The organism is Agarivorans aestuarii (assembly GCF_019670125.1).
GTDB classification, from domain to species: domain Bacteria; phylum Pseudomonadota; class Gammaproteobacteria; order Enterobacterales; family Celerinatantimonadaceae; genus Agarivorans; species Agarivorans aestuarii.
Window position 1 is genome coordinate 3,396,372 of sequence record NZ_AP023033.1, and the last position, 98,629, is coordinate 3,495,000.

Annotated in this window: 92 protein-coding genes, 4 tRNA genes and 2 rRNA genes (2 of these 98 only partly in view); 47 read left to right on the top strand and 51 right to left on the bottom strand. The window is 45.0% G+C overall.

Annotation, left to right across the window (positions count from 1 at the left end):
* Together mtgA and K5609_RS15805 are read right to left on the bottom strand one after the other, a co-directional pair.
* Positions 1 to 417: the 5' portion of a monofunctional biosynthetic peptidoglycan transglycosylase gene (mtgA, locus tag K5609_RS15800; protein ID WP_246611872.1), read on the bottom strand. 243 nt of this gene lie to the left of the window's left edge; only the first 417 of its 660 coding nucleotides appear in the window; the start codon lies at positions 415 to 417; the stop codon falls past the left edge of the window.
* A 71-nt stretch (positions 418 to 488) separates the two neighbouring features.
* The gene (locus tag K5609_RS15805; protein ID WP_221074491.1) at positions 489 to 1,691 is read right to left on the bottom strand and encodes a benzoate/H(+) symporter BenE family transporter; all 1,203 of its coding nucleotides are present in this window, start codon (positions 1,689 to 1,691) and stop codon (positions 489 to 491) included.
* 124 nt (positions 1,692 to 1,815) lie between these two features.
* Here K5609_RS15805 and K5609_RS15810 point away from each other — a divergent pair, with 124 nt between their 5' ends.
* Positions 1,816 to 2,394 carry a helix-turn-helix domain-containing protein gene (locus tag K5609_RS15810; protein ID WP_221074492.1) on the top strand — a complete coding sequence of 193 codons (579 nt, stop codon included), beginning with the start codon at positions 1,816 to 1,818 and terminating at the stop codon, positions 2,392 to 2,394.
* A gap of 53 nt (positions 2,395 to 2,447) precedes the next feature.
* Here K5609_RS15810 and K5609_RS15815 read toward each other — a convergent pair.
* Positions 2,448 to 2,523, bottom strand: a tRNA-Phe gene (locus K5609_RS15815).
* A gap of 422 nt (positions 2,524 to 2,945) precedes the next feature.
* Here K5609_RS15815 and K5609_RS15820 point away from each other — a divergent pair.
* Together K5609_RS15820 and K5609_RS15825 are read left to right on the top strand one after the other, a co-directional pair.
* Positions 2,946 to 3,395, top strand: coding sequence for a Fur family transcriptional regulator (locus K5609_RS15820; RefSeq protein ID WP_221074493.1), 450 nt, complete (start codon positions 2,946 to 2,948; stop codon positions 3,393 to 3,395).
* 87 nt (positions 3,396 to 3,482) lie between these two features.
* The gene (locus K5609_RS15825; protein ID WP_221074494.1) at positions 3,483 to 4,922 is read left to right on the top strand and encodes a peptidoglycan DD-metalloendopeptidase family protein; all 1,440 of its coding nucleotides are present in this window, start codon (positions 3,483 to 3,485) and stop codon (positions 4,920 to 4,922) included.
* A gap of 75 nt (positions 4,923 to 4,997) precedes the next feature.
* Here K5609_RS15825 and K5609_RS15830 read toward each other — a convergent pair whose 3' ends face one another.
* Both K5609_RS15830 and K5609_RS15835 read right to left on the bottom strand, forming a co-directional pair.
* Positions 4,998 to 5,204: a hypothetical protein gene (locus tag K5609_RS15830; RefSeq protein ID WP_221074495.1), complete on the bottom strand. Its 207-nt coding sequence runs from the start codon at positions 5,202 to 5,204 to the stop codon at positions 4,998 to 5,000.
* Between the two features lie 41 nt (positions 5,205 to 5,245).
* Positions 5,246 to 5,599 carry a glycine zipper family protein gene (locus K5609_RS15835; protein ID WP_221074496.1) on the bottom strand — a complete coding sequence of 118 codons (354 nt, stop codon included), beginning with the start codon at positions 5,597 to 5,599 and terminating at the stop codon, positions 5,246 to 5,248.
* Positions 5,600 to 5,890: 291 nt separating this feature from the next.
* Here K5609_RS15835 and K5609_RS21870 point away from each other — a divergent pair, with 291 nt between their 5' ends.
* Positions 5,891 to 6,019, top strand: coding sequence for a hypothetical protein (locus K5609_RS21870; RefSeq protein WP_281423325.1), 129 nt, complete (start codon positions 5,891 to 5,893; stop codon positions 6,017 to 6,019).
* A gap of 72 nt (positions 6,020 to 6,091) precedes the next feature.
* Here the strand turns inward: K5609_RS21870 and edd are convergent, their stop codons facing one another.
* The 4 genes from edd to K5609_RS15855 are packed head-to-tail and all read right to left on the bottom strand — an operon-like array spanning position 6,092 to position 11,912.
* Positions 6,092 to 7,897, bottom strand: coding sequence for a phosphogluconate dehydratase (edd, locus tag K5609_RS15840; RefSeq protein WP_221074497.1), 1,806 nt, complete (start codon positions 7,895 to 7,897; stop codon positions 6,092 to 6,094).
* A 7-nt stretch (positions 7,898 to 7,904) separates the two neighbouring features.
* Positions 7,905 to 8,435 (bottom strand): gluconokinase, encoded by a 531-nt coding sequence (locus K5609_RS15845; protein WP_221074498.1) that lies wholly within the window; start codon positions 8,433 to 8,435, stop codon positions 7,905 to 7,907.
* Positions 8,432 to 10,882, bottom strand: a complete 2,451-nt coding sequence (locus K5609_RS15850; protein ID WP_221074499.1) for a GH36-type glycosyl hydrolase domain-containing protein — start codon at positions 10,880 to 10,882, stop codon at positions 8,432 to 8,434. Before K5609_RS15850 ends, K5609_RS15845 begins: the two co-directional genes overlap by 4 nt.
* Before the next feature lie 4 nt (positions 10,883 to 10,886).
* Positions 10,887 to 11,912 (bottom strand): LacI family DNA-binding transcriptional regulator, encoded by a 1,026-nt coding sequence (locus K5609_RS15855; protein WP_221074500.1) that lies wholly within the window; start codon positions 11,910 to 11,912, stop codon positions 10,887 to 10,889.
* 405 nt (positions 11,913 to 12,317) lie between these two features.
* Between K5609_RS15855 and K5609_RS15860 the strand changes: the two genes are divergently transcribed.
* The 3 genes from K5609_RS15860 (at position 12,318) to K5609_RS15870 (ending at position 15,642) form a co-directional block, all read left to right on the top strand.
* The gene (locus tag K5609_RS15860) at positions 12,318 to 12,950 is read left to right on the top strand and encodes a glutathione S-transferase family protein (RefSeq protein WP_221074501.1); all 633 of its coding nucleotides are present in this window, start codon (positions 12,318 to 12,320) and stop codon (positions 12,948 to 12,950) included.
* 219 nt (positions 12,951 to 13,169) lie between these two features.
* Positions 13,170 to 14,360, top strand: a complete 1,191-nt coding sequence (locus K5609_RS15865) for a class I SAM-dependent methyltransferase (RefSeq protein ID WP_221074502.1) — start codon at positions 13,170 to 13,172, stop codon at positions 14,358 to 14,360.
* 232 nt (positions 14,361 to 14,592) lie between these two features.
* A complete protein-coding gene (locus K5609_RS15870; protein WP_221074503.1) occupies positions 14,593 to 15,642 on the top strand; it encodes an alpha/beta hydrolase family protein in 1,050 nt (349 codons plus the stop codon).
* 57 nt (positions 15,643 to 15,699) lie between these two features.
* On the opposite strand, the gene K5609_RS15875 is transcribed toward K5609_RS15870, so the two are convergent.
* The 3 genes from K5609_RS15875 to K5609_RS15885 form a co-directional block, all read right to left on the bottom strand.
* Positions 15,700 to 15,948, bottom strand: a complete 249-nt coding sequence (locus K5609_RS15875; RefSeq protein ID WP_221074504.1) for a hypothetical protein — start codon at positions 15,946 to 15,948, stop codon at positions 15,700 to 15,702.
* 228 nt (positions 15,949 to 16,176) lie between these two features.
* Positions 16,177 to 16,566: a CBS domain-containing protein gene (locus K5609_RS15880; protein ID WP_221074505.1), complete on the bottom strand. Its 390-nt coding sequence runs from the start codon at positions 16,564 to 16,566 to the stop codon at positions 16,177 to 16,179.
* A gap of 235 nt (positions 16,567 to 16,801) precedes the next feature.
* Positions 16,802 to 17,785 (bottom strand): lipase family protein, encoded by a 984-nt coding sequence (locus K5609_RS15885; protein WP_221074506.1) that lies wholly within the window; start codon positions 17,783 to 17,785, stop codon positions 16,802 to 16,804.
* A gap of 282 nt (positions 17,786 to 18,067) precedes the next feature.
* Here K5609_RS15885 and K5609_RS15890 point away from each other — a divergent pair, with 282 nt between their 5' ends.
* Complete coding sequence (locus K5609_RS15890; protein WP_221074507.1) at positions 18,068 to 18,784, top strand: hypothetical protein; 717 nt, start codon at positions 18,068 to 18,070, stop codon at positions 18,782 to 18,784.
* 68 nt (positions 18,785 to 18,852) lie between these two features.
* Here the strand turns inward: K5609_RS15890 and K5609_RS15895 are convergent, their stop codons facing one another.
* Positions 18,853 to 19,617: an exodeoxyribonuclease III gene (locus K5609_RS15895; RefSeq protein ID WP_221074508.1), complete on the bottom strand. Its 765-nt coding sequence runs from the start codon at positions 19,615 to 19,617 to the stop codon at positions 18,853 to 18,855.
* Between the two features lie 215 nt (positions 19,618 to 19,832).
* Here K5609_RS15895 and K5609_RS15900 point away from each other — a divergent pair, with 215 nt between their 5' ends.
* Positions 19,833 to 20,042 (top strand): DUF3892 domain-containing protein, encoded by a 210-nt coding sequence (locus tag K5609_RS15900; protein WP_221074509.1) that lies wholly within the window; start codon positions 19,833 to 19,835, stop codon positions 20,040 to 20,042.
* 58 nt (positions 20,043 to 20,100) lie between these two features.
* Here K5609_RS15900 and K5609_RS15905 read toward each other — a convergent pair whose 3' ends face one another.
* From K5609_RS15905 to K5609_RS15935, 7 genes are read right to left on the bottom strand one after another with little or no spacing between them, the layout of a single operon-like run.
* On the bottom strand, positions 20,101 to 21,267 hold the full coding sequence (locus tag K5609_RS15905; protein ID WP_221074510.1) for a glutathionylspermidine synthase family protein: 1,167 nt from the start codon (positions 21,265 to 21,267) through the stop codon (positions 20,101 to 20,103).
* A gap of 2 nt (positions 21,268 to 21,269) precedes the next feature.
* Positions 21,270 to 21,869 carry a DUF1190 domain-containing protein gene (locus K5609_RS15910; RefSeq protein ID WP_163130604.1) on the bottom strand — a complete coding sequence of 200 codons (600 nt, stop codon included), beginning with the start codon at positions 21,867 to 21,869 and terminating at the stop codon, positions 21,270 to 21,272.
* 8 nt (positions 21,870 to 21,877) lie between these two features.
* Positions 21,878 to 22,291 (bottom strand): DUF350 domain-containing protein, encoded by a 414-nt coding sequence (locus tag K5609_RS15915; protein WP_221074511.1) that lies wholly within the window; start codon positions 22,289 to 22,291, stop codon positions 21,878 to 21,880.
* Between the two features lie 11 nt (positions 22,292 to 22,302).
* Positions 22,303 to 22,950, bottom strand: a complete 648-nt coding sequence (locus tag K5609_RS15920) for a YjfK family protein (RefSeq protein ID WP_221074512.1) — start codon at positions 22,948 to 22,950, stop codon at positions 22,303 to 22,305.
* 5 nt (positions 22,951 to 22,955) lie between these two features.
* On the bottom strand, positions 22,956 to 23,996 hold the full coding sequence (locus K5609_RS15925; RefSeq protein ID WP_221074513.1) for a potassium channel family protein: 1,041 nt from the start codon (positions 23,994 to 23,996) through the stop codon (positions 22,956 to 22,958).
* A complete protein-coding gene (locus K5609_RS15930) occupies positions 23,997 to 24,692 on the bottom strand; it encodes a PspA/IM30 family protein (RefSeq protein WP_221074514.1) in 696 nt (231 codons plus the stop codon).
* A gap of 11 nt (positions 24,693 to 24,703) precedes the next feature.
* Positions 24,704 to 25,093, bottom strand: coding sequence for a DUF2170 family protein (locus K5609_RS15935; protein ID WP_163130575.1), 390 nt, complete (start codon positions 25,091 to 25,093; stop codon positions 24,704 to 24,706).
* A 96-nt stretch (positions 25,094 to 25,189) separates the two neighbouring features.
* Between K5609_RS15935 and K5609_RS15940 the strand changes: the two genes are divergently transcribed.
* Both K5609_RS15940 and K5609_RS15945 read left to right on the top strand, forming a co-directional pair.
* Positions 25,190 to 25,483 carry a DUF6471 domain-containing protein gene (locus K5609_RS15940; RefSeq protein ID WP_221074515.1) on the top strand — a complete coding sequence of 98 codons (294 nt, stop codon included), beginning with the start codon at positions 25,190 to 25,192 and terminating at the stop codon, positions 25,481 to 25,483.
* Between the two features lie 315 nt (positions 25,484 to 25,798).
* Positions 25,799 to 27,373, top strand: coding sequence for a BCCT family transporter (locus tag K5609_RS15945; RefSeq protein ID WP_221074516.1), 1,575 nt, complete (start codon positions 25,799 to 25,801; stop codon positions 27,371 to 27,373).
* A 53-nt stretch (positions 27,374 to 27,426) separates the two neighbouring features.
* Here the strand turns inward: K5609_RS15945 and K5609_RS15950 are convergent, their stop codons facing one another.
* The 3 genes from K5609_RS15950 to K5609_RS15960 all read right to left on the bottom strand — a co-directional run bounded on the left by K5609_RS15950 (position 27,427) and on the right by K5609_RS15960 (position 31,593).
* Positions 27,427 to 28,143, bottom strand: coding sequence for a 3'-5' exonuclease (locus K5609_RS15950; RefSeq protein WP_221074517.1), 717 nt, complete (start codon positions 28,141 to 28,143; stop codon positions 27,427 to 27,429).
* Complete coding sequence (locus K5609_RS15955) at positions 28,143 to 30,029, bottom strand: DUF294 nucleotidyltransferase-like domain-containing protein (RefSeq protein ID WP_221074518.1); 1,887 nt, start codon at positions 30,027 to 30,029, stop codon at positions 28,143 to 28,145. Before K5609_RS15955 ends, K5609_RS15950 begins: the two co-directional genes overlap by 1 nt.
* Before the next feature lie 262 nt (positions 30,030 to 30,291).
* On the bottom strand, positions 30,292 to 31,593 hold the full coding sequence (locus K5609_RS15960; protein WP_163130566.1) for an anaerobic C4-dicarboxylate transporter: 1,302 nt from the start codon (positions 31,591 to 31,593) through the stop codon (positions 30,292 to 30,294).
* Positions 31,594 to 31,906: 313 nt separating this feature from the next.
* On the opposite strand from K5609_RS15960, the gene K5609_RS15965 reads away from it, so the two are divergent.
* Positions 31,907 to 32,326: a GNAT family N-acetyltransferase gene (locus tag K5609_RS15965; RefSeq protein ID WP_221074519.1), complete on the top strand. Its 420-nt coding sequence runs from the start codon at positions 31,907 to 31,909 to the stop codon at positions 32,324 to 32,326.
* A gap of 17 nt (positions 32,327 to 32,343) precedes the next feature.
* On the opposite strand, the gene K5609_RS15970 is transcribed toward K5609_RS15965, so the two are convergent.
* The 3 genes from K5609_RS15970 to K5609_RS15980 all read right to left on the bottom strand — a co-directional run bounded on the left by K5609_RS15970 (position 32,344) and on the right by K5609_RS15980 (position 36,230).
* A complete protein-coding gene (locus tag K5609_RS15970; protein WP_221074520.1) occupies positions 32,344 to 35,007 on the bottom strand; it encodes a family 14 glycosylhydrolase in 2,664 nt (887 codons plus the stop codon).
* A 196-nt stretch (positions 35,008 to 35,203) separates the two neighbouring features.
* On the bottom strand, positions 35,204 to 35,674 hold the full coding sequence (locus tag K5609_RS15975; protein WP_040307453.1) for a methyltransferase family protein: 471 nt from the start codon (positions 35,672 to 35,674) through the stop codon (positions 35,204 to 35,206).
* A 13-nt stretch (positions 35,675 to 35,687) separates the two neighbouring features.
* Entirely contained in the window at positions 35,688 to 36,230 is a 543-nt protein-coding gene (locus tag K5609_RS15980) for a hypothetical protein (protein WP_221074521.1), read from the bottom strand.
* A gap of 1,055 nt (positions 36,231 to 37,285) precedes the next feature.
* Between K5609_RS15980 and K5609_RS15985 the strand changes: the two genes are divergently transcribed.
* The gene (locus K5609_RS15985; RefSeq protein ID WP_221074522.1) at positions 37,286 to 38,215 is read left to right on the top strand and encodes a pyridoxal-phosphate dependent enzyme; all 930 of its coding nucleotides are present in this window, start codon (positions 37,286 to 37,288) and stop codon (positions 38,213 to 38,215) included.
* Here the strand turns inward: K5609_RS15985 and K5609_RS15990 are convergent.
* Positions 38,212 to 38,967, bottom strand: a complete 756-nt coding sequence (locus K5609_RS15990; protein WP_221074523.1) for a hypothetical protein — start codon at positions 38,965 to 38,967, stop codon at positions 38,212 to 38,214. The genes K5609_RS15985 and K5609_RS15990 overlap by 4 nt on opposite strands.
* 118 nt (positions 38,968 to 39,085) lie before the next feature.
* Positions 39,086 to 39,802 (bottom strand): substrate-binding periplasmic protein, encoded by a 717-nt coding sequence (locus tag K5609_RS15995; protein WP_221074524.1) that lies wholly within the window; start codon positions 39,800 to 39,802, stop codon positions 39,086 to 39,088.
* A 206-nt stretch (positions 39,803 to 40,008) separates the two neighbouring features.
* Here K5609_RS15995 and K5609_RS16000 point away from each other — a divergent pair, with 206 nt between their 5' ends.
* Both K5609_RS16000 and K5609_RS16005 read left to right on the top strand, forming a co-directional pair.
* Positions 40,009 to 41,043, top strand: coding sequence for a DUF2157 domain-containing protein (locus tag K5609_RS16000; RefSeq protein WP_221074525.1), 1,035 nt, complete (start codon positions 40,009 to 40,011; stop codon positions 41,041 to 41,043).
* 233 nt (positions 41,044 to 41,276) lie between these two features.
* Entirely contained in the window at positions 41,277 to 42,908 is a 1,632-nt protein-coding gene (locus K5609_RS16005; protein ID WP_221074526.1) for a methyl-accepting chemotaxis protein, read from the top strand.
* 153 nt (positions 42,909 to 43,061) lie between these two features.
* On the opposite strand, the gene K5609_RS16010 is transcribed toward K5609_RS16005, so the two are convergent.
* On the bottom strand, positions 43,062 to 44,009 hold the full coding sequence (locus K5609_RS16010; protein WP_221074527.1) for a LysR family transcriptional regulator: 948 nt from the start codon (positions 44,007 to 44,009) through the stop codon (positions 43,062 to 43,064).
* A 354-nt stretch (positions 44,010 to 44,363) separates the two neighbouring features.
* Between K5609_RS16010 and K5609_RS16015 the strand changes: the two genes are divergently transcribed.
* Positions 44,364 to 45,488, top strand: coding sequence for an efflux RND transporter periplasmic adaptor subunit (locus K5609_RS16015; RefSeq protein WP_221074528.1), 1,125 nt, complete (start codon positions 44,364 to 44,366; stop codon positions 45,486 to 45,488).
* Positions 45,485 to 48,586: an efflux RND transporter permease subunit gene (locus K5609_RS16020; protein ID WP_221074529.1), complete on the top strand. Its 3,102-nt coding sequence runs from the start codon at positions 45,485 to 45,487 to the stop codon at positions 48,584 to 48,586. The genes K5609_RS16015 and K5609_RS16020 overlap by 4 nt, the downstream gene beginning before the upstream one ends.
* A gap of 33 nt (positions 48,587 to 48,619) precedes the next feature.
* Here the strand turns inward: K5609_RS16020 and K5609_RS16025 are convergent, their stop codons facing one another.
* Positions 48,620 to 48,937 (bottom strand): heavy metal-binding domain-containing protein, encoded by a 318-nt coding sequence (locus tag K5609_RS16025; protein ID WP_221074530.1) that lies wholly within the window; start codon positions 48,935 to 48,937, stop codon positions 48,620 to 48,622.
* A 197-nt stretch (positions 48,938 to 49,134) separates the two neighbouring features.
* Here K5609_RS16025 and K5609_RS16030 point away from each other — a divergent pair, with 197 nt between their 5' ends.
* The 4 genes from K5609_RS16030 (at position 49,135) to K5609_RS16045 (ending at position 51,828) form a co-directional block, all read left to right on the top strand.
* A complete protein-coding gene (locus K5609_RS16030) occupies positions 49,135 to 49,536 on the top strand; it encodes a hypothetical protein (protein ID WP_221074531.1) in 402 nt (133 codons plus the stop codon).
* Between the two features lie 1,070 nt (positions 49,537 to 50,606).
* Positions 50,607 to 50,816, top strand: a complete 210-nt coding sequence (locus tag K5609_RS16035; RefSeq protein ID WP_221074532.1) for a hypothetical protein — start codon at positions 50,607 to 50,609, stop codon at positions 50,814 to 50,816.
* Between the two features lie 84 nt (positions 50,817 to 50,900).
* On the top strand, positions 50,901 to 51,296 hold the full coding sequence (locus tag K5609_RS16040) for a hypothetical protein (RefSeq protein ID WP_221074533.1): 396 nt from the start codon (positions 50,901 to 50,903) through the stop codon (positions 51,294 to 51,296).
* A 76-nt stretch (positions 51,297 to 51,372) separates the two neighbouring features.
* A complete protein-coding gene (locus K5609_RS16045) occupies positions 51,373 to 51,828 on the top strand; it encodes a hypothetical protein (protein ID WP_221074534.1) in 456 nt (151 codons plus the stop codon).
* A gap of 252 nt (positions 51,829 to 52,080) precedes the next feature.
* Here the strand turns inward: K5609_RS16045 and K5609_RS16050 are convergent, their stop codons facing one another.
* Both K5609_RS16050 and hutX read right to left on the bottom strand, forming a co-directional pair.
* Positions 52,081 to 52,593 carry a pyridoxamine 5'-phosphate oxidase family protein gene (locus tag K5609_RS16050; protein WP_221074535.1) on the bottom strand — a complete coding sequence of 171 codons (513 nt, stop codon included), beginning with the start codon at positions 52,591 to 52,593 and terminating at the stop codon, positions 52,081 to 52,083.
* Positions 52,593 to 53,108, bottom strand: a complete 516-nt coding sequence (gene hutX, locus K5609_RS16055; RefSeq protein WP_220718739.1) for a heme utilization cystosolic carrier protein HutX — start codon at positions 53,106 to 53,108, stop codon at positions 52,593 to 52,595. The genes K5609_RS16050 and hutX overlap by 1 nt, the downstream gene beginning before the upstream one ends.
* Positions 53,109 to 53,288: 180 nt before the next feature.
* Between hutX and K5609_RS16060 the strand changes: the two genes are divergently transcribed.
* The 6 genes from K5609_RS16060 to K5609_RS16085 all read left to right on the top strand — a co-directional run bounded on the left by K5609_RS16060 (position 53,289) and on the right by K5609_RS16085 (position 58,041).
* The gene (locus K5609_RS16060; protein WP_221074536.1) at positions 53,289 to 54,113 is read left to right on the top strand and encodes an energy transducer TonB; all 825 of its coding nucleotides are present in this window, start codon (positions 53,289 to 53,291) and stop codon (positions 54,111 to 54,113) included.
* A gap of 4 nt (positions 54,114 to 54,117) precedes the next feature.
* On the top strand, positions 54,118 to 54,855 hold the full coding sequence (locus K5609_RS16065; RefSeq protein ID WP_016402993.1) for a MotA/TolQ/ExbB proton channel family protein: 738 nt from the start codon (positions 54,118 to 54,120) through the stop codon (positions 54,853 to 54,855).
* On the top strand, positions 54,852 to 55,274 hold the full coding sequence (locus K5609_RS16070) for an ExbD/TolR family protein (RefSeq protein ID WP_221074537.1): 423 nt from the start codon (positions 54,852 to 54,854) through the stop codon (positions 55,272 to 55,274). The genes K5609_RS16065 and K5609_RS16070 overlap by 4 nt, the downstream gene beginning before the upstream one ends.
* The gene (locus tag K5609_RS16075) at positions 55,267 to 56,121 is read left to right on the top strand and encodes a heme/hemin ABC transporter substrate-binding protein (RefSeq protein WP_221074538.1); all 855 of its coding nucleotides are present in this window, start codon (positions 55,267 to 55,269) and stop codon (positions 56,119 to 56,121) included. Before K5609_RS16070 ends, K5609_RS16075 begins: the two co-directional genes overlap by 8 nt.
* Before the next feature lie 62 nt (positions 56,122 to 56,183).
* The gene (locus K5609_RS16080; RefSeq protein ID WP_221074539.1) at positions 56,184 to 57,251 is read left to right on the top strand and encodes a FecCD family ABC transporter permease; all 1,068 of its coding nucleotides are present in this window, start codon (positions 56,184 to 56,186) and stop codon (positions 57,249 to 57,251) included.
* A gap of 7 nt (positions 57,252 to 57,258) precedes the next feature.
* Complete coding sequence (locus tag K5609_RS16085) at positions 57,259 to 58,041, top strand: heme ABC transporter ATP-binding protein (RefSeq protein ID WP_221074540.1); 783 nt, start codon at positions 57,259 to 57,261, stop codon at positions 58,039 to 58,041.
* Positions 58,042 to 58,060: 19 nt separating this feature from the next.
* Here the strand turns inward: K5609_RS16085 and K5609_RS16090 are convergent, their stop codons facing one another.
* Positions 58,061 to 58,960 carry an AraC family transcriptional regulator gene (locus K5609_RS16090; protein WP_221074541.1) on the bottom strand — a complete coding sequence of 300 codons (900 nt, stop codon included), beginning with the start codon at positions 58,958 to 58,960 and terminating at the stop codon, positions 58,061 to 58,063.
* Positions 58,961 to 59,200: 240 nt separating this feature from the next.
* Between K5609_RS16090 and K5609_RS16095 the strand changes: the two genes are divergently transcribed.
* From K5609_RS16095 to K5609_RS16125, 7 genes are all read left to right on the top strand, one after another.
* The gene (locus K5609_RS16095; RefSeq protein ID WP_246611873.1) at positions 59,201 to 60,130 is read left to right on the top strand and encodes a virulence protein; all 930 of its coding nucleotides are present in this window, start codon (positions 59,201 to 59,203) and stop codon (positions 60,128 to 60,130) included.
* 8 nt (positions 60,131 to 60,138) lie between these two features.
* Positions 60,139 to 61,059 carry an alpha/beta fold hydrolase gene (locus K5609_RS16100; protein WP_246611874.1) on the top strand — a complete coding sequence of 307 codons (921 nt, stop codon included), beginning with the start codon at positions 60,139 to 60,141 and terminating at the stop codon, positions 61,057 to 61,059.
* Positions 61,060 to 61,064: 5 nt separating this feature from the next.
* Positions 61,065 to 62,366: a DUF4056 domain-containing protein gene (locus K5609_RS16105; RefSeq protein ID WP_221074543.1), complete on the top strand. Its 1,302-nt coding sequence runs from the start codon at positions 61,065 to 61,067 to the stop codon at positions 62,364 to 62,366.
* Positions 62,359 to 63,510: a BamA/TamA family outer membrane protein gene (locus tag K5609_RS16110; RefSeq protein ID WP_221074544.1), complete on the top strand. Its 1,152-nt coding sequence runs from the start codon at positions 62,359 to 62,361 to the stop codon at positions 63,508 to 63,510. The genes K5609_RS16105 and K5609_RS16110 overlap by 8 nt, the downstream gene beginning before the upstream one ends.
* Before the next feature lie 110 nt (positions 63,511 to 63,620).
* On the top strand, positions 63,621 to 64,256 hold the full coding sequence (locus K5609_RS16115) for a GTP cyclohydrolase II (protein WP_221074545.1): 636 nt from the start codon (positions 63,621 to 63,623) through the stop codon (positions 64,254 to 64,256).
* Positions 64,257 to 64,363: 107 nt separating this feature from the next.
* Positions 64,364 to 65,272 carry a DMT family transporter gene (locus K5609_RS16120; RefSeq protein ID WP_221074546.1) on the top strand — a complete coding sequence of 303 codons (909 nt, stop codon included), beginning with the start codon at positions 64,364 to 64,366 and terminating at the stop codon, positions 65,270 to 65,272.
* Positions 65,273 to 65,412: 140 nt separating this feature from the next.
* Positions 65,413 to 67,458, top strand: coding sequence for a methyl-accepting chemotaxis protein (locus tag K5609_RS16125; protein WP_221074547.1), 2,046 nt, complete (start codon positions 65,413 to 65,415; stop codon positions 67,456 to 67,458).
* 91 nt (positions 67,459 to 67,549) lie between these two features.
* Here the strand turns inward: K5609_RS16125 and K5609_RS16130 are convergent, their stop codons facing one another.
* The 4 genes from K5609_RS16130 to K5609_RS16145 form a co-directional block, all read right to left on the bottom strand.
* Positions 67,550 to 68,656 (bottom strand): DUF1513 domain-containing protein, encoded by a 1,107-nt coding sequence (locus K5609_RS16130; protein WP_221074548.1) that lies wholly within the window; start codon positions 68,654 to 68,656, stop codon positions 67,550 to 67,552.
* The gene (locus tag K5609_RS16135; RefSeq protein ID WP_221074549.1) at positions 68,646 to 69,623 is read right to left on the bottom strand and encodes an imelysin family protein; all 978 of its coding nucleotides are present in this window, start codon (positions 69,621 to 69,623) and stop codon (positions 68,646 to 68,648) included. The genes K5609_RS16130 and K5609_RS16135 overlap by 11 nt, the downstream gene beginning before the upstream one ends.
* A 9-nt stretch (positions 69,624 to 69,632) precedes the next feature.
* On the bottom strand, positions 69,633 to 71,036 hold the full coding sequence (locus tag K5609_RS16140) for a di-heme oxidoreductase family protein (RefSeq protein WP_221074550.1): 1,404 nt from the start codon (positions 71,034 to 71,036) through the stop codon (positions 69,633 to 69,635).
* Between the two features lie 76 nt (positions 71,037 to 71,112).
* Positions 71,113 to 72,354, bottom strand: coding sequence for an imelysin family protein (locus tag K5609_RS16145; protein WP_221074551.1), 1,242 nt, complete (start codon positions 72,352 to 72,354; stop codon positions 71,113 to 71,115).
* A 456-nt stretch (positions 72,355 to 72,810) separates the two neighbouring features.
* On the opposite strand from K5609_RS16145, the gene K5609_RS16150 reads away from it, so the two are divergent.
* A complete protein-coding gene (locus K5609_RS16150) occupies positions 72,811 to 72,978 on the top strand; it encodes a hypothetical protein (RefSeq protein WP_016403909.1) in 168 nt (55 codons plus the stop codon).
* Positions 72,979 to 73,105: 127 nt separating this feature from the next.
* Here the strand turns inward: K5609_RS16150 and K5609_RS16155 are convergent, their stop codons facing one another.
* The 3 genes from K5609_RS16155 to K5609_RS16165 form a co-directional block, all read right to left on the bottom strand.
* Entirely contained in the window at positions 73,106 to 73,453 is a 348-nt protein-coding gene (locus tag K5609_RS16155) for a RidA family protein (protein WP_016403908.1), read from the bottom strand.
* A gap of 59 nt (positions 73,454 to 73,512) precedes the next feature.
* Positions 73,513 to 74,964, bottom strand: a complete 1,452-nt coding sequence (locus K5609_RS16160; RefSeq protein ID WP_221077285.1) for an FAD-dependent oxidoreductase — start codon at positions 74,962 to 74,964, stop codon at positions 73,513 to 73,515.
* Positions 74,965 to 75,453: 489 nt separating this feature from the next.
* A tRNA-Trp gene (locus K5609_RS16165) sits at positions 75,454 to 75,529 on the bottom strand.
* A gap of 245 nt (positions 75,530 to 75,774) precedes the next feature.
* On the opposite strand from K5609_RS16165, the gene K5609_RS16170 reads away from it, so the two are divergent.
* Positions 75,775 to 77,232 carry a methyl-accepting chemotaxis protein gene (locus tag K5609_RS16170; RefSeq protein ID WP_221074552.1) on the top strand — a complete coding sequence of 486 codons (1,458 nt, stop codon included), beginning with the start codon at positions 75,775 to 75,777 and terminating at the stop codon, positions 77,230 to 77,232.
* Positions 77,233 to 77,305: 73 nt separating this feature from the next.
* On the opposite strand, the gene K5609_RS16175 is transcribed toward K5609_RS16170, so the two are convergent.
* The 3 genes from K5609_RS16175 to K5609_RS16185 form a co-directional block, all read right to left on the bottom strand.
* A complete protein-coding gene (locus K5609_RS16175) occupies positions 77,306 to 77,749 on the bottom strand; it encodes a tellurite resistance TerB family protein (protein WP_016403902.1) in 444 nt (147 codons plus the stop codon).
* Positions 77,750 to 77,872: 123 nt separating this feature from the next.
* Positions 77,873 to 77,948: transfer RNA gene (locus K5609_RS16180), tRNA-Thr, on the bottom strand.
* Positions 77,949 to 78,072: 124 nt separating this feature from the next.
* Complete coding sequence (locus K5609_RS16185; RefSeq protein ID WP_221074553.1) at positions 78,073 to 78,888, bottom strand: UDP-2,3-diacylglucosamine diphosphatase; 816 nt, start codon at positions 78,886 to 78,888, stop codon at positions 78,073 to 78,075.
* Positions 78,889 to 79,100: 212 nt separating this feature from the next.
* Between K5609_RS16185 and K5609_RS16190 the strand changes: the two genes are divergently transcribed.
* Positions 79,101 to 80,138, top strand: coding sequence for a gluconeogenesis factor YvcK family protein (locus K5609_RS16190; protein ID WP_016403900.1), 1,038 nt, complete (start codon positions 79,101 to 79,103; stop codon positions 80,136 to 80,138).
* On the opposite strand, the gene K5609_RS16195 is transcribed toward K5609_RS16190, so the two are convergent.
* The gene (locus tag K5609_RS16195; RefSeq protein WP_221074554.1) at positions 80,119 to 80,613 is read right to left on the bottom strand and encodes a hypothetical protein; all 495 of its coding nucleotides are present in this window, start codon (positions 80,611 to 80,613) and stop codon (positions 80,119 to 80,121) included. The genes K5609_RS16190 and K5609_RS16195 overlap by 20 nt on opposite strands.
* Before the next feature lie 336 nt (positions 80,614 to 80,949).
* Here K5609_RS16195 and K5609_RS16200 point away from each other — a divergent pair, with 336 nt between their 5' ends.
* A complete protein-coding gene (locus K5609_RS16200) occupies positions 80,950 to 81,666 on the top strand; it encodes a DUF3581 family protein (RefSeq protein WP_221074555.1) in 717 nt (238 codons plus the stop codon).
* 25 nt (positions 81,667 to 81,691) lie between these two features.
* On the opposite strand, the gene K5609_RS16205 is transcribed toward K5609_RS16200, so the two are convergent.
* The gene (locus K5609_RS16205) at positions 81,692 to 82,165 is read right to left on the bottom strand and encodes an Lrp/AsnC family transcriptional regulator (protein ID WP_016403897.1); all 474 of its coding nucleotides are present in this window, start codon (positions 82,163 to 82,165) and stop codon (positions 81,692 to 81,694) included.
* Positions 82,166 to 82,595: 430 nt separating this feature from the next.
* Between K5609_RS16205 and K5609_RS16210 the strand changes: the two genes are divergently transcribed.
* The 5 genes from K5609_RS16210 to K5609_RS16230 all read left to right on the top strand — a co-directional run bounded on the left by K5609_RS16210 (position 82,596) and on the right by K5609_RS16230 (position 86,680).
* Positions 82,596 to 82,671 (top strand) — tRNA-Phe (locus tag K5609_RS16210).
* Positions 82,672 to 82,818: 147 nt separating this feature from the next.
* Positions 82,819 to 83,973, top strand: coding sequence for a BamA/TamA family outer membrane protein (locus K5609_RS16215; RefSeq protein ID WP_221074556.1), 1,155 nt, complete (start codon positions 82,819 to 82,821; stop codon positions 83,971 to 83,973).
* Between the two features lie 75 nt (positions 83,974 to 84,048).
* Positions 84,049 to 84,525 (top strand): PaaI family thioesterase, encoded by a 477-nt coding sequence (locus tag K5609_RS16220; protein ID WP_221074557.1) that lies wholly within the window; start codon positions 84,049 to 84,051, stop codon positions 84,523 to 84,525.
* Between the two features lie 198 nt (positions 84,526 to 84,723).
* A complete protein-coding gene (locus tag K5609_RS16225; protein WP_221074558.1) occupies positions 84,724 to 85,434 on the top strand; it encodes an Npun_F0296 family exosortase-dependent surface protein in 711 nt (236 codons plus the stop codon).
* Positions 85,435 to 85,657: 223 nt separating this feature from the next.
* On the top strand, positions 85,658 to 86,680 hold the full coding sequence (locus K5609_RS16230; protein ID WP_221074559.1) for an SMP-30/gluconolactonase/LRE family protein: 1,023 nt from the start codon (positions 85,658 to 85,660) through the stop codon (positions 86,678 to 86,680).
* Between the two features lie 54 nt (positions 86,681 to 86,734).
* Here K5609_RS16230 and K5609_RS16235 read toward each other — a convergent pair whose 3' ends face one another.
* Entirely contained in the window at positions 86,735 to 87,193 is a 459-nt protein-coding gene (locus K5609_RS16235; protein ID WP_221074560.1) for a hypothetical protein, read from the bottom strand.
* A 336-nt stretch (positions 87,194 to 87,529) separates the two neighbouring features.
* On the opposite strand from K5609_RS16235, the gene K5609_RS16240 reads away from it, so the two are divergent.
* Complete coding sequence (locus K5609_RS16240; RefSeq protein ID WP_221074561.1) at positions 87,530 to 89,683, top strand: TonB-dependent hemoglobin/transferrin/lactoferrin family receptor; 2,154 nt, start codon at positions 87,530 to 87,532, stop codon at positions 89,681 to 89,683.
* A 68-nt stretch (positions 89,684 to 89,751) separates the two neighbouring features.
* Here K5609_RS16240 and K5609_RS16245 read toward each other — a convergent pair whose 3' ends face one another.
* The 3 genes from K5609_RS16245 to K5609_RS16255 all read right to left on the bottom strand — a co-directional run bounded on the left by K5609_RS16245 (position 89,752) and on the right by K5609_RS16255 (position 92,183).
* Entirely contained in the window at positions 89,752 to 90,594 is an 843-nt protein-coding gene (locus K5609_RS16245) for an HDOD domain-containing protein (protein ID WP_221074562.1), read from the bottom strand.
* Between the two features lie 84 nt (positions 90,595 to 90,678).
* Complete coding sequence (locus tag K5609_RS16250; protein ID WP_221074563.1) at positions 90,679 to 91,245, bottom strand: DUF1415 domain-containing protein; 567 nt, start codon at positions 91,243 to 91,245, stop codon at positions 90,679 to 90,681.
* Positions 91,246 to 91,304: 59 nt separating this feature from the next.
* Entirely contained in the window at positions 91,305 to 92,183 is an 879-nt protein-coding gene (locus K5609_RS16255; protein ID WP_221074564.1) for a LysR family transcriptional regulator, read from the bottom strand.
* 99 nt (positions 92,184 to 92,282) lie between these two features.
* Between K5609_RS16255 and K5609_RS16260 the strand changes: the two genes are divergently transcribed.
* The 3 genes from K5609_RS16260 (at position 92,283) to K5609_RS16270 (ending at position 96,106) form a co-directional block, all read left to right on the top strand.
* Positions 92,283 to 93,260 carry an aldo/keto reductase gene (locus tag K5609_RS16260; protein ID WP_221074565.1) on the top strand — a complete coding sequence of 326 codons (978 nt, stop codon included), beginning with the start codon at positions 92,283 to 92,285 and terminating at the stop codon, positions 93,258 to 93,260.
* Positions 93,261 to 93,289: 29 nt separating this feature from the next.
* A complete protein-coding gene (locus tag K5609_RS16265; protein WP_221074566.1) occupies positions 93,290 to 94,261 on the top strand; it encodes an aldo/keto reductase in 972 nt (323 codons plus the stop codon).
* A 114-nt stretch (positions 94,262 to 94,375) separates the two neighbouring features.
* Positions 94,376 to 96,106: a GGDEF domain-containing protein gene (locus K5609_RS16270; RefSeq protein ID WP_221074567.1), complete on the top strand. Its 1,731-nt coding sequence runs from the start codon at positions 94,376 to 94,378 to the stop codon at positions 96,104 to 96,106.
* A gap of 272 nt (positions 96,107 to 96,378) precedes the next feature.
* On the opposite strand, the gene rrf is transcribed toward K5609_RS16270, so the two are convergent.
* Together rrf and K5609_RS16280 are read right to left on the bottom strand one after the other, a co-directional pair.
* Positions 96,379 to 96,494 (bottom strand): 5S ribosomal RNA (gene rrf / locus K5609_RS16275).
* Positions 96,495 to 96,605: 111 nt separating this feature from the next.
* Positions 96,606 to 98,629, bottom strand: a 23S ribosomal RNA gene (locus K5609_RS16280) (it continues 866 nt past the right edge of the window).

Sequence of the window (98,629 nt, forward strand, 5' to 3'; positions counted from 1 at the left end):
TAGTATCCTTGATTTAGATAGATTTAACTCTAGCAAACCTGCAAAGCCGAATTCTACTGCCTTTCGCCAATAGCTTTGACTAGGCCATAACCACAGATTCTTGGCAGTTTGTTGAGTAATAGTGCTCCCGCCTCTCAATCGCCCACCTTCTCGATTGCTTTTATAAGCTCTCCTGATAGCCAAAAAATCTACGCCATAGTGTGCGAAAAAGCGCTGATCTTCTGCTGCAACCACCGCCAAGGGCATTGACTTGCTGATGCTAGTTAATGCTACCCACTGGTGTTCAATTTGCTCAGGGTAAGAAGTGGGAGGGAACCAAGCACGGTGTATGCGCCAAGACCAAATTGGTGGATCAATCCAACGTAAGGCTAACACCATCAACTCAGCAAACAGAGCAAGTAGCAGAAAGCCCTTCAATAAATAGATGCTTAAACGTTTAATCAACGAGGTAGTCAATCATATTTGTGATGTTTCAACCTTAAAATAAGCTAGGCTTTATTGCCAGCTTCACAGCTCTGTTCAACTACCTCTGCTAAATCGCCACGAGAAAAGAAGTAATGTACAAACAAACCTAAGCTTAAGCCCCAAAACGCGCTGGCAATGCCAAACAAGTTGACCGATGAAGCGGTTACCAAAAAAGTAATGGCGGCCGCCTCTCTGCCCTTTGAGCTAGCTAAGGCAGTAGATAAACTGTTTGCGATGGTGCTTATAAGCGCTAAACCGGCAATAGCCACCACCAACTCTTGAGGAAAAGCGGCAAACAAACTCACCACAGTTGCTCCCATCAAGCCCACCAGTAGATAAAAGACGCCTGCCCAAATAGAAGCATAATAACGTTTACTGGGATCTTCATCGGCCTCTTTACCCATGCAAATTGCAGCAGTAATGGCCGACAAATTAAAGGCAAAACCTCCAAATGGCGCTAACAGCAATCCTGCGATACCTGTCCAAGAGATCAGTGAAGAAATAGCCGGCCGATATCCATTGCCATGCAAAGCCGCGATACCGGGCATATTTTGCGAGGCCATGGTGACCACAAACAAGGGCAAGCCCACTCCTAACATTGCTTGCCATGAGAATGACGGACTAATCCACACCGGCATGGCTAGCTCTAAAGTCACTGAAGAGAACGCCAGTAAACCCAAGTAAAAAGCTGCTGTAATGCCTACCGCTAAGGTAATCAGCATAACGTAGCGTGGGGCATACAATTTGCCAATTAGGTAGCAAGCCAGCATGCTGGCAACCAATATCAATTGGCTCTCTAGAGATTGAAACAACTGCAAACTAAATTGCAATAACACCCCAGCCAACATGGCGGAGGCTACTGATTGAGGGACCCAACGGATCAGCTTATCCATCAAACCACTTAAACCCACTAAAGTTATTAATAGCGAGCTAAACAAAAACGCACCAATCGCTTGGTTAACCGAGAGGCCGGATAAACTAGTCACCAGCAACGCTGCTCCAGGCGTAGACCAAGCAGTAAGGATCGGCTTTTTGTGATACCAAGAAAAACCGATACTAGTCGCGCCCATTCCAATACCCAAAGCCCACAACCATGAACTAATTTGCTGCTCGCTTGCTCCAGCCGAAGCAGCAGCTTGAAACACAATAACTGCTGAGCTGGTATAGCCCACTAATACTGCGATAAATCCAGCCGACACTCGTGATAATACAAACCAGTCACGCATAGCTACTCCTTGGCTTAACGGTAAACTCACCCATGTTTCCGTGCGCTATAACGCACGAACTAGACAAGCCTAGCACCTGTGCGTTATAACGTACAAGACTATTTTTTCAACAAGTAGGTTATTTTTGCAGGCCTTAAATCAGTATCTCGCGTCGGCTCTCAAGCAGCAGCGCAAACACAAGCAGTGGAGCTTAGATGCCGCAGCCAATAAAACCGGTGTGAGTAAAGCCATGTTAGGACAAATAGAACGTGGTGAATCCAGCCCCACTATCGCCACACTGTGGAAAATAGCAGGAGGGTTTAATACCTCCTTATCAACCTTTTTAGAGCCAGAACTCGCTGAACAAGCTCAACCAGAAATTCGCAGCGCTGATCAACTCCGACAACAACCAGCCAGCGATGACATGTTAGTGGCGACTCTCTTCCCTTATGATGAAAAGTACGGCTTTGAGATGTACGAACTCACCTTGCTAGAGAACTATCAACGAGTATCCGAGCCCCACGAAGCAGGAGTAAGCGAACATGTGATTGTGACTAGTGGGGAGATGGAAGTTTTGGCAAACGGGCAATGGAACAAGCTCAGCCAAGGGCAAGCTTTGCGCTTTGCCGGCGATAAACCACACGGTTACAGAAATTTAAACAAGCAAGCGGCAGTGTTTCATTGTTTAATTCACTATTCGCGCAGTAAACCTCAGCAGAGCTAAACCCAAGGTTTTAAACGAAAAAAGCCTGCTAAATTTAGCAGGCTTTTTAAATGTGGTGCCCGGAGGCGGAATCGAACCACCGACACGAGGATTTTCAATCCTCTGCTCTACCGACTGAGCTATCCGGGCAACGGCGGCTATTAAACGTTTTTAGACGAAACAAGTCAACCGCTTTTTCTCAATTAAAGTTCGAGTGCTTACAAAGCGAACAAACTAAATAAAAAACCAGCAATTCCAATCAAGCCTTTATCCACAATAGCTTCAAACACTAATCACTCGCGCTGTTTTGCTCAGTATTTTTCGTATCTTCACTCAGTTAAGTAACTATGGCGGAAGTGATATACTCAACGAACACAGCCATTTAAACCTGTCGCCAATCGGCGACGGAATTTAGCGCTTTATTTACAACAACTTAAATAAACTATCAAAAAGCATGACTAAGTCGATAGTTGACCTTACAAAACTTGCCTATAAGCAATGATTGTTATAATGTAACGCTCAAATTTTGTGGGTGTATTTCGCTCATCAGCTAAATTCTATTTCGGTAAAGCATGTCTACAGCCAATTATATACAACGTGTCAGTGATTACTGTAGCCAAAATAAGCTTAAGTTCACGCCAAATCGTGCAGCAGTGTTGGCTATTCTTCATCAGCATCAACAAGCACTTAGCGCTTACGATATTTTGGCAAAGCTGCAACAGCAGCAACAAAATACTAAGCCACCAACGGTATATCGCGCTTTAGATTTTTTATTGCAATACCACTTCATTCAACATATTGAATCAAGTAGCCGTTACATCATTGGCCACCAGCATGCCCCGTTTACTCCACAACCCTTGCTTATTTGCACCGACTGTAAATCTGTCACTCAAATAAGCTTGTCTGAATCATTAAAAATTGAATTAGACCAGTTTGCCGGGCAGCAAGGCTTTAGATTGCATTCACAAAGTTACGAATTCCAAGGGCTTTGCTCTGGTTGCCAACAAGGGCAAGTGTCGTGAATAGCACCACGAACCAGCAAAAGTTGCTCACTAGTATTAATACAATAACAGCTGCGTTAAGACAGCGTTTATTAGGTAAAAGATTGTATGTTTGACAGTAAAACTCGTTTGTTTGGTCGCCCTAGCAGGCTTCCCAATAAACATTGGCAGCTCATTATCGCCTGCGGTGCACTGGTGGGTATTGCCAGTATTTGGCCTAGCCCCAAACAAGTAAGTAGCACCAGCCGCCAGCTAATCGAACTGCCGCAAAACGACTTTAAGGCAGAGTCCGACGGCATCACATTTAGCCTAGCCAGTAGCTCTAATGAAGCCATCGATATGGTAAAACAGAATACTCAAGCTGAACCCAGTGCCGAGCAGTTTAGACAAGCAGCTGAATCGCCAGTTGTGGACCAACAAAACAAAAGTGAACCAGCACTCGCTGCTGCAAAGCCAGAGCCTGAACAAGCTGAAGTTTTAGGCGAGCGTAGCTATCAATACACTATTGAGAAAGGCGATACCTTAGGTAAAATTTTCACTCGTTTTAACATAGACCAAACCACTATGTATCAAGTACTAGAAGCCGATATTTCGGTACTAGCTTTAGATACCTTAAGTCCTGGTCATGATCTTACCTTTACCATCGACCACGACAATCAACAGCTGTTGGCCTTACAACTTGCCTTTAATCCGGCGCAAAAAATCATATTTAAGCGTGTGGATGCAAGCAGCTTCGAATACGAAACCATTAATATTGAAGGGCAATGGCAAAAACAAGCCATAGCGGGCACCATTGAAGGTAGCTTTTACGTATCTGCCCGTAAAGCTGGCTTAAGCCCAAGCGAAGTAGAGCAAGTGGCGCAAATGTTTAAAGACAAACTGCGTTTTTCTCGTGATTTTAGAGCGGGCGATGTATTTCAAGTAGTGCGAAACCGCCAGTATATTGATGACGAACTAACCGGCCAAAGTGAGATTAGTGCGGTGCGCATTTTTAACCGCGGCAACGAATACAGCGCCTACTTGTTTAGTAATGGTAACTATTATGACAAAGATGGCGAAAGCCTAGCGCGCGCCTTTATGCGTGTACCGCTTAAAGGGGCTCATCGCGTTACTTCTGGTTTTAATCCACGTCGCAAGCACCCAATTACCGGGCGTATTTCACCGCATAACGGTGCCGATTTTGGCCTTGCCATTGGCACTCCAGTATTAGCCGCTGGTGATGGCGTAGTAACTCGAGTAGAAAACCACCCTTATGCGGGTAAGTACATCGTGATTCAACACGGCGGTAAGTATCGCTCTCGCTATCTACATTTAAACAAGTTTAAAGTTCGCAAAGGCCAGCGAGTGACTCGCGGCCAAGTGATTGCAGACTCTGGCAATACCGGCCGCTCAACGGGTCCGCACCTGCATTACGAGTTCCATATAAACGGCCGAGCGGTTAACCCAATGACCGCAAAAATCCCCCTCGCCTCAGCCATTGATAAGCAGGAGCGCGCCGAGTTCAACCAGCTGGTGAGCAATATGAATAATTTGATTGCAGCTGGCTAAGCCACCTCGCTAACTCTTTAAAAACGGACCTTAATTGGTCCGTTTTTTGTTACTAAAGCATCACTAAATAAGCCACTACAACGCCGAGCTAAACTGCAGATATGCCGCTGTTGAATTTTTATGCTGGGCTAAATCAATACCCCATTTCAAGCCTAGTTGGCGGGAAGTTAGCTGCCTAATGCCACCACCATAAATGGTTTGCTGCTCCAGAAACTGCTCCCAATTCGATTTAGCATCAACCAGCAAGTGCAAACCGTGTTTTAGCATCAGAATGCGCGCCACTGACTAAACAGGCTGCTCCTTTAGCCGTCTCAGCGACATAACTATTCGCCGTAAATCCGCTCAGCATCAAACTCGTCTTCTAGCTGCTGTTGGTAAATATCATCTACTACAACATCTTCAACAAATTCACGTTCGTATCGCGCACATTCTTCTTCATCATAAGCACCAGCAATCACTCCAGCCCCTGCGCCTATGGCCGCACCATTGCCAGCATTGCCTACAATAGCCCCCGCTACACCACCAATAATCGCACCATCTACCGCATCAGTAATCACATTACCATCACAGGGATTCGCGCTAACTAACGCAGTATTAAACACACCGAACACTAAAGCGGCCGCCACAAACGCACGTTGTGAAGATGGCTGTTTACGCTGTTTGTTACTCTTTCTCATGAGACTTCTCTTAATCTATTGATTTTTATGGCACAAGTGTGGCGATAAATAAGAGAAATGGAAAATGAGCAGCTTTAAGCTGAGCTTATAGGAATAAATATTTTGCTACATCAACAGCTGAGCACGAACAACTGAAGCACCGAAAAACGATAAGAAAAGGACTACGAAGAACCCAATATCAGTAAATAAAACAGCCTTGGGTGGGCTAAGCGGGACTTGTTGACGTTAATTTATGAATGAAATTGCCGTTTACGCGGTCTAATGTAATGTAGGTAGCAAGAGGTCGCCTTTATGAACAGAATTACTCTTACTATATTGTTATTGATCCCGATAGCCTTGAGCATTGCGGTAGGTATTGAAGTGAGTCATGGAATTCCACTAAACTCGCCGTTAGTTGTGCAGAGTCAAGCTAACGCTTAGCCTCGCACAGCGTGCCGACACAAGCCAAACAATGGTGTTGGCTAAGCCGTTTCACCTTCTTACTAATATTAACTAATCGAACAATACACTAGCGCCATTTTCGGCAGAGCCAATTAAGCGGCGGAATGGTTCAAATAGCTCTCTGCCTGTACCAAAGTGCTGTTGAGTTTTGCTGTCTTGCTCAATCTCTCTCGCACTTAACTGCTGCACATCTAGTTGGCAGTTAAGCGTGCCACTTATTGCATCGAGCTTAATCAAATCTCCATCGCGTAACTTAGCTAATATGCCACCTTTAGCAGTTTCCGGACTTAAATGTAAAGCTGAGGGTATTTTGCCTGAAGCACCCGACAAGCGACCATCAGTTACCAAAGCCACTTTAAAACCTTGTTTCTGAAGGTTACCCAGTATCGGCATCAACTTGTGCAATTCTGGCATGCCATTGGCTGCAGGCCCGTTATAACGAACCACAACAACCACATCTTGATTCAATAGACCTTGTTGGTAAGCCTTTACCACTTGATGCTGGCAATCAAAGATTTTAGCGGGCGCTGTAATTACTTGCTGGCTCACGGCTACCGCGCTGGTTTTAATCACCGCCCTGCCTAGGTTACCGCTGAGTAATTGTAAGCCACCGTTTTCGGCAAACTGATGCTTGTCGGCTGCAATCACGCTGCTATTTAGGCTTTCACTTGCAATGCGCCAACATAACTCGCCATTCTCCAAATAAGGAGATTGTAAGTAATCGCTAAGCTGGCCATAAATGGTATTCGCGTCCATATGCAACAAACCGCGTTGCGCTAACAAACGCAATAAGCAAGGCACTCCACCCGCTTGCTCAAAGGCATTAATATCTGCTGGGCCATTAGGGTACATACTAGAAAGTTGCGGCACTACCTCGGCAAGTTGCGCAAAATCATCCCAATTAATGATAATGCCGGCACAACGGGCAATCGCTATCATATGTAAGGTGTGATTAGTGCTGCCTCCAGAAGCCAACAAAGCCACTAAGCCATTCACAATGGCTCTCTCATCGATAACTTGATACAGCGGGCGATAAGCCGAGCCTCCGCGAGTAATTCCCACCATGTGACTAAGCAAATGTTGATTAAGCCTATCTCTAAGTGCGGTATTCACATTAACAAAGGCGCTACCCGGTAGCATTAAGCCCATGGTTTCAAATACCAACTGATTGGTATTGGCGGTTCCATAAAAAGTGCAGGTGCCGGGCGCATGGTAGGCTTTGTTTTCCATCTGCTGTAGCGCCGCTTTATCCACTTCTCCGGCAGCATGCTGTTGGCGAACCGCCACCTTTTCATCATTGCTAATACCACTGGGCATTGGCCCGCTGGGCATAAAGGCAGTTGGCAAATGGCCAAAAGACAGCGCGCCCATTAACTGCCCTGGTGCAATTTTGTCGCAAACCCCTAATAAGACGCAGGCATCAAACCCTTGATGGCTCAAACCAATGACAGTGCTTTGGGCAATAAGGTCGCGAGAATACAGCGATAAATCCATACCCTCTTGGCCTTGGGTAACGCCATCACACATCGCTGGCACACCTCCAGCAACTTGCGCGCTATGACCAAGTTCAGCCATTTTTTGCTGAATCAACTGAGGGTATTGAGCGTAGGGCTGGTGAGCACTTAACATATCGTTGTAGGCAGTAATAATAGCCAGATTTACTTTGGTAAAATCTAGCAGGCGGTCTTTTTGTTGCTGACCACAGGCAGCAATGGCATGGGCTAAGTTGCCGCAGCTTAAATGCGCCCTTGCGTTCCCCTGCTCAGCTTGTTTTTCCATTCTTTGAACATAAGCGCTCCGTAAGCCTTGGCTGCGCGCAATAATGTTTTGGGTAACGTGTTTGATAGTGCGATTCATTTCAACCTCAATTAAGCGCGGGCTTGCGACTAATACTATTAATACAACGTGCTAGTACCTGCTCTAGGTTAGCGTCAATTTCAATCGGAATAACATCAGCTTCAGCAGCAGTAGGGGCCTCTAAGGTGGCAAATTGGCTAGCTAATAAGTGCTGTGGCATAAAATGATTACTGCGCCGCTCTAGCCTTTGCTGAATTAGCGTTTGCTTGCCTTTTAAGTAGATAAACACCACTTTATTGCTTACTTGGCGCAATAGATCTCGGTAAGATTTCTTTAAGGCAGAACAAACAATGACTACCATTTTTCGTTGCTGGCTAATAGCATCAGCTTTAGCCACTATGCTCGCTAGCCAAGGCTTACGGTCCTCATCATCTAGCGCAAGGCCACTGCGCATCTTTTCTATGTTGCTTTGAGGGTGTAGCGCATCTCCGTCAATAAACTCAGCTTGCAGGTAGTTTGCCAGCCCCTCACCAATGCTAGACTTACCACAGCCAGACACCCCCATAACAAAGTAAACCGTTCCCTGATTAGTATTCATACTAAGGCACTCTTTGCTTCTGCTGCTTTAGCTGGGTTCACCTTGTCTTCAAGTGCTTGTGTCACACTTATTTGGTAGCGCTCGCCAGCCTCAAAGCCACTAAACAGCAACTGTTTATCGGCCTGCTGAGTAATGGTTATCTTGGCTTCTTCGGCGCTCATTAGCTGTTTCGCGCGTAAGGGCTGAGAGCTGCTAGCATTAACTTGTTGGTATTCAATACTAAAAACCGCTCCTCTAAACTCTCGAACCACCGAGGCTTTTTGCCAATCACTTGGCAGTTGCGGCCGAAGCAGCAAGCCCTGTGGCGTACCGCGTAGGCCAAACAGCTGCTCAACCACTAATTGGTAATACCAAGCGCAAGTACCAGTATTAAACAAGTTACTAGAGCGCCCAGCAGTGCGTGGATACTGGTAATAAGCGCCACGATAGTAGTTAGGTAAATAAATTGGCAATTGCCCACGCACTTTCAATTCGTCTGCGGCATTGCTTGGCAGCATTTTGCGCAATACATGAAATGCGAGCTCCCCTTCTTCACAGGCATACAAAGAAGCCGCGTAAAACGCTGCTGCATGGTTATACACCGAGCCATTTTCGGCACTGCCTGGCCACTTTTGAGTAACTCGACCAACGTCATCGCGCATTTCGGTAAAGGCAGGCGCACTCATCATTACGCCAAACGGCGTGTCTAACTGTTCATCAATGGCCTGCAGCATCTGTTTTTTTTGCTCATTACTGGCAGCTCCACATAACATTGCCCAGCTCTGGGCATTGAGAAATATTCGCCCTTCTTTATCGCTGCTTATGCCAAATAACTTCCCTGCATCGGTAATGCCGCGCCCATACCATGCGCCATCCCAAAAATAGTGATTAATGCGCTGATTCAATTGTTCTGCATATTGGCTAAAGGCTTGGGCTAAGGCGGCTTCGCCTAGGTGCTCACACACTGGCACCCACAGCTGTAAGGCATAAGAAATGGCTTCGGCTAACCACCCCGACACGCCCTTGCCTTGATAGCCCACCATGTTCATTGGGTCGCACCAATCCCCCTGGGCGATATAAGGCAAACCGCGTTCATCTTTGGCTTCACATAAAAATTGCATCGCCTTGCTCACATGCTCAAATACACTTTGCTCGAGTGGGTTATCCGCCCAACAAAGCCTAAGTTGTAGCAAGCTATAGTCGTTGGTTTCTTGAAGATAGGCGTTTAACACAATGGCTAGCCAAACCGGATGGTCGGTATGGGGCACTTGGTTAATGTACTTAAGCTCCGCCTGTTCACTTAATAAAATACCGTCGGGCATCTCACCTGAGAACTTTTGCTGTTTTAGCGCGGTTAGCAATGCCTGTTTACAAGCTTCTGGTTTGAGGTAAACCATGCCCATGGCATCTTGCAAATAGTTACGGGTTTGAGGATCAGTTGTTAAACGCTGACTATCACCATGATAAAACACCTGCCTAGGCAGCCAATGGTTAACAAAGTGATTAAACTGCTGATCGGGTGTCTCTATGGAAATACAGCCTTTGGCCTGAGCAAAGTAAGCTTCGCTAGCTTGGCGTTGTGGCTCTAGCTCGGCGTACAAATACTGCTGGTTGAGTTGCTTAATTTCGGCCTTATCTTTCGCCGGCCCAAAACTAAGATTAAGCACATCGCTACCATCGGCCGGTAAATTATATTGAAACTGCATAATCGCCGCTGGCAGCTCATAATGCGCTTCGCCATTATGTAAGTTTCCACCTTGCTGCAAAGCACTGGGGTTATGTAAACCACCCTCTCCTTCAAAAGCCTGTTGCGAGACTTCATAGAAATCTGGCAGTCGGCTGGCAGACAAAAAGGTAAGATCTTTGAAGTGCTGATTGTTGAAATAATCAGTGACTTTTTGGTAAGGAGTTACACTACTGCAAACAATCGCATTAAGCTCAGCATCATATTGTCCGCCCATATTCATCCACGAGGCATAACCCACTGGGAAATAGGGTATTAAAGAAATGTCTCGGCGCTGCGAGCTTAGGTTTCGCAAAGTGACTTGCCAACTCTCTAGCACTGCATCAACTGCAAGGCTAAGCCTTATGCTTAGTTCTATATCAAGCTTTTCTACCACCCAGCGAATGTCAGCCAAGCCCGGCTCAAAAGCAAAGCGGTCTAACTCCACTTTCATAGGCTCATAGGGAGCAGAAAACATCTCTCCAGTTTGATTGTCTCGCAAGTAGAAAAAACGACCAGGGTGATGACTAAAATAAGGCTGCTCCGGCTGCATAAAGCTTTGCCCAGCTAAGTTAGGCACATGAGCATATTTGCGAGGTTCGGGATCCATATATTGGCTAACCGCAAAGCCACGACAGTTCATGTGCAACATCATCTTTTTGTTCCACAAATAAGCCGCGCTGTTTGGCGCAATACAAGGGTCTTCTAAGTGATAACGTGTTCCATCTTCTATAAACTTCGCCATAAGCTTAGCCTTCTTTAATCTTAAGATGCGGGGATGCTTGAGTGCTCGCTCGCGCAATAAAACGCGGCTCAGACACGCTGGGAATAGAGAGTGTTAAGTCGTAAGCTAAATTGAGTACTTGCCTGCTAGCGGCTGTCGCCATTTGCTTGATAGGAATGGCAATCGTGCTAAGAGGTGGTGAGGCAACTGCGGCAAAATCAACATCATCGTAGCCCAATACCGAAACCTGCTGCGGCACCTTTATGCCAGCCCCCTGCAAAATTGATAAAGCCACTAAGGCAACTTTGTCGCTACCACAAAACAGTGCATCAAAAGGCAACTGTTTATCCAGTAGCTGCTGTACTGCAAACTGGCTAGTGGCAAAATCAAAGCTTCCTTCAATACACAATTCCGGGTTAATCGGCCGGCCTTGGCGGGCTAGTTCATCCACAAAACCTTGCTGGCGCTGCTGCGCATCTTGGGCACTTAAACGACCGCTAATACAGGCGATATTGTTATGGCCTAGCGCCAACAAGCTGTTTGCTGCCAAACAACCACCTGCATAATGATCAACACTAAAAGACTGCTTCGACAATAAATCGGTGGAGTGGTTAATAAATACCAGCGGCGGATAATTAGCTTGAGCAATCAGCAGATCTGAAATGGCGATTTCTGGGCACACCATCAGCACCCCATCGCAATCACGATTAATTAAATAGTCTAAGTGCTGCAGATATTCTTCATTACTGTTTGCTTCTTCAGCATTGGCAATAATTAGGTGTTTGTCGTGCAAGCGCAGCTCAAACTCTATGGCTTGTAATATGTGCTGATAAAAAGGGCCGGACAATGAGGGTAACCAAACACCAATAATGTTGGAGCGCTGAGTAGATAAAGCCCGAGCAAGACTGTTCGGCCGATAGTTAAGCTGCTGCATGGCTTCGCTTACTTTTAGCTCAGCCTTGGCAGACACTCCGCCCTTGCCAGCTAAGCAGCGAGATACGGTTCCCACACCTACTTGCGCCAACTTAGCCACATCTTTAATCGTTGCCATCGTTTCCAATATTGCTAACCCGCCATAACACCAGCATGGTCGCCAAAGCTTAGATGCTCAAGCTTTAAACAAGCAAAACGGAACCGATTCCAAATTACTATGAAACCAAGCTTGAATTAGCTCTTTAGTTTCACAGCAGCCCTTCAAAACGCTGACAAATTGCCAACAACAAAAGCTCGCGTAGTCGCGTTCAAACAACTACTTTATACCAATCACACTAAGTAAGTGCTCAGAAAAAACGCAGGAAAAATACTCGAGAATAAGGCAGGATTTTTAGATAAGTAGTTATTCTACAATCAAAAATTCTAACGCAGTTATCGAGTATTTTAACCAGATAGTATGAACAGTTATTTAGTACGATTGGTATTATACAATGCTTGCTAATGCTGAATAGGAACAGTTTGAATGATTACTTTGTATGGCTCGCCACGCACTCGCTCTTTGCGCGTATCGTGGATGCTGGAAGAGTTACAACTTGAATGGAATTATCACTACCTTAACCTTCAAGCTGGTGAACACCACAGCGATGAATACTTAAGCATTAATCCCTGCGGTAAAGTGCCTGCATTAAAAGATGGCGAGCTAGTCTTTAATGAATCTGCCGCTATTTGCCTTTATTTAGCTGAAAAATACGGCCCGCAATTTTTGCCCACCCCAGGTAGCGACCAAGCTGCCCTGCACCACCGCTGGGTAAGCTTTACCATTTGTGAATTAGAACAAGCACTTTGGAGTATGGGCAAACACCGTTTTGCTTTACCTGAAGAGCTACGCGTGCCAGAAATGCTAGAAACCGCTACTTGGGAATTTAACAAAGCGGCTGCCATTGCCGAACAATGGGTGCCAGAACAAGGTTATTTGTTGGGCGAGCAATTTACAGTTGCCGATATACTGCTGTGCCACACCTTAAACTGGGCAATGGCGTTTCAGCAGCAACTTCCCACAAAACTCATGGCCTATCGCAAGCGCACTAGCCAACGCTCGGCCTTAAATAAGGGCTTAGAAAAAGAGATGAATAGCAAAGCCATGAGTAAACTCTAGGGACTGTTTATCTTTCGCGGTTAATTTTGTTCGTGAAAGATAAACAGCCCCTAGACCACCAGACAAAATTCACTCACTAAATAGCCAAGCTTCTGCTTGGCTTTTTCATCGCCTAATAAACCGAGTAAACCTGCCAACGAGTAATAAAGCCAGACTATACTTGGGTTTTGCTAAGCATGGCGCTTATAATGCGCGGCATTAATCATTAGGAAGCAGAACATGAGCGGCATCATCACCCTTAAGGCCAAGCGCGACAAAGCTTTGTTACGTCGTCACCCTTGGATTTTTTCAAACGGCATTCACAAAGTATCGGGCAAGCCACTTTCTGGCGAAACCGTAGAAGTTTACAGCGCCGAAGGGAAATACTTGGCTACTGCTGCCTACTCGCCAGAATCGCAAATTAGAGCGCGAGTTTGGAGCTTTGATCAGCTGCAAGATATTGATAAGCAGTTTTTTATTGACCGCTTAGAAGATGCTCAAGCGGCTCGACAAATTCTCGGTGAGTTTGCCGATACCAATGCTTATCGTTTAGTTGCTGGTGAAAACGATGGCCTACCAGGCATCACCATTGATCGCTATGCAAATGTATTGGTATTGCAGCTGCTAAGTGCTGGAGCAGAGTTTCAGCGTACTAACCTTATTGAAGCGCTAAAACACTGCTTCCCAGATGATGTTATCTACGAACGCTCAGACGTAGATGTTCGCAAAAAAGAAGGTTTAGCTCCTCAACAAGGGTTGATTCATGGTGAGCTACCCGCTCAACCAATGGAAATAAATGAAAACGGTTTGCGCCTACTCATTAACGTGGAAACCGGCCATAAAACCGGTTACTACCTTGATCAACGTAATAACCGCAAACTGGTTGGCCAGCTCGCCAAGGGCAAAAAAATACTTAACTGTTTTTGTTACACCGGCGGCTTTGGCACCTATGCCTTGGCTGGCGGCGCTAAAAAGGTAGTCAACGTAGATGTCTCTGACGCCGCGTTAGAGATAGCCGCCAAAAACGTTGAATTAAACGACTTAGACACTAGCAAAATAACCCAGCTAAATGCCGATGTATTTAAGCAGCTGCGCGCCTACCGCGACTGTGATGAGCAGTTCGACATGATAGTGCTAGACCCACCAAAATTTGTTGATAGTAAAGCCAGTTTAAACCGCGCTAGCCGAGGTTATAAAGATATCAACATGCTAGCGATGCAGATGTTACGTCCTGGTGGAATATTGCTGACTTACTCCTGTTCTGGCCTTATGCCAACGAGTTTGTTTCAAAAAATCGTGGCCGATGCAGCCATTGATGCCAAACGAGAGATGCAGTTTCTTAAAACCCTAGAGCAAGCCGAAGATCACCCAGTTGGCGGCCCCTATCCAGAAGGTCACTACCTGAAAGGCTTTTTGTGTAGAGTTAAATAACTCTAGCCTCTTAACGCTTCAAAGACGCTGCTTTTGCAGCGTTTTTTTATTCTATCAACATATCTCGCTAAGCAAGTCTCACTAGCCATATTTCGCTACAAACGCTGACATATCCGCCACGGATTAAACAAGAAGACGACAGTTCTATACAAAAGATTTAGCGTATTAGTTTCATAATAAGTTTCACTAACTTAATGTAGGCAGCTAAGCGCTTAACAAGGGACATTAAAGCATGAGCAGATCAACGATTTATCGCTATGGTTTGTTACTCCTCTTCGTTGGAGTGGTGTTTTCCTGCTTGGATGATTCACCTCGAGTTAATGAAAAGAAAATTAGTTTCCCCTCCGGTGAGCTTAAGATAAGTGGCTCACTAATTACTCCCACCAATCTTCCAGGCCCTTACCCAGTTGTTGTGCTAATACACGGCGACGGTGCGATGCCTTATGATGCCTATGGCTATTACAAACCGATATGGACCGAGTTTGCCAAACGAGGCATTGCTACTTTAAGTTGGGATAAACCCGGTGTTGGCGGTTCAAGTGGAAACTGGTTAGAGTATTCTATGGAAGAGCGAGCGGAGATTGTAAGAAATGCAATAAGCTACCTACGCACGCAAAATGCCGTTATCGACCAGCAACACATCGGTTTAATGGGCTTTAGTCAAGCTGGCTGGGTACTGCCTAAAATAAGCAATCAACAGCAACAAGTTGATTTCGCTGTGTTTGTAGGTACTGCGATTAACTGGTTGCGCCAAGGCCAATACCACCGCAGCATCAGTAATGGTACTGGCAGTAATCCAGAATTCTATAAAACGCTACCTGATTCCTTGCTCACTCAAGCAGTAAAACAAAACTTGTCTTTCGCAGCTTACCAAAACGCACACCAAGATATGCTCACAAACGATCCCAACTTTAATGAGGGCTTGTTTACTGATGAAGCTCGTTACGGTTTTATCGCAAAAAACTGGATGAATGACGCAAGCTCAGAGTTAAGCCAAATAGACATTCCTATTCTCGCAGCTTTTGGACAAGACGATCTTAATGTAGATATCAACGATAGCATTTACCATTATCGCCAAGCCTTCGCCCATAACGACCCGGAGCTGCTAAGTATTAAGCCGTTTTCTGGAGCCAGTCATGGGCTATTGCAATCCTGGTTTTGGAATACTCAAAGCCCTGGAATCGCGCATATCTTAATGATTGAGTTTTTTGGCAAAAGCATGTTTGCCGACAACTCGCTTGACCAAATTGCGACTTGGGTGGAGCGCCAAGTTCAACACTAACGACTTAAGTCACTAGGCCTTAATCGCTGCATACTAAATCTTAAGGTCAGCATTAAATTAAATCACTTTAAACACCACTCGCTCATTGTCTTCAATATCTTCTATTTCGAGGATCACCCCAGAACTATCACGATTTAGCAGCGACGCTTTGAGGGTTGCCAAGCTATCGGCGTCATCGGAGAAATAAGCAGCCAATTTAGGCGGTAAGCATTTAAACAAAGTTTTTGCGATATATATGGGCAAATTGACCGAGTCAGAAAGGCTTCCGGTATCTAGCTGATAAGTTTCTATTCTTAATTTTTTCATACAGTCGCTTCCTTAGTGACTAACTACCATTGCTAACTAAAGCAACATCCATAAGAGATTTGAAATTAAACCATCCACAAGCCTTAGTGATAAAGAAATCACTAACAACTCTATAATAGTCAAAATTTTTATGAGCAGCTTGAAATGTATGAAACTAATTGCAGTGTTTACCCATAGCTATACAGGCAACAACAAGGATAGGAACTCTCTCAATCATAACTAGAGTAACTAGATAGACTCTGTTTTTAAGAAAGCACTTAATACATCAGAGGCAGAGATAATGCCAACACAGGCCGAACCTTCGGTAACAATAAGGTGATGGATTTTTTCATAACTCATAATTTCTGCGGCTTGCTGAATACTAATATCAGGCGCAACCTCTATCACCCGATGTGTACACAATTCCCAAGCATGTTCCAACTTTGGATTAGCTCGCTGCGTACTAAAGTGCACTAAATCACTTGCACTAATTACACCAAAAATGGCCCCGTCAGGGCTAAATACTGGAACACAACAAAGCTTGTTGTCATCTAATACTTGGCATACTTTTTCAACCGAATCGTCCAGCGCAACTCCGATTACATTGGTTTCCATGAAGCTGCTAATTTGAGTGCTCATTAGATTCCTCCTTAGCATTTAGTTCTCTAACCAAAAGGTTATTGATACTTTAATAGTAGTTGGATTTAATGCCTTAGGTGGCCACTCTAGTGTAAATGAGGCTCTAGCTTGTTGAAGATCAATATTGCTTAAACGAGCACACACATAGGCTGGCGATTAGGCTTGGTTATGCGGGTGAGCAGCCAGTGGTAACTAAGCGCCCTTATTTACCCCAACCACTAGCACCAACGTGATTTTACTCTGGTAAGTTATTCCAAAGCTTTACGCAGTAATAGATGGGCATGTGATCGGTAAAACTAATTTTACTGTCGGCTTGCCACTGTTTAAGGTTATCTCGCCATTCTTTGAATGACTCAAGTAAGTGCTGGTTTATCTCGGTAAGATCAACACTCAAGCTCTTACGCCGTTGTTCTTGAGCTTTAAAAGTATTAACAATAAGCGCTTTGTACTCGGTAGGGCTCTTTTCCGGTCGTTGGTAATCTATTTGCTGATTGCTGTGAATGTAAACCAGCTCGCCAACATCCTCAAAACCAAAGCTTATCGCGGGCAAATTAGGCGGTAACATCGGGATAGGATCTTTAGCGTGTTCTACTCGCCAAATAGGCCGGTGATTAATCTGCTCGATAAATTGTTGATTACCGACTCTGGGAGAACCATAAATATATAAACCCATTGCTTGTGGCACTTTAGCAAAACATAAGCTTGCTAAAGCACCACCCAAGCTATGGCCGGTAAGCCAAATGGGGCGGTCTGGGAAGTCTACTATCTGCTGCTCAATAAACTGCTGTAAGCCTTGCTCGCCACTCCAAACTTCGTCGAGCGCTTTGGCAAAGCCTTGATGTACTTTTCCACCTTCTGCAAAAGCTACAGGCATGCTGTCTAAATCTGTTTTTAACTCGTATAAGGCAGACAAAGATTTAAGCTCTGTGCCGCGAAAGGCAATAATTAAGGCTTCTTGATTACCGGCTGCCATGCATTCGGTGCCGGTGCCCTCAAAAAAAGTAAACTGCTCAAAACCAGCTAGTTTAAAAGCCATACGAGCAAAACCAGGGTGACAATAAGCAAGCAGTGAACATTCGGCCAACCACCAAGCATTTACCTCTGAGAACTCGGTATTGTTGGGCTGAAACGGATATTGATTAGCGCCTTCAAAATAAAGGTAATTCATATCGGGCGGAACAATGTCGTAGTTTTTGGCTTCGGGGATTGGCTTCTTCATGGCTAAAGCTGCTACTGTTAAGCGAACGATTAGCTTAACGCATTTACTAGGGGCTGTTGACCTTTCGAGCTGATTTTTGCGGCTTATATATACAAGGCAAAAGCTTTAATGTGTAGCAAGCCTAAATGAGAAGCTGAAAACGCCTTAGAAATAAGCCACAAACGCTGCCCGAAGGCTTCGGCTAAAACAGTAACACTCGCCTAGTTTTGAGTTACAAACGTAAGTTTGGCGGTGACTATCAGTATATAAAACTTAGCTAACAATAAAATTGGAGAACAAGTAATGGCAATGATTGCTGGCAAAATCCGCCTTATTGCAACAATGGCTTTGAGCTCATTATTGTTAGCATGTGTACCTACCATTCAAACCGTTTACCTCACACCACAAGTGCAAGGGAAGGTAGTGTTATTTACCCCAGGTGAGAGCACTAACTTTAGCCCTTTAAGTGGTATTACTGCTTACCACCCTTCTTCACCGGAAGCGGCGACACAATCCAATCAGCAAGGTGAATTTCTACTGGAGGCAAGCAGTACGGTGGAAGCCAGTTTATTGATGCCAGGGCACTCATTAAATTACTACCCAGTAACAGTACAAACCGAAACATTTAGTTATACAGTGTTAGCGCAAGCCTCAACTAAGATGTTAGATCTAGAAACTGTTAAGCTAAGCAGTGTAGTTGTTAGCGATGAACTCGAAGGTAAACAGCTGTTAGCTGATTCTGGCCCAAACGCACTTAAGTACTGTAATCTGAATTCGGTTAAACAGCTGCGCAGAGAACAAGCTGTTCATCAACTGATAAAGCAATACTATCCAGCGCCAGAGCGACTTGAACAGCCCGTGCTTAGCTATATCAAAGACCAACAGCAACAAACTTTAATGTGGTTAGAATACGTAAAGCGCTCATGCAATTGGGAGGATGAAGACGGCTACCCTCGCTACCGTGATATGAAAGACGCTCGCGAGTATTTTGCTAAATTAGAAACAAGCTTGCTCAACTAAAGCGTCAAGTAAAAACAAAAACGCTGCTTATAATAAGCAGCGTTTTTATTTAGTTCGGGGGGGGGAAATTAAACCGCGACATCCACTTGCACAGGGCAATGATCAGAGCCCATAACATCATTCAAAATGTCAGCATCACTAACTTGAGCAGCAAAGACTTCACTCACCAAGAAGTAATCAATTCTCCAGCCAATGTTTCGGCCACGTGCGCCAGCTCGGTAACTCCACCAGCTGTATTTAACCTCATCCTGTTTCTTTAAGCGGAAGGTATCAACAAAACCAGCAGCGGTTAAATTATCAATGCCGTCAATTTCTGCCTGCATATAGCCAGCGCTTTTGTTGTAGTTAGGTTTTGGACGGGCTAAGTCGATGTCTTTGTGAGCAACGTTTAAATCACCACAAACTAATACCGGTTTACGCTCTTCTAAAGCTTTTAGATACGCTAAGAAGTCGGCGTCCCACTGTTGACGGTATTCTAGGCGTTTTAGTTCACTGCCTGAGTTAGGGGTATATACCGTTACCAAGATGAATTGCTCGTATTCTGCAGCAATCACCCGACCTTCTTGGTCGTGCTCTTCAATGCCCATGTCATATTCAACATTTATTGGCTGTTGCTTGCTTAAAATGGCAGTGCCTGAGTAGCCTTTTTTTACCGCAGAGTTGCTGTAAATATGGTAGCCCTCAAGTTCATTTAAGGCCTCTACCACCTGATCGTCTTGTGCTTTGGTTTCTTGTAGACACAAGATATCAGTTTGCATTGATTCCAACGACGCCATGAAGTCTTTTTTCATCACAGCTCTAATGCCATTTACGTTCCACGATACTAAACGCATTCGCCCTTCCTTCAGAAAGTAAAAAAGTGGTGTTCAATAGCTGCCAAACAACAGCGCACTGAATCAAATAAGGCAAGTATTGTAGCAGGCTTGAAGCAAATGAAACAAAACATTCAATAGCTAAGGACGATTAAAAACACAAAACCAATAGGTTGGCATGAGTGAGTATTTTATAATCAAGTGGTGGCTAAACCACAATACAATGAGGATGAAATATGGCTAAGAACATTAATGGTAACAAAGATGGCACTAATGGTGAAAACCAATCCTATACAATTCGTGGCCGCGGAGTAGTCTCTCGCTCTAAGCTAGTACAAGAAATCAATGCTGGGCGACATCCCGATTTCCATGTGATCGATGTAAATGGACAAAAATTCGCTAGAGCAAACAGAGACTGCAGCACTAATAACAATATAGACAAGTAGCAAGAGACCGGAAATGGATTTCCCTTTTCTATATTACTGCTTGAACCTGAATAATATCCTACAAAATAATATGTGGTAGGTAGCGGCTCATATCTTGGGTTACCAAACTACTATCTTCACGAATAGAGATGCCTGCTGCTTGGTCGTCCACCAGCCAACTGCCGATTAGGGTAAAGTTATCGCCATAGCGTGGTAGCTCATGCAGGGCTTGGTATATGTAGCCTTCTTCACCATAAGGGCCATGAGTATTGGCTATTTTTTCTTCGCCGCGCAGTATTGAAATATTGGCACCCTCACGGGAGAAGATAGGCTTCTTAACAATTCCTGCACTAAAGTTGGCTTGCGAAAGTTGGTCTTCGAAAAATGACGGCAGCAAGTTAGGATGGTTAGGAAACATTTTCCACAACATTGGCAATAAAGCCTTATTAGAAATAATGCTTTTCCAGGCAGGCTCTAACCAACGTATATTTTGCTTACCTAAGCTGTCACCAAACTCTTCATCAAACATAAACTCCCACGGATAGAGTTTAAACATCCAAGTGATGACTTCATCGTTTAGGTTGGTAAAGCGTTTCTCGGCGTCGATACCGATATCTTCGACAAACACAAATTTGGTATCTAAGCCCGCCGCTATCGCACAATCCTCCATGTATTGCACGGTGCCGCGATCCTCATCGGTATCTTTACAACAAGCAAAGTGCAACTCCCTACCTGGGGTCAAGTACTGTAAATCGCTAAAGCGATTTACCAGCTTTTCTTGCAGGCTATTAAACTGATCACTGGCTGGACTTAATACGCCTTGGTCAACGTTGTCTTTTAGCCACAACCATTGCCAAAAACCACTTTCGTATACCGATGTAGGCGTGTCAGCATTATTTTCGTATAACTTAGCGTCACCTTTGCCGTCGTAACAAAAGTCTAAACGCGAGTACAGACAAGGCTCGCCGTTCAACCAAGACTGACGAACAAAATCCCAGTGTTTTTCTGGAATACAAAAACGGCGCATTAACTGTTCGTCACGCACTACTTTGTCCACTACTTCAAGACACATTTGATGTATCTCTTCGGTAGGAGCTTCTATGCCGTTTTCAATTTGCTCTAGAGAAAACTGATAATAGGCCGACTCGTCCCAGTACTTGTCGCCGTACATGGTGTGGTAGTTAAAACCATATTCTTTGGCTTGCTGCTGCCAGTTTAGTCGTTCTTTTATCGGTACTCGTAACACGCTTAACCGCCCCAGCTAGATTTAGAGCCACCCCAAGATGACTTAGCCGAGGCTTTTGCACCAAATCCGCCACGAGACACGGTTCTGCTTACCGTTGCCTTAGGTTTATAAGCTGACTGATTAACCTTGTAACCATTTTGTCCGGCTTTACCAATCACAGAACCATCGGCAGTGATAATAGAATCACGATACGAGGAACCACGTTGATTATATTTATATACCGATGACGGGCGGTTGGTATCCATCATACGGCCGAACAAGTAACCGTACATAATCGGTGTAAAAATACCATTACTGTTAGCTCGACAACCTTCGTAACCAAAAGCTTCTTCACAATCTTGGCGGCTATTATATTTAGGCGCAGTGCGGGCTGCTTCGGCTTCGGCATTTTGGTAGACAGCAACACACTGTTGCTCGTTGAATGTAGTTTTAGTAACGCAATCGTCCACCGACTCAATCACAATTGCGTCGTCTTGAGGTTCAGAACAAGCGCTCAGTATCGCGGTAGATACCGCAATTACCAAAGGTTTAACAATAAACGAAGGCCTAGTCGCGGGTAACTTACGCATTACAGCTAAGTTAATAAACTTAGAACGTTTCATAAGGCCTCCTAGTAGGTCATGCAGGCTGCATTTAATAAACCTACCGACACACTGGTAGCAGCTAGCATAATACCTGCGCTAACTTCGTTAGCTTCAATGCGTGACACAATGCCCGGGATAAATACAAAACGCACAATCACAAAGGCAGCAATTTGCGCGATTAAAGCAATAGTGCCCCATAAGGTGAAATCAACAAACGAAATTGAGTTACTGGCAGCACCAGCTAAGGCTAATGCGAAACCAAGTACTGCACCACCAAAGGCTATCGCGGCGCTGGTATTTTTACCTTCTTTAATTAGCTTCCACTCATCATGTGGCGTAACTCGCACATAAATCACTTTAAATAGCATTAAGAAAACGATTGAAGCAGCAAAGTAAATCGCAAAGTTAGCTACTGCTATGAGTAAATCCGACTGTTCCATTTTCTGGTCCTTTATCCGTGAATTGTAATTTGAGTTGGTGATACGGTCATGCCGGTACTAATAACTAAACAACGCTCTAAAGCGTTGTTATTTACTACTTCTTCGGCAGACAAAAATAACGATTCCATTTCACCATTGTCCAGCTCTCGCTCAAACAGCATGGTGAATTGATCGGTAGTAGAAAAATCCGTGTTGTCTTGGTAGGTTTTTTCTTCCATATGTACTGGATTGTGGTACTCAGTGGTAGACGTCCATACTCGTTGATAGGTATGCCCTTCCAACTGATAGCTACTAGCGCCTATTTTGTTATTCAGCAACTGCTCCCACTCAGCTTGATTAGCAATGTCTAAGGTGTCGTAGTAATGAAACATTTTTACGTCAACTACGTCTTCTTCACCGCTGCCATTTGCAACCACCTGCAGAAAACCTTCGTCATCGGTGTAAAAGCGGTACAAAGTTGTCCCGTCTAAATCAACAATGCCTGCAGACTGAATAATTTGGGTAGCGGCTACTTTGCTCACTACCATATCAGCCATCACTAACCTAAGCGCTAAGGCGTCTAGCTCAAAGCTTCCGCCTAACTTAAGCCCCATCACATTGGGTGTTCCCGCATACTTATCTGTTTCGGGTTTATTTCTTTTGAACAAAGACTTAAACATGATGCTTATCCATTTTTAAAGTTAAAACACTCAGCGTCACTTAAGCGCCGCTCGGCAATGTAATACAACGAGTCGGCCTGATGCAGCTGAGTATCTAAACTGGGATTTAACTGTAGCTGGCTATCTCCGGCAGCTTTAAAACCGATAATAGTGGCTTGTAAATTTTCTTTAAAGTGACGAAATACCGCGGCAAACTCAATTGATGCAGAGCCTGAATACTGTACCGAATATTGGGTCATACCATGGGTGGTATCCAATAGCTGCTGATGAACTTGCGCAGAGCCAGGATCCATTGCCGAACGCGCCAGCATTTCAACCGTTACCGAGGGAATCACTTCTACCTTAGGGCAATGGCTGCGCAATAGTTCAGCGACGGTTTGGTCTTTCAGATAGGCGGTTTTGTGGCAACTGGGGTTGAGCTTAGCGCAGTACAATGCACAGGTTAGCGTGACATCATCTTGGTCGGTATCGATAATAATCCGACTAGCTTCCGCCAAATTAGTCCGCGCCATTGTTTCCGCATGAGAATATGAATCAACCTGAGCAAACTCTATTTGCCCGGGTAAGGGATTTTCTATCTCGCTATCTACACACAATAGAATTGAGTCTGAAGAGCCATTGGTAGACGCCTTAAGCAACTCAATTAAACGCAGTGTTCTATTGCCATTCCAACCAATAATAACGGTATGATTTGATAGTTTCAGCATGCGATGGCCTCGCGCTCCTTTGGTGTAGATGTCGTTGATGATAAATCCGGCTTTAGTCACCACTATTGCAAAAATACTGATGCCAATGGGGATTACCCACATGCTAACAATAAGTCGCCCTAAGGGAGTTGACGGGCCAAAATCGCCGTAACCTACTGTAGAAGCGGTAACGACCATCCAATAAAGAAAGGTTTCACTGTTGATGAGGTCATGCTCGCCTACCAGCATTAAACTGAAGTAGGAAATTAGCACATAAAATAGCACCGAGAGGGCTATTGCGGTGCCATTAGCACGAAAAAAAAGCGCCGAAAATATTCGGCGCACTTTATAAAGCAGCACTTATTTTGCCTGTTTTTGGGCCAGTATCTGCTTAAGCTTATCACTACCTGAAGATTGACCGCCAGACTCAATGCCCGCTTGCTTCAATTTTGCGTCTAAACTGCTACCGCTATCTTCAGCTGCTAACTCTTCGGCTGCCGATAATTCAGCACTGCGTAGCGCTTGTTTTTCTTTAATTCGCTCTAAGCTATCTAAAGCCGTTTTCACTTTAGAGTTAGCGCCTACATGGTGCGAAGAACCGGCAACTTGGGCTTTTTGCAAAGACTCAGTGGCTTTTACTTGGTCAATTTGAATACCTAAACGCTTAACGCTAGCTTTAGCAGTCGCGATATTCGCTTTAAGCGAGGTTTCGGTGCTTAGATAGCTATTGTAAATCTCTTGTTCGGTGGCTAGTTGCACTTCTAAATTCGCTACTCGCTCGGCACATTCTAAAGCTAATGCTTCATCATTTTTCTCACTGGCCGCAACCGCATGGTTGGTGTAAGTGTCGATATCTGAAGTTAAGCTTTCTACCTTAGTTTGCGCCAACTTACGTTTAGCCATAATAGTAGTAAGGTTACGATCACAGGCTTCAAGCTCTGATTTAGCATCGCGCATTTCTTGATCTAAGATACGCATAGATTGGCTATCTGCCACTGCTTCCAAACCTTCATTGGTTGCACCTCGAAGTGCATTCCAAATTCGTTTCAAGCTCATACTGTTCTCTCCTACTGGGTAAACTCGCTGTACAATTCGACAAATTCACTAACATTTGAATATAGCGTTTCTATCTCTTCTATTACTACTTCGTCTAGGCTCTTAGTGGATAAAGCACCAAAAGCGATGTAGTAATCTTGATCACCAATATGCTTAATGCCAATAGCTGATAAAGGTAATAAGTGATGAGTGCGTAAAATCAAGGCATTCAGTTTGGCGCTATCAGTTACGACCTCGCAGCCAAATAGCACAACTTCAATAAGCATTTGTTGCTCGCCAATGTATGCAAAGGCATCAATGCCTTCGTCATTGGTGATACACAAACAGCCACCGTCATTATCTACTGTCCAATCAGGATGAGCCTTAGCAAGTAATTCAAGTGATGCTGAATTCCACGACATAACGTTTCCTTGAGTGTTAGTTATAGCTAACAAATATAGCAAGTTTGACTCCTGTGTCAACGTTTACTAACATTCGTTACAAGTTATAAAAAAGTAATGAGTGCCCAAAGAGCAATGAACCCAGAACAGAGTATTAGAAATCGACAAGCCTTGCAGCCTTATAAAGACAGTATTAAGCGATATATCCGTTCTGCGATGCAACTAAAAGGGGTTCAATATAAATATCTGTCTGATGAATTGGCCAAACGAAACATTGAAATGAAAGAGGGCAATCTTCGCAGTAAAGTCTATGCAGGCACCCTACCCACAGACCTCTTTATTATTTTGGTAGAAATATTGGATATGCCAGAACATGCACTTAGCGACATAATTGCTAATAAAAACAAATAAGCGTTGAGCATTTTATCGCCTTTCTAGGCAGCTTGATCATGGCTAAAGTTCATTAAACCTTCACAAAGCCTATTTCCCTATGTATTCATAGCTTAGGCAAACGATGAATATCGCCTCTATACTGGCAACTCCTCTAACAAGATAGCCATACCGTCTTCTGCAATACATGATTAAAACCTACCATCAATAATTTCTTGTCTATGATCTAGAGAGTAATAGAGGCTCTTATTGTCTTTAGAATAAGCGGCAAGTTACCGTAAAATAACGTAAACTACGTTTACAAAATCGCATGGACGTTGTGCTAATTGAGGATAAATGACTACCAACAAAGATAAATACAGTATTGATAATACAGATTACACTGTCGGACAAGATAATGTTCAGAAATGGGGCTTTGATGTACATAACCCAGTTTTTGGCATTAGCGCATCTTTAATCGGGGTGTTCTTGATCGCCATACTACTGGTTGACCCAGAAACATCTAAAGCCGCACTAGATGGAATAAAGTGGCAAATCATCGGCGCATTTGATGGCCTATTTATGTGGTCAGCCAACATATTTGTGGTGTTCTGCTTAGCCATGATTGTTTCTCCCTTCGGCAAAATTCGCCTCGGCGGTGAAAACGCTAAAACCGACTATTCAATGATGTCGTGGATAGCCATGCTATTTGCTGCAGGCATGGGCATTGGCCTAATGTTTTGGGGAGTTGCTGAACCCGTTGCTTACTTCACCGGTTGGTACGAGACCCCACTTAACGTTACCGCCAATACGCCAGAAGCCGCTAAATTAGCGCTAGGTGCCACCATGTTCCACTGGGGTCTGCACCCTTGGGCTATCTATGGTGTGGTTTCTTTATCACTGGCTTTTTTTGCCTTTAACAAAGGCCTACCGCTTTCTATGCGTTCGGTGTTTTACCCAATTTTAGGTGACCGCACTTGGGGCTGGCCAGGACACGTTGTAGATATTCTAGCGGTGCTTGCCACGTTATTTGGTTTGGCCACATCTTTAGGTTTAGGTGCGCAACAAGCAGCCAGTGGCTTCCACCATATATTTGGTGCCGATAACGGTTTATTGCTACAAATTGGCATCATCTTTTTGGTGACCTTACTGGCGGTAGTGTCGGTTGTTCGTGGTATTGATGGTGGTGTAAAAGTCATTAGTAATGTGAACATGTTGCTTGCTGCAGCATTGTTGGTATTTGTTGCCTTAGTGACTTTTGCGGTATCTATGGGCACTGTGCCAACTACTGTTATGGGTTACATCGAAAACATTATTCCACTAAGTAACCCTATAGGTCGTGAAGACTCAGCATGGATGCACGGCTGGACTGTGTTCTACTGGGCATGGTGGATTTCTTGGTCCCCATTTGTAGGCATGTTCATTGCGCGTATTTCTCGCGGCCGTACTATTCGTGAATTTGTTATCGCGGTACTTATTGTACCTACCGTAGTAACAACCCTTTGGATGTCAGTATTTGGTGGCGTTGCGATTGATCAAATTGTGAATAAAGTGGGTACCTTAGGCGAACAAGGCCTAACTGACGTCCCCCTAGCGATGTTTCAAATGTTTGATGCCCTACCAATGGGCAGCATTCTATCTTTACTGGCCATTGTTTTAGTATTGGTATTCTTTGTGACCTCTTCGGACTCAGGTTCGCTGGTTATCGATAGTATTACTTCGGGCGGTAAAGTGGATGCTCCGGTTCCTCAACGAGTATTTTGGGCAACCATTGAAGGCGCAATTGCTGCGGCTCTTGTGTGGGTTGGCGGCACCGAAGCGATTCAAGCGCTGCAGGCTGGCGCTATATCTACGGCCTTGCCATTCACCATAATATTACTGGTGATGTGTGTGAGCTTGTTTATGGGCCTTCGCACCGAGAAACGTAGCTAAGGCTTAAACGCCTAGCCACAATAAGCCGAGTAAGCTAACGCTACTCGGCTTTTTTATAACCACAGTTTATTGATAGGGGTATCGGGGCTAAAGTGATAATGAATCTGCGCTTGTAATAGCTCCGCAGTTGCAATGGCGTCAGTAAGCGCGTCGTGTGGCGGGTAATCGGGCAAATTATAGCGGCTTCGAGAATTAGCTAAACGAATTGACACCGGCTTGGGTTTTCGTATCCAATCCATCATCTTTTTCGGTCGAGCTTCTAGTATGTCGGCCTCTATTTGCATGGTATCGACGATCGGGAAAATTATCCCTTCATTGATTAAACCGCGCAGGGTTTCATACAAAAAATCACGCTCAATTCTACGGTAATGCACCACCACCACTTTACCGGCTAGCTCATCTAATAATTGCTCCAAAATACGTAATAAACTGGGTGCACCTTTTAGATCTGAGTGAGTAATACCATGAATCACTATCGAGTCTTCTTGTAGCTTATCTTCGGGCGTTACAAACCAGTGCTTAGCCTGCCTACAAGCAATACGTTGCAGGGTGAATGGCACTAAACCGATGCTAATAATGCTATTTTTCTTGGCATCCAAACCGGTGGTTTCAAAGTCTAAGGCAACAAACTCAATATCTTTTAGCTTGGTTTCAGCATGGTAAGTACTGGCATTGTAAAAATTGCTTAAGCGCTTATCTTTGCTCTCTGAGGCCTTAATTTTGAGAAAGGCCTTCCAGTTTAAAACTTCTTGATGAGTAATATTAGGCATTAGCTATTCTGCATACTATTGGCGGTGTAACGGAACTTTAGAAAGTTTTGCGCACTGCTAAGTACCAAAAACGCATCCTTAAGATTGCGGCGCTCAAAATCCGACATGTTCTCTGGCTCTATGTTGTTATCCGGTTCTTGGTCAGATTCAATATCTAAGGCTTGGTGGCGGATCCGCACCAAAGAAATAAACTCCATGGCATGCTGTAGATCCTTGCCTTTAGAAGAAGGCAAAATACCCGCCTCGATAATGTCTTCTAAGCGGTCAAAAGAGTTCTGCGATTGCGAGCCAATAGCTAAACCATGCACACGAATTAAGTCCGCCAAGGGAGCAGTCCCGCGACGTTTTAAGTTGATTGAGTTTCTATGTCGGCCATCTTTTTCCATCACAAAGTCTTTAAAAAACCCTAATGGCGGTGTGCGATTCAAGGCATTTCGGGCTAAACAAGCTAAAAAGCGATTATTCTTTTTGGCTTTTCGCAAGATAAACGCATTTAACTGCTCAGCCCATTTAGGGCGACCGAACACTCCATATAAATCAAAGAATATGGAGCAGTTAAGTAAGGCTTGCGGGTTGGGGTTATCTATCCAATCGGCAAAGCATTCTTCCCACTGGCTTTGAGTTTTACGGTACTCAGGATTAGTGGCCATAATCTCGCCGCTACAATAGGTGTAACCACAAGCCGCTAAGCCATCACATACATAAGTCGCCAGTTCCTCAAAGTACTTACCATGCAAGTCTTCTTGATACTCGTTACTCAAAATAATCGCATTATCTTGGTCGGTAACAATTAGCTGCTCGTCTCGCGCCATTGAGCCAAGCGCTAAAAAGCAGTATGGCACCGGCGGCGGGCCAAGTTTTTCTTCGGCCAACTCTAACAGCCGCTGCTTAAAGCTTCTGCCAATTTCCGACATGGCTCGGCCAATCATGTGTGAATTGGCGTCTTCGTGAATCATCCGCACAAAACAATCTTTAGTTTGATGCGACAGTAGAATAAGATCATCAATACTGTTTTGCTGGAAAATACTGCTTACTATCAGCAAGCTGTTTTTTGATTCATAACGGATCAGGTCTGTGACTTCAATGAGTCCAATTGGTCGCTTGTTTTTAAGAATAGGCAGGTGATGCACGTTGTAACGCAACATCATTAACATTGCTTCAAAGATATAGGCATTGTGGTCGAGGGAAACCAGCTCGGTAGACATCACCTCATCCACTTGGGTATCTACATCCAAGCCCTGAGCAATCACTTTGGCGCACAAATCACGCTGGGTAATAATGCCCACAAAGCTTTCACCACCTTCGTCATCCAAGCTTAGATCTTTAATCAGCGCAGCCGAAACATTCTCTTCCGACATAACCATGGCTACGTCTTTAATCGAAGTGCTAGAGGCTAACATCACCGGCGCACCACTCAATATGGTTTTCACCTTAGACGTGGTGAGTGAGTTGGCATCTTCACTATTGTCTTCAACGGCTTGTTGCAGGCGAATACTGCCTTCAACTTCTACAAAATCAGCAAAAACCTCGTAGCGTTCGCATAGGTCTTCAAAGATGGTTTCAGGAATACAATACAGCAGCGTGTCTTTAACCGCCTTTGCGGGAAAGCGCACTTTATTGCTGGTTAGCAGCCCCATTTGACCAAACAGGCCACCTTGATCGAGGCGATTATATAACTCTCCAGTTCGGCGATATATTTCCACCACCCCACTACGGATCATGAACAAATCATGAATTCTGTCGCCAAACTCAATGATCATGCTATCGGCGCGATAGTAGGAAATTTCGACACTTTTAGAGACCTCAATCAACACTTCGTCTGGCAACTGATCAAACGGTGGGTATTGGCAGATGAAATTACGAATCTCAAGCAGTTCGACGGTCATAGGTACTCGATGTTGAAGAGGGGTTTGTAGCTTAAGCTCTAGTATATGGTATCTGTTAGATAGTTGCAGTTAAGCGGGAGCGCTAAGTATTAAAATTTAATGGCTTATCGCATTAACCATTCACTTACTGCTGGCCATAACTTTCTAAGCTCGCTAGCAAAAAGCTACAAAAACGCCCATTACTCTTATTGCTTTAGGTTAGAACCTTGCGATAAGGGCAATGGGCGCAGCGGCCCCGCTTAGGCTAGTATCAAGCTTATTGCTAGAGAATGATCTCGGCAAATATAAAGCCTAAAATAACCGAGCTAGTAATGGTAGCAACACCAGGAACAAAGAAGGGATGGTTAAATACCCATTTGCCAATTCGAGTAGAACCAGTGTCATCCATTTCTACGGCTGCTAACAAGGTTGGGTAAGTAGGTAATACAAACAGCGCGCTAACTGCGGCAAAAGAGGCAATCGCCGCTTCTGGGCTTACACCTAGCATAAAGGCTGAAGGCATTAATGCCGCGGTAGTAGCCGCTTGTGAATACAACAGCATACTGGCAAAGAATAAAATCAGCGCCAACATCCACGGATGCTCTTCTAATAAACCGCCCGACAAGGCTTTAATCTCTTCCAAATGACCCGATACAAAAGTATCGCCCAACCACGCTACACCAAGTACACAAATACAAGCGCTCATGCCCGATTTAAAGGTAGCGGCATTTAGTACTTCACCAGTATCAACCTTGCAAAACAGCGCAATGGCGGTAGCAGCCGTTAACATAAACACCATGATGGCTTCGTTACGTGGCAGGGTTGGGTTTTCAATTAGTCCAACAGCATCGCTAATGGCCGTGGCGTAAAACACTACCGCTACAATCGCCACCAAAAAAATAAGCACCGAACGTTTGGCGCTGGCCGGTAACTCGCTGGCTTGCTTATCACGCTGGCTAACTAAGCCATGGGCTAAACGCTCTTGGTAAATAGGATCGTCTTTTAACTCTTTGCCCATAAATTGAGCAACAAAGGCACCCACCATACAGGCTAAGAAAGTGGCTGGAATACATATCATCAGCAAGCTGATGTAGCCCACGCCTTTATCTTCCAACATGCCACTCATTAGCACTACTGCAGCAGAAATAGGCGAAGCGGTAATGGCGATTTGCGAGGCAACAACAGCAATGCTTAAGGGCCGTGAAGGGCGGATCCCCTGCTCTTTAGCTACCTCGGCTATCACCGGTAAAGTTGAAAATGCAGTATGCCCGGTGCCAGCAAACAAGGTCATAACGTAAGTGACGATGGGGGCAAGAAAGGTCACCTGTTTGGGGTTACTGCGCAGCACGCGCTCGGCAATATTTACCAAAAACTGTAAGCCGCCCGCCACTTGCATGGCAGCAATGGCGGCAATCACCGACATAATAATTAAGATCACTTCAATAGGAATAGTGCCTGGGGTCATGCCCAAACCAAGGGTAAGAACCAGTACCCCTAAACCACCCGCAAAACCAATTCCAATGCCGCCTAATCGGGCACCTAAAAATATGGCTGCTAATACCACCAGCAACTCAATTGTGATCATAATTCCTCCCACGCTTTAATTGCGACGCACTTTACGTGAAAGCCAACGCCAACAATAGATGATTAAATCAAACTAACGGCAAAAATCAGACAAATAAACCCAAAAATACAAAATCAACAGAACTTAAATCCATTTAAAATGTAAGGGAAATATCATTTGTTTTTAACCTATATGCAGCATTTGTTAGTAAGACTAGCACTAATTATGTCTATGTATTGATTAAATTTTTGACAAAACAATGATAGAAATTTGCCATGAAAATCCTAACAGCGAACAAAGCAAACAACTGTTAAAAGCCCAAGCCGATTCCTTAATGAAATTAACTGGAAACAGCGCGGTTGAATGTTTTAATGAAAGTGAGTTTTTAGCTGAAGATGCAGTATTTCTATTAGTTAAACGTAAGGGTGTAGCCCTCGCCTGCGGTGGTTTTAGGTATCTACAACCAGGTATTTGTGAAATGAAGCGAATTTACTCGCATCAGGCTGGATTGGGTAAGGTTATTTTGCAAGCTCTAGAGCAATACGCTGTAACTCTGGGTTATCAACAAATAAATTTAGCCACCCGTAACTCAAACACTCAAGCCATCCAGTTTTACGCTAAACACGGCTACCGAGCTATCTCGCCTTTTGGTGTTTATAGTCACCATCCTCATTATTTGAGTTTGGCTAAATCACTCGCCAATGCTGAGCAGACGCTAAGCATAAAAAAAGCGCAGCTTAGTCGCTGCGCTTAATCAATATTACTCATCTATCAGCTAATGCGGTTAATCAGCTTTCTTAGCTCACGCATTGGCGTTGGCTCATCATCAAAGAAGTTTTGCATTCTTAACAAGGTTAAACCATCGTAGCCAGGTGCGCGCGTTAGCGCTCGTGCCATTTGCTTCCAACCCTGCTCGCCATATAACTCACCAGCAAGGGCATTTTCACCCATCAGTGATACTTGGCATTCGTCCGCTGCATCGGCCATCCAGTCCACTAAATCAGCTGCGCGAGAATAACCTTCATAGTCTTTGTTTATCATTTCTAAACAAGTGAAATGAATCGCGGCACGCGCTTGCTTGCCTTCTGGCAACAAGGCTTTTAGCAAACCAAGATATTCTTGTTGGTTATTGCTGCTTAGCGTTGGGTGCACCGCAATTAAGCCAGCAGTAATTTCGGCCGCACGTGGCAATTCGGGGTCACTCACTACCCAGTGAATGCCTGGAATTTTAATCCCAATAGGTACCTGACCAAATGAGTCATCGTCAAACACGCCCAGCGCATTTTCAAAAATACGTCGACCATGAGCCACCAAGGCTTTGTGGTACCAAGTTAAAAACTCGCGCGCCCAAGAGTTATGAATATAGCGCTTGTGACTAAATAGCCAATCTGCATCGGGTATTTCGGCTTGTTCAAAACTGTCCCAAGTGAAGCCAAAGCTGCCATTTAGCGCGGCAATGCTGTGGTACTTCTCTTTTAAGTAACGCAACCAATCTTGTTTGGCTAAGCGGCTGTAACACTGCAAGGTGCCGCGGTTAGGGTAATTACCCCAATCGTGGGCGTTGTAGCTTGGATAACGCAACTCACCGGCAGGGCCTAGGCTTACGTTGATTTCATCCATCAAACCAGCTTGGTTAATGTAATGCTGCTTAAAGGCTTCCATAAAGCGCTGGTAATAAGGCATCACAAATTCGTCGGCCCACAGCGATACGTACTCCATGGAGGCATCACCGGTTTCCGAAACATATTGCAGATCTTGCACCGAATTTAGCTGATCGTTACTCTCTAGCAAACGGCCCCACAACCACAAGGGAATGGCTTGCATAAAGTCATCGTTCACATTGCCGCCCGCCTGGTGGAACGACAAAATAGGTACCCATTGCAAACCTAAACGCTTAAGCAGGCTAACTACGCGATCGTAATAACTCCAGTCAAACTTTCCTGGCTTGTCACCTTCAACCAAACCCCACCAAATATCGGTAGAAATAGCGGTAACACCAATACTGCGAAGCTGGCGTAGTTGCGCTTCAAACTGTTTCCAGTTTTCTTCATCCAGCAACTGCTTTTGGTTGGCCACTTTAAGATGTAACGGCCCCATAACACGGAATTGCTTTTTACCTAATTGCTTAGTTTCGGCAATTTGATACTTAAACTTATTTAATTGCGACAAGCGGCCTTTAACAATCGCCTGCTCATTAAGCTGCGACATATCGTTAAAGATCCAGCCTTCAAATGCACTGCCATGTAATACCGAATGATAGAGCTGATCCCAACCAGGGTGGCTAGCCAGCGCCTGTGGTTGCGAGTTTTGCACTAATGCCGGTATTTTAAGCTTACGCATTGCAGTAAGTAAGGCTTGGTTAACGCGAGTGGCATGGCTTGATTCTGCACCACTGGCCACAATTAACAAACGACCTGCAGCTTGAACATGCCAATACTCTAATTGAGCAATGTGGTAATCGAGCAACTGCGGGCGATCTAGCCACGGCTGTGGATTAATCCCGGTTAAACAGCCCAACCAAGGGTGATCACTGGCAGTAAGCTCTGGCATAGGAATGTTTAAACACAACTGGCTGTGCGCCCATACATCAGCAAATTGCTGCTCAGCAGTGGCCAATACCTTACCCACATAGGCTTGCCAATTGCTGGCATACCATGCATTAAACTCTTTAAAGCAGGTATTACTAGTTTTGTTCTTGTAACAACGGCTTAGGGTTTCAGCCAGTTGTTCTTGCCAAGGCGTATCGCCGTTTAGCTCCCACAAACTCAACCACGCTTGTTGCGAACCATATTGTAGCTGCATGTCGTCGGCTAAGGCTGCCAATGCTGTTGGGCTAAAGCTTTGATAGATAGGTTGGCCATCACGCTCGCCCCAAGGAATACAAGCCTCGCCATTTGGGCCTAAACCCAGTAATAAGGCATCACAACGTGGGGCAAACTCGGCCATGTGCTGGGCAAAGCAGCCCATCCATTGGCCAAACATGTCCACCAAACCAGCTTCAGCCCATAAACTTGGGCTTTGGGTATTGTCGCGGCCATATTGGTTAACGTACTTAATCGCATCAGCGCTTTGGTTTTTCGGCAAGGCGGCCAGCATAGAGCCCCAAAACCAATCAGGAAGACGTTGTTCAACCCCTTGCTGGGTATCGGAAGAAAAGAACAACTGGTATTGCAGCTTAAAGCCATGCGACACCAAATGCGCAGACAAGCGCTTAAGAGAGGCCCAGCACTCTGCCTGATCTAATTGTTCGGCACTAAATGGTGCGATATAGCGCCAATGCACTGGCACTACCAAGGCATCTACGCCATTTTGGCGCAAATTACGAAGTTGTGGAGATAAGCTCTGAAGCTGAGCTTGATTACATGAAGCGGCATACTCAGCCAGTGGTAAAGAACCCTTTACCCAAGCTTTGCGTGCTGAAATTGGATTAGCCATGTTTAGCTTACTCTAAAAAAACTGTGCTAGTTATCCCTAGTCCGCGTCTTAACAGCAAGGCTGCAAAGCTTTTCAGCTGAACAAAAGGAGATCGAGATCACATTACATATTGGCTGTAGTGTAGCCTAAGTGCTTAATTTACCAAATTGATCTGGCTTAAAAGTCACTCCGTAAAGTTAAAAAACCTGCACTTTTGCTAAAGCCAACGTCGAACATTGCGGCAATATTGCAGGTATTGTTCATTAAATTGCTGCGTAAGTAGCTTTTCTTCAGGCTTTATCTGTAAACGATTGATAAGCAGCACAAACACTACGCAGCTTAATAAGCTTAACCCCGCTTGCAAATGTAAACACCAGGCCGTTAACAGTAGCAGCAAACTTAAATACATTGGATTACGGCTATAACGATATAGCCCTTCCACGACTAAATGCTTACTGCGTTCCGGGTGATGAGGATTGATAGTTGTGTGTTTTCTAGCAAAACCAATCAGGCTAGTTACTGCGATAAATGCCGCCAAAAACACCAAAGGCCACTGCAGCTTTACCAAGCCCAATGGCAGTATTAGCCAACTCCACTGCGTACTTAAGTGCGCCAAGCCGTAAGCTATAGCTACACATAACAATAGCCAAAGGGGAGGAGGAACCAACAGTTCTAAGCGTTTAAGCACTAAGCCTCTCTAATTAGTTATCGGCGTTATCGGATTTTTCCACTTGCTGATAAATATAGTGCCCTCGGCCAGTAATTGCAGTATGAAATAGATTCTGGAAAGGAAACAAACGCTTTTTAAGGTAATAAGTAAAACCGGCAAACAGTGCACTTAAAGCTACATTAATTAGCCCTTCTAGCTGAAAGATATAGGGCAAACTCTGATAGATAGAAAAGCCCGCAAATACCATCAACAACAAATAACCATTAGCTGCATTTTTGTAGATCATAAAAATAATTAACAAAGGCACCAAGGCTGGCATTAGTAAGGCCATTAACAACTGGGCACTCACTTGTTCTGCGGCCATTAGGCCAAATACCAATTTACTGAGCACCATAAACTGCAGTACTGCCAGCAAAAAGGCTTTCTGCTTGGAATACTGCTGCAAGGTGCCGGGCTCGGGAATAGAGGCTAAGGCTTTAGTCACCTTTCGCAGATTCCACTGCTGCTGTTCTGCGTGTTCGTAGACTTGTTGTTTGTTTAGCCCTTGAGCTAGTAATTGATCAACTTGTTTCATTGCACCTCCGTAAAGACTCACTTTACCTCAGTAAGCACATTAGCGACATCTTCAGGCGCACAAATAGCAACTAGCATAAGCCACAAAACAGATCCGATAATCAGCCAAGGATCCTTAGTACAAATTACATACAGCTAAGCATAAATCAGCGCTTTACTCTTGATTATCGCCAAACTTATTCACATAAGCGCAAGTTATTAACATTTAATCGTTCTACGCAACCAAATCATCTAGAGAATCGAAATACTTTAAACTGAGAAAATACGCAATATGCTATTGAGTTACTACCGTTTTACAGTGCTTATCTCTTAAGCAAGCTGCTGTAATAGCGCTCAGCTTGCTTAAGCCAACAGCATAAAAGTAACAATTATTGAACACTCCTGTGAAAAAACACGCTTAGACTAGTACTTCACTATCAGTAGCTTAGCTTGCTTATTTGCGATACAGGTCAATATAGACTTAGTTTTTTAGCCATTACATTCTAAAAACAAGGCTCATGAAACGTTCTATTTTTGTATTTATTTTAACTAACAGAAAAATGTCAACGCCACGAAACAAAGAAGCAGTAAAAAAGAATTTTTTACTAATTTTAGGTGACATTATTGACGCTAAAAACCGATCCGCTGCAAGCCACTAACTTCACCGCGTAGAGAATTTTATCCACAGCTTTGTGCACTGTTTTTGTGGGAAAAGCTGTTTGGATTATTCAGCTTATTTCAGTGAAATATATTGTAGTGAAGGAAATAGGCAGTTGTTACTCTCATTGACAAGTAAAAAATCAACTAAGGCTTCTATTTTTATTTGTTAACTAAGTCTTGTCATCCACATAAATCTAATCTTCCGCGCCAATGCTGGGCTGCGCCTAAGATCACCAGCGGATCGCCAAAACTTTTGATAGATCTTTTTGCCTAAAATTTATTGTCACTAAGTTTTCACAATTGAATGCAATAATAAGCAGTCATCCAAGTTGTTGTCTCACAATCATTAAATTGCTTTGCCACTGAATCAAGTCAACGTAAACTAATCACCACAGACTCATCACATTTGGTTGCCTGTTGTTTAAGCCATCTCCGGTACAGTTGGTACATTTTCAGCATAAGAAAATCTACGTAAAGCGAGATGATTTACTGCACCCGCAGTTCTCTGGCAACAAAGCGCGTAAGTTCTACCACTTCTTAAATCACCCGCAACCGGGCGTAAGCACCCTGGTTGGCAGTGGCTCTGCACAAGCCAACTCCCTGTATTCCTTGGCTGCGTTGGCAAAGCTCAAGCAGTGGAAATGCGAGTTCTACGTTGACCATATTCCCAGCTGGCTAAAGCAAAACCCTTGTGGCAACTATCAAGCTGCTCTAGAGCTAGGCGCGCGGATCATTGAAGTAAGTAGCTTGCATCGACAACAGCAAGCTAATTTAGACAGTTTTATGCAAACCATTGTTAAGCCAAGCTTATCGCCGCAGCAATTGTTTATCCCTGAAGGTGGCCGTTGTGAATACGCCCGAGAAGGGGTGGTTACCCTAGCGGAAGAAATTGAACAGTGGCAGCATCAAAACCACATTGGTCGTTTAAATGTAATGCTGCCAGCGGGCACCGGTACTACGGCCTTGTTTTTGAATGAATATTTTAGTCAAATGAATCCCTGCATAAGGGTATATAGCTGCGCCTGTGTTGGAGATGAAAACTACCTAAGCCTGCAATTTACCCAACTTAATAGTAATACCTCCACCCACCCAATTATTCTGCCGCGTGAAAAGAAGTATCACTTTGGCAAGTTATATAAAGAACACTACCAAACCTGGCTAGACCTTAAGCAGCAAACCGAGCTTGAGTTTGAACTGCTCTACGACCCCATTGGTTGGCAATGTTTAATGCGCTTTCTTGAAGAACCAGCTGATGACACCCCAACTTTATATATTCACCAAGGTGGTTTATTGGGTAACCAAAGCATGCTGCCACGTTATAAACGTAAATACCCCGAATTAACTTAACGCCAATCTAACCAATAACTGTAAGGAAACCTTTCGGACAAACTCACTGTTTCTTGATAGTGAGGACTAGGGCTATTTAAGCACTCAGTGCCATGAAACTCGGGTTCGGCCCAGCCAGTATTTTCGTCCAGGTATTCGCGGCTATAACCCCAGCGGCCACAAGACAAAATGGTGTCATAGCCTTGGTCTCGTTGGCACACCACGCAGGTTTCAAACTCCACCATGATATCTTGGCCTTCTTTACCTAAGGCGTCAGACACAAAAGGCGTATCATAAATTGCTAAGGTAGAAGCCCTAGAAGGCGGCTCATTCCAAGGTTTATCGCTGGTATCTGCAGGCGTTTGGTGCACACCACTGCCATGTTCTAGTGGAGAGGCGTCATAAAAAGGTTCTACAAAGCTAGACGGCGCATCAATTTGCGCCCTCTGTTCATCACCTAATAAGCGGCGATTAGTGGTGCGAATTTGCAGCATTCGGTATTGATTACACTGGGCTTGGTTGGCTAAGTCTAACTCACCTAAACGATTGGCAAATAGGTGGATTTCTAGACCTACTCCAGTAGCGTTATCGCGTGGAATATAGGACGCTTGTTGGCGACTGCTGTGATACCAGGCTTCTGAAAAGACCAATACGCCCAGCGTTTGCTGCTGATAAGTAACCGGGCACACCTTGCCCACCCATAACTCTTCAGCGACTAGAGCTGAACTTAAGCTGCAATAGCTTAGTGTTATCCATAAGCAAGCTCGAGTCATAAGCCATTCCCGCAACCACTTTCATGCAAATGTCATTTAAGTGTAGTCGCTATGACACAAGCTAATAGTAAAGAGCGAGCTTTAAATCATTACAAGCGCTAGCTTAGAAGGCTTAATGCTAGCGTTCTTGAATCGCTTTAGGCAGGTAACTCTCTACAATATCTTGAATTTCGCCACTTTTGAGAAGCTGTTGTACGCTCAGCTCAATATCTTGCAAAATTTGCTCGGCATTGGCGGTATTGGGGGCAATAGAAATAGTGATATATGACTTCGTCGAAGTTAAATAAGCAGGCTGGGCAAGCTCAATATCCATCTCTTGTGCTAGATTCGAAATAAGCCCAAGGTTGCCTGCAAAGCCATCAACTCTCCCAGCCTCTAACAACTTAAGCGCCTGTGAGTAGGTCGACGCCGACAGCATGGTCACTTGCCCCTGCTCGGCTGCATCATACAACTTTGGCCCATAAACTTTGCTAGCCCCTCTTAACGAAGCCACCCTTTTACCCTCAAAGTTATCCCAGGTAAATGGCTTGTCCGCTAGGCTAACTACTGCCGTTTGGAAACTGGCTACGGCAATTGGCTGGTGAATCGATTGGTCGAACTTTTTATTGGGAAACAAGCAAGAAATCACCACTCCTTGTTCGTTATGCAGCAGCTCATTTACAATTCTTGGGTAAGGAACCACCGCAACTTTGGCATCATCTAAGGCCAAACGCTGAGCAACAAGCTTAAGTATATCGGCATAATAGCCTTTCGGCTCACCGCCTTCCTCAAAGCCAGCGGGTTTAGAGTTCAAGGCATAAAAACGATAGAACTCGCCTGAATGCTTGGCGCTCAAACAGCTGCTAAAGCTAAAAATAATTATGGCTATCAGAAACTTAAGCGCCATAGGCTAATCATGTCCGTCAACATTTAGGATAAGTAAGTAAAGCGACAGCTAGGCTTATATGTCAAGTAAGCCTAGGGGAGATATTTTTGACAAATGACTTAGTTTTCTTAAAAGAACAATGGCAAGCTGATGAAATGTAGCACTAGGACTCACTAATGACTCAAATTACCCAACGTAAATTACAACAAGCCGTTGAAGCCAATATCATCAACCAGCAGCAAGCTGAAAACTTGCTCAGCTTTTTAGAGCTGCAATCAAACACCACGGCTAATTTCAGCTTTAGTCATTTGTTGTATTACTTTGGCGGATTAATCGCTATAGGTGCCATGACCTTGTTTATGAACTTAGCTTGGGAAGGTTTTGGAGGCTGGGGCATCGTTAGCATTAGCCTGTTGTATTCGGTGTTGGCACTACTTCTTTGCCAACGCTTTAAACAACAAGGTCATATAATTCCAGCGGGTTTATGCGCCACTTTTGTTATTTGCCTTACCCCTTTGGCAACATATGGCTTGCAGCAAGCCATGGGTTGGTGGCCCAGCTCTAGTCAATATCATGATTACCACCGCTATATACAATGGCACTGGCTATATATGGAAGCTGCTACCTTGATCGTTGGCCTAGTGCTTTGCTGGCGTTATCGTTACCCCTTTATGTTAATGCCGCTAGCCATCACCCTTTGGTATATGAGCATGGACATCGCTGCCATGTTGGCAGGTGAACGGCCCGACTTTCACTTGCGAAGTCTGGTCTCTTTGTATTTTGGTTTAGCGATGATCTTGCTGGCCTTTTGGGTGGATATACGCAGTCGCCACAGCGCCGATTTTGCATTTTGGCTTTATATCTTTGGCGTACTCACCTTTTGGTGTGGTTTAAGCTTTCAAGAATCCAATAGTGAGTGGGCAAAATTTGGCTACTTTCTCTCTAACTTAGCCTTGATGCTTACAGGGGTTATTCTTGCCCGCCGAGTATTTGTCGTTTTTGCGGCCATGGGCTGCTTTTATTACTTTTACCACCTTGCTGATCAAGTATTTAAAGACAGTTGGCTGTTTCCAATATCGCTAACATTGATTGGTTTAGCGATGGTGTATCTAGGTATTCTCTGGCAGAAACATCAAAAAACAATAAGCCTGCGTTTGCGCGGATATTTACCCTTAGCCTTACAAGAGTTACTCGCCAACAAAATGCATTAGCGCTTAAGGGGGATTGCTTGGCTAAACATCCCTCCTGCACTTTAGTCCTTATGTATGACCAACCAGCCAGTAAACCATGAAAAAATCTAAACCCACGCTCAAATATGTAAAAAAATTTAACATCCATACAAATTTAATTTTGTTTGCCTACAATTTAAACTTATAACTTAGGCTATATCGCTTTGTTTTATATAAGCTAATTATCAGTAATATGTTTGATACGGACGGTAACCATGAATGTTAAGAGTTTGAGATTTAAGTATTCGGTAGTTTTTGCCGTGAATGCTTTGTTATTAATTTTGGTATCGCTGATTGGTTTTAATGTTGGCAAAAGTACTTACAACAGTTTAGTCACCGTAGAGGAAAAGATTCTACCCGCCCTTGCAGCCGTGCTAAACGCTGATAGGGACCTATACCAAGCAAGAGTAGCCGAGCTAGAAGCCCTAAAAGCACCGAGTTCAGCAATCGCTGGTCTCATAGATAATTACCAAGAAAATGCTGAACAAGCCCAACAACGCATGCAAAAGTTTAAAGACTTACTAAGCGACTACCCTGCAGCCACTCAGGGCTTACTAAGTTTCGAGCAAAAATTTAATCAATGGAAGAAACCCAGCAGCGAAGTATTTACCTTACTTAAAGACGGCAAGCAAAAGCAGGCCATTGCCTTAAGTGCCGGCCAAAGTGTGCAAAATTTTGAAAGCCTACGCGAGCTTTACGACATCGCTACCGAAGCCGCCGAAAAACTGGCCGATGATATTGAGCAGCAATCCTCTGCCGATGTAACCAGTCAACTCAGCATGCTAGGTGTTGTGGCAAGCATTGCCGTAGTGCTGTCTATTTTGTTGGCTTACTTTGGACCTAAAATTCTAGTTGATTCAATTACTCGCATTACCGTCCGAATTAATGACATTTCTCAAGGCGATGGCGACTTAACTCAACGCCTAGAAGTGCAACGTAATGATGAAATAGGCGAGCTAGCCACCAGCTTTAACCAATTTGTAGATTTGCTAGAAGGCCTAATTGGCAATGTAAACAAATTCTCGGTGGAGCTTAACCAGTCTATCGCTGGCATTGCTCAAAAATCTGAGCAAACAACCGAAGTCAGTAAAGAGCAAAATCAGTCGGTAGAAATGATAGCCACAGCGGTAACACAAATGGCGGCAGCCATTAGAGAAGTGGCCAATAATGCCAACCACGCCGCCGAAGAAATCAATACAGTGAATAGCCAAACCGAGCAAGGGCAAAACGTTACTAAAGAATCGGTGGAACACATTAGTTTACTCTCAAACACCGTTCAAGAAGCCGCCAATGTAGTTGAAAACCTATCGCAAGACTCCGACCGCATCGCCTCAGTATTAGATGTTATTCGCGGGATTGCCGAGCAAACCAACTTACTCGCTTTAAACGCCGCCATTGAAGCAGCGCGCGCTGGCGAGCAAGGCCGCGGATTTGCCGTGGTAGCCGACGAAGTAAGAAGCCTCGCCAGTAAAACTCAACAATCTACCGAAGACATTCAGAAAATGATTGAAGCGCTACAAAGCGGCGTAACCCAAGCAGTAGATGCTATTAATAAAGGCTCCACAGTTGCCGAAGGCACCGTTGATTTAGCAGGGCAAACCTTAGAAGCGCTTAATCAGATCTTAGAGTCTACTTCTAAAGTGAGCGAGGTTTCGGTCTCAACCGCCACCTCAACCGAAGAGCAAAGTCATGTAACCGAAGATATCGACCGCAACCTAACGGAGCTAGCCGATAAAACCCGCATTAACTTGGAAAACTCCAGCGACTCTTTAGCTGCTGCGCAATTAGCAATAGAGAAAGCGGAACAACTAAACCAGCAACTTAGCCGCTTTAAAGTATCGGTTTAGTTAAATAAGTAACCGGAGTGATCTATCAAGGAGTAAGCAGCAATGCTTGCTCTTTTTTATTGCTATCTAACCTAAACTTGGGATAAGTAAGTGACCATAACTCTGCAGGCCAGTACTTAATCTAGCTTCATGTTTCTGGTGAGATAGTTTGGCTTATTTATATAGCTGTTGGTAGTTGGGTAGGTGCTCAAGCCAAAATGGTGGAGTACCAATATATTGCTGCACAGCACCAATAAACTCTTTCACTAACACCGTTTGCTTGCGATGTGGATACACCGCATAAATGCCTGTATCCATGGTAGAAATTTGGTAGTTGGTAAGCAGTGGCACTAAACCCAAAGTTTCGGTTGAAGCCTCAAGATTAAACAAGTCAATCATGCTGTAGCCTAAACCATCACACACCGCACCCATTAAGGCTCGTACATCGCTTACCTTATAATTGCCACGCATTCGATAGCTTTGATTGGGTTCACTATGTGGAGTTGCACCTAGTTTGATATGATCGAGCACCCGCTCACCATTGCTATACACAACTGCGGGTAACGCCAATAATTGTTCTGGCGTTTCGGGCATACCGTGCTGCTCAACAAAGCTTTTAGAGGCAACCAAAGCAAAGTGAGTATTTGCTAACTTTTTTGCAATCAAGTTAGAGGCGCTCAGCTTTCCAATACGAAATGCCAAATCAAAGTGGTCGGCAATAATGTCTGAGCGGCGATCTTCCAATACCATGCTAATTTTTACCTGTGGGTATTGCTTCATAAACTGCGATACCACGGGTTGTAAGTATTGCTGGCCAAAAAATATTGGCGCGACAATTCTTAAGGTGCCCTTAGGCTCCAGTTGGTAAGAGTCAGCAATAATCTGAATGTCGCCCAAGGTATCTAACAACAGCAAGGCTTTATCGAAAATCTCTTCACCAGCTGGAGTTAAGGAAAAGGAACGGGTAGAACGATTAAGTAGCTGCACACCAAGTTCAGTTTCTAACTTTTTTATCTGCTTAGAGAGCAAAGAATTATCCATATTGTGCAAGGCAGCAGCTTTAACAAATGAACCTTGCTGCACAACATCAACAAACAAAGACAATTGCTTGGTATTCGACATTCCCTCTCCTTAACACAAAGTTTTGACTAGACCGCACATCCACTTACAAGCACTTACTTACAAGCACTTACTTAAACAAACAGGCGCTTGCCAACATACCCTATTTGGCCTATTTACCCTAGAGCAACAACTCAGCTAGGCCGCACAATGGCGCAAACACACACCGCTGTACTTGCACAGAAACAACCTTTGAACAATTCCATCCAGATGCCTTTGTCAGTGTATGTCATTTCCAAAAATACAAAATCGCCAGTAAGTCGCGACAGTACTTACCGCGAGCAATTTTATAATTTGTGCATTGTAAATCATTAAGCGATTAAGCCCCATTTCAACAATAGATGCCAAGGAGCTTTTGTGAAAAAACTGGCGATTAAACCCATCTTAATGGCGATAGGCTTATTAGTACTCTCGTTAGCCACCATTGTAATTTTGGAACCGAAAGCAATAGAAGATGCTCCCGCGAAGGTTGGTTATCTACCTCTTAGCGCGGTAGAGGTAAGCCCCACTAATTATCAGCCCAAATTGTTATTAAGCGGCATTACCAAGGCCCGTTGGTTTAACCAAGTTAAAGCCCAAAGCAGTGGCCAGATTATTAACTTTGATGAGCAGTTAACCCCCGGCAGTTTAGTCTCTAAACAACAACTGTTGCTTAAAGTCGACCCCATTCATTTGCAAGCCGAGCTTAGCGCGGCCTTAAGCCAAATAAAGCTAGCCGAACTTAACTACCAGCGAGAAAAGCACGAACAAACCGTTGCGCTTAGTATGTTATCTAATACAGCCAGTTCGGCCTTTGCTCGACGCGAACCTCAATTGGCGGCAGCCAAAGCCGAGCTAGCCCAAGCCAAAAGCAGCTACCAAAGTATTCTGCAACGCCTGCACGATAGCCAAGTAGACGCGCCGTTTAACGCCATCATCATTAATAGCTACGTTAGCCCCAAGCAGCAATTAGATGTGGGCGATCCACTGTTTGATATAGCTTCAAGCGAAAGCATCGACATTACCTTGCCAGTGTCTGAGCTGCACTGGTCGCGGATTCAAGCCAGTTTAGCCGAGCCGCAAATTACCATTATCGACCGCCAAAATAAAACTTGGCCCGCCAGCGTGCGTTATATTGCGCCACAAGTAGACGCCACCACTCGCCAACGGCAAGTGGTGTTAAGTGTGGCTAAGCCCTATCAAAGCAAACCTCGGCTATTGCCCGAGCAACAAGTAAACATTCAGGTCAGTTTAAGTGTGCAATCTGCGGTGGCCAAACTGCCAATGAGCGCATTAACCAAAGATGGCGAAGTATGGACCATCGACAGCAAGCAACAATTACAGCTTGAACAAGTAACAATTCTGGATGAAAACGAAAGCACAGTATGGCTAAAGTTTGTCAATCAGCCGGAGCAAACTCGCAGCGTAGTAGTTTATCCCCTGCCCTCATTACTACCGGGATTACGCGTTAAGCCAAGCTTTGTGCAGGAGAGCCAAATATGAGACAGCTAAGCCATTGGTTTTTGCATAATAACGTCGCGGCAAACCTCCTTATGCTGGCAATTATTGTGGCGGGGATGCTCTCGCTTAGCCATTTAAGGGTTGAATCCTTTCCTCAAATTGCGCCGTCGAGTTTGGTTATTAGCGTTGCCTATCCCGGTGGAACCGCCGAACAAATTGACCAAAGCGTTACCCAGCGTATCGAGCAAGCCATTGGTGATTTAACTGGCATTAAACAAATAGTGAGCGAATCTTCAGCGGGCTTTTCTCAAGTGAGAGTGCGTAAAACCTCTGGTACCGATTTAAACCGTTTAATAGAAGATGTTCGCAATCGGGTAAATGCCATTGCTAACTTTCCGGTACAGGCAGAAAGCCCGCAAATAAGCCGTGATGAATACACCAACCTTGCAGCATTTGTGATTATCTCCGCCCCTCGGCCCGACCAACAATTGCAGCCGATTGCTCGCCAAGTAGAGCTAGCCCTGAAGAAGCACCCCAAAATAGCCAAAGTTAGCAATTGGGGGGCGCGTATGCCCCTAATTGTTATTGAGCCAAAATTAGAGCAGCTTAAAAACTACCGGCTGAGCTTAGAAGAACTGTCGACACGCATTGAACAAATGTCGATAGAAACCCGCAGCGGTGAACTAAAAAGCGCCCGCGGCCGCATGGTGTTGCGCGGCGATGGCTACGCCGACAATCTGCAAGAACTCAAGCAGCTAGGCATTTTATCTAGCCCAACCGGCAGCGTAACCTTGGGTGATTTAGCCCATGTTTATCGCGATTACGAAGCCAGCGGTTCAATTGTACGTAATAACGGCGAGTCTGCCATTGCTTTGCTCATTAGCACCAGCCAACAAGACAACTTACTCGAAGTAAGCCAAGCGGTTAAACAAGTACTTGGCCAACAAGCAGAGCATTTACCAAATGATGTAAGCCTATCCACCATGGCCGACATGGCGCCCTATATCGAGGACCAACTCAGCCGATTAGCCGACAACGCCTGGCAAGGTTTGCTGATTGTGTTAATTCTGCTGGGCATATTCTTAGAGCTAAAAGTGGCAATTTGGGTAGCGATGGGTATTCCGGTCGCTATCGCGGGTACCTTTGCCGCCATGGGTTTTATGAACTACAGCATTAACGACATCACCCTATTTGGCATTATTTTGGTATTAGGAATTTTAGTCGACGACGCCGTAGTGGTGGGCGAAAGCATTCACGAACAACGCAGTAAAAGTAAGCAAGCACTAAAGGCTACATGGCGCGGCTTAGAGTCGGTCTCTGTTGCTACGGTATTTGGCGCACTAACCACCATTGCTGCGTTTTCACCCATGTTATGGATAGATAACGAGCTAGCCAAATTACTCGCTAGTTTTTCAGCGGTAGTTATTTTTGCCCTGATCTTTTCCCTAATCGAAAGTAAATTGATTTTGCCGGCCCATTTAGCGGCAATTCGCTACCCCTCAACAGCCAATAAGCAATCGGCATCGTGGTTTCGCCGAGTACAACAGCTGGCTCAAGCTGGGCTCAATCGCTTTAGCCAAAAAATCTATAGCCCCATATTGAGCAAAGCCATCGATAACAAAACCGCTACCCTTATTAGCTTTTTTGCCTTAGTGCTTTTAGCTTACGGCTTTTGGTCTACAGGGCTTATTCGTAGTGCTATTTTCCCAGAAATTCCCGGTCGTTATATCAGTGCCAACGTAAGTTTGGAAGACGGCGCTCCACTGCCCCTACAACAAAAAACCTTGTTTAAATTAGAACAAAGCGCACTGCAACTAAACCAGCAAGTTCAAGAGAAATATCAGTTACAGCAACACCCCATTAGCAACCTACTCATTTGGTCAGACGGTTACGGCTCGATAGAAGCCACCTTAGAAATTAGTAATGAAGCGCTTAGCAACTTGCCAAACAACTTATTACTTAATCAGTGGCGCGAACTTAACGGCAGTATAGAAGGGGCTTACTCCAGTGAGTTTACCGCCGACGATGAACCAGCGGGCGGCACTAGCCTTGCCATTAGCGCAGAAGATCGCCAACTTGCAGTATTAGCCGCTACCGCACTAAGCGAACAAGTTAGTCGCCTAGCGGGCGCGCAAGATGTGCGCCACGATGCACGTGGCGGTAGCCAACAATTGCGCATAGAGCTAAACGACTTTGGCCGCCAACTAGGCTTAACTCAACGACAACTAGCACTATTTGCCGGCGGCGCCTTTGGCGAGCGTGAAATCCACCGTTTGTTGCAACAAGGCCAAGAAACCAAAGTTATCGTGCGTTATAACCACAGCCAAAAAACCACTACCCAACAGCTTCTCGCCACGCCGATATTTTTAGAAAACGGCGAATCATTAATGCTGGGCGACGTGGCTAAGCTGCGTTTTGAGCAACACGCAGAAGTGCTCTATCGCCGCAATCAAGAGCAAGTAGTTAATTTGTACTGGCGCCAAGACCGCGGCGTTCAATCACCCGAAGAGGTGCTAGCCAAGCTACACCCCATTTTTAAAGACATTGAACAACGCTACCCAGGAGTAAGCATAAACCCCGATGGCGAGTTTGAAGAGCTAGGCGAGGTACAAGCAGGATTTAAATCGGCCATGATCATGACCCTGCTGTTGATCTACATTTTGTTGGCAGTGCCTTTAAAATCTTATTGGCAGCCGCTCATCATTATGGCGGTTATCCCTTTTGGTTTTGCTGGCGCCATATTTGGCCACGGCATTATGGACTTGCCCTTAAGCATTTTGTCGATGTTTGGCATGATGGCCATGACCGGTATCGTAATTAACGATTCACTGGTGCTCATTACCCGCTTCAACCAATATTACCGCGCTGGCATGCCTTTAAAACAAGCTTTAATTAAAGCCGGCACTAGTCGCTTACGGGCAATATTTTTAACCACCATCACCACCGTGTGTGGCCTGCTCCCTTTATTGTTAGAAAGCGCCGAACAAGCGCAATACCTAAAACCAGCCGCCGTATCTTTAGTGTTTGGCGAGCTGTTTGCCACAGGGGTAACCTTGGTAATTATTCCTACTTTGCTGGGGGTATTTACTCGCCGAGATGTAGCCAAACTCCCGGCAAAAGTGGCCGTGTTTAACTCGTAAATAGAAAACCAATAAAGGCCGAGCCCTCGGCCTTTATTGGCTTAACTTAACGGCAGTGCCAAACACCATTATTTCTGAAGAGCCATCCATAATTGCACTGGTAGTAAAACGGATCCCCACCACCGCGTCAGCACCTTTGTTTTTGGCACTCTCCACCATGCGTTGAATCGCCACATCACGCGCTTCGCTTAGCATTTCGGTATAACCACGAATTTCGCCACCCACTATGCTCTTAAAACCCGCCATAATATCGCGCCCAATATGTTTAGACTGCACCACGCTGCCAGTCACCACACCTAATACTTCGCTAGTAGGTTTGCCGGCTATTGATTCGGTAGTAGTAAAGATCATCTTGATTCCTTAGGTCGAGTGACTTGGTTTGTACTTTGGCATGATAGCTTAAAAGCAAAGCTTCCAGTACTTTCAGCCAATGTTCTACAGACACAACCGCTATTGACAATTTTGTTACTTTTAACGCTAGACAACTGATGTACATAAGAAAAAGTGGTAAGCTATTTTTTGGAAAAGTGTTAACTAAAGAGGGAGTTATGTACAAGGAAGCAGATTTCAAACTAAGCCAAGAAGTGTTTAGCTTTAAAAAAGACTCATATCCTTTATCAAAAATAAATAATGTGAGAGTTAAAAAACTGAGCTTGCTCGATAATTTGGGGCAAATCATCTTTTGGCTATTTATCTTCTCTGGAGCAGTTTGGCTTGCCATTCCAAGCTTAGACAGTTCACCAATTTGGTTAAAGGTTTTAGTCATATCCTTAACGATCATAGGTTTGGTTTTTGGTCTGTATTGTTGTTCAAAATACGCATTACAAATTGAGTTTCGTCATATAGATGAAACGGGAATTCAGTGGATAAATGTTGCCAGATCTTACTCTAAATCTGACCATGTTTTATTTGAGCAACAAGCGGCAATACTGAAGGCTGCGTTCTTATGACATATAAATATCAACCGCAAACGCGCTTACGTAACTCGCTTCGCTCAAACAGTGCTCTGCTTGAACACTTGTCACTTCCGCGACTCGGCAATAATGGAGGAAGTGGGCAGGACGAATAAACACATACCTGCCCCGAAGCGTGTTTAGACAAAGCTATTCATAAGCTATTAACATCAAATTTGACAAACAATAACTAATGCTAGAACTTAACCTTATGGGTTTCAGAGAGGTATATATGGATAGGTTCAAAAGTCTGCTGATGATAGCGATATGCGTGTTGTTGACCTTGTCGCTAATGGAACGATCGATTTTGATAGTAAAGCAGTCAGAGCCAACAACGAGAATCGATTACTTACTTAAAGTTAATAAGATTACAGGTCATCGCTGCTTTATGGTTGATTCATCGATATCGAGAACATACTTGAAAGCCACTGCAGATTTTGAGATCGAAGAGTGTGACTAACTTTTGCCCCATTAGTGATACAGCTTCCTTAAAACTACCCTTAATAAACCTAAGAACCCTGCATTCTTTTGTGCTGACATTCTTGTTATTTTTCGAGCTAGGTGGCTGATGTAACTTAGGAAAGGTGATAATCTGGGTTTTATCAAATGTATGATAAGAGGAAAAATTCCTTGTTTAAACAAGGAATCTTTCCTCTTATTAAGCTGTTAATTGTACTCAATGAATACTTGCACTGATATCGAACTGATAATTTTAATTACCTTTGTCATATCCCTTATAGCAGGGAACTTGGCATCATCTCGTATGCAAAAATTTGCAAAACTAGAAGGCTATGATGGGCCGCAATGGAAGCTCTTATTGGGAGATATCTCACTGCCTGACTCAGTGTTATCTTACAAAGGAAAGTTTTGGCGCAAGGTCTCAATTACACTATTCGTTTGCCTAGCAATCTCAGCTTTTACTATTGGTATTCTAAATACAGAGGGAAGCCAATGCTTTGGCCTCAACAGTTAACAAGCAGCTCTAGTAAGGACGCGCTTTGCGAGCGACTTAGCTGAGGGTTATGTGTAAAAGTATGCGGATTACAATTATCCATCTCGAAGATGATATGCTCATATCAAAAGTGAGTTACGAATCTTGGCGACAAATTCAGGACGTTTATGAGAGCTATAAAGCCTCTTTAGGACCTTGGGATGCTGAAGAGGTTATAGAATACTTGCGCGATGAATACACTAACTTGAATCCAAGCGCAGAGGTTCAAGTAGAGAGTTTGTTACAAGATGCTGAACAGACACGGAAGCTCATTTTCAATGAATAAGTATCAACACATAACAAGCAAAAGCAGCATTGCCCTGCGGGCTGGACTTTCTAATGCTCGCCACTGCTTTAGGCGTTCGATTTCATGAAGAAGACCCGTATAGCTTTTGAACCAGAATTTATTCCGGGTCCAATGACCTTCTGGGTGCACAAACAAGTGGGTGATGTACCCTGGATATATGCAGAGGAATACGAGCCGGCATTACCCAAACCGGTACGTGGATTAGGTTATCCATGTTGTTATGTAGAGTTCAACGGGTTTGAGTTTAGGTTTTGCTCTGTTGCGGAGCTTAAAGAAGCGATACGGGTGCTTAGTCTGAAAAATCTTCCAACTACGCATCAATTGTCAGCGGGCAGAATAAAGGGACCAAATTCTCATTGGCTTAGCCGGCTTCCAGCATCTGTAAAGCCGTGGCGTTACAGGCAAAAAGCGGTCAAGTATCTAATGGAAGCGTTGGCGCAGTTTCAACATGAAATCTAACAAAGCAAATCCACAATCTCTCGTCGTTGCGCTCCTCGCGTGGACAAAGGCCACAACGAGGCGTGATGGAAATATCGTGATCAATCGGCACATCGCAATAACAAATGGAATCATTACGCTGGTAGTTTGGTCATCAATTGGAATATTACTGGCTTCTGACTGGTGGGGTGCACTACCCGCAATGCTATTTGTTTTAGTTCCTATTTCAACCTTGGTATCTTACCGTTCTTCTTTTTTGGCTAAGTCTTTGATTGAAGGGAAGGCAACGCCCAAACTTTACGCAATTGATGGCTTTAAATGGGCTTTTATAGCTGCTGTCATATTTTGGCTTTGGAGTATATCTTCTGAAGTTATGGCTGCTGGAAGTGCGCTACTTGGCGCTAATTGGTGGCAAGTAATAAAGTACATTTTTACAATTTCACTTCCAGTAAGCTTGGTAGTTGGTTTAATTGGTAGTGTGCATGGTGTCGTATTCTTTTATTTAAATAGCTGGCAAATTACAGCTAACAAACAAATCAACGTGGACGAATAAAGCTTGGTTTTACCCAAAACATCACAGCATAAATTACTTTCAAAGCTTGTTTGTCTCCAAAAACAAGTGAGCAACCTGCCGAATTAAACTTAGTCAGGACAATTAGTTGTTTTAAAGGCATAAAAAAAGCTGCACCAATACTAGTGCAGCTACAGTCTAATAAGACCCAAGGTTTCAGCTTTCGCTGAGTGTGGAGAGAGTACTTACGTACAAGGGCAGCTAAGCCCCAACGGGTGTAAAACCCACGGGCAATTAAGCCCGCTTTTTATGCCCTTCCTTCAAGTGCACAAAATCGACATCGTCTAGGCCTTTAATATCAAAGGCTTGACCAAATCCTTTTACATAACGTCCTTTAATCGGTTCTAAAGCAAACAGGCTAAAGTCGGCTAGTTGGCGTAAGTTGCCAACAATTTCGCCGTGGCGCTGTTCGAGTAAATCAATCACTTGCTCGCGCGGTTCGTCGTCTACTTGCTTGGCAATAACGTCGTAACTTAGGCGTTTACGGGCATAAATTTGCTTAGTATCGGCTTCGTCGTCAATTAGCATTACGGCGGCTTTATTGTGAGCGCGCAAGTAATCGGCATGCTTGGAAATATCGCTAATTAAAATGTAAAACGCCCCTTGGTAACAAATAAATGGCGAGTACGAGCTATGTGGGAATTCATCTTCCCCCAGCGAGGCAATCAAAATACTCTGCTTGCTAGCAACAAACTCTGCTATTTCGGGGCCTAGGCGCGATGCCAAGCGTGCTTTTTTATCAATCATTACTGTTGGTTCTCTAGTTCCGTTAGTGCCATGTTTTGCTTTAGCAATTCAAAGCGTTCTACTTGTTCTGGCAACAATACGCGTTTGCGATCTCGCCCTAAATAAATCTTAAATATAGTGCTGCCATTATCATCAAAGAACTGAAAACAGTAACTTTGGGTGCCGCGCAAGGGCTTACTAATTAAGGCAATGCTAGCAATGTTGTCTAGCTTTAAATGGCCATGTAAATGGCTTTGCTTATCCATTAAATTGTAATAACCGTGGCCTGGTTTACCACAAGGAAAGTTATCTTTTATTTCAAATACTGAACCAGCCACTTGAATGATGGTGGTCATTGGTCCCCAGCTTGGGAGATCGTACATTAGCCATTGCAGCTGCTCGTTAGGTAACCAACAGGCCCATTCTTCCGGCAGAGCTTGTACAATTTCTGCTTCGCTGCATTGCGCTTTTTCTGCCAATTGAGCCACACTTAATTCGCTGTGCTGCTCTACTACTTCGGCTGGCGTTAAGGCCATTTAACTCTCCTATCTTGCTTGCTATTAGCGGCTTGTTTGGACAATAGGCCAAACTGCTTAACTGTTTGCCACCTTAACCTAGCAACAAATCAAATGCAAATCATTATCATTTGTATTTACTTATTTTTTGTTTGCCAGTATCCTAGGCCCAATGTCGGGTTAATGGTGTAAGGGTAAAAGATGGGGAAGCTTAGTTTGGCCGTGCTAATTTCAGCGGCTATACATGGCTACTTTATGTATATGCAGCCCAACATCAAAGAGATAACACAAAGTAGTGGCGGCCAAACGGCAGCGCCAAGTTTAAGTGTTGTGGCAATAAATACCTCGGTGGTGGCAACAGAACAAACTGAAACACCTTCAGAAAAGGCCTTAACCCCTGAGACTCTGCCAGTAAAGCCCTTAGTAAAACCAGAGCCAGCAAGCCCAAAGGCGCTAACAAACAAGCCTACACCTCGCCCAGTTGAGCAAAAAACAGCGGAAGTAAAACCTGTAGTAAAGGACACACCGAGTGAAAAACAGCCCCCTAAACCTAGAGAGCAAAATCAACTTGCCCAGCATAAACCGCCGCAGCCGGAGCAAGTTAAAAAGACGCCTACAGAACCCCTTAAACCCGCAGCAAAGCCTGATCCTAAGCGCGAGCCTGTTGAAGAGTTAGACACCGCTCAAGCAAGTGCTAGCCAAGTAAATAGTCAGGCGCAAACCGAGCAAGGTTTGTCTAAATTGCCGCGCATTAATACCCAGCCTCGCTTTGCTCAACCGCCTACTGCGCCAGTGTATCCAAGGGTGGCTAAAAAACGCGGTTTAGAAGGCACAGTAATGGTAGAAGTTTGGTTAGACCCAACAGGTCGACAAACCAAACGTGAAATAAACAGTAGTTCGGGCGTAAAAAGCTTGGACAAAGCGGCATTAAAGGCGGTGAAGCGCTGGCAGTTTAAGGGCCTGATTGTAGATGGCCAAGCTCAAGCTTCGCGCGCGCTTATCCCTATTCGTTTCAATTTGAGTTAAGTTTATGCAAATAATATCTTCTGAACAGCTTGGTGCGCTAAGCAACATTTTAACGTCGGAGCAATTGGGCGATTTACGCTGGCCAATTGTACTTTGCTCGGTATTGGCCTGCGCCATCATCATTGAGCGCATCGCCAGTTTAGCCTTTACTCACATTGCTATTCACCAACGTAACTGGCTTAAGCTTGCCACCCATTTACTTACCAGTAAAAAAGCCCCCTGCAAAAATCAAAAGCAGTGTTTTTCGCAATCTCGCAGTTTGGCGCGCAAAGCCATTTGCTTGTTATTAGTACATAAAGATCAAGCTAAGAACCTACGAGAAGAAATCGCCGCAGTATGGCTGCGCCAGCAGCAACAAAAACTGGCTAGAGGTTTAAAAGCCTTACACATACTGGCCTTAATTAGCCCTTTGTTGGGCTTACTGGGCACGGTACTCGGCTTAATAGAAATGTTTGATGCGCTGGCAGTAAGCGAGCAAGCCGTTAACCCCGCCATGTTATCGCAAGGTTTAGGCACAGCCATGTATACCACTGCCGCTGGCCTATTAGTTACAGTGCCGGCACTGGCTTTTGCTCATGGTTTAAGCCTTTGGAAAGACCGGATTATTCATGAATTAGAAACCACCATTAACCAAGCAAATCTAATGATTGAAGGGGTAAATACTCTTGCCGATGATGCTCGTACTTTAGCGGCATTTCAGCCTGAAGCGAAGACTAAAGAGCTAGAGCACGCGCCAGCATGATCCGCATCGAACAACAGCACAATAGTTTTAGCATGGTGCCCGACTTAACCGCCCTACTCGATATTATTTTTATCGTATTGGTTTTTTTGCTACTCACCGCTAATAGCCGGGTTTACCAAATGGATATGGATTTACCCAGCACCAGCCAAGAGCAAAGCAGCGTAGCCAGTGAACCTGCCGAGCTGCAGCTTAGTTTGTTTCAAGATAACCCTATTTGGGGCTTGGATGAGCAGCGTTATCAAACGTTTGCCGACTTTGAACAAGCCATAAAACAACAAACTAGTCAGCAAAGTGATCCCAGCGTGAGCTTAGCCAGCGAGCGCCAAGTGCCCGTTGAACACCTATTAAAAATGTTAGAGCTGTTGCAACAGCTAGATATTAAAACCACCCAAATACTTATGGAAAAGAACAATGATTAAGCGCCATCTCTCCCCGCTGTTTTCTGCCTGTTTAGGGCTAAGCCTTATTGCCAGCACAGCGCTGCAAGCTGAACCGCTAAAACGCGTAGTAAGCGCTGGCGCTAACATCACTGAAATCATAATTGCCTTAGATGCTGAGCAACAGATTGTTGCGGTAGATTCTACCAGCCAGTTACCCAGCAACCTTTCGCTGCCAGTAGTGGGTTATCATCGCCAACTTAGTGCCGAAGGTTTGTTAGCTCTTGCGCCCGACGCAGTAATTGGCAGTGATGAAATGGGCCCCGACAGCAGTCTTAATCAGCTGCAGCAAGCTGGCGTTCAGATCCACCGATTAAACAGCCAGTCTACGGTTGCCAGCCTAGAGCAGCGGATTGATGCCTTAGCTACACTGCTAGGTCACCCAGCCAAAGCCACGGAGTTGCATCAAAAGCTAAAACAACAGCTAACTCAGCTAGACGAATATTCACAATCGGCCAAGCCAATGAATACTCTGTTTTTTATGAGCCACGATGCGAAAAAGCTACTCACTGCGGGCAGCGATACAACTGCCAATAGCATTATGGAGCTAGCAGGTGCGGTAAACCTCGCCAAACCACATTTAAACAGCTACAAGCCGCTATCAGATGAAGCGATACTTTCTATGCAGCCAGAGCTCTTGCTGTTTAGCCAACGCAGCTTAGATAAATTAGGTGGTGTACAAGGTGTGTTAAGCAGTTTTCCGGTATTAGCTGCGACCCCTGCTGGAAAAACCAAGGCAATTTATGCGATTGATGGACATGCACTTATTGGTGGCTTAGGCTTGGCAAGCATAGATGAAGCGGTGCGCCTAAGCCAACGCTTGCAGTAAATCGTTAACCCCTTGCTGGCGAAGGCTCAAACCTTCGCCATTGTAATTACTAGGTTGTATTAATGTCTCTATTTTCTCAGCATTCGGCTAACCCCAATGCCTTGTTTTCAGGATGGCTACTGCCCGTGGCTTTGCTGGTATTGTTAGCCACTGCGTTGTTGTCTGTCACCCAAGGGCCAATGAGTATTCCGGTGAGTGATGCCCTAAGTGCTTTGCTGCCCTTTAACTTAGAAAGCGATGCACCGGCGCATTATCAATTAGTGGTAACGGGCATTCGCTTACCGCGAACCCTATTATGTATTGCGGTTGGCGCAATATTGGCAATGTGTGGCGCGGTAATGCAAGGGCTATTTCGCAACCCGCTGGCCGACCCCGGCATTATTGGTGTGTCTAGCGGCAGTGCTGCTGGTGCAGCTATCGCGATTGTATTGCTGGGCTTGGTAAACTGGCAACTGCCCGATTTTATTAGCGCCTTAGCAGTGCCACTGTTCGCCTTTATTGGCGGCTTTGTAACAACGGTATTGGTATATCGTTTAGGTACTACACCTAACGGTACTTCGGTAGTAATGATGCTATTAGCCGGTATTGCTGTTGGCGCATTATCTGGCGCAGGCATAGGCTTATTAAGCTATTTAGCCAATGATCAAATGCTACGTGATTTAAGCTTGTGGCAAATGGGTTCCTTAGCTGGCGCCACCTGGAGCAACATAGTATTAGCCTTTGTCACTTTAGCTATTTTGCTAGTGGTATTTATGCGCAAAGCCCAAGCCTTAAATGCTTTGTTGTTAGGCGAAGCCGAAGCTGGCCACTTAGGTATTCAAGTTCAAAAACTTAAAAGCCAATTAATTTTCTTTACTGCTTTAGGTGTTGGTATCGCTGTATCGGTATCAGGTTTAATTGGCTTTGTGGGCTTGGTCGTTCCGCACTTAATTCGCATGCTGCTAGGGCCTAATCATCAACGCTTAATTCCTTATAGCGCATTATTGGGCGCAGCCTTATTGTTACTGGCTGATTTGCTTTCTCGCTTAGTGATAAGCCCTGCCGAGCTGCCTGTTGGCATTGTTACGGCCTTGGTTGGCGCACCGTTTTTCATCTTCTTGCTGTTACAACAGCGCCAGCGAATTGCTTAGGGTTTCTATGTCGTCTTTATCAAACAGTATTCAACTGCAAGGCTTAGATTTTTCGCTAGGCAATAAGCAGCTTTTTAAGCAACTTTCATTAAGCTTTGCCGCTGGCCAACATACCGCATTATTGGGCGCCAACGGCGCCGGTAAAAGCTCACTACTTAAACTTATTTGTGGCGATAGGCAGCAACAAGCTGGTGCAATAAATATTCTTGGCAAACCCCGCACCGAGTGGGATAAGCCAGAGCTTAGCCGCCACTTAGCCGTGTTGCCACAAAGCTCTGAGTTAAGCTTTGCTTTTAGCGTTAGTGAAGTGGTTGGCCTTGGGCTTATCAACAGCCGTTTGAGCTACCAAGATCAACAACAGATCATCAAGCAGCAGCTCGAGCTAATGGACATTTGGCATTATAAGGATACGCCCTACCCGCAGCTTTCTGGCGGTGAAAAGCAGCGCGTCCACTATGCGCGTGTTACCGCCCAATTAGCCACTACGCCGGTTGAGCAACAAATTCTGCTATTGGATGAACCCACCAGCGCTCTGGATTTAAGCCACCAGCAAGTATTAATGGAACACGCCGAAAAGCTAAGCCGGCAAGGCGCTACGGTGATTAGCGTAGTGCACGACTTAAACCTTGCCTCACGTTACTGCCAGCGAATTTTACTGCTTAAAGATGGTGAAATTTGCAGTGACGGAACGCCAGAAAAAGTACTTAATCAAGCCAACATTAAGCATGTATTTGATTACCAAGCTGAGATTTTGCGCCACCCAGAACAAGACTTTCCGGTAGTTATTTAAGAATGCCTAAGCGCGAAAGCTAGCTTTTATTACGAAAGCTGGCTGGGCTGTTGCCAGTTAGTTGCTTAAAGCGAGCACTAAAATGCGCTTGGGAAGAAAACCCGGTTTGATAAGCCACTTCTGCCAAACATAATTCACCTGTATGCAATAAGCTTTTAGCCCGCTCGATACGGCGCTGGCTTAGGTATTGATGAGGGCTTAACCCGCTGCTTTGTTTAAACATACGGGCAAAGTGATAGTCACTTAAATCCACCAACTGGGCTAACTGATGCAAACTCAGTTTGTCGGCTAAATGGGCCTCTATAAACTCTTGGCAACGGGCAAGCTGAAACGGCGCAAGCCCCCCACTTAAGCTTGGTTCAGTTAACTGTTTAGTTAGATAGTGTTTGCTTATATGGCCAAGCAGCAGTTGGCTAAGTTGGTCCAAGGCTAAACGGTCGGCATCGTCTTGCCAATTAAGCTTAAGTAGCCACTGCTGAATGAGACTGCTTACGGCGAGATCGTCAGCAAAAGTAAGATCTTGCACATCAAAACCTGTGCTGCTTTTATCCCAAATTTGCTCAATACTTTGGCTCAGATCTTTATCACTAAAATATAAATGCACAAAAGCCAAATCGCCATCTACTTGCCAACGAGATTCATGCCCAGCAGGCATTAAACAAAGTTTACCCGGAGCACCGCCACTCACCAGGTCTGAGCCAATCAGCCGCTTAGTTTGATAACCACCAGCAAGATAAACACTTAAGGTGTGATGCTCAGGGCGGTGATAAGAGGTGCGGTCATCTTGATTAGACCAACTAGCAAAGCCTAACTGTTCGCCAAGGCTAACGCTATTATGCAACACCGCCCGTGCTTGATTAAGTCGCTCAAATACATGGCTACCTTGAATAAAGCGATGGTCTGAAAGTTTATTGCTCATACCACCTCCTTATGGTGCTGCGCATTAAGTATAGAAAATATCACCAACATTCCCTGCTAAGCAAGTTAATGAATTTCAGTAATTACTTGCATTAGAGTTATTGCCCTACTAAGATCTCGCCAACTTTTATAAGCATAGAACCTGAGTACTTCAGGCTACGTAGCGCGTATTAAGAATACTCTCCAATGCGCTACCCTCCAAACCACAAGGACGTAAACACGCTACCGTGCAAGTAGAGTGATGTTGGCGATCTTTGCTTTGTTGTTTTTACGCAAAATTGAGACAAGCTCGTACATGAAACTACCTAATTTTCTGCCGGGATTTAGCGCTTTAACGCTATTGGTTCCCCTATTTAGCTTTGCAGAAAACTCGACGCAGCCCAGTAGCGAAAGTGAGCAATACCAGGCTTTTTTCCCCATTTGGGCGCAAGAGGCCATCGATTTGGGCCACAAACTGCCAAAGCCTTATGGCTTTAGCATTAACTACATGAGCATGTCGCAGCCGCTAATTGTGGATAGCGTGGCCTTTTCTGGCCTTGGTAGCGCCATCGACAATCTGGTCGGTGTTAGTGGTAGCCACGCTATTCAAGACTCAGAAACTCTTACTCTGCGCGGAGATGTTTGGGTATTGCCCTTCATGAATGTATATGGGGTACTTGGGCAAACCAAAGGCAGCAGTGTTGCCAATGTTCAAGTAGATCTCGCTGGTATGCCTATCGGAGACCCCTTCGATTTCAGCTTAAACTTTAGCGGTATAACCTACGGTGCAGGCACAACAATAGTGGGCGGCGTGGGGAACTGGTTTGCTTTGCTTGATGTTAACTACACCAATACCGATCTCGATATTTTAGACGGGGAAATCAGCACCATTGTGGTCACCCCACGCGCAGGTTACCGCTGGGAAGTGGGCGGGCGTGATATTCAGGTTTGGGGCGGTGCGATGTATCAAAACGTTGAGCAAACCTTTAGCGGCAACCTCAACGACATAGGTATTAATCTTCCACCACCACTGCCTAGTGGCGGTAAGTTTGTGGTTACGCAACACCTAGAAGAAAAATGGAATGCCTTAGTGGGCGGACAAATGTCGCTTACCGAGCATGTAGATGCTTTGCTGGAAGTAGGCTTTGGCAAACGCAGTAGCTTTATGCTTGGTCTAGGCTACCGCTTCTAATGCGCATAATGAATATGTTTCCCCGCTGGTTGCTCCGTTTGGCTTTACTGTTAAGCCTAAGCGGCTGTTCTGCCTTAGCGGTTAAAGAGCAATTAGATGCCAAGCAACTGCAAAAAGCGCAGTTTACCGAAAGTGAACTCAGTTTGGCTGAAGGCGGTCAGCTGCGTTACTGGGTGGGCGGCCACGGTGAGCCATTAGTATTGCTGCATGGCTTTGGCGGTACAGCCACCACAACCTGGTTGCCAATGATGCTAGAACTTAGCCAGCACTATCGAGTAATAGCCCCAGATTTAGCGTGGTTTGGTGACTCTTATAGTCAAGGCGATGCGAACATTAGCACCCAACGAGAAGCGGTTGATCAACTCTTGGCGCAATTGCGCGTAGAGCAATTTAATTTGGTAGGCATCTCCTATGGGGGGCTAGTCGCTTACGACATGATGGCCCAGCAAACAGGCATTAAAAAAGCAGTAATACTCTCTAGTCCAGGCACCTTTATCAGTGACCAAGAGCTGCTTGAACTTAGTCAGCGTTTTGAGCGAGAGCAGCCAGCCGATATTTTTGTACCTGAAAATCGCCAGCAAATGCGCCATTTACTAAAGGGCGTATTTAGTCATTTTCCACCGCTGCCCCACGCTATCGATGAGCAAATCTATCAACGCTACTTTGCTCTTTGGCAGGCTCAGAAACGCCAACTAATAGAAACCTTGCCGGAATACCGAGACCAACTCGCCCCGCAAGTAGAACCACAAAAGATGCCACCTACCCTGGTTATTTGGGGAGAGAACGATCGAGTATTTCCCTTACAGCAAGGCAAACAATTGGCGCGCTATTTAGATGCCCCCATGATGGTGATACCAAACGCCCCGCATAACATTAGCAATGAACATCCCAGCACTGTTAGCCAAGCAATAACGCTTTTTATTGAATGAGAACCATGAACAAACTTTGCACTGCCAATACAACTAACAACGGTCGCTTAATTAACCCGCTGGCTTTGTTAGCTTTAATCGCCCTATTAACTGGCTGTTCGAGCAATAATTGGCAGACTCGCAACCAACCAACAACGGAAGCGGTGCAAAGTGCGCTAAGCGAGCAACCTGATTTACAGCTACTTAGCCAACAAACTCCGCAACAATTTAGCTTAGCCAGAATGCCAGAAGACGTAAGACCTTGCTGCGCTTTTGGCAACGCCCACAAGGTTAAAGTAGGCAGCGTACAGGTACCTTTTTTCCGTTATGCCAATACTTTATCACTAGATGAAATTGGCCCACACGCCTATGAAGCGGGCACCTGGAGCTTTCAACGTGGCGAACCTAAGGGTCGCCGCAGCGGCGAAAACAATGGCCAACTTTATACCTTGCGTGGCGGCTTTATCGACTTAGCCCATGTTCGTGATACTGCCGACAACACCGTGGCCTTGTTTCAGCGCATTTATCCACAGTTAGGCCAAGCATTTACTATTGAGCTACCCGCGGAAATCGGCCCCAGAGAAATTCGCATTAAAGCCTTTAAGGTTGAGCATTTAAGCCACCAGCAACGCTGGGAGTTAGCCGCGCAATTAGCAGCGAGAATGGCGTATTCAATGGCCGAAGCACACGAAATTGCCCAATGGCATGGTTACCGTAGCTGGCGTCCATGGTCTGAAGAAGTATCAGCCTATTCGCCAGAAGATCTCTACTCAAACATGCTAGGCGCAAAAATTGGTTTGGCTTTGGTGGTAAACAACCTAAGCATGACCAGAGAGCTCTATAACCAGCACATGAGCCAATGGTTAAGCGCGTCTATTGTGCAGTTGGAGCCAGTATCAAAGCAGCAAACTAATGCCATGTTTGATGCCATAGACGGCCACTGGTGGGATTCAAATCAAGCACTGCCCAGTAAGTTTATGCTACTAAAACGCCATTATCGCTTAGGCAAAGAACAGCATCCTTACTTAGTGCCGGAGCAGCTTGCTCAGCAAGATGTGAACTGGCCATTGCTTGAACCGCTGTTTGCCAAAACAGCTAGCCCTATGCCACTTTCGCTGCCCGCGATTGTTCATGGCATCGATATGGGCGGCGTTGCCCAACAGTGGCTAGAAGTAGCCCCCAAGTACCAAGCAAGCTTTAGCCACATACCCAATCACCTTTGGCAAAACGGTTTTAGCAACCGCAAGTTTTTGGCGATATCTGCTTATAACCAGCTGCAAGATGAGTTAGAGCTGCAAGCCCATATTGGTGCCCAATTAAATGATTAAACTGGTTTATTTTATTGCCGCTGTAAGTGGCAGTGCCTTGGCTTCAGCAGATTTAGCCGAACAGCAGCAAAGCCAAGCCGATGGCAGCTTTATCGATAACATTCTAGAAAAGCTAGGCGCCGACGGCGGTTATGATAGCAGCAAAGCCATCGATTTTAGCGTACTGCCCGGGCCATTTTATAATCCAGAACTGTCTTTAGGAGTGGGCATTTCCGCCATTGGTTTGTACCAAATTGATGAAAGCGACCAAGTAAGCCAAACCTCTTCTTTGGTGATTAACGGCTTTGCTTCGATTAATGGCTCAATCGGCATGACCATCGACAACCGCAGCTTTTTCAAAGAAGACCAGTGGCGCCTTTATGTTGATGCAGATATCGCCGATGCTCCCGATGTTTTCTATGGGGTGGGATATCAGCAAAACCATCAAGACAATAACCGGGTTGATTTTAATCATCGGGAATTTTCGTTACGCCCTATGTTACTTGGTCGTGTGGCTGACTCAGCCTTTATCGGCGCAGGCTTTGACTTTAGCTACGCGAAAGCCAGTGAGATCGCCCCAGCCCAAAGCGAAGTAGATAGCAGCATTCTTGAATCAAGTTCTAGTGCAGTAGGCCTTACCCTCCAAGCCAACTACGACACCCGAGACGTGGTACGAAATCCCTATGAAGGAAGATTATTGCAACTAGATGCTGGCTGGTATCACCCGCATATTGGTAGCAACGATAGCTTTCAAACTCTTAGCTTTAATTATAGCGAGTATTACCGCTTAGGCCCGCGAGATAGCGTGCTTGCTTGGCAATATAAAAGCCGCTTTAGCTATGGTGATGTACCTTGGCACATGCTTTCTACCGTAGGTGGAGGCTCGGCCTTACGTGGCTATACCACAGGCCGATATCGTGACAAACAAATGATGATGAGCCAAATAGAGTATCGCTGGGATTTACCCAGACGGCACGGCTTAGTATTTTGGCTAGGTGCCGGCGCAGTAGCCCCGACATTGGATGAATTTAGCAGCCAAGAAATACTGCCCAACGCCGGCTTTGGCTACCGCTTCGAAGTAAAAAGCCGAGTGAACTTGCGCTTAGACATGGGCTTTGGTGATGGTGAAAGCGGCTTCTACTTTAATGTAGATGAGGCTTTTTAAACCATAAAGGCATAACCACAAACGATTTACGATTAGGAATTGCTTTGCATTTGGTATAATGAATTTATACACTTCGCCCTCGCCATAAGCTGTAGTAATGGAGCGCTTAAATGAAACCAGCAGAAAAACTAAGTAGTATTCGCACTCGCGTCCCCTTTCAGGTGGGCCGACGTAGCGATATTCCTGCTGAAATGCTCTCATTTACCGACCTAAACAGCGACAAAGAACACGTTGCCTTGGTATTTAAAAATGCCGATAGCCAACAAACTACCCCATTGGTGCGGATCCATTCAGAATGCCTAACCGGCGACGTATTTGGCTCATCTCGCTGTGATTGTGGCGAACAGCTAAACGAAGCTATCGAAAAAATGGCTGAGCAAGGCGGCATTATTTTATATATGCGCCAAGAAGGCCGCGGCATTGGTTTGTACAACAAGCTAGATGCTTATGAATTACAGATTAAAGGCGTAGATACTTACTCGGCGAACAATCAATTGGGCTTTGATGACGATTTACGCGACTTTAGCGAAGCGGCACAAATGCTTAAAGCCATGGGAGTGTCGGAATTAAAGTTACTTAGCAATAACCCCAAAAAACAAGCCGCTTTAGAGCAAAATGGTATTGCGGTAAAAGAGCTGCAAAGCACCGGTGTATATCGAAAAGTAGATAACCATTACTACTTAGAAACCAAAGCCAGCCGCGGCAAACACCGCTTAAAACTTACCAAAGACATGCAACCGTCTTAAAAAACGCAATAATCTATAAAAACGACTAAGGCAGCGCAATAATCTGAAATACTTCCTAGCGACCACCTGAGACACTACGCTTTTAGTGACACCAGCAGGAGGCTGTAATGATAGGCTTTATTTATTTCGCAACCGTATTTATATGGGGCACCACTTGGTTAGCCATTGCCTATCAAATTGGCGACGTGCCGATTGCCAACTCTATCATGTACCGCTTTGCCCTTGCCTCCTTGGTATTGGTGCTGTTTCTGCTTATTACCAAACGCCTACAAAGGCTTAGCTTAAAACAACATGGCAGCTGCTTATTGCTGGGTTTATGTTTGTTTAGCTGTAATTTTATGCTGTTTTACCATGCTGCCCAGTACATCCCAAGTGGCTTAATCTCAATAGTATTTTCCATCGCGACAATTATGAACATGGGCAACAGCTGGCTGTTTCATGGGCAAAAACCTAGCTTGCGTTTAATCTGCGGAGGCATATTGGGTATAAGCGGCATTATCCTGTTGTTTTACCCTGATATCAGCCATAGCGAAACCGCCAGCCAACAATTGCTTGGTTTAGTAATGGCGCTAGCAGGGACCTACTGCTTTTCGCTGGGTAACATGCTCTCGGCCAAACAACAAAAACAAGGTTTATCGGTACTCTCGGTCAACGCTTATGGCATGGCTTATGGCGCAGCGCTGCTATTAGTTTGGGGCTTGTTAAGTGGCCAAGAGTTTGGTTTTAGCACCGAGCCGCTGTACTTAGGTAGTTTGATATATCTGGCGATAATTGGCTCGGTATTAGGCTTTAGCTTTTATTTGGTATTAGTGGGGAAATTAGGCCCGCAAAAAGCCGCCTATGCCACTGTGCTTTTCCCAGTAGTGGCGCTAGGTTTATCAACCGTTTTCGAAGGCTACCAATGGACATTAGTAAGCTTAAGCGGCGTTGCAATAGTGTTACTTGGCAACTTACTGGTATTTACCAAAGCCAGCCCATGGCAAAAGTGGCGCTTAAAGCTCGCTAAAGTTGATTGAATGGACAACATTTTTGAGCATCCCTGCACTTTAGTAACATACAAATGTGAGCATTAGCAGAATACACCAATAGTATTATTAAATATCACTTACAAGTTGTTCTATACTGATTAAGTTATTAATTTGCAAGGATAGCTTTCATGCTCAAATCTATATCGATTCGTAAAAAACTCTTTGTTCTTCCTTTACTGCTAGCAGCGGCAATGATGGGTGAAGTAATCCTTGTAACAAGCTCTCTGCAACAAAACCATGACGACGCTCAAATAGTAAATATTGCCGGTCGCCAACGCATGCTTACTAAGAAATATTCAGCTGAAGAGTTGCATAGAAGCTACTTAAAAGAACAAGAATTTCCAGGCATTCTTAGTGCCGACAACACGGTAAAGCTATATGAAGCCTCACTCAGTGCGTTAATGAGGGGCGGCCAGACCTACGCTGATTTAGGCCTCAAACAGCCTATTAACTTACCCGCTCCTAGTTACCAACCCTTCATCGACCAACTTCAACTCGTTGAGCGTTTATGGAAACAACAGTTAACTGCAGCACATAAGCTGGAAAGCGAGCCTACAGGCGCTAATGCCAACGCTTTTTTAGAAATAAACCACAAGAGTATGGCGGCCATGAACAAAGCGGTACTCATTTACGCCGATTACGCAGAACTTAAACTAAACAACCTGGTTAATAACAGCATCGGGCTCGCTGTAATTATGGTGATTTTGGCCTCGCTAGTGGCTTGGGTTGTCATTAGAGACACTACTCAGCCAATTAATCTATTGGTAGGAATTAGCCGAAAAATTAGCCGCGGTGACTTAAAGTCATCTGCTGAACTCACCCAAATTATCAGCAAAAATGAATTAGGCATGTTGGCGCACCACATCGAATTAATGCGTGAGTCGCTGCAAGAAGCATTAAACGAAATTCAGCAGGCTTCTAGCAGCATTAACTTGTCGTCAAACCAGGTGTCGGAGTTATCCAGTCAAATTAGCCAAGCTAACCGCAACGAGCAACAACGCTTTAGCAATATGTATGAAAACTCTCAAACTCTTGAAGAATCCACCGCTCGCTTAAGCGAGATTGCCGCCGAAACCTTAACCATGGTGACCCAATGTAACGAGTTATCCACTAACGCCTCTGCCTTAGTGGGCGAAAACATCACCATGATGACCACCACCTCGGAAGAAACAGTTAAAGCCAGCAGCTTTATTCAAGATCTAAGCAACACTGCTGAGCAAGTTTATGGCATTGTTGATGCCATTCGAGCCATTTCAGAGCAAACTAACCTACTTGCACTAAATGCCGCAATTGAGGCCGCCAGAGCCGGTGAACAAGGCCGTGGATTTGCCGTAGTTGCCGACGAAGTACGCAGCCTTGCAGCCAGAACAGGAAGTTCCACCGATGAAATTGCCAAGTTAATTACCCAGCTCACCGAAGGGGTACAGCAAGTCGTTAACAGCATGGGAGAGGTAACAGAAAAGGTTGAGCTAAGCCGCGAAACCTCAAAGCAAACCGAACAAGGCATTCTCCAAGTTACCGATAAAATTCAATCTGTGGCGCAAGCGCAACAAAACATCGATGAACAAGTAGATAGACAAAACCAGCAGCTAGACATTTTAAAAGAAACCCAACGTGAGCTGCAGGAAATTATCGAAGATAGCCACAATAAATCGGAAACCTCATCACTGGTTGCCGGGCAATTGGCGAGAGTGTCTAGCAATGTCACCGACTTACTACAGCGCTTTTCTATCGAAGCGTCGCTTAAAGCAGAAACTAAACACGAAGACGAGAAACGCAGTCATCCACGCGTACCTACTGGCTTACATTTCTCGCTAAGCCAAGGGCACTTAAAAACCCAAGGCTTAACCAAAGACATTAGTAAAGGCGGGGTAAAACTGGTTATTCCTGGCAGCATGCATTTAAACAACAAGCAATCAATTGTGCTCAATTTGGCTTACTTATATAAGGGAACCAACAAGCAATTTGATATAGCTGGTAAAGTGATGGATGAAACCAAAGACGAATCTGGAAAACTTCAGTTGCACATCCGTTTTGAACAAGCAAATACAGAGCAAAACAAAGCGTTAGAGGAAATTTTTGAAGAGCATGGCCTGCAATCAAACTTCAATAACAATGGAACAAAGCAGCGCTACCTAGACCCACACACCGATACAGTGCAATACGGCTCTTAGCTACTGCTAAACTAAAAAAGCCAAGCCTTACTGCAAATAGTAATGGGCTTGGCTTTTTTAGATCGAGATTTTATCTACCGCGATGGCTTGTCTACAGAGGTAATACACTTAAGTGGTTGTCCCACTGCCATCGTGTTTGTCGACGCACAAGTTGATTGGCTGGCTGAAGGAGCTGGCCTTTGCCAGTGGAAGCAAACCACGAATGAGGATCGGCTGCCAAACCACATACATCGTCAATTTGCATAAGTTGCTCAAGGTCTCGGCTTTGTTCTGACCATACAGCCAACTTAGCACCGCGTGGAGAACTGGCGATAAGCTTGCCATTGCTGCTTACTATGCTGCCAATATATTGATTAAACAAAGCCCAATAATCGGCATCAGCATCCAGCGCTTGGCATTGCTCATTACCTTTGTGCGAGTATATGAGCGAGGTAACTTCTTGCTCAGGGTTTTGTCCTTGGCAAGCTAACCACACGGTATCGCTGGCTTTAGAATAACTTAGATGGCGAATACTTAACTGCGGGTTGTTAAGTTCTCGACGTTGCAGCAGTTTTCCGCTTCGGCTATCCAAATACAATAAAGTTGGCTGCATACTGTCGAGATTAAGCTTTTCTCGTCCTTGGGTATGAATGCCACCCACCGCAACCACCAAACGCTGCTGTGGCAATAACATTAACTGGTGTGGGCCTAATCCGCCCAATGACCACTGAGCGCTTAAACTCCACCCGGAATCTAGCTGGCGATACATTAAAATCTGCCCTTCACTGCTAGCACTTAGCCCCGCGGTCACGTAAAGCTGCGTGGCATCTTCCGAAAAAACCGCATGCCCAAAAAAGTGCATACCTTGTGGCGGTGAAAGCTGTTGAATCACCTCACCAGACTCTGGCGAAAACAACATGATGTATTTGCCCGGCCGGCGAGCAACACAAGCGGCTACGGTCTGCTTAGGTTTGGCCAAGGCAACATAGTGGCCCCGAGCAGGCAAAGCTAACTGGTAACGCAATTCGCCTTGTATATTCATGGCTGCGACATAGTGCTTATTTGCCTGCTTGGCACAAGCAATCAGCAAACTTTGCGGGCTTAGGTCCGGCTCATTGCTTAAGCCTTTTGCTAAGGCGGGTAAGCTTAAGCAACTAGCCGAAGCCCCAAAACCCAGCAGCTGAAATAGCACCTGTCGGCGATTAAACTTAGTCGCCATCGTTATTGTTAAAGCCCAGTTCAATCGATAAAGCTTGAGGAATTTGGTTAGCAAACAAGCTATCCAGCTTGGCTAAGTGAGGTTCGGCTTGCTGCCAAACGGTTAGTTCGACTTTTTCATCACTGGGCTCTTGGCCTGGCATAAGTGGTATTAAAGCACTAAATTGCTCACCCACCTGTTTTGCTAACTTACTGTCACTGCTGGCTAAAAACGGCGCTAGATCCTGCTGGTAACGCGTTTGCAATAAGCTTAACTGCTCGGCTAGTAACTCAGCGCTAATGTTAGCTCGCCATGCCTCGCCTTGGTATGGGCGCAAGCGTTGGTGCTTGGCTGAATACATCGCGCGAAACTTTCGCAGCATAGTACTAGTTTGTAAGCGGTAGCTATTTAACACATCACTGCGCAGCTGCTCTACTTTCAGCTTTTCCAATTCAGCGCTTTGTAGGCCGCTACTCACTAGCTCAGTTGCACTCACATAACGGTTCACCGCACCCGGCAATAATGAACAGCGTTGTTGGTCGCTTAAGGTTTCAAACAGTAAATACTCTTGAACCCGTAGGTTACTGTGGGTATCGCTTAGTGGCATCGGCGCATTAGATAAAGCCGCCTTCACCTTACGCCCAGTGGTATCTTTTTTGTCGGGCCAATAACTAATCGCCCAGTTGAGCTTAAGATCAACCAAAGGACCAAGGGCGCTAGACTGCAACGGCAAATAGGCCAAATAGTTTTGCTTCCATAGCAATTGGCTAGCTAACAGAGCCTCTGGGCTAGGATGGGCACAGTAGCTCTCGATGTGTTGCTGGTAACTACGCGCTTGTTCAAGCAGCTGCGCGCTAACCTTAGCAATTGACTGCTTTTCTTGCTCAAGCCATTGCTGTTGAGAGGTATTGACGCTGGCATTAGCACAACTTAAGCCCAATACTCCCAGCAAACCCATGGTTAGGCCACGCAAAAACTGCTTCTTCATACTTCGTCCTTACAATGAATTCACAAAAGCCACTAGCGCTTCGCGCTGCGACTGATTCAAGTTAGCAAAAGCTTGTTTTGCTGCTTCGGCTTCGCCGCCATGCCATACAATCGCTTCGGTAACATTACGCGCACGCCCATCATGTAATAATTGGCTGTGGCCATTTACCGTTTCGGTAAGCCCTACTCCCCATAGTGGAGGGGTTCGCCATTGCTGGCCATTAGCCAAATACTCGCCACGACCATCGGCCAAGTCTGGCCCCATATCGTGCAACAGCATATCGGTATACGGGTAAATAAGCTGCTCACTTAATGCCGGCAATTGTTCACGTTTTGCCGTGGTAAAACTGCGTTTGTGGCAACTGTCACAGTTAACTTGGCTAAACAGTTTATCACCTAATTCAACTTGTTCAGCATCCTTAATGCGGCGCTTGGGCACCGCTAAATGCTGGGTATAAAACTCAACAAAACCAAGCAGTTTATCACTCACTTCGGAACCATCGGGATCGACTCCAGAGGTGGCGCTTGAGCAGTCCTGTTGCGCAGCAGTACAGTGACCTTTAGTGAACATTAAACTGGTAATGCCAATGTCGCCGTTAAATGCTGCAGCGTTTTGCTGCATCAAGCTAGGCTGTCCTGCCTTCCAACCAAAGCGGCCTAAATTAAATGCTTGTAGTTGAGTGTCCCACACTTGGTTAGCCACACCTCGAATACCGTCGTTATTGCTATCGTCAGGATCGGCATTGGCTAGAATGTCTTCGGCACTAATACTTTCAAGTAAACCTAAACCTATCATCGGTGAAGCAATACGAGGAGAAAACATCGTATTGGGATGCATCTCGCCATAGCCTAGCTGGTCAACAATCAACTGTGGTTGGCGTAATACAATGCTGCTGCCGTCGGCAAACTTAAAAGGTTTATCGGTATAGGCAAAGCGAACTCGCGCTTCTGCGGCAACACCGGGTATGGCTTGGTCTTGAATTTGCCCGCCATAAGTAGGCTCTGGCACTACGCCGTTTTGAGCTTCTAGGGCTTTTTGTTGCTCTGTTTCTGCAGGAATACTAATCCGCACCAACATCGATACAGCATTGTTTGCCCCAACCGGTGCAGGGTGGCCTCGACCATCTTTAATGTGGCAGTTTTGACAACCATTGGTATTAAACAAAGGACCTAAGCCATCTCGGGCGATAGTGGTAGCTGGAGCTACAACCCAAGGGTTACGGAAAAAGCTGTTACCGGTACTAAAGTTAAGCCGACCTTCAAAACCTAAATTCGCTGCCGGCATAGAAAACGCGTTGGCATCAGTTTGGGTCGTTGTTGTATCACCGCCCGGTTTTTTGGGGTTGGCTAACACCGCCGAACAAAACACAGCCGCTACAGTAATTATTATTGTTTTTGTTGGGTTAAATTTCACACTCACTCTCTCCATAGAATGGTACTTCAGAAAGCACAAAAGGGAGCCTAAGCTCCCTTAAATAAACAACCTCTAATTAGAACTCGTGATCTGCAGTATCTGGGTTTAGGTTGTCGATGCCTAATACTTTGGCGCTAGCTTCAATAGCGCGGGTTTGTTCAACCAAGGCTAAAATGGTTCCATTAATTAGAGCATGGCCATCACTATTGCTAGCAGCAATAAGTTGGTCGAAGTATACGCCTTGTTGCTCGGCGCTCGCTACCAATTTGGCTGTTTCTGCCATAGATTGCTCAAACATCTTCTTGTTGCTCTTTGCAGCACTTGGGTCTTTTTGGGCAACTAACTCAGCTAAGCTTGGACCAGTTAAGGTTGAACCATCTAAACGCTCAAAGCTGCCAAAGTAAACATTGCTAATACCTTGGTTATTGTAGAAGTGAGAGTTGTGCGTATTGTCGCTGAAACAATCGTGCTCATCTTCGGTTGAATTAGCTTCTAAGGCTACCTTCATACGCTCACCTGCTAGCTCGCCTAAAGACAAGCTGCCCATGCCAAACATCATACGGCGTAGCGCTTGTTCACTTGGCTCTGCCACTAGCTGCTGTTGGTATTCTCCACCTTTAGCCCACTGCTTGCTCATCCAAGCCAAGTCATCAACTAATAGCTGAGTTACAGCGCTTAGATATGCAGCGCGGCGCTCACAATTACCGTTGGTACAAGCATTACCTTTTGCAAAATCGGTATAAGCGCGCTCACCTGCACCAGCTTTAGTGCCATGAAGATCTTGACCCCATAACAAAAATTCTACAGCGTGGTAGCCAGTAGCAACGTTAGCTTCTGAGCCCGCTAATTCATTTAAAGAAGCTAATAGCTCTGGGGTAATGTTGCTTAAATCAACCTTGTCTTCACCTACTTGCAGGCTAGTGTTGGCAACAATATTTGCCGTAGCGCCAGGGTTGCCAAGCTCGTATTGGTAATCGGCGGCAACGTAATCGATTAAGCCTTCATCTAAAGGCCAAGCATTAAGCTGCCCTTCCCAGTCGTCAACAATTGGGTTACCAAAACGAAATACTTCACTTTGCTGGTAATACACGCGAGCCACTTTCCAAGCGTCTTTCGCTGCTAATAAGCTTTTTTCTGAAGGCGCTTCAATAAGCTGCTGCGTTGCTTGCTGTAGCTGTAAAGCACTGGCGTGCGAATCACTAAACACTGCATGAGCTAACTCTGCATAATGCTCTACTACTTGATCTTGTTTTACATCTGCAAACGATGCGTTTGCCAACAATACTGTTGAACCTACTACTACTTTAAATAAGCGCATTGCCATCCCTTTCAAAACACACATGATAATTATTCTCATTATCTTTATCATTGATAATAAGTAAACAAAAATATGTCATTTTGTAAAAAATAATAAAAAGTAGCGCCATTTAACAAAGCACAAAATCACCATATTGATGTAATTAAGTTGTCATATAATTCTCGTTAAATACCCGCGCATGAGAAATTCAGCATCTGGTGAGTAGGAAAGGTTGCCAAGCCTTTATGAACTATTTGGCAACATTTCCCGTTCTAATGATTTATACCAATTACACTAAGTAAGTGTTCAGGAATAACGCAGGGAAAAAACTCGAGAATAAGACAGGATTTTTCGATAAGTAGTTATTCTACAATCAAAAATTCTAACGCAGTTATCGAGTATTTTAACCAGATAGAATGAACAGTTTTTAGTACGTTTGGTATTAGTTCACACACTTAAATGAGGGTAAAAAAGAGTATGAGCACGCTTAATGGAAAGCAGTTTTGGAAAGCATTACGCAAAAAAGGTATCCCACCTTCGGTATTTGCGATGAAAGCCAATTGTTCGTTAAACAGTGTCTATAACTTGAAAGAGCGCAACCAAATCCCAGAAAAATTTGCGCTGGTACTAGATAGAATAAATTAAGATATTCTGGCGAGTTAATCAGTACCCAGATTAACTCGCTTGCTAAATTGTTTCGTCAGCTATGCCTGCCCGTAACAGGCTCATTTCTTTAGGCTCAGCCTTGTTCTCAAAGCTAACTTACCGCTGATTAAACGGCTGCAGTTACCGACATCTCAACCAATATCTCTTCTCGTGCCATATGGGCTTGCACACATGCTCGTGCTGGCGGAGTAACATCGGCTATCCAAGCGTCCCACACTTTATTCATTTCGGCAAAATCATCCATGGTGCGCACGTAAATAGTCACGCTTAGTAACTTCGACTTATCGGAGCCAACCGTTGCCAACAGCTCTTCTACTTTTTCTATGGTGGTACGGGTTTGTTCGGCAATCCCTTGGCTGGTGTCTTTAGCCACTTGGCCACATAGATAAACGGTATTGTTATGCACCACAGCGCGACTCATTCGCGCTTTGCTCTCGAAATGTTGAATAGACATGTTTGCTCCTTATAAAAAAGGCTAGCGCCGCTAGCCTTCACATTATTAAATCATAGCGCTTAACGCGCCAAAGACAGTGGATAGTTACGTTGTTCTGCTAACTGCTCCGCTAATGTTAACACCTGTTGATAGGCTAAACCCTGAGTACTCTGTAAGGTATTAAGATCGCCGCAAGCGGCAGGGCTAAGTAGGCCTAGCTCTCGTATGTTTTCAATAATTTGCTCGGCTGCACTTAAGGCCGAAGAGAACTTTACAATCTCGGTACGTGCATAGTGGGCTTTATCGAAGGAAACGCTAGCTGCGCGCAAACTTGGATCACTGCCCGGTATTTGCTGAGCGCCAAATAAAGGCCGACCAGCCACCTTGGCATTGCTAAAGCTTGGTAAGTAGCGCGACATATGTTTTACCGCCTCGGCAGTGCGCTGCTCTACTTCTTCTGCTTGCCAACCTTGGGTTAACTTACGACTTAAGCTTGCATCTAGCTCTGGTTGGGCACTGCTTTCGCTGGAGCTAACCAAGCCGCCTTTAAACAAGGTTACGGTGTCGGTCATACCATGCAGCTGAAACAAGCCATCGGGATAGGGAGTTAACTGCGCCATACCATTTGGCGTGCCGCGCTCTCCATGAACAATAAGCTCTGGCCAGCGCCCTTGTGGATTTGGCCAAGTGGCCAAATATGCAGCTTTAAACTCAACCATTCGGCTACGGCTTAGCTTGGCCATATCGTCAATACTGCCACTGCGATATCCACAAGCGTTAATGAGGTAATCCACCTCTATGCTATGGCTACCCTGCGGGCTACTGTAATCCACCCGCCAACGCGGTGTAGCACCTGGCAGCAACTCTATGTGCGAGACTTTAGATTGGGTAAACACTTGGCAGTTGGGCAAGCGCTCACTGACTAACTTAACCGTGGCGGCAATACGCAACAGGCTTAAGCCGTATTCCTGCACCTGCACAAAGGGAAACTTAAAGGCCGATAAATCTAAGTTTTTAGCAACCGGTATCATCCACTCGTCTGGGCTTTGTGGCTGAGCCACTAACTCTTGCTCGGCCAGTGCCTCTAATTGTTCACGGCTGTAAAGGCGATAATAATCTTCGGCTGGACCTAGTTTTTGATTGGCAGGGTCTTGTTCAATAAGTGCAGCGTAATGGGCTTGCACCTTGCGTAAACGGGGAAACAATGCTTCGGGCTCGCCAGGGTCATTAAGTGGCACACTAATAACCGTAGGGCGCTGGTTAACAGCGTGCGGAAATACCCGTAAGGTATGAATGGATTGCTCAAGCAGCTTTAAACATTGTTCATCGGAGATTTCTCGATACAGGTTACCACCGGCATGTAAATGACAAGCTGGCGGCCCGTTCACTAAACTGGGCCCTGCTTCAAACAGGCTAACCTTGGCGCCAAGCTCAGCCAGCTTAAGGGCTGCTGCGCTGCCGGCAATTCCACCACCTACTACGGCGACTTGAGGCGAAACAGAAGAGGTCGCCGTCACTGGGTGCATTTGCATCACTAAAATTTCATCCGCTAAAGAAAAAAACTATAACGTGATTATTCTAACTGCCGATCAGTAACAATGAAACAGAATTTGCCCTAATCGAGCAGAGCTAAGCTACAGATAAATCGAGAAAAGAGGAGAACATAGCCTAGTAGGAGGTATTGAGATTTAGAGAACCAAGACCATTTGGTGGCCAGCCAAATACTACAATGAATACTCACCCTCTATGAATGGCCGCATTCAACGAGTGAAGCTCGAGCCTTAGATGCACTATAAATGCTAAGCACTAGCCCGGTTGAAAACGAGGCTGGAAAGGCATGAATGATTTCGAGGGGAGCCCCCAGGCTCAGAGTCACTTTAATCTAGCTACCAGCTTTCGCCACCCTTTACGCCTGGCTCGAATGCCTTCTGTTGCCCGCCGCACCACAAGCCTTGCAACTACCTTTCGCCTAGTTACACAATAAACGAAAAAGGCCAGCTAATTAGCTGGCCTTTAAAATTTGGCAGGGGCGGAGAGATTCGAACTCCCAACATTCGGATTTGGAATCCGACGTTCTGCCATTGGAACTACGCCCCTGCAACGGAAACGAATTATACATAAGCCAGTTTAAAGGTAAAGGGCTTATCGCGCGCTTTTGTCCAAGCGCACAAAGAACCAACAATTTGCCGATATAATCCGCCAAATAGACGAAAATTCAAACAAAAACAGCCTTGTTTATTTTTTAACTCACGCACAGTTCTTTTTTTAGCATGTTGCAAAGTTGTTAAGCCAAGGGCAGCATCAAAGTGGACAGACCTGTTAAGGATAACAAGAGCCTAATTATGCTAAACCCAGTTGAGATATTTGCCAGTATCTTTAAACCTAGAAAAAAGGTTAAAGACGAACACCTACAAGCGGTAAAAACCTTACTGTTTTACTTGTTTTTTGGCTTGTTAGTGGGAATATATAGTGCATTTAAATGGCAAAAATATGCCCATAGCGATCTTATAATCAGTTCCTTAGCTTTAATCGCTAGCACCCTGCTCGCCAGCACTATGTTACGCACTGGTTGTCACTACCTTATAGTATCCAATACTGCGCTAGCCGGCATGGCGCTGCATGCCATGAACATTGTTTATCAATCTGGTGGCTTATTGCACTCGCCGCATATCTTTTGGCTGCCTACCCTGTCCTTATTAAGCTATTTGGCAAGTAATCGATTTTGGGGAAACCTTTGGACTGGCGTTTTATTTAGCATTGGCTTGGTGATGTTATGGGCCGACTATACGGGGATGCAGTTCCCGCAAATGCAATTACCTGCGCGTGCAATGACCATTGAGCTATTCTCTGGTTTCTTACTGCCTTTAATATTGTTATGGCTAGGGCAAAACTATGCGCTAGGGCTGCGCGACCAAGCTTTTGAGCAAGCGAAGCAAGCACAGTTAAGTAATCAAGATATGATGCAGGCTTCAGAGCAATCTAAACTACAACTTCAACAGGTGGTTGAACACGCTAGTGATAGCTCTACACAATTGGTTAGCTCTGCCAGCGATATGTCGAACACCGTACAACAGATGAACAATAAAGCAGCTCAAATTGCCCAAAGCTCCGCCCACCAGCATCAATCTATTTCTCAAATTAATCAAAATTTGGCGCACATGGAACAGGTGTTAGCGCAAGCTAATCACTCAACGTCGCAACTATTATCGCTCTCGCAACAAGCTTCTGGCAATGCAGAACAAAGCGCTCTGGCGATTAATCAAACCGAACAGTCGATGCAAAAAATTCTTAGTAGTAACCAACAAATAAACAGCGTCACCGACTTGATTAGCGACATTGCTAATAAGACTAATCTGTTAGCTTTAAATGCTGCTATTGAGGCTGCTAGAGCCGGTGAACATGGTAGAGGGTTTTCTGTGGTGGCCGACCAAGTTCGCGAGCTTAGCCAGCGTAGTAGCCAGTCTACCCAACAAATTCGTGGTTTGTTGGAAACCTGTTCTGCCGATGTTCAGCAAGGTTACAAGGTGGTTGAGCAAAGCGGTGAAATTCTGCATAGCATCATTGGCTTGGTGCAGGATATTTCTGATGGAGTGGCTCAGATGGCTGCGGTAATGCAACAACAAGCAGAAACCGTAGCAGAAGTAATTAATGCCAGCTCAGAGGTGTCGAGCTTTAGTCAGCATAATTCACAGAGCAGCTCGGCATTATTAGACAATACCGAACAACTTACCGGCATTGCCACTCAATTAGAGGGCATGGCTGAGCAGCTTCATCAAACCGTTGCTCGTAGCGAGCTTTAACACTCTATAAAAAACTCATACCAACAATAACTAAGTATGAGTTTTTGGTTTAATTGAATCCCGCTCTAGGCAGCTAAGCAGAAGGCTGAGCCGACATTTTGGCTTTTAAAAAGTCACTATGGCTAAGGTAGATTAGATCAGACACTTGGCGAATAAGTGCCTCTTCTTGCGGATCGATAACGCCGTCTGCGTAGGCCACCTTCCACAGTGCTTCGGTAAACTGGTAACGTAATTGGTAGTCCAACTCTTTAACATGACGGGTGAAGTCAAATACCGAGATTGCTTGATTAGCTTGAGTTTGCGCCTGTAAAAATAGATTCTCTGCTTCTTTGTCATCTAGCTCAAAAAGCCGCTTTATTTTACGCAGTATTACCGCATTTTCGGCATTACTTTGTTGATTATCGCTCTGGCTTAATTGCACTAGTAAGGTGGTTGCTGCGAGCTCTACGTTGGGTAACTCACCCTCGCTGCTAGTCTCTAGCGTGGCCTGTAAGAACTCTTTAAGGGCTTTAAGCATGCGCCTTCCTCTTTACACTCTTGAAGAAAAGCAGAATAAACTAGCCCAAGCAAAATGCCAAATAGCTAACAAGCAAGCTTTAGAAATGAAAAAGCCCCGTCATAAGACGAGGCTTTAAAAGGATGGTGCCGATTGCCGGAGTCGAACTGGCGACCTACTGATTACAAGTCAGTTGCTCTACCAACTGAGCTAAATCGGCACACTGTTGGTACTGCTGATACGCTGTATCGAGCGAGCGCTATTAAACGGATTTTCACAGTGCTTGTCAACGGCCAGAGTGAAAAAATTTTTAATCCGCGCACAACTGCCAATTTAATAACCAATTAAGCTACTTTTTCAGCACTTAGTACTTGAGGCTCAGCAAGGTTAATCGATTCGAGTTCCACTGTTGTTTTTAAACGGTCGTCCCAGCGGCGTAATTGCAGCTGACCATCCATGGTTTCACACAATAAGGTGCAGTTTTCAATCCAATCACCATCGTTAGCATATACAACGCCCTGTTGCTCACTTAGCTCTGGGTGATGAATGTGACCACATATCACCACATCTACTCCTTGGCGTACGGCTTCATTCACCACCGCTTGGCGATAGCGAGCGATAGCTTCGGTGGCTTTGGCAATTTTAGACTTGATATACCCCGCCAACGACCAATAGGGATAACCCAGCGCATGGCGAATTTTGCTCGAAGAGCGGTTTAGAAATAATAAGAAGTCATAAAGGTGATCGCCCAACTTGGCGTAAAAACGGCCAAAACAGACTTCTTCGTCGAACTGATCACCATGCACCATCAAAATTTGTTTACCGGTAATGCTGGTATAGCGGTACTGTTTGCTCACTCTCACATCGGCGAGATCCATGCCGTGATAAGCCTTAAACAGTTGGTCGTGATTGCCGGGAATGTAAACCAGTTCACAACCTGATTTAGCCAAACTCATCAAGTATTGCAGCACTTGGTTGTGAGACTCTGGCCAATATACCCGGCGCTTTAACGCCCATACATCAACAATGTCTCCCACCAAAAAAATTCGCTTGGCTTTAGTTTGTTGTAATAGCTGCAGTAGCATTTCTGCCTTGCAATCTTTACAACCCAGGTGAATATCTGAGAGCCATAGGCTTTGATAGATCTGTTTTGTTGTCATTACTTACGCCACATCATCCCTGTTATGGCTAATCTAAAAGGCATATTTGACCAAAAAGTGACGCTTTGATGTCAAGACCATGACAGAATTATCATTGCTAAGCTAAGAGGCTTTGTTTAGTGTACTAAACTCAATTAGGCTAGTGAGAGTACTTAGGATTTAGTAGCGCTTAATCTAGTTAATTGGAATGCATAACCATCATGGAGTAGATAGTGAGATCGAATTCCCCACAACGCCCATTATCAATTGCCACCATTGGCGGCGGAAGCGGTCACTTTGTATTGTTATCGGCTCTTAGAGATGCAGATCACCTAGCGATTAGCGCCATTGTATCGATGACCGACAGTGGCGGAAGCACCGGCCGCCTGCGTGATGAACTAGGCATTTTGCCACCAGGGGATATTCTTAAATGTGTATTAGCCCTCTCTCCCTATCGAGAATTAGCCCGTAAGCTTTTGTTAAAACGCTTTACCAAAGGCAAGCGTTTGTCTGGTCATAGTGCCGGTAACATGTTGCTTACCATGCTCTCGCAATACAGCGGATCTTTTTCGGAAGGTATTCAAGGCTTAGCACAAATGCTCGACGTTGAAGGAGAGATTTTGCCGGTCACCATTGATAAGTCCACCTTAGTGGCGGAACTTACCAGCGGTGAACGTATTTTTGGTGAGAGTGCTATCGATTTGCCTCGCGGCGATCAACGAGAAAAAATAGCCAATGTATTTTTAGTTCCTCATCACGCTGAACAAGTGCGAGTTTATCCACCAGTGATTGAGCGCATCAACACCGTTGAGGCGATTGTACTAGGCCCTGGCGATCTATTTACCAGCATTATTCCTAATCTATTAGTGCCGGGTGTTAAGGAAGCGATAAAAAGCAGCAAAGCTAAGCTTGTGTATGTAAGCAACATTATGACTAAGTTTGGTGAGACCGACGGTTATAATTTAGAGCATTTCATTTCGGATTTAGAGCACTATTTGGGTCGACCTCTAGATGCTGTAGTGGTGAATAACCATATACCCAGTGACGAAATGATAGCTAACTACAACTTAGAGCGCGCGCAAGTAGTAGCGGTTGATGATCTAGAAGCTATTGGTAACAAATATCAGCTGATTTATGCCGACTTAATTGATGAAGACAGCGATATAGTACGTCACGATTCAGAAAAACTTGCCAACGCCTTACTGCCCTACCTCAGTAGTTTAGACAGCCAAACCTTATCGCTGGTAAAAGCTAGCGGAACTGAGGGTTAATATTGGCTCCGCCCGCTAAGGCTGAGTCAGGCATTCTTCGCATCAAATCATCAAGCTGAGTAAATACCGGGCGTAATGACGGGTCGTATTTATCCTGCCAGCGCCAATGCCACTCATTGTCACCTTGGGTCCAACGTATCAGCTTTTCTGAGCTGTGCTCTCCCGAGTATGGCGAAGCCAACTGCTTGGGTACCTGTTGCAGCAAGGCGTATATGTCGGAACACACCAACATCGACAACTGTTGCACCGCTTCACTAGCATTAGCCTGATCACGGTAAGTTTGACGAATGGAATAATGGAGGTTTTCACAATCTACATTGACTGTGATGCTTCCATCAGGGCGATGGAACATAAAACTCAATTGATAGGCAGGAGCCGCTTTGTCGAACAGGGCTACCCAAGTGGTTGCGCCACTGACTAGAACAATCACTGTGCCTAGTACAATACTTCCCCAATAGCGTGACTTTTTCGCCATAGCTTACTCGCTCATTCCATGTGCCTATGGTTTACCAACAAAGCGTAAAACACTTTATTTAGTCACCAATCTTTCTTAACTCCTTTTAAAGGTAGGGCAGATTTAATCGCTTGCAAAGCTCTTTTTTGATAAATAGGTCAATTTAAAACAAACCATCCTTGTGGATAAGATTGATTAGTTTAGTGAAAAGAGTTGCTTAGTAAAAAGCACCAGTTTGGGGCTAGAATATTTGCGCTCGAAAAAATATAAAAAAAACTTTTTATACTGATATGACCACCCTAGTATCAATTTTTGCTAAAATCGCCGCTCGCCGCATCATGCAAAGTAAAGTGAGTTATGAATTTAAACCAATATTTTAGTCGAGAAGATCAGCAGTTTGTATTTAGCAGACAGCAAGCTTGTGATTTTGCCAAAGGCGTCGCCAACGACTTTAATGCCATTCACGATGCAGACTCTTCGCGCTTCTGTGTTCCTGGTGATTTATTATTCTCGGTAATGCTTAGCGAGCTAGGCCTTAGCCAAGACATGCAATTTACCTTTGCCGGCATGGTCACCGATGGCGTACCACTAAGCATTGAGCAGCAAGAGCAACACTGCTTACTGGTAGATAACAACGGTAAAGAGTACCTGCAAGTAGAACGCAGCGGTGAAAACCTAAAAGATGCTGAGATTATTGGCGATATTATTGCTGACTATGTGCGTTTCTCTGGGCGTAACTTTCCGCACATATTAGTCCCCCTACTCGAAGAACAAGGATTAATGCTTAACCGCAAGCGTCCGTTAGTGATTTACGAAAACATGAGCCTGCATTTCGAGCAATTACCAACTCGCTCTCCACACTTAGAGTTTGTTGGCGGTGAGTTTGTTCCAAATGGTAAACGTGGCGTAGCCTTGCTTAAATTTACTATTAGCGAAGATGGTCAAGTTATCGGCAAAGGCCAAAAACGCATGGTATTAGGCAGTTTACTTCCGTACGAAAAAGCCGAAAGTGACATGCTAATTGATAACTACGAGGGGTGCCGCCAGGCCTTCTTAAAACGCCAACAAGCGTAAACAACTAAAGCGCCAATCGGCGCTTTTATTTTATCTGCGATAAAGGCAAGGCGGTGTGGCTAAACACCTGCTGCAGCACAAAGCTAGAGCGCACGCCGGTAACCCCTTCTATCCGAGTTAGTTTGCCCAACAAAAACGCCTGATAATGCTCCATATCTCTAACCACAACTTTAAGCTGGTAATCGGCGTCGGTGCCAGTAACTAATGCGCACTCCATAACTTCTTCATAGGCACTAATTATTTTTTGAAAGTTTTCGAAGCGCTCTGGGGTATGCCTGTCCATAGAGATATGAATATAAGCGGTAAGGTTTAGGTTGAGTTTTTTTTCGTTAAGTAAGGTAACGTGTTTAGCAATGAGCCCGGCATCTTCTAAGGCCTTAACCCGCCGCGAGCAAGGGGATGGTGACAAACCAACTTGCTCAGCTAACTCTAAATTGCTAATTCGCCCATTGTTCTGCATCAAATCTAAAATCTTTCTATCGGTGCGATCAAGGCGCATTACTTACCTCCAAGTTTAAGCATCATTTCAACCTTGGTTTATTTCACCCCAAATAAACCCAAACTACAACAATCATTGCTAACAAACTTTAAAAATACGCAATATAGACAAATACTCACCCTTTTATATTAAATATACTTATTACAGTGAAAAATACTCGGGAACGGCAACAAATATACCCATTTGCTAGCCAATAGTTTGCTCACCACGTTAACTAGCCCCACTCTAATCGGCATTTACCCTTTGCCAGTACAGAGAACAGTGACACCCATCACTTACGTATCCAAACTATCTAAAGGTGGCTTAGGCCACCTTTTTGTTTATTCTTTTGCCAGTTATTGTGCGCCATTTAATCGAAGCTCAATTATTTCATTTTTTTTACTGATTTCGGTTGACTTAAACCGGCAAAATTCGTTTAATAGCGCCCGTCGCCCGGATAGCTCAGTCGGTAGAGCAGAGGATTGAAAATCCTCGTGTCGGTGGTTCGATTCCGCCTCCGGGCACCACCTTTAAAAAGCCTGCATTTATGCAGGCTTTTTTCGTTTTAGCTTCCCATACTAAATACCGCAAAAGGCTATCGCTTTAGTTAGCGAATAGCTAAACTCTAACTAAGTGTTTGATATCACATTGCCCACTATTTCAAGGAATGAAATATGCGCCTTTCTTCTTTTGCTTTGGCTTTATCACTATTGTTTTCTGCTGGACATAGCCAAGCTGATTTTTTCGAACAGTTTGTTGATCCTACCGACGGCCGTATGGATGCAAGCCAATGGCTAGTAGATAACGCGGTAGGTTTTTTGCCGGTACCTATTATTATTACCGATCCCGCGGTGGGTTACGGCGGCGGTTTAGTATTGGCGTTTTTTCATGAAAACGAAGAACTGCAAAATGAACAGCCGAATGATCCCAATGCCCCGCTAAAACTTACGCCTAGTGTGTCGGGTTTATTAGGGCTAGCGACAGAAAACGGCACTCGAGGTGCAGGGGCGTTTCACATGGGCATATGGAAGCAAGACAGTATTCGCTACATCGGTGCCATTGCGGGTGTAGACGCCAATATTGATAGCTTTCGCTTGCCCAGCGACGGGGGAATTGGCGACATTCCCATTAGAGTTAATTTAAAAGGTACTTACTTACTGCAACAAATCCGCTTTCGCTTAGGCGATAGCCCGTGGTTTGCTGGAGCCAAATACACCTTTTTAAATAGTGACAGTGAGTTTTCTATTGGCAACCTGCCCGATTATTTAAAGCCTCAGTTGAGCATGAAAGATGGCGGAGTAAGCCTGCTGCTTAACTACGATACTCGAGATAACTCGTTTAGCCCTAACCAAGGTCTGTATGGCAACATTAGTTATGCTAAACACGCTGACTACTTTGGCGGCGACAATGATTATTCAATCGCCTCTGGTGAGTTTTCTGGCTTTAGTTATCTAGGCAATAGCTTCCAAGGCTCTATGCGTTTATCGGCCTCCAGTGCCCATGGCGATACGCCTTATTATGCCCTGCCCTTTATTGATATGCGCGGCATACCAGCTATGCGCTACCAAGGCGAGCGTATGGCGACTTTACAAGGTGAACTACGTTACGACTTTGATGCACGCTGGTCTGCAGTTGTATTTGGCGGTGTTGGGCAAGCATTTAGCTCAGAGCAAAACCTAGGTGACACGCCTAACCGCTATGCTAAAGGCCTAGGTTTTCGTTACCTAATGGCTAGGCGCTTTAATTTACGTACCGGGATAGATGTTGCCAGAGGCCCAGAAGATACCACCCTGCACTTCATTGTGGGCGCTGGTTGGTCAGATTTTTAATCCGCCAAACAACAAATGTTGACTTTTTGTTAACAACAAGCTCTACTGGTAAGACCTCTTAAACAAGGAAAAGTTATGCTTCCCAGTGTTCGTAAAGCCAACTTGATGTTGAGTTTGTTTGGTATGTTCAAAGTACCCTTGATTTGGTACTGCCGTCCTAAGATCCTTGAGATGGATGAACAGAAGGTTATTGTTAAAATTCCCCTTAAACGCCGAACCAAAAACCACCTTAACAGTATGTACTTTGGAACCTTAGCGGTTGGCGCAGACGTAGCCGGAGGCTTCTTAGCGATTGCTAAAGCCGAACAATATGGCAAAAAAGTATCGCTAGCGTTTAAGGCGGTTGAAGGGCAGTTTTTAAAGCGCCCGGAAGCAGACGTTATCTTTAGTTGTACCGACGGCAAGCTCATTGACCAAATGCTCGAGCAAACCATGCAAAGCGGTGAGCGAGTAAACCAAGCCGTAACGATTAATGCTACCTGCCCCTCTATTAGCGATGATGAAATAGTGGCGAAGTTTTCGCTCACCCTCTCCTTAAAAGCTATTCAATAAACCAATCGTCGGCTGTATTCAGCCGGCTTTAGCAATTTGCAAACACCACGCTAGCCTTCCACTTCTCAGCTCATCAAGTTGAACAAAAACAGGCCTAAAGCTTTGTAATTAAATACACTTTTTATCTTGGCATGAAATCAGATACTTCAAGCTAACTAGGTGCTAAACAGCACCGCATTGTTAGTTGCCGAGGTCATTATGAAATTAGCATCACACGCTTTATTGCTTACTGCCTGCATTAGCTTTTCAAGCCATGCTGGCATTATTTACACTATTGAGGCTCCAGGCATCCAAACCTCACAAATAAGTGGGCCTAGCTATACAGAAAACTTCGACAATTTAACTTCATCCCAACTCAGCAATGGCTACCAAAATGCCTTTGGAGAGTACTCGGTAGATAAAGGCCAAGCCAAAGTGGCTGATTTTGGCGTTTATGGTGGAGCACATGGCGAGGGTAAATACTTATTTATTCCAAGTAAAAGTGCCGTTCAGCTCACTTTTGACCAGCCTGTAGGCTACTTTGGTTTTTGGAGTGCCGGAGACAATGGAAACCAACTTAGTATTACCACCCAGTCTGAGCAGTTGTCCTTTAAAACCAACCAAATTCTTGATGCTGCTGTGCTAGAACCCGGCCATTACGGTAGCCCTACTAGCGTTAAAGGCAACAAACGTGAACCCTATGGTTACGTTAATCTATTCGACGAAAGCGATGCTGACAAAATTACCGCTATCCGCTTTTTTGGTCGCAACTTCGAGACAGATAACCACACGGTAAGTGTTCAACGCGAAGCACTAACCGGCCGCTCTTTAACACCTGTAACAGTGCCGGAGCCGAAGGCTTGGTGGTTAATTAGCTTAGGACTGGTATTGCTTTTACTGAGCCAGCGACGCTCAAAGCGAACAGTTTAAGCTTAGAAGATCATTAAACGCCTATTCCTCTGCCCTACTGGATAACCAATTATCAAGGTAATCTTGCGAGATTTAGTAAAAAAGCGCAGCAAAAACGAGACGTAAGCAGAAACACTTAGGTTAATAACTTGTATTCTTTGAATCACAGCAACAAAATGGAAAACCAATTTATAAAATTAGTTAACCAAAAGTGCTTATTGCTCATCATATAAAGGAATACTAAATGAGAACTGCCTTTGTTTTAGCCGCTAGCTTGCTTGCTAGCGCTTGTTCAACTACCTCTGATCAACTTTCCATCGCCGATGCCGCGGAAACAACCGGCTCAATTGAGTTGATTAACCCACAAGCAAAACAATTTATTGCGGCAGACGCCAAGATTAGTATTCGTGGAAAGGGCTATCGCTGGACAGAAGGACCAGTATGGATTGAACAACATGGTTTTTTGCTATTTTCCGACATCCCCAATAACACCATCGTAAAGTATCAACCTAATAAAGGTACCGAGCTTTATCTAGAAAACTCTGGTGCTACTGGCCTACAGGAAGGAGACTACGGACAAGGCTCTAATGGTTTGTTATTAAACCCACAGGGGCAACTGGTGCTACTTCAACAAGGTGACCGCCGTGTAGCACTCATGGATGCCCCCTTAAGCGAACCTCAAAGTAAATTTGTTACGCTGGCTGGCGAGTATCAAGGCAAGCGCTTAAACAGCCCAAATGATGCGGTTTACCACAACGATGGCAGCTTATACTTTACCGATCCTCCTTATGGACTGAATTCAGGCATGAATGACTCGCGTAAAGAATTAGACTTTCAAGGGATCTATCGTCTAAGCCAAGATGGCGAGCTTGAGTTACTAGACAACAGCGTCAACTTCCCAAATGGCATTGCCTTAACGCTTGATCAAAAAACCTTAATTGTGGCGGTGTCTGATGACAAACATCCACGCTGGTTAGCTTATGATGTAAACCCAGACGGCAGCATTAGCAACAAGCGGATATTTCACAACGCTAAAGCGTTACTTGGTGTAGCTGGAGAACAAGGTTTACCAGATGGAATGGCGGTTCATTCTAGCGGTAATATATTCGCCACAGGGCCAGGTGGAGTGTGGTTGTTCTCCCCACAAGGGGAAGTACTTGCCAAAATACGTACCGGACGTTTAACCGCTAACTGTACTCTGTCGGCCGATGAAAAATACCTGTTTATTACTGCTCACGACACCCTAATGTCGGTGCCACTGTTATAACGAAACCAGCTTGCTTAATGAGGTCTTAAGGCCCCTTTAAGCAAGCGCTTAACTTTATTGCTTTTGCCACTTTTCACCTTTTAAGGCCATAAAGTCACGCCCCATTTTTAGCACCAATATCTTGCTGTCAGTCTCATTATCAATATAAGCACCGGCTGGTACCGTAGCTAGCTCGTCTTTAGCAAGCATTAACCCGCCTGGCATCTTTTTACCGCCAACAACATTTCCCCCCTCGAGCACTGCCATTTCAATTACCGACGGAGCTTGAAAGTACCAATACTCATCATCTTCAGCACTAAGTGGATACTCTCCTTTTAGAAAACGTACACCTCGCTTTCCCTGTTGGGCGCTGTCTAGCCATACTAAGGCATCATTAAACTTAACCTTGCTGGCGGGCTCACTAACCTGGGTAACTGGGCGCTCCTCAAAACCAGAACCCACCCCCACGGATTTACATGCACTAATTAACAACACGCATAAGGTTAAATATACAACACGCTTTATTTGTAACACTTCAATTCCATCCTTAGGTTTAAGTCGCTATACAGCGTTATTTTCACCAATCATCAAAGCTTGGCGTAGTGTGCTTAAAGCTTAGTATATTCTGCCAAATCAAACAGCTATATAAACACCATTAACCTGCTTGGCTAGCTACACAAATTCTTCTAGATAAAATCAATTAGTGGCTAGAGCTTTAATGCCAACTCAAGATATTTCCCATATTCAGCCCTTCTAATTTTAACTACTTACAAAACTATAATTAAATGCAAATGATTTTAATTCTCATTCGTATTATGTATAGTACCGCCTAATTAAAACTTAACAGGATAAGGAACAAGCCTGAAAACCATGAAAGCATTCAATCGCACTCTAATTGCTAATGCAGTAATTTTTAGCCTTAGCCCTCTCGCTTATGCCGAAACAAATAGCACCATGTTTGACGAAGTGGTGGTATCAGCAACCCGTACCGAACAATCGGTCAAAGACATCTCTTCTAGCATTAGCTCGGTAAGCTCTGAGCAGCTAGAGCAGCAAATGGCTAATGATTTAAATGATGCTGTTCGTTATGAACCCGGCGTAACCACTACTGGACAAGGCCGTTTTGGCACTAGTGGCTTTAATATTCGTGGCCTAGACGGCAACCGAATTAAGCTAATGGTAGACGGCATCGAGCAACCCACTGCCTATAACCCTGGTGGCGATGTGATGAACAAGGGGCCAAATGCTTATGAGATTGACACCCTAAGTGCCGTTGAAATTAACAAGGGGCCAGCCTCTAGCCTTTACGGTAGTGACGCCTTAGGCGGCGCAATATTACTAAGAACCAAAAACCCTGAAGACGTACTAGCTGAAGGCGACAGCAACCATGTCGCGCTTAAAGCTGGCTACGGTAGTTCAAATGAAGCATATAAAGCCACCATCGAGGTCGCTAAGCGCTATCAAAAATGGGAAGGTTTAGCCATTTACACCTACCGTGATGGCAGCGAAACCAAAACCCATTCTTCAGGTGAAGACATAAATGGCCGAGACCGCGGGCAAGCCGATCCTCTAGAATTTGACTCTCACAACCTGCTCCTAAAAACTAACTACACCTTAAATGATGCACATACTTTTGGCCTAGTAGCTGAGCTATTCCAGCGCGAATCTAAGTCAACCATCCTTAGCAACGAAGGCTATAGCATATTCCCTGGCTTTACCTACACAAATGTAACCGGCGAGGACAAAGACACTCGCAGCCGTGTAGGCATCAACCACACATGGCTAGCCAACAATGCCGCATTTGATGATTTGTTCTGGCAACTAAGCCATCAGCAAAGTAAATCAGAGCACAATAACTACGATACTACCGACTTATACGGTAGCCGGAATCGTGAACGTAACGGTGAAGATAGCTCATTGCAGTTTGATGCTCAGTTCAACAAATTACTGGAGTTTGACCACGGCAGCCATGAAATTAGCTACGGTTTAACGGCTATCAATAGCGATTTTGAGCTGGATTACCGCACCCATTATTACGACACAGGAACGGTAGATCCAGGCGCACCAGAAGTGCCTAAAGCAGAAGCCGAAAAGCGCGGGATCTTTATTCAAGATCACATGTATTTAATGGATGAACGCTTGGTGGTTACCGCTGGTTTACGTTACGACGACTACAAAGCAACACCAGATGCCAGCAGCGGCTTTGAAGAGCATAACAGTGATGCTTTAACCAAACGCTTAGGCGCGGTATATCACTGGAATCAGCAAGTTAGTACATTTGTTCAATATAGCGAAGGCTTTAGAGCCCCTACCCTTGAAGAACTTTACTACGCCTTTGATAATAGTGGCCACGGTTATGCCACCTTGTCTAACCCTAACCTTAAACCAGAAGAGAGCCAAAGCTACGAGTTAGGCTTACGTACCAATACTGCAGCATCTAGCATGGAGTTAGTGGGTTTCTTCAATGACTACACCAACTTCATTCAATCAGTAACTGATTACAGTGATCCAAGCTATCCAGCGGGTATCACCATAAATGAAAACATCGGCGAAGCTGAAATTTATGGTGTGGAGTTTAAAGGTAACTACTGGTTAGATGAAGCCTTTGGGGCGCCTAAAGGTAGCTACAGCCGCTTAAGCGTTGCCTACGCACAAGGCAAAAACAAAGAAGATGGCAGCGCGCTAGATTCTGTTGCACCGCTTACTGCAGTTTGGGGCTTAGGCTACGACCACCAAGACAAACTTTGGGGTAGCCAACTTAACCTAACCATGGTGTCAGCCAAGAAAGAAGGCGACTGGTCTACCGAAAACAATGCCCACGCACCTGGTCACGCATTGTTAGACCTAACTGCCTACTACCAACCGGTGAACGACCTAGTATTACGAGCAGGCTTGTTTAATGCGCTTGACCAAAAATACTGGAGCTACACCGACCTAGACGGTAAACCATCTGACCATCAAGGCTTAGATCGTTACACCCAGCCAGGCCGTAACTGGGGCGTCGACTTAGCGTATACGTTCTAAACCGATCCAAAAGTAAAAAGGCTAGCTTACTCAGCTAGCCTTTTTTATATTCATTGAAACGCAATTCTTTATGCCTGCGCCTCTAGCACCGCACTTAAGGTGTCTTCTAACTGCTGATCTTCCAAGTTCAAGAAAGCTAACAAGCCGTCGTAGCTCTCCTGCCAAGCTTCTTCTTCACTGCTTACTCCCAGTTTACGGTACGCAACAATACGCGCTATTTTTAATATTGCTAACATTAGCAGCGATGATTTACCTAGCTCTTGCGAACTAAATAAGCCATCTGCATCGTGTTGATAGTAAATGGCTTCTATCATCACCTTAGGCAGGCTCCATTGCTGCGCAATAAGTGCAGCAACAGTAGCATGAGTTGTACCATACTCACTGCGTTCACGTTCCGCAAGATGAGCCCATCCCATGTCATTGGCCTCGGCGAGTAAGCTTTCATATTCAGGGAAAGACTGTAATAAAGCCGGCACGCCAGCCTGATGAAACAAACCCAGCATATAAGCATTATCTTTGGCCGATTCAAAGCCTAGTTCTTCAGCGGTAGCCGCAGCGCAACTAGCCAGTAAATTGGCCTCTAACCAAAATTTATCCAATACTTTAGAGGCTGGCATTGCCCCTTTTAAGGCAACCGCTTTAACAATAGGAAATACCCGATTAATGCCTAAAGTCATCACCGCTTGGTGAATCGATTTAATCTCGTTTAAGCGACGAAACGCAGCAGAGTTAACAATTTGCAACACCGCACCAGAGATCCCTACATCACTAGCTATTGCCTCGGCAATAACCGCTACATCGGGCTCGGCTTTTTTTGTTTCTTGAGTAATCGTTAACAAAACTTGAGGCCGAGGGGGAATAGACAAATCCGCCAAAATCGCTTTTTCGGCCGCAGTTATCGTTAAAGACATATCACCTCCTGTAAAATTTGCTGGCAAAGCATAAGCAAATAACTTAGTAATTTCAAAGCGATAAGATAAAATATATACTCTAATCTACAATTTACAGCTCGCCAAAATCTGTTTTAGTGATGAAATCCCCAGTTCTTCGGTAAGCTCAATGTTGTGCTCAGGGATCCCTTCAGGATCAGGGTGAAGTCGAGTTAAGCGACTCACCGTTGCTTCACGAATTAAGTGAAATACCGGATAAGGCGAACGATTAGTATAGTTACTTGGCGCTGTATCTGCTTCTCCAGCAAAACAGTAGTCCGGATGAAAGCTAGCTAGCTGGTAAACGCCATCATAGCCTTGCTTGCTTATGATCTTCTCCGCCCAATACAAACAATCTAAATAGTCATCAAAACTGCTTAAGCTGGGGGTTATAAACAAGGTTGTTTCAACGTCGGGCTGATTATCTAAGAGTTGGCATTCTACAACTAACTGCTGCAATAACTCTTCAATATCGTCGCTCATCGCTACTTGGTAGCGAATACTACCGCGCTCTAATTCGCGCTTTGCAAAAGGACAAATATTGTATTCAACCACAAAATCTTTCACCCAGCGCATCGTGTGCTGCTGATATTCAGCTTCGCTTATATCACCACTGGGGGAGAAATTACTCATATTTAATCCTTGAATGCTTTACAGCACATAGCGTTAATGATGCCAATCGCTAACAAAAGCTAAATGGCTTGCCTTTTGGCATAGTCTACCAGCCAATCAGCTAGCTTAGTTACTCGTTTCGAGCGATAACGTGCCGGAGGAAACACCATCCATAACGGTTGGCTTACTACTTGCCAATCTTCTAACACGTTTTTTATCTGGCCTGCTTCTAGCGCGTCACGCAAGTACATATCGTGAGTACGAATAAAACCAAAACCCTCCATGGCGGCTTGTTTAAGTACGTGTCCATTAGGGCAGGCAAACGAGCCATTTACCGACACCAACAACTTTTGCCCATTCTTTTGAAAAGGCCACTGCGACACCGTGCCACAAATACACTGATGATGACGCAACTCTTCCGGGTGCTTGGGCAAGCCATTAGCCGCTAAGTACTCAGGGCTAGCGACCACATGCGTATTTAACTGGCTTAACACCCTTACCTGCAAACTCGAATCGGGCAAAGCTCCCATTCGAAATACAATGTCAAAAGGAGAGCTCAATAGGTCTTCTCGTTGCGACGACAAATCTAGCTCGATATCAATGTTTGGATGTTCTTGGCGAAACGTAAGCAATGCCGGCGCTAACCATTTCTCTGCAAAAATGCCGCCTAAGGAGTTTATTTTTATCTTTCCTTGTAAATGATGTTGCAGCTGTTGGGCAGCTAAAGCACCATCTTCTAGCAACTCTAGGCCTTGACGACAGCTTTGATAATAACTCTCCCCTGCATCAGTCAAACGTAGCTTGCGGGTCGAACGAAATAAAAGCTGCACTCCTAAACGATGTTCTAAATCACTCACCCGTTGGCTAATGCTAGCCTTTGAGCTATGCAACTTATCGGCGGCAGCAGTAAAACTGCCGGTTTCAACTACGGTGACAAAATCGACCAGCCCTGCGAACATATTAATCCAAATTTCTGAACAATTATTTTTAATACTAGCTAAATATCAAACAACATAAAACGCTTACACTGTTTAAAACATAACCAAGCAGGATCAACAATGCAGAACAGAGTGTTAGGTAAAAGCGGCTTAGTATTAAGTGAAATTGGTTTAGGCTGCTGGCAATTAGGCGGTGACTTTGGCCCTGTGAGCGAAGCACAGTCACTGACCATTCTTGAGCAAGCCTACCAAAGTGGCGTGCGTTTTTATGATACCGCCGATGTATATGGCGCTGGCCTAAGCGAACGATTACTGGGGCAGTTTTACCAGCAGCATTCAGATATAACCATTGCGACCAAGCTTGGACGAGATGCAAACTTATACCCGAATAACTACACTAAACAAACAGTTAAACAAAGCATCGAAGCCAGTTCACAGCGGCTAGGTTTAACCAGCATTCCCTTGATTCAACTGCATTGTGTTCCCACCCAGATACTTCGTGATGGTGAAATATTCACTTGGTTAGCCGACTTTAAACAACAAGGCTTGATTGAGCACTACGGTGCAAGTGTAGAGTCGATGGAAGAAGCCAAGTTGTGTTTAAAAGACCCGGCTCTAACCAGCTTACAAATTATCATTAACATATTTAGACAAGACGCGGTAGCTGAAGTGCTCGATTTAGCTCAAGCTCAACAAGTGGGAATAATTGCCCGTTTGCCCTATGCCAGTGGTTTATTAAGTGGCGCTGTTACCGCGCAACGACAATTTGCCGAAACTGATCACCGCCACTACAACCGAGATGGCGCAGCCTTTCATGTAGGGGAAACTTTCGCTGGTTTGCCGCTAGATAAAGCATTGAACTTGCTTGAACAGCTTAAAGCGCTGCTTCCTGAAAACTTAGCTATTGCAGAGTGTGCAATTCGTTGGCTACTTGACCACCCGCAAATAACCAGCGTAATTACGGGAGCAAGCAAACCAGAGCAGATTCAGCAAAACTCTCATTACTCAGGCCAAACCTCTTTAAGCAAAGACCTTCATGCCAAGCTTGCCGATTTTTATCAGCAAGAGGTTAGCCCTTGGATTCGTGGTAACCGCTAAAGAAGCGAATAGCTAAAAAGGATAATGCTATGCAATTAAGACAGTTAGGTGAATGGAAAGTAAGCCCTCTTGGTTTAGGTTGTTGGGCCATTGGCGGGCCTTTCTTCGACCAAGACAACAAGCCTTGTGGCTGGGGGAAAGTAGACGATGCGGTCTCGATTTCGGCCATTCACGCTGCACTTGATGCTGGCATTAACTTTTTTGACACTGCAGCAGTCTATGGTGCAGGTCACAGCGAACGGGTATTGGGTAAAGCCCTAGCTAATAAACGCCAGCAAGCCATTATTGGCACTAAGTTTGGCCTAGAGTTTGATGAAGATAGCAAAACCATCAGCGGTACCTTTGATCAACACGAGACAATTATTCGGCACTGCGAAAATAGCTTAAAACGCTTAGGTACTGAGTATATCGATTTATACCAGTTTCACCTAAATGACTACCCAGCCGAAAATATAGGGCAAATAGTAGACACTCTAGAGCATTTAGTTAAGGCAGGGAAAATACGCGCTTACGCTTGGAGTACCGACTTTCTAGACCGTGCAAAGGCCTTTTCTTCAGCCGAACACTGCATTGCCTTTCAGTTTCAAAACAACGTGTTAGACCAAAACAATGATTTGGTAAACTTCTGTGCCAAGCACAACAAAACGGCGATAAACCGAGGACCACTCGCTATGGGGCTGCTCTCAGGCAAGTACCATCATGCAAGCATTCTAGATAAAGACGATATTCGTTGCATCAATCCAGAGTGGCTAAAATACTTCATAAACGGTAAAGCATCGCCTGAACTGCTCAACAAATTAGCCGGCATTCAATCAATTTTAACCAGTAAGGGAAGAACGGTTAATCAAGGAGCACTAGCTTGGATTTGGGGCTTAGGAGAGCACACATTACCTATTCCAGGATTTCGAAATACAGCTCAAGTGTTAAGTAATGCAGCTGCTATTGAACATGGACCGCTCAGTAATGCGCAAATGCAGGAAATTAAGCAACTACTCAATTAAAATAGAGCTAAGCATCTAAATTTAATGAAAAAATCATTATTCATCCACTTGTCACGATTCTGTAAAGAATAGCTGCTACACCTGTTTAACAACAGAATAGATGAGGCAACAAGGATGCGAGCCAAGCGACAATTGGAGTTTGACGACCTAATTAGGCAACAAAGCATTAGTACCGCTTTTCAAACTATTTGGGATCATAATAACAATCAAGCTTTAGGCTATGAGGCCTTATCTAGAGGCCCCAAAAATAGTTATTTCCATTCGCCACTAACACTATTTGAGTTTGCCCGCCAATCTAGCCAACAGCATGAGCTTGAATTAATTTGCGCTCAGCTAGCTCGACAACGCTTTGATAAGCAAAATGTAAACGGCCATCTATTCATTAACTTCTCACCCGATACCTTGCTGTATATTTATCAGCAGCAAGGTACTCAATGCTTTGAACAGCTTATTCCTAGCAAAGGTAATCTAGTTATCGAGCTTACCGAGCACCTGCCAATCTGCGTTGATGAGGCGCTTTTAAAGTGCATCCAAGATCTGCGTAAATTAGCTATTTCGTTCGCTTTGGATGATTTTGGAGCAGGTTACGCGGGCATTAAAACATGGTTACAACTCAGCCCTGAGTATTTAAAGCTAGACTGTTTTTTCTGCGAGCAATTGCTAGAAGATGGCAAAGTTAGCACTGCCATTGCATCGCTGGTAAACCTTGCCGAACAAATTGGCAGCCAAATCATTGTTGAATGCATTGAAAATGCCGAACAATATCAGCAACTAGTAAACCTAGATATTCCTTACCTTCAAGGTTTTCATATTGCTCGACCAACTAATCAACCAAAGCTGCGAAAAACTGCGCCAAGTACTCCTGTAGTAACAGAGCCCTATACGGCACTTTCTCTAGCCAGCTCTGCCAATATCGTGTCTCCTAACCTATCTTCAAAAAAGCTTTTAACAACAATTCTCGAAGATAAAACCATTAATTCACTTCCGGTGGTAGATGGACAACAGCGAGTTCTAGGCTTAATAAAGCGCGAAGAGTTACTTGCCCAGTACTCGGGTCCTTACGGTCATTCACTCAATCAGCGCAAAACCGTAGCCGAGTTAATGGATACCAATCCCTTAACCGTGGATACCAACACCACATTAAGTGAAATCGGCCGTAAACTTAGCCAACATACAGCTAGTGGTTTAGACGCTGTATTTATTGTTACTCAAAATAGTAAGTACTACGGCGTGGGTTTAGCGGTAGATGTAATGCGAAAGCTCTCTGACTACAAACTTCAATTAGCCCGTTACGCTAACCCCTTAACGACTTTACCGGGTAACGTGCCTCTGCAACGCAGTCTAAACCACTTAATCGCACGTAAACAGTCATTTGACCTTGCCTACTTCGACCTAAATAACTTCAAACCCTTTAACGATATTTGTGGCTATGAGCGCGGTGACAAAATGATCAAATTGGTCGCTGAGCTATTAAGGATGCATTTAAGTAAATATGCACACTTTATTGGTCACCTAGGCGGAGATGACTTTATAGTGATTTTCACCACCCAAAACTGGCAGCCATCCGTATTACACCTACTCAGCACATTTGATAGCCGCCGAGAAGCCTTGTATCGGCAAAAAGACCTAGACGCCAAAGGCATTGTGGCCAAAGACCGTGACGGCCAACAACGCTTCTTTCATCTGAGTGGATTGGCTGTAGGTGTTACCCGCTGGACTGCAGCCTCGCAACTGAGTATCGATGAGTTAAGCGAGCGGGCGAGCCTTGCTAAGAAATACGCCAAGCGTAACCACTGGTCGACTTTGTATGTGCAAGAAGGCGATGTCTGTGATGCGCTCGGTTAGTGCTGTTGAGTAAATGACTGAGGCTTGAGTGTGGGTATATCTGGAAGACTTTTGTGAGACTAAATCGCAGGCAATAAAAAAGCCCTCGTCGTATGACGAGGGCTTAGTAAGAGAGCCTGGCAGTGGTCAGGTGCGCAGCATAGCTGCTTGTGCTTCGGCGGAACAAAACTGCGTTTTGTCCCTAACCGCCTCCGCCCTACTTTTGAAAGCAGGCCACGCTAAACACAAACAAAAAGGGCTTCCCAATCGGGAAGCCCTTTTCGATAATGAGAGCCTGGCAGTGACCTACTTTCACATGGGGAAACCCCACACTATCATCGGCGCAGTTGCGTTTCACTTCTGAGTTCGGCATGGGATCAGGTGGGTCCACAACGCTATTGCCACCAGGCAAAAACTGTTGTCTTTAACATTCGAAAAAGCTAAAAATATCTCACAAGTACTAACAAGTATTCATGGTTAAAAAATAAGGTATCTATAAGCAACACCCTTTAGGTGTTGTATGGTTAAGCCTCACGGGTAATTAGTACAAGTTAGCTCAATGCCTCACAGCACTTACACACCTTGCCTATCAACGTTGTAGTCTCCAACGGCCCTTCAGAGGACTTAAAGTCCTAGTGAGAATTAATCTCGAGGCCTGCTTCCCGCTTAGATGCTTTCAGCGGTTATCAGTTCCGAACGTAGCTACTGGGCAATGCTATTGGCATAACAACCCAAACACCAGCGGTTCGTCCACTCCGGTCCTCTCGTACTAGGAGCAGCTCCCCTCAATTCTCAAACGCCCACGGCAGATAGGGACCGAACTGTCTCACGACGTTCTAAACCCAGCTCGCGTACCACTTTAAATGGCGAACAGCCATACCCTTGGGACCGACTTCAGCCCCAGGATGTGATGAGCCGACATCGAGGTGCCAAACACCGCCGTCGATATGAACTCTTGGGCGGTATCAGCCTGTTATCCCCGGAGTACCTTTTATCCGTTGAGCGATGGCCCTTCCATACAGAACCACCGGATCACTATGACCTACTTTCGTACCTGCTCGACGTGTCTGTCTCGCAGTTAAGCTGGCTTATGCCATTGCACTAACCGTATGATGTCCGACCATACTTAGCCAACCTTCGTGCTCCTCCGTTACTCTTTGGGAGGAGACCGCCCCAGTCAAACTACCCACCAGACACTGTCCGCAATCCCGATAAGGGACCAACGTTAGAACATCAACACTACAAGGGTGGTATTTCAAGGTCGGCTCCACGTCATCTAGCGACAACGCTTCAAAGCCTCCCACCTATCCTACACATGTAGGGTCAATGTTCAGTGTCAAGCTGTAGTAAAGGTTCACGGGGTCTTTCCGTCTAGCCGCGGGTACACCGCATCTTCACGGCAATTTCAATTTCACTGAGTCTCGGGTGGAGACAGCTTGGCCATCATTACGCCATTCGTGCAGGTCGGAACTTACCCGACAAGGAATTTCGCTACCTTAGGACCGTTATAGTTACGGCCGCCGTTTACCGGGGCTTCGATCAATAGCTTCGTCCAAAGACTAACCACATCAATTAACCTTCCGGCACCGGGCAGGCGTCACACCGTATACGTCATCTTTCGATTTAGCACAGTGCTGTGTTTTTAATAAACAGTTGCAGCCAACTGGTATCTGCGACTCTCAGCAGCTTAGGGAGCAAGTCCCATCACCATCAAGAGCGTACCTTCTCCCGAAGTTACGGTACCATTTTGCCTAGTTCCTTCACCCGAGTTCTCTCAAGCGCCTTGGTATTCTCTACCCAACCACCTGTGTCGGTTTGGGGTACGGTTTCGTATAATCTGAAGCTTAGAGACTTTTCCTGGAAGCAGGGCATCAACCACTTCGTGTCCGTAGACACTCGTCATCAACTCTCAGCGTAATGTAAACCCGGATTTGCCTAAGTTTACCGCCTACTGCCTTTCACGTGGACAACCATCGCCACGCTGGCCTAGCCTTCTCCGTCCTCCCATCGCAATTATACGAAGTACAGGAATATTAACCTGTTTCCCATCGACTACACTTTTCAGTCTCGCCTTAGGGGCCGACTCACCCTGCCCTGATTAACATTGGACAGGAAACCTTGGTCTTTCGGCGAGGGGGCTTTTCACCCCCTTTATCGTTACTCATGTCAACATTCGCACTTCTGATACCTCCAGCAAACCTTACGATTCACCTTCAACGGCTTACAGAACGCTCCTCTACCGAGCATGCAAGCATGCTCCCGTAGCTTCGGTGGTATGTTTAGCCCCGTTACATCTTCCGCGCAGGCCGACTCGACCAGTGAGCTATTACGCTTTCTTTAAATGATGGCTGCTTCTAAGCCAACATCCTGGCTGTCTAAGCCTTCCCACATCGTTTCCCACTTAACATACACTTTGGGACCTTAGCTGACGGTCTGGGTTGTTTCCCTTTCCACGACGGACGTTAGCACCCGCCGTGTGTCTCCCGGATAGTACTTAGTGGTATTCGGAGTTTGCAAAGGGTTGGTAAGTCGGGATGACCCCCT

What these genes read in the sequence shown, in the direction of transcription:
- K5609_RS15820 (WP_221074493.1), top strand. Translation starts at nt 2,946, where the DNA reads ATGTCTACAGCCAATTATATACAACGTGTCAGTGATTACTGTAGCCAA.
- K5609_RS15855 (WP_221074500.1), bottom strand. Translation starts at nt 11,912, where the DNA reads ATGGCAACGATTAAAGATGTGGCTAAGTTGGCGCAAGTAGGTGTGGGA.
- K5609_RS16000 (WP_221074525.1), top strand. Translation starts at nt 40,009, where the DNA reads ATGACTCAAATTACCCAACGTAAATTACAACAAGCCGTTGAAGCCAAT.
- K5609_RS16030 (WP_221074531.1), top strand. Translation starts at nt 49,135, where the DNA reads ATGTACAAGGAAGCAGATTTCAAACTAAGCCAAGAAGTGTTTAGCTTT.
- K5609_RS15930 (WP_221074514.1), bottom strand. Translation starts at nt 24,692, where the DNA reads ATGAGCTTGAAACGAATTTGGAATGCACTTCGAGGTGCAACCAATGAA.
- K5609_RS15900 (WP_221074509.1), top strand. Translation starts at nt 19,833, where the DNA reads ATGGCTAAGAACATTAATGGTAACAAAGATGGCACTAATGGTGAAAAC.
- K5609_RS15890 (WP_221074507.1), top strand. Translation starts at nt 18,068, where the DNA reads ATGGCAATGATTGCTGGCAAAATCCGCCTTATTGCAACAATGGCTTTG.
- K5609_RS16105 (WP_221074543.1), top strand. Translation starts at nt 61,065, where the DNA reads ATGAACAAACTTTGCACTGCCAATACAACTAACAACGGTCGCTTAATT.
- K5609_RS16185 (WP_221074553.1), bottom strand. Translation starts at nt 78,888, where the DNA reads ATGACAACAAAACAGATCTATCAAAGCCTATGGCTCTCAGATATTCAC.
- K5609_RS16250 (WP_221074563.1), bottom strand. Translation starts at nt 91,245, where the DNA reads ATGAGTAATTTCTCCCCCAGTGGTGATATAAGCGAAGCTGAATATCAG.
- K5609_RS15835 (WP_221074496.1), bottom strand. Translation starts at nt 5,599, where the DNA reads ATGAGAAAGAGTAACAAACAGCGTAAACAGCCATCTTCACAACGTGCG.
- K5609_RS16265 (WP_221074566.1), top strand. Translation starts at nt 93,290, where the DNA reads ATGCAATTAAGACAGTTAGGTGAATGGAAAGTAAGCCCTCTTGGTTTA.
- K5609_RS15960 (WP_163130566.1), bottom strand. Translation starts at nt 31,593, where the DNA reads ATGATCACAATTGAGTTGCTGGTGGTATTAGCAGCCATATTTTTAGGT.
- K5609_RS16085 (WP_221074540.1), top strand. Translation starts at nt 57,259, where the DNA reads ATGTCGTCTTTATCAAACAGTATTCAACTGCAAGGCTTAGATTTTTCG.
- K5609_RS16060 (WP_221074536.1), top strand. Translation starts at nt 53,289, where the DNA reads ATGGGGAAGCTTAGTTTGGCCGTGCTAATTTCAGCGGCTATACATGGC.
- K5609_RS15990 (WP_221074523.1), bottom strand. Translation starts at nt 38,967, where the DNA reads ATGACTCGAGCTTGCTTATGGATAACACTAAGCTATTGCAGCTTAAGT.
- K5609_RS15955 (WP_221074518.1), bottom strand. Translation starts at nt 30,029, where the DNA reads ATGACCGTCGAACTGCTTGAGATTCGTAATTTCATCTGCCAATACCCA.
- K5609_RS16090 (WP_221074541.1), bottom strand. Translation starts at nt 58,960, where the DNA reads ATGAGCAATAAACTTTCAGACCATCGCTTTATTCAAGGTAGCCATGTA.
- K5609_RS16020 (WP_221074529.1), top strand. Translation starts at nt 45,485, where the DNA reads ATGAGACAGCTAAGCCATTGGTTTTTGCATAATAACGTCGCGGCAAAC.
- edd (WP_221074497.1), bottom strand. Translation starts at nt 7,897, where the DNA reads ATGAATCGCACTATCAAACACGTTACCCAAAACATTATTGCGCGCAGC.
- K5609_RS16225 (WP_221074558.1), top strand. Translation starts at nt 84,724, where the DNA reads ATGAAATTAGCATCACACGCTTTATTGCTTACTGCCTGCATTAGCTTT.
- K5609_RS15910 (WP_163130604.1), bottom strand. Translation starts at nt 21,869, where the DNA reads ATGAAACGTTCTAAGTTTATTAACTTAGCTGTAATGCGTAAGTTACCC.
- K5609_RS16025 (WP_221074530.1), bottom strand. Translation starts at nt 48,937, where the DNA reads ATGATCTTTACTACTACCGAATCAATAGCCGGCAAACCTACTAGCGAA.
- K5609_RS16260 (WP_221074565.1), top strand. Translation starts at nt 92,283, where the DNA reads ATGCAGAACAGAGTGTTAGGTAAAAGCGGCTTAGTATTAAGTGAAATT.
- K5609_RS16145 (WP_221074551.1), bottom strand. Translation starts at nt 72,354, where the DNA reads ATGCGCTTATTTAAAGTAGTAGTAGGTTCAACAGTATTGTTGGCAAAC.
- K5609_RS15885 (WP_221074506.1), bottom strand. Translation starts at nt 17,785, where the DNA reads ATGAAGAAGCCAATCCCCGAAGCCAAAAACTACGACATTGTTCCGCCC.
- K5609_RS16205 (WP_016403897.1), bottom strand. Translation starts at nt 82,165, where the DNA reads ATGCGCCTTGATCGCACCGATAGAAAGATTTTAGATTTGATGCAGAAC.
- K5609_RS16010 (WP_221074527.1), bottom strand. Translation starts at nt 44,009, where the DNA reads ATGTCGAATACCAAGCAATTGTCTTTGTTTGTTGATGTTGTGCAGCAA.
- K5609_RS15875 (WP_221074504.1), bottom strand. Translation starts at nt 15,948, where the DNA reads ATGAAAAAATTAAGAATAGAAACTTATCAGCTAGATACCGGAAGCCTT.
- K5609_RS15880 (WP_221074505.1), bottom strand. Translation starts at nt 16,566, where the DNA reads ATGAGCACTCAAATTAGCAGCTTCATGGAAACCAATGTAATCGGAGTT.
- K5609_RS16170 (WP_221074552.1), top strand. Translation starts at nt 75,775, where the DNA reads ATGCTAAACCCAGTTGAGATATTTGCCAGTATCTTTAAACCTAGAAAA.
- K5609_RS15850 (WP_221074499.1), bottom strand. Translation starts at nt 10,882, where the DNA reads ATGGCGAAGTTTATAGAAGATGGAACACGTTATCACTTAGAAGACCCT.
- K5609_RS15805 (WP_221074491.1), bottom strand. Translation starts at nt 1,691, where the DNA reads ATGCGTGACTGGTTTGTATTATCACGAGTGTCGGCTGGATTTATCGCA.
- K5609_RS16080 (WP_221074539.1), top strand. Translation starts at nt 56,184, where the DNA reads ATGTCTCTATTTTCTCAGCATTCGGCTAACCCCAATGCCTTGTTTTCA.
- K5609_RS16125 (WP_221074547.1), top strand. Translation starts at nt 65,413, where the DNA reads ATGCTCAAATCTATATCGATTCGTAAAAAACTCTTTGTTCTTCCTTTA.
- K5609_RS16215 (WP_221074556.1), top strand. Translation starts at nt 82,819, where the DNA reads ATGCGCCTTTCTTCTTTTGCTTTGGCTTTATCACTATTGTTTTCTGCT.
- K5609_RS15935 (WP_163130575.1), bottom strand. Translation starts at nt 25,093, where the DNA reads ATGTCGTGGAATTCAGCATCACTTGAATTACTTGCTAAGGCTCATCCT.
- K5609_RS15940 (WP_221074515.1), top strand. Translation starts at nt 25,190, where the DNA reads ATGAGTGCCCAAAGAGCAATGAACCCAGAACAGAGTATTAGAAATCGA.
- K5609_RS15895 (WP_221074508.1), bottom strand. Translation starts at nt 19,617, where the DNA reads ATGCGTTTAGTATCGTGGAACGTAAATGGCATTAGAGCTGTGATGAAA.
- K5609_RS16135 (WP_221074549.1), bottom strand. Translation starts at nt 69,623, where the DNA reads ATGAAGAAGCAGTTTTTGCGTGGCCTAACCATGGGTTTGCTGGGAGTA.
- K5609_RS16005 (WP_221074526.1), top strand. Translation starts at nt 41,277, where the DNA reads ATGAATGTTAAGAGTTTGAGATTTAAGTATTCGGTAGTTTTTGCCGTG.
- K5609_RS15980 (WP_221074521.1), bottom strand. Translation starts at nt 36,230, where the DNA reads ATGAAACAAGTTGATCAATTACTAGCTCAAGGGCTAAACAAACAACAA.
- K5609_RS16035 (WP_221074532.1), top strand. Translation starts at nt 50,607, where the DNA reads ATGCTCATATCAAAAGTGAGTTACGAATCTTGGCGACAAATTCAGGAC.
- K5609_RS16240 (WP_221074561.1), top strand. Translation starts at nt 87,530, where the DNA reads ATGAAAGCATTCAATCGCACTCTAATTGCTAATGCAGTAATTTTTAGC.
- hutX (WP_220718739.1), bottom strand. Translation starts at nt 53,108, where the DNA reads ATGGCCTTAACGCCAGCCGAAGTAGTAGAGCAGCACAGCGAATTAAGT.
- K5609_RS16100 (WP_246611874.1), top strand. Translation starts at nt 60,139, where the DNA reads ATGAATATGTTTCCCCGCTGGTTGCTCCGTTTGGCTTTACTGTTAAGC.
- K5609_RS16050 (WP_221074535.1), bottom strand. Translation starts at nt 52,593, where the DNA reads ATGATTGATAAAAAAGCACGCTTGGCATCGCGCCTAGGCCCCGAAATA.
- K5609_RS16155 (WP_016403908.1), bottom strand. Translation starts at nt 73,453, where the DNA reads ATGTCTATTCAACATTTCGAGAGCAAAGCGCGAATGAGTCGCGCTGTG.
- K5609_RS15845 (WP_221074498.1), bottom strand. Translation starts at nt 8,435, where the DNA reads ATGAATACTAATCAGGGAACGGTTTACTTTGTTATGGGGGTGTCTGGC.
- K5609_RS16230 (WP_221074559.1), top strand. Translation starts at nt 85,658, where the DNA reads ATGAGAACTGCCTTTGTTTTAGCCGCTAGCTTGCTTGCTAGCGCTTGT.
- K5609_RS16040 (WP_221074533.1), top strand. Translation starts at nt 50,901, where the DNA reads ATGAAGAAGACCCGTATAGCTTTTGAACCAGAATTTATTCCGGGTCCA.
- K5609_RS21870 (WP_281423325.1), top strand. Translation starts at nt 5,891, where the DNA reads ATGAACAGAATTACTCTTACTATATTGTTATTGATCCCGATAGCCTTG.
- K5609_RS16075 (WP_221074538.1), top strand. Translation starts at nt 55,267, where the DNA reads ATGATTAAGCGCCATCTCTCCCCGCTGTTTTCTGCCTGTTTAGGGCTA.
- K5609_RS16270 (WP_221074567.1), top strand. Translation starts at nt 94,376, where the DNA reads ATGCGAGCCAAGCGACAATTGGAGTTTGACGACCTAATTAGGCAACAA.
- K5609_RS16120 (WP_221074546.1), top strand. Translation starts at nt 64,364, where the DNA reads ATGATAGGCTTTATTTATTTCGCAACCGTATTTATATGGGGCACCACT.
- K5609_RS16245 (WP_221074562.1), bottom strand. Translation starts at nt 90,594, where the DNA reads ATGTCTTTAACGATAACTGCGGCCGAAAAAGCGATTTTGGCGGATTTG.
- K5609_RS16160 (WP_221077285.1), bottom strand. Translation starts at nt 74,964, where the DNA reads ATGCAAATGCACCCAGTGACGGCGACCTCTTCTGTTTCGCCTCAAGTC.
- K5609_RS15945 (WP_221074516.1), top strand. Translation starts at nt 25,799, where the DNA reads ATGACTACCAACAAAGATAAATACAGTATTGATAATACAGATTACACT.
- K5609_RS15915 (WP_221074511.1), bottom strand. Translation starts at nt 22,291, where the DNA reads ATGGAACAGTCGGATTTACTCATAGCAGTAGCTAACTTTGCGATTTAC.
- K5609_RS15950 (WP_221074517.1), bottom strand. Translation starts at nt 28,143, where the DNA reads ATGCCTAATATTACTCATCAAGAAGTTTTAAACTGGAAGGCCTTTCTC.
- K5609_RS16200 (WP_221074555.1), top strand. Translation starts at nt 80,950, where the DNA reads ATGAATTTAAACCAATATTTTAGTCGAGAAGATCAGCAGTTTGTATTT.
- K5609_RS16115 (WP_221074545.1), top strand. Translation starts at nt 63,621, where the DNA reads ATGAAACCAGCAGAAAAACTAAGTAGTATTCGCACTCGCGTCCCCTTT.
- K5609_RS16110 (WP_221074544.1), top strand. Translation starts at nt 62,359, where the DNA reads ATGATTAAACTGGTTTATTTTATTGCCGCTGTAAGTGGCAGTGCCTTG.
- K5609_RS16195 (WP_221074554.1), bottom strand. Translation starts at nt 80,613, where the DNA reads ATGGCGAAAAAGTCACGCTATTGGGGAAGTATTGTACTAGGCACAGTG.
- K5609_RS16255 (WP_221074564.1), bottom strand. Translation starts at nt 92,183, where the DNA reads ATGTTCGCAGGGCTGGTCGATTTTGTCACCGTAGTTGAAACCGGCAGT.
- K5609_RS15970 (WP_221074520.1), bottom strand. Translation starts at nt 35,007, where the DNA reads ATGGCTAATCCAATTTCAGCACGCAAAGCTTGGGTAAAGGGTTCTTTA.
- K5609_RS16095 (WP_246611873.1), top strand. Translation starts at nt 59,201, where the DNA reads ATGTTGGCGATCTTTGCTTTGTTGTTTTTACGCAAAATTGAGACAAGC.
- K5609_RS16150 (WP_016403909.1), top strand. Translation starts at nt 72,811, where the DNA reads ATGAGCACGCTTAATGGAAAGCAGTTTTGGAAAGCATTACGCAAAAAA.
- K5609_RS16220 (WP_221074557.1), top strand. Translation starts at nt 84,049, where the DNA reads ATGCTTCCCAGTGTTCGTAAAGCCAACTTGATGTTGAGTTTGTTTGGT.
- K5609_RS16175 (WP_016403902.1), bottom strand. Translation starts at nt 77,749, where the DNA reads ATGCTTAAAGCCCTTAAAGAGTTCTTACAGGCCACGCTAGAGACTAGC.
- K5609_RS15920 (WP_221074512.1), bottom strand. Translation starts at nt 22,950, where the DNA reads ATGTTTAAGTCTTTGTTCAAAAGAAATAAACCCGAAACAGATAAGTAT.
- K5609_RS16130 (WP_221074548.1), bottom strand. Translation starts at nt 68,656, where the DNA reads ATGGCGACTAAGTTTAATCGCCGACAGGTGCTATTTCAGCTGCTGGGT.
- K5609_RS15860 (WP_221074501.1), top strand. Translation starts at nt 12,318, where the DNA reads ATGATTACTTTGTATGGCTCGCCACGCACTCGCTCTTTGCGCGTATCG.
- K5609_RS15865 (WP_221074502.1), top strand. Translation starts at nt 13,170, where the DNA reads ATGAGCGGCATCATCACCCTTAAGGCCAAGCGCGACAAAGCTTTGTTA.
- K5609_RS15870 (WP_221074503.1), top strand. Translation starts at nt 14,593, where the DNA reads ATGAGCAGATCAACGATTTATCGCTATGGTTTGTTACTCCTCTTCGTT.
- K5609_RS16065 (WP_016402993.1), top strand. Translation starts at nt 54,118, where the DNA reads ATGCAAATAATATCTTCTGAACAGCTTGGTGCGCTAAGCAACATTTTA.
- K5609_RS15965 (WP_221074519.1), top strand. Translation starts at nt 31,907, where the DNA reads ATGAAATTAACTGGAAACAGCGCGGTTGAATGTTTTAATGAAAGTGAG.
- K5609_RS15825 (WP_221074494.1), top strand. Translation starts at nt 3,483, where the DNA reads ATGTTTGACAGTAAAACTCGTTTGTTTGGTCGCCCTAGCAGGCTTCCC.
- K5609_RS16070 (WP_221074537.1), top strand. Translation starts at nt 54,852, where the DNA reads ATGATCCGCATCGAACAACAGCACAATAGTTTTAGCATGGTGCCCGAC.